Origin of the sequence: Williamsia serinedens (genome assembly GCF_024171725.1) — a bacterium.
Taxonomy (GTDB): domain Bacteria; phylum Actinomycetota; class Actinomycetes; order Mycobacteriales; family Mycobacteriaceae; genus Williamsia_A; species Williamsia_A serinedens.
Genome location: NZ_JAMTCG010000006.1, coordinates 338,818 through 434,729, shown reverse-complemented (window position 1 = coordinate 434,729; position 95,912 = coordinate 338,818). Strand labels below are relative to the sequence as shown.

General features: G+C 69.7%; 91 protein-coding genes, 1 tRNA gene, 1 other RNA gene and 2 pseudogenes (1 of these 95 running past the window's edge). 53 read left to right on the top strand and 42 right to left on the bottom strand.

Going from position 1 to position 95,912, the window contains the following annotated elements:
* On the top strand, positions 1-1,150 hold a 1,150-nt coding region (locus LX12_RS17990; protein ID WP_253655943.1), incomplete at its 5' end, for a metal-dependent hydrolase family protein.
* Positions 1,151-1,199: 49 nt separating this feature from the next.
* Here LX12_RS17990 and LX12_RS17985 read toward each other — a convergent pair.
* Genes LX12_RS17985 through LX12_RS17965 form a run of 5 tightly spaced genes read right to left on the bottom strand, consistent with a single transcriptional unit; the run spans position 1,200 to position 6,621 of the window.
* Complete coding sequence (locus LX12_RS17985; protein ID WP_253655942.1) at positions 1,200-2,132, bottom strand: 3-hydroxyacyl-CoA dehydrogenase NAD-binding domain-containing protein; 933 nt, start codon at positions 2,130-2,132, stop codon at positions 1,200-1,202.
* Positions 2,129-3,028, bottom strand: coding sequence for a hypothetical protein (locus LX12_RS17980; RefSeq protein ID WP_253655941.1), 900 nt, complete (start codon positions 3,026-3,028; stop codon positions 2,129-2,131). The genes LX12_RS17985 and LX12_RS17980 overlap by 4 nt, the downstream gene beginning before the upstream one ends.
* A 13-nt stretch (positions 3,029-3,041) precedes the next feature.
* The gene (locus LX12_RS17975) at positions 3,042-4,217 is read right to left on the bottom strand and encodes an acyl-CoA dehydrogenase family protein (RefSeq protein ID WP_253655940.1); all 1,176 of its coding nucleotides are present in this window, start codon (positions 4,215-4,217) and stop codon (positions 3,042-3,044) included.
* A 26-nt stretch (positions 4,218-4,243) separates the two neighbouring features.
* The gene (locus LX12_RS17970; RefSeq protein ID WP_253655939.1) at positions 4,244-5,416 is read right to left on the bottom strand and encodes an acyl-CoA dehydrogenase family protein; all 1,173 of its coding nucleotides are present in this window, start codon (positions 5,414-5,416) and stop codon (positions 4,244-4,246) included.
* A gap of 26 nt (positions 5,417-5,442) precedes the next feature.
* Positions 5,443-6,621, bottom strand: coding sequence for a CaiB/BaiF CoA transferase family protein (locus LX12_RS17965; RefSeq protein ID WP_253655938.1), 1,179 nt, complete (start codon positions 6,619-6,621; stop codon positions 5,443-5,445).
* Between the two features lie 134 nt (positions 6,622-6,755).
* Here LX12_RS17965 and LX12_RS17960 point away from each other — a divergent pair, with 134 nt between their 5' ends.
* Positions 6,756-7,628: a LysR family transcriptional regulator gene (locus LX12_RS17960; protein ID WP_253655979.1), complete on the top strand. Its 873-nt coding sequence runs from the start codon at positions 6,756-6,758 to the stop codon at positions 7,626-7,628.
* Between the two features lies 1 nt (position 7,629).
* On the opposite strand, the gene LX12_RS17955 is transcribed toward LX12_RS17960, so the two are convergent.
* Entirely contained in the window at positions 7,630-8,079 is a 450-nt protein-coding gene (locus LX12_RS17955; protein ID WP_253655937.1) for a YdeI/OmpD-associated family protein, read from the bottom strand.
* 65 nt (positions 8,080-8,144) lie between these two features.
* Between LX12_RS17955 and LX12_RS17950 the strand changes: the two genes are divergently transcribed.
* The 3 genes from LX12_RS17950 to LX12_RS17940 all read left to right on the top strand — a co-directional run bounded on the left by LX12_RS17950 (position 8,145) and on the right by LX12_RS17940 (position 9,697).
* Positions 8,145-8,471, top strand: a complete 327-nt coding sequence (locus LX12_RS17950) for a DMT family transporter (RefSeq protein WP_253655936.1) — start codon at positions 8,145-8,147, stop codon at positions 8,469-8,471.
* Complete coding sequence (locus LX12_RS17945) at positions 8,468-8,797, top strand: DMT family transporter (RefSeq protein WP_253655935.1); 330 nt, start codon at positions 8,468-8,470, stop codon at positions 8,795-8,797. Before LX12_RS17950 ends, LX12_RS17945 begins: the two co-directional genes overlap by 4 nt.
* 78 nt (positions 8,798-8,875) lie before the next feature.
* Positions 8,876-9,697, top strand: a complete 822-nt coding sequence (locus LX12_RS17940) for an SDR family NAD(P)-dependent oxidoreductase (protein ID WP_253655934.1) — start codon at positions 8,876-8,878, stop codon at positions 9,695-9,697.
* A 4-nt stretch (positions 9,698-9,701) separates the two neighbouring features.
* On the opposite strand, the gene LX12_RS17935 is transcribed toward LX12_RS17940, so the two are convergent.
* A complete protein-coding gene (locus tag LX12_RS17935; RefSeq protein WP_253655933.1) occupies positions 9,702-10,778 on the bottom strand; it encodes an amidohydrolase family protein in 1,077 nt (358 codons plus the stop codon).
* Between the two features lie 72 nt (positions 10,779-10,850).
* Entirely contained in the window at positions 10,851-11,603 is a 753-nt protein-coding gene (locus LX12_RS17930; protein WP_253655932.1) for an isocitrate lyase/PEP mutase family protein, read from the bottom strand.
* Between the two features lie 116 nt (positions 11,604-11,719).
* Between LX12_RS17930 and LX12_RS17925 the strand changes: the two genes are divergently transcribed.
* Positions 11,720-12,217, top strand: coding sequence for an SRPBCC family protein (locus LX12_RS17925; protein WP_253655931.1), 498 nt, complete (start codon positions 11,720-11,722; stop codon positions 12,215-12,217).
* A 2-nt stretch (positions 12,218-12,219) separates the two neighbouring features.
* On the opposite strand, the gene LX12_RS17920 is transcribed toward LX12_RS17925, so the two are convergent.
* Genes LX12_RS17920 through LX12_RS17910 form a run of 3 tightly spaced genes read right to left on the bottom strand, consistent with a single transcriptional unit; the run spans position 12,220 to position 16,966 of the window.
* A complete protein-coding gene (locus LX12_RS17920; RefSeq protein WP_253655930.1) occupies positions 12,220-13,383 on the bottom strand; it encodes an acyl-CoA dehydrogenase family protein in 1,164 nt (387 codons plus the stop codon).
* On the bottom strand, positions 13,380-15,368 hold the full coding sequence (locus tag LX12_RS17915; protein WP_253655929.1) for an acetyl-CoA carboxylase biotin carboxylase subunit: 1,989 nt from the start codon (positions 15,366-15,368) through the stop codon (positions 13,380-13,382). Before LX12_RS17915 ends, LX12_RS17920 begins: the two co-directional genes overlap by 4 nt.
* Before the next feature lie 5 nt (positions 15,369-15,373).
* Entirely contained in the window at positions 15,374-16,966 is a 1,593-nt protein-coding gene (locus LX12_RS17910) for a carboxyl transferase domain-containing protein (protein ID WP_253655928.1), read from the bottom strand.
* A 93-nt stretch (positions 16,967-17,059) separates the two neighbouring features.
* Here LX12_RS17910 and LX12_RS17905 point away from each other — a divergent pair, with 93 nt between their 5' ends.
* From LX12_RS17905 to LX12_RS17895, 3 genes are all read left to right on the top strand, one after another.
* Positions 17,060-17,443 (top strand): methyltransferase domain-containing protein, encoded by a 384-nt coding sequence (locus LX12_RS17905; protein WP_253655927.1) that lies wholly within the window; start codon positions 17,060-17,062, stop codon positions 17,441-17,443.
* Positions 17,440-18,288, top strand: coding sequence for an RCC1 domain-containing protein (locus tag LX12_RS17900; RefSeq protein WP_253655926.1), 849 nt, complete (start codon positions 17,440-17,442; stop codon positions 18,286-18,288). The genes LX12_RS17905 and LX12_RS17900 overlap by 4 nt, the downstream gene beginning before the upstream one ends.
* Before the next feature lie 70 nt (positions 18,289-18,358).
* Positions 18,359-19,882 carry an HNH endonuclease signature motif containing protein gene (locus LX12_RS17895; protein ID WP_253655925.1) on the top strand — a complete coding sequence of 508 codons (1,524 nt, stop codon included), beginning with the start codon at positions 18,359-18,361 and terminating at the stop codon, positions 19,880-19,882.
* Here the strand turns inward: LX12_RS17895 and LX12_RS17890 are convergent, their stop codons facing one another.
* The 5 genes from LX12_RS17890 to LX12_RS17870 are packed head-to-tail and all read right to left on the bottom strand — an operon-like array spanning position 19,883 to position 26,506.
* Complete coding sequence (locus tag LX12_RS17890; protein ID WP_253655924.1) at positions 19,883-20,671, bottom strand: DeoR/GlpR family DNA-binding transcription regulator; 789 nt, start codon at positions 20,669-20,671, stop codon at positions 19,883-19,885. It lies immediately after the preceding gene.
* Between the two features lie 25 nt (positions 20,672-20,696).
* On the bottom strand, positions 20,697-22,976 hold the full coding sequence (pdxA, locus tag LX12_RS17885) for a 4-hydroxythreonine-4-phosphate dehydrogenase PdxA (RefSeq protein WP_253655923.1): 2,280 nt from the start codon (positions 22,974-22,976) through the stop codon (positions 20,697-20,699).
* On the bottom strand, positions 22,973-23,665 hold the full coding sequence (locus LX12_RS17880) for an SDR family NAD(P)-dependent oxidoreductase (protein WP_253655922.1): 693 nt from the start codon (positions 23,663-23,665) through the stop codon (positions 22,973-22,975). Before LX12_RS17880 ends, pdxA begins: the two co-directional genes overlap by 4 nt.
* Positions 23,662-24,888, bottom strand: coding sequence for a sialidase family protein (locus LX12_RS17875; protein ID WP_253655921.1), 1,227 nt, complete (start codon positions 24,886-24,888; stop codon positions 23,662-23,664). Before LX12_RS17875 ends, LX12_RS17880 begins: the two co-directional genes overlap by 4 nt.
* Positions 24,889-24,928: 40 nt before the next feature.
* Positions 24,929-26,506: an ABC transporter substrate-binding protein gene (locus LX12_RS17870; protein ID WP_253655920.1), complete on the bottom strand. Its 1,578-nt coding sequence runs from the start codon at positions 26,504-26,506 to the stop codon at positions 24,929-24,931.
* 306 nt (positions 26,507-26,812) lie between these two features.
* Here LX12_RS17870 and LX12_RS17865 point away from each other — a divergent pair, with 306 nt between their 5' ends.
* The 6 genes from LX12_RS17865 to LX12_RS17840 are packed head-to-tail and all read left to right on the top strand — an operon-like array spanning position 26,813 to position 32,272.
* Complete coding sequence (locus LX12_RS17865) at positions 26,813-27,844, top strand: ABC transporter permease (RefSeq protein ID WP_253655919.1); 1,032 nt, start codon at positions 26,813-26,815, stop codon at positions 27,842-27,844.
* Positions 27,841-28,797 (top strand): ABC transporter permease, encoded by a 957-nt coding sequence (locus LX12_RS17860; protein WP_253655918.1) that lies wholly within the window; start codon positions 27,841-27,843, stop codon positions 28,795-28,797. Before LX12_RS17865 ends, LX12_RS17860 begins: the two co-directional genes overlap by 4 nt.
* Position 28,798: 1 nt before the next feature.
* Entirely contained in the window at positions 28,799-29,674 is an 876-nt protein-coding gene (locus LX12_RS17855) for an ABC transporter ATP-binding protein (protein WP_253655917.1), read from the top strand.
* Positions 29,671-30,504: an ATP-binding cassette domain-containing protein gene (locus tag LX12_RS17850; RefSeq protein WP_253655916.1), complete on the top strand. Its 834-nt coding sequence runs from the start codon at positions 29,671-29,673 to the stop codon at positions 30,502-30,504. The genes LX12_RS17855 and LX12_RS17850 overlap by 4 nt, the downstream gene beginning before the upstream one ends.
* Complete coding sequence (locus LX12_RS17845; protein WP_253655915.1) at positions 30,501-31,487, top strand: aldo/keto reductase; 987 nt, start codon at positions 30,501-30,503, stop codon at positions 31,485-31,487. Before LX12_RS17850 ends, LX12_RS17845 begins: the two co-directional genes overlap by 4 nt.
* Positions 31,484-32,272: an HpcH/HpaI aldolase family protein gene (locus LX12_RS17840; RefSeq protein ID WP_253655914.1), complete on the top strand. Its 789-nt coding sequence runs from the start codon at positions 31,484-31,486 to the stop codon at positions 32,270-32,272. The genes LX12_RS17845 and LX12_RS17840 overlap by 4 nt, the downstream gene beginning before the upstream one ends.
* Positions 32,273-32,347: 75 nt before the next feature.
* Here LX12_RS17840 and LX12_RS17835 read toward each other — a convergent pair whose 3' ends face one another.
* Both LX12_RS17835 and LX12_RS17830 read right to left on the bottom strand, forming a co-directional pair.
* A complete protein-coding gene (locus LX12_RS17835; protein ID WP_253655913.1) occupies positions 32,348-32,857 on the bottom strand; it encodes a DUF6764 family protein in 510 nt (169 codons plus the stop codon).
* 224 nt (positions 32,858-33,081) lie between these two features.
* Positions 33,082-33,167 (bottom strand) — tRNA-Ser (locus tag LX12_RS17830).
* A 96-nt stretch (positions 33,168-33,263) separates the two neighbouring features.
* Here LX12_RS17830 and ffs point away from each other — a divergent pair.
* The 3 genes from ffs (at position 33,264) to LX12_RS17815 (ending at position 36,002) form a co-directional block, all read left to right on the top strand.
* Positions 33,264-33,358: signal recognition particle sRNA small type (gene ffs, locus LX12_RS17825), an RNA gene on the top strand.
* Positions 33,359-33,399: 41 nt separating this feature from the next.
* Positions 33,400-34,677 (top strand): aspartate aminotransferase type Ic, encoded by a 1,278-nt coding sequence (locus LX12_RS17820; protein WP_308214032.1) that lies wholly within the window; start codon positions 33,400-33,402, stop codon positions 34,675-34,677.
* 5 nt (positions 34,678-34,682) lie between these two features.
* Positions 34,683-36,002, top strand: coding sequence for a glycosyltransferase 87 family protein (locus LX12_RS17815; protein ID WP_253655911.1), 1,320 nt, complete (start codon positions 34,683-34,685; stop codon positions 36,000-36,002).
* Here LX12_RS17815 and LX12_RS17810 read toward each other — a convergent pair.
* Positions 35,974-36,798 (bottom strand): SDR family oxidoreductase, encoded by an 825-nt coding sequence (locus LX12_RS17810; protein ID WP_253655910.1) that lies wholly within the window; start codon positions 36,796-36,798, stop codon positions 35,974-35,976. The two genes, LX12_RS17815 and LX12_RS17810, sit on opposite strands and share 29 nt — an antisense overlap.
* Before the next feature lie 112 nt (positions 36,799-36,910).
* Between LX12_RS17810 and LX12_RS17805 the strand changes: the two genes are divergently transcribed.
* Positions 36,911-38,206 (top strand): glycosyltransferase 87 family protein, encoded by a 1,296-nt coding sequence (locus LX12_RS17805; RefSeq protein WP_253655909.1) that lies wholly within the window; start codon positions 36,911-36,913, stop codon positions 38,204-38,206.
* Between the two features lie 9 nt (positions 38,207-38,215).
* Positions 38,216-40,387 (top strand): DNA polymerase III subunit gamma and tau, encoded by a 2,172-nt coding sequence (locus LX12_RS17800; protein ID WP_253655908.1) that lies wholly within the window; start codon positions 38,216-38,218, stop codon positions 40,385-40,387.
* Between the two features lie 170 nt (positions 40,388-40,557).
* Here the strand turns inward: LX12_RS17800 and LX12_RS17795 are convergent, their stop codons facing one another.
* Both LX12_RS17795 and LX12_RS17790 read right to left on the bottom strand, forming a co-directional pair.
* Positions 40,558-41,826: a class I SAM-dependent methyltransferase gene (locus LX12_RS17795; protein WP_253655978.1), complete on the bottom strand. Its 1,269-nt coding sequence runs from the start codon at positions 41,824-41,826 to the stop codon at positions 40,558-40,560.
* A 79-nt stretch (positions 41,827-41,905) separates the two neighbouring features.
* Positions 41,906-43,306, bottom strand: a complete 1,401-nt coding sequence (locus LX12_RS17790) for an FAD-binding oxidoreductase (protein WP_253655977.1) — start codon at positions 43,304-43,306, stop codon at positions 41,906-41,908.
* 99 nt (positions 43,307-43,405) lie between these two features.
* Here LX12_RS17790 and LX12_RS17785 point away from each other — a divergent pair, with 99 nt between their 5' ends.
* The 7 genes from LX12_RS17785 (at position 43,406) to LX12_RS17755 (ending at position 47,298) form a co-directional block, all read left to right on the top strand.
* Positions 43,406-43,903 (top strand): OsmC family protein, encoded by a 498-nt coding sequence (locus tag LX12_RS17785; protein WP_253655907.1) that lies wholly within the window; start codon positions 43,406-43,408, stop codon positions 43,901-43,903.
* Between the two features lie 57 nt (positions 43,904-43,960).
* On the top strand, positions 43,961-44,398 hold the full coding sequence (locus tag LX12_RS17780; RefSeq protein ID WP_253655906.1) for an SRPBCC family protein: 438 nt from the start codon (positions 43,961-43,963) through the stop codon (positions 44,396-44,398).
* Positions 44,398-45,315 (top strand): pseudouridine synthase, encoded by a 918-nt coding sequence (locus LX12_RS17775; protein WP_253655905.1) that lies wholly within the window; start codon positions 44,398-44,400, stop codon positions 45,313-45,315. The genes LX12_RS17780 and LX12_RS17775 overlap by 1 nt, the downstream gene beginning before the upstream one ends.
* Before the next feature lie 107 nt (positions 45,316-45,422).
* The gene (locus LX12_RS17770) at positions 45,423-45,758 is read left to right on the top strand and encodes a hypothetical protein (RefSeq protein WP_253655904.1); all 336 of its coding nucleotides are present in this window, start codon (positions 45,423-45,425) and stop codon (positions 45,756-45,758) included.
* A gap of 49 nt (positions 45,759-45,807) precedes the next feature.
* Complete coding sequence (locus LX12_RS17765; RefSeq protein ID WP_253655976.1) at positions 45,808-46,134, top strand: YbaB/EbfC family nucleoid-associated protein; 327 nt, start codon at positions 45,808-45,810, stop codon at positions 46,132-46,134.
* Between the two features lie 7 nt (positions 46,135-46,141).
* Positions 46,142-46,753 carry a recombination mediator RecR gene (gene recR / locus LX12_RS17760; RefSeq protein ID WP_253655903.1) on the top strand — a complete coding sequence of 204 codons (612 nt, stop codon included), beginning with the start codon at positions 46,142-46,144 and terminating at the stop codon, positions 46,751-46,753.
* Complete coding sequence (locus LX12_RS17755) at positions 46,750-47,298, top strand: uridine kinase family protein (RefSeq protein ID WP_253655902.1); 549 nt, start codon at positions 46,750-46,752, stop codon at positions 47,296-47,298. The genes recR and LX12_RS17755 overlap by 4 nt, the downstream gene beginning before the upstream one ends.
* An 897-nt stretch (positions 47,299-48,195) precedes the next feature.
* Here the strand turns inward: LX12_RS17755 and LX12_RS17750 are convergent.
* On the bottom strand, positions 48,196-48,894 hold the full coding sequence (locus tag LX12_RS17750) for a hypothetical protein (RefSeq protein ID WP_253655901.1): 699 nt from the start codon (positions 48,892-48,894) through the stop codon (positions 48,196-48,198).
* Between the two features lie 656 nt (positions 48,895-49,550).
* On the opposite strand from LX12_RS17750, the gene LX12_RS22305 reads away from it, so the two are divergent.
* The 3 genes from LX12_RS22305 to LX12_RS17735 are packed head-to-tail and all read left to right on the top strand — an operon-like array spanning position 49,551 to position 51,366.
* On the top strand, positions 49,551-50,186 hold the full coding sequence (locus LX12_RS22305) for a hypothetical protein (RefSeq protein ID WP_308214031.1): 636 nt from the start codon (positions 49,551-49,553) through the stop codon (positions 50,184-50,186).
* Positions 50,183-50,905, top strand: a complete 723-nt coding sequence (locus LX12_RS17740) for a molybdopterin-dependent oxidoreductase (protein WP_253655900.1) — start codon at positions 50,183-50,185, stop codon at positions 50,903-50,905. The genes LX12_RS22305 and LX12_RS17740 overlap by 4 nt, the downstream gene beginning before the upstream one ends.
* Positions 50,902-51,366, top strand: coding sequence for a hypothetical protein (locus tag LX12_RS17735; RefSeq protein ID WP_253655899.1), 465 nt, complete (start codon positions 50,902-50,904; stop codon positions 51,364-51,366). Before LX12_RS17740 ends, LX12_RS17735 begins: the two co-directional genes overlap by 4 nt.
* A gap of 26 nt (positions 51,367-51,392) precedes the next feature.
* Here LX12_RS17735 and LX12_RS17730 read toward each other — a convergent pair whose 3' ends face one another.
* A complete protein-coding gene (locus LX12_RS17730; protein WP_253655898.1) occupies positions 51,393-52,352 on the bottom strand; it encodes a ferritin-like domain-containing protein in 960 nt (319 codons plus the stop codon).
* 380 nt (positions 52,353-52,732) lie between these two features.
* On the opposite strand from LX12_RS17730, the gene LX12_RS17725 reads away from it, so the two are divergent.
* Entirely contained in the window at positions 52,733-53,437 is a 705-nt protein-coding gene (locus tag LX12_RS17725; protein WP_253655897.1) for a gamma-glutamylcyclotransferase family protein, read from the top strand.
* 362 nt (positions 53,438-53,799) lie between these two features.
* Here the strand turns inward: LX12_RS17725 and LX12_RS17720 are convergent, their stop codons facing one another.
* The 3 genes and pseudogenes from LX12_RS17720 to LX12_RS17710 form a co-directional block, all read right to left on the bottom strand.
* Entirely contained in the window at positions 53,800-54,519 is a 720-nt protein-coding gene (locus tag LX12_RS17720; RefSeq protein WP_308214030.1) for a type 1 glutamine amidotransferase, read from the bottom strand.
* Positions 54,512-55,771, bottom strand: a pseudogene (locus LX12_RS17715) (Mur ligase family protein); the annotation flags it as partial. The pseudogene LX12_RS17715 and the gene LX12_RS17720, both read right to left, overlap by 8 nt.
* Positions 55,675-56,700, bottom strand: a complete 1,026-nt coding sequence (locus LX12_RS17710; protein ID WP_253655896.1) for an EamA family transporter — start codon at positions 56,698-56,700, stop codon at positions 55,675-55,677. The pseudogene LX12_RS17715 and the gene LX12_RS17710, both read right to left, overlap by 97 nt.
* 73 nt (positions 56,701-56,773) lie before the next feature.
* Here LX12_RS17710 and LX12_RS17705 point away from each other — a divergent pair, with 73 nt between their 5' ends.
* A complete protein-coding gene (locus LX12_RS17705) occupies positions 56,774-57,712 on the top strand; it encodes a LysR family transcriptional regulator (protein ID WP_253655895.1) in 939 nt (312 codons plus the stop codon).
* Here LX12_RS17705 and LX12_RS17700 read toward each other — a convergent pair.
* A complete protein-coding gene (locus LX12_RS17700; RefSeq protein WP_253655894.1) occupies positions 57,682-59,178 on the bottom strand; it encodes a flavin-containing monooxygenase in 1,497 nt (498 codons plus the stop codon). The two genes, LX12_RS17705 and LX12_RS17700, sit on opposite strands and share 31 nt — an antisense overlap.
* 138 nt (positions 59,179-59,316) lie before the next feature.
* Between LX12_RS17700 and LX12_RS17695 the strand changes: the two genes are divergently transcribed.
* Both LX12_RS17695 and LX12_RS17690 read left to right on the top strand, forming a co-directional pair.
* A complete protein-coding gene (locus LX12_RS17695; protein WP_253655893.1) occupies positions 59,317-59,604 on the top strand; it encodes a hypothetical protein in 288 nt (95 codons plus the stop codon).
* Positions 59,605-59,707: 103 nt separating this feature from the next.
* The gene (locus LX12_RS17690) at positions 59,708-61,363 is read left to right on the top strand and encodes an AMP-binding protein (protein WP_253655892.1); all 1,656 of its coding nucleotides are present in this window, start codon (positions 59,708-59,710) and stop codon (positions 61,361-61,363) included.
* A gap of 9 nt (positions 61,364-61,372) precedes the next feature.
* Here LX12_RS17690 and leuA read toward each other — a convergent pair whose 3' ends face one another.
* The 4 genes from leuA to LX12_RS17670 all read right to left on the bottom strand — a co-directional run bounded on the left by leuA (position 61,373) and on the right by LX12_RS17670 (position 67,155).
* Positions 61,373-63,217 (bottom strand): 2-isopropylmalate synthase, encoded by a 1,845-nt coding sequence (gene leuA, locus LX12_RS17685; protein WP_253655891.1) that lies wholly within the window; start codon positions 63,215-63,217, stop codon positions 61,373-61,375.
* A 137-nt stretch (positions 63,218-63,354) separates the two neighbouring features.
* Positions 63,355-65,019 (bottom strand): FUSC family protein, encoded by a 1,665-nt coding sequence (locus tag LX12_RS17680; protein WP_253655890.1) that lies wholly within the window; start codon positions 65,017-65,019, stop codon positions 63,355-63,357.
* 7 nt (positions 65,020-65,026) lie between these two features.
* Complete coding sequence (locus tag LX12_RS17675) at positions 65,027-65,590, bottom strand: nitroreductase family protein (RefSeq protein WP_253655889.1); 564 nt, start codon at positions 65,588-65,590, stop codon at positions 65,027-65,029.
* A 53-nt stretch (positions 65,591-65,643) separates the two neighbouring features.
* Entirely contained in the window at positions 65,644-67,155 is a 1,512-nt protein-coding gene (locus LX12_RS17670; RefSeq protein WP_372505079.1) for an MFS transporter, read from the bottom strand.
* A gap of 137 nt (positions 67,156-67,292) precedes the next feature.
* Here LX12_RS17670 and LX12_RS17665 point away from each other — a divergent pair, with 137 nt between their 5' ends.
* Positions 67,293-68,024, top strand: a complete 732-nt coding sequence (locus tag LX12_RS17665) for a TetR/AcrR family transcriptional regulator (RefSeq protein ID WP_253655888.1) — start codon at positions 67,293-67,295, stop codon at positions 68,022-68,024.
* Between the two features lie 288 nt (positions 68,025-68,312).
* Here the strand turns inward: LX12_RS17665 and LX12_RS17660 are convergent, their stop codons facing one another.
* The 3 genes from LX12_RS17660 to LX12_RS17650 all read right to left on the bottom strand — a co-directional run bounded on the left by LX12_RS17660 (position 68,313) and on the right by LX12_RS17650 (position 71,250).
* Positions 68,313-68,954, bottom strand: a complete 642-nt coding sequence (locus LX12_RS17660; RefSeq protein WP_253655887.1) for a serine hydrolase — start codon at positions 68,952-68,954, stop codon at positions 68,313-68,315.
* 254 nt (positions 68,955-69,208) lie between these two features.
* Positions 69,209-69,679, bottom strand: a complete 471-nt coding sequence (locus tag LX12_RS17655) for a serine/threonine protein kinase (protein ID WP_253655886.1) — start codon at positions 69,677-69,679, stop codon at positions 69,209-69,211.
* 605 nt (positions 69,680-70,284) lie between these two features.
* Positions 70,285-71,250, bottom strand: a complete 966-nt coding sequence (locus LX12_RS17650) for a GlxA family transcriptional regulator (protein WP_253655885.1) — start codon at positions 71,248-71,250, stop codon at positions 70,285-70,287.
* An 82-nt stretch (positions 71,251-71,332) separates the two neighbouring features.
* Here LX12_RS17650 and LX12_RS17645 point away from each other — a divergent pair, with 82 nt between their 5' ends.
* Positions 71,333-71,572, top strand: coding sequence for a hypothetical protein (locus LX12_RS17645; protein ID WP_253655884.1), 240 nt, complete (start codon positions 71,333-71,335; stop codon positions 71,570-71,572).
* Positions 71,573-71,583: 11 nt separating this feature from the next.
* Here the strand turns inward: LX12_RS17645 and LX12_RS17640 are convergent, their stop codons facing one another.
* Positions 71,584-72,879: a putative hexosyltransferase gene (locus LX12_RS17640; protein WP_372505078.1), complete on the bottom strand. Its 1,296-nt coding sequence runs from the start codon at positions 72,877-72,879 to the stop codon at positions 71,584-71,586.
* Between the two features lie 170 nt (positions 72,880-73,049).
* On the opposite strand from LX12_RS17640, the gene LX12_RS17635 reads away from it, so the two are divergent.
* From LX12_RS17635 to LX12_RS17620, 4 genes are all read left to right on the top strand, one after another.
* Entirely contained in the window at positions 73,050-74,315 is a 1,266-nt protein-coding gene (locus LX12_RS17635) for an aspartate kinase (RefSeq protein ID WP_253655883.1), read from the top strand.
* Between the two features lie 3 nt (positions 74,316-74,318).
* Positions 74,319-75,350, top strand: coding sequence for an aspartate-semialdehyde dehydrogenase (locus LX12_RS17630; protein WP_253655882.1), 1,032 nt, complete (start codon positions 74,319-74,321; stop codon positions 75,348-75,350).
* Between the two features lie 37 nt (positions 75,351-75,387).
* On the top strand, positions 75,388-76,038 hold the full coding sequence (locus LX12_RS17625) for a hypothetical protein (RefSeq protein ID WP_253655881.1): 651 nt from the start codon (positions 75,388-75,390) through the stop codon (positions 76,036-76,038).
* Positions 76,039-76,140: 102 nt separating this feature from the next.
* On the top strand, positions 76,141-76,572 hold the full coding sequence (locus LX12_RS17620) for an organic hydroperoxide resistance protein (RefSeq protein ID WP_253655880.1): 432 nt from the start codon (positions 76,141-76,143) through the stop codon (positions 76,570-76,572).
* Positions 76,573-76,599: 27 nt separating this feature from the next.
* On the opposite strand, the gene LX12_RS17615 is transcribed toward LX12_RS17620, so the two are convergent.
* Positions 76,600-78,039 (bottom strand): FAD-binding oxidoreductase, encoded by a 1,440-nt coding sequence (locus LX12_RS17615; RefSeq protein ID WP_253655879.1) that lies wholly within the window; start codon positions 78,037-78,039, stop codon positions 76,600-76,602.
* A 103-nt stretch (positions 78,040-78,142) separates the two neighbouring features.
* Between LX12_RS17615 and LX12_RS17610 the strand changes: the two genes are divergently transcribed.
* The 5 genes from LX12_RS17610 (at position 78,143) to LX12_RS17590 (ending at position 80,991) form a co-directional block, all read left to right on the top strand.
* Entirely contained in the window at positions 78,143-78,601 is a 459-nt protein-coding gene (locus LX12_RS17610) for a hypothetical protein (protein ID WP_253655878.1), read from the top strand.
* A 43-nt stretch (positions 78,602-78,644) separates the two neighbouring features.
* Positions 78,645-78,866, top strand: a complete 222-nt coding sequence (locus tag LX12_RS17605) for a hypothetical protein (protein ID WP_253655877.1) — start codon at positions 78,645-78,647, stop codon at positions 78,864-78,866.
* Positions 78,867-78,931: 65 nt separating this feature from the next.
* Positions 78,932-79,591, top strand: a complete 660-nt coding sequence (locus tag LX12_RS17600) for an SDR family oxidoreductase (RefSeq protein ID WP_253655876.1) — start codon at positions 78,932-78,934, stop codon at positions 79,589-79,591.
* Positions 79,592-79,640: 49 nt separating this feature from the next.
* Positions 79,641-80,582 (top strand): esterase/lipase family protein, encoded by a 942-nt coding sequence (locus tag LX12_RS17595; RefSeq protein ID WP_253655875.1) that lies wholly within the window; start codon positions 79,641-79,643, stop codon positions 80,580-80,582.
* Positions 80,583-80,751: 169 nt separating this feature from the next.
* Positions 80,752-80,991, top strand: a complete 240-nt coding sequence (locus LX12_RS17590) for a LuxR C-terminal-related transcriptional regulator (protein ID WP_253655874.1) — start codon at positions 80,752-80,754, stop codon at positions 80,989-80,991.
* A 14-nt stretch (positions 80,992-81,005) separates the two neighbouring features.
* On the opposite strand, the gene LX12_RS17585 is transcribed toward LX12_RS17590, so the two are convergent.
* A complete protein-coding gene (locus tag LX12_RS17585) occupies positions 81,006-81,662 on the bottom strand; it encodes a TetR/AcrR family transcriptional regulator (RefSeq protein WP_253655873.1) in 657 nt (218 codons plus the stop codon).
* 101 nt (positions 81,663-81,763) lie between these two features.
* On the opposite strand from LX12_RS17585, the gene LX12_RS17580 reads away from it, so the two are divergent.
* Entirely contained in the window at positions 81,764-83,212 is a 1,449-nt protein-coding gene (locus tag LX12_RS17580; RefSeq protein ID WP_253655872.1) for a flavin-containing monooxygenase, read from the top strand.
* Here LX12_RS17580 and LX12_RS17575 read toward each other — a convergent pair.
* A complete protein-coding gene (locus LX12_RS17575; RefSeq protein ID WP_253655871.1) occupies positions 83,197-83,922 on the bottom strand; it encodes a GAF and ANTAR domain-containing protein in 726 nt (241 codons plus the stop codon). The genes LX12_RS17580 and LX12_RS17575 overlap by 16 nt on opposite strands.
* An 84-nt stretch (positions 83,923-84,006) precedes the next feature.
* Positions 84,007-85,437, bottom strand: coding sequence for a bifunctional phosphatase PAP2/diacylglycerol kinase family protein (locus LX12_RS17570; protein WP_253655870.1), 1,431 nt, complete (start codon positions 85,435-85,437; stop codon positions 84,007-84,009).
* Positions 85,438-85,734: 297 nt separating this feature from the next.
* On the opposite strand from LX12_RS17570, the gene LX12_RS17565 reads away from it, so the two are divergent.
* The 4 genes from LX12_RS17565 (at position 85,735) to LX12_RS17550 (ending at position 90,892) form a co-directional block, all read left to right on the top strand.
* Positions 85,735-86,832 (top strand): ferredoxin reductase, encoded by a 1,098-nt coding sequence (locus LX12_RS17565; RefSeq protein ID WP_253655869.1) that lies wholly within the window; start codon positions 85,735-85,737, stop codon positions 86,830-86,832.
* A 109-nt stretch (positions 86,833-86,941) separates the two neighbouring features.
* Positions 86,942-88,342 carry a fatty acid desaturase family protein gene (locus tag LX12_RS17560; RefSeq protein ID WP_253655868.1) on the top strand — a complete coding sequence of 467 codons (1,401 nt, stop codon included), beginning with the start codon at positions 86,942-86,944 and terminating at the stop codon, positions 88,340-88,342.
* Positions 88,343-88,414: 72 nt separating this feature from the next.
* Positions 88,415-89,200 (top strand): thioesterase family protein, encoded by a 786-nt coding sequence (locus tag LX12_RS17555; RefSeq protein WP_253655867.1) that lies wholly within the window; start codon positions 88,415-88,417, stop codon positions 89,198-89,200.
* A 402-nt stretch (positions 89,201-89,602) separates the two neighbouring features.
* On the top strand, positions 89,603-90,892 hold the full coding sequence (locus tag LX12_RS17550; protein WP_253655866.1) for an HNH endonuclease: 1,290 nt from the start codon (positions 89,603-89,605) through the stop codon (positions 90,890-90,892).
* A 149-nt stretch (positions 90,893-91,041) separates the two neighbouring features.
* Here LX12_RS17550 and LX12_RS17545 read toward each other — a convergent pair whose 3' ends face one another.
* Positions 91,042-92,175 (bottom strand): esterase/lipase family protein, encoded by a 1,134-nt coding sequence (locus LX12_RS17545; protein ID WP_253655865.1) that lies wholly within the window; start codon positions 92,173-92,175, stop codon positions 91,042-91,044.
* 375 nt (positions 92,176-92,550) lie between these two features.
* On the opposite strand from LX12_RS17545, the gene LX12_RS17540 reads away from it, so the two are divergent.
* A complete protein-coding gene (locus LX12_RS17540) occupies positions 92,551-92,829 on the top strand; it encodes a hypothetical protein (protein WP_253655864.1) in 279 nt (92 codons plus the stop codon).
* 61 nt (positions 92,830-92,890) lie between these two features.
* Here LX12_RS17540 and LX12_RS17535 read toward each other — a convergent pair.
* Together LX12_RS17535 and LX12_RS17530 are read right to left on the bottom strand one after the other, a co-directional pair.
* Positions 92,891-93,796, bottom strand: a pseudogene (locus LX12_RS17535) (manganese catalase).
* Positions 93,797-93,854: 58 nt separating this feature from the next.
* Positions 93,855-94,304 (bottom strand): DUF4383 domain-containing protein, encoded by a 450-nt coding sequence (locus LX12_RS17530; RefSeq protein ID WP_253655971.1) that lies wholly within the window; start codon positions 94,302-94,304, stop codon positions 93,855-93,857.
* 232 nt (positions 94,305-94,536) lie between these two features.
* On the opposite strand from LX12_RS17530, the gene LX12_RS17525 reads away from it, so the two are divergent.
* A complete protein-coding gene (locus LX12_RS17525) occupies positions 94,537-95,385 on the top strand; it encodes an SDR family oxidoreductase (protein ID WP_253655863.1) in 849 nt (282 codons plus the stop codon).
* 388 nt (positions 95,386-95,773) lie between these two features.
* On the top strand, positions 95,774-95,912 hold the 5' portion of the coding sequence (locus LX12_RS17520) for a SigB/SigF/SigG family RNA polymerase sigma factor (protein WP_253655862.1). Its footprint extends 707 nt past the window's final position; the window shows 139 of its 846 coding nt (coding positions 1-139); its start codon is at positions 95,774-95,776; the stop codon falls past the right edge of the window.

Genomic DNA, 95,912 nt, shown 5'->3' with positions numbered 1-95,912 from the left:
CGTCCGCGTCGTCGACGGCGGCGGGAAATTCCTCATGTCGGGACTCTGCGACGCCCACACCCACTTCTCCTGGACCAACTCCGCGGACCTCCCCGGACTGGGGACCATGGGCGTCGAGGAGCACACACTGTTGTCCGCACGCTCGGCACAGACCTACATCGACTGCGGCTACACCATGTGCGTCGGGGCAGCCGCCGCCAAACCCCGCCTCGACGTCGTCATCCGCAACGCCATCAACGACGGACAGATCCCGGGACCCCGCTATCTGGCCAACTGTCAGGAAATCGCCGTCACCGGCGGCGCGCTGGTCGACGGCATCACCGCCTTCGCCGACGGCCCGGAGGAGATGCGCAAGCAGGTCCGCCGCAACGTCGCCATGGGCGCAGACCTGGTGAAGCTCAGCATGTCCGGTGAGGAGATCACCGGCAACCAGCACGCCGAGGACAACTACTTCTCCGACGAAGAGGTCCTCGCCGCCACCACCGAGGCCCACCGCCGCGGACTGCGCGTGTGCACCCACGCCCGCTCCGGCGAGTCGGTCAAAATGTCCGTCCGCAACGGGGTCGACATCGTCTACCACGCCTCGTTCGTCGACGAGGAAGGCCTCGACATGCTCGAGGCCAAGAAGGACGAACTGTTCGTCGCGCCGGGGATCAACTGGCTCATCGCCACCCTCAACGACGCCGCCGACTTCGGCTACCCGCAGGAAGCCGCCGAGGCGGCCGGCTACAAGCACGAACTCGAATGCGCCATCGACGGTCTCAAGAAGATGAAGGCCCGCGGAATCCGCATCCTCCCCGGCGGCGACTACGGCTTCGCCTGGACCCCGCACGGCACCTACGCCCGCGACCTCCAGCACTTCGTCGATCTCCTGGGCTTCACCACGAAGGAGGCGCTGCTGTCGGCGACAGCGCTCGGCGGGCAGATCATGCGCATGCCCAACGAACTCGGGCAAATCGCGCCGAACTTCTACGCCGACATGATCCTGATCGACGGAGACCCGCTGGAGGACATCACGGTCCTGCAGGACCGGGGCCGGATCGTCGGGATCATGAAGGACGGGAAGTTCCACAAGGATCCCGGCGACGGCAGCCAGGCGCGCGCACGCGACGTCGACGAGATCCATCGCGGGACGGCGGTTCCGGCCTGACATCCGACATCATCCGGCGGGCGGACTCACATCCGCCCGCCGGATGGCGTTACCGACTCGCTGGATCGGAACTCGTCGTCGCGTGACCGTCGTCGGCCAACGCGGCGAGCACGGCGCGGGTCCGGCGGTCCCGTCGGGCGCGGAGCACCTCGTAGACCTCGTCACCTGAGCCGTAGGTGTCCTCGACGGACTCGATGAGCGCCTCCATCGACACGGGATCCGTCGCAGGTGTACCGAACTCGATGCTGCCGGTCTGCGCACCGACACCCTCGATGAGGTGGCGGATGCCGCCGGGCCCACCGCCGAGGACGTTGCCCTCGAACAGCCCGATGGTCGCCCAGCGCAGGCCGAGTGAGTTCCGCAGGATGGTGTCCAGATCGCCGGGGGACACCACGCCCTGCTGCACGAGATAGCGGGCCTCGCGGGAGACGGCCCCCTGCAACCGATTCGCGACGAATCCGGGGAGTTCCTTCGCGATGACGACCGGCTCGCGGTGCAGATCGCGGTAGAGCGCGACCGCACGGTCGGTGGTAGCCGACGCGGTGCGGGCGCCCGGGAGGACCTCGACGAGCGGCATGAGCTCCGGAGGGTTGAACGGGTGTCCGACGAGCAGGCGCGCTGCGACGTCGGCCTCGAGGTCGGAGGCGATCTCCGACGCGGTGATCGACGAACTCGAGGTCGCGAGAACGGCGCCGGCCGGTGCCGCAGCGCCGATCTCGGCGAACAGCTGTTGTTTGATCGGCAGACGCTCGGGCCCGTTCTCCTGGACGAGATCCGCGTCGCGAACGGCGTCGGCGAGGTCGCCGGTGACACGGACCTCGGGGTCCTCGCCGAATTCGCCGGCCACGATCTCGGCGAGATCCGGCCGAGGGTCTGTGATGGCGACGGCCCACCCGTGTTCCCGGGCGAGGCGCGCCCACGAGAGCCCGATGACACCGGCTCCGACGATCGCCATGGTCGGTCTGTTCTCACGGCGGCTCATGACGCCACCCCCACGATGCCGGTGAACGCGCTGCCGGACACTGCCGCCACCACGCGCTCGGGCGGGGCGTCGGGCCTGATCGGCACCGCGCGAACGGTTCCGTCGAGTGCGGTCACGTACGCGACACCGGCGTGGGCGTCGACGGCCAGTCCGATCGCCTCGGCGAACTCCTTGGCGAGGACGGTCGGTTCGACGCCGGACTCGCCGACAGCCGGTACGGGTGCGCTGTTGAGCGTGTTGCCGAACGGCGGTGCGCCGCGGTCGGTCCAGAACAGCGTCGAGGACGCGTCGTCCAACCACAGGTCGATCGGCTCGGGCAGGTCGGACCACAGGGTCTCGATGTCGGTGCGGTTCTCCGCGGTCTGGCCCTCGGAAAGGTCGAGTCCGGCCCGGAAGATCCGGCCGGCATCACCTTTCGCAGGACCCTTCTGCGTCCAGTACAGATGACGGGACACGGTGTCGACCGCGATGCCGACGCACTGGTCGTGGATGTCGACCGCTCCGGTCCCGGGGTCGCGCGGTCGGACGACCAGGTCCGTCACGTCGCTGCCGTCGAGGCGGGCCCGGGTGATGCGGCCTCCCTCGCGGTCGGACCAGTAGAGGTGGCCGTCGGCGATGGCGAGCTGCTTGCCGGTGGTGATCGCACCGTCGGGCAGCACGGTGGTGACGTCCGATCCGTCGGTGCGGGCCGACCGCAGTCCGCCTGAGCGAGCGGAGAAGTCGCGCCCGGACGGCGGGCCCATCAGGGTCCAGAAGATCCGGTCGGTCGTCGGGTCGTGGACGATGCCGTCGGGTGCCGGACCGGTGTCACCGACGACGGTGCTCAGGGCGCCGTCGAGATCGACACGGCGAACGGCTCCGCCGACGATGTCGAGGACGAGCAGATGGTCGAACACGTCTGCCCTCCTCTCAGGCTGCGTCGGCGTTGTTGAGCAGCGCGCTCGGCGCCCGGAGCGCCGCGTCGGACGCGACAGCCCGTCGGCGCGCTGCCTCCACACCGCCCAGCGTGGCAGTGATGCCGACCAGACGGGCGGCGTGGTGGCCGATCTCCGACTCGTAGGTCATGCCGATGCCGCCGTGCAGCTGCACGATCTCCTCGGCGACGGCGATCGCGGCGTCACCGACGAACACGAACGCGTCGTCCGCGGTCTCGGTGAGGATGTCGGTGTCCGCCGCGCCGGTGACGACGGCCTCGGCGACCGCGGTCGCACGCAGCGCCATCGATCGGGCCAGCTCGACCTGTGCGTAGACGTCGACAGCGCGGTGGACCAACGCCTGGAAGGTCGACAGCGGGACCCCGAACTGCTTGCGGGTCTTGAGGTAGTCGACCGTGAGCCGCAGTCCGGACTCCATGAGACCGACCGCCTCGCCGGTGACTGCGATACGGGCGCGGGCGAACGCGCTACGCAGGGCTGCGGCGGCGTCTGCGGTGCCGTCCCCGAGCAGGACGCCCTGTGCATCGGTGAACGTCACCTGCGACGCGTGGCTCCAGTCGGCGGTGCGGCCGTCGGCACGGGTGATCCCTGCCGCGGACGTCTCGACGAGAGCGACCTGCGTGCAGCCCTCGGCGTCGACGACGGTGACGAGCAGATGCGACGCCTGATCGGCATGTGCGACGGGTGCTTTCACGCCGGAGACCCTGGCCGTGCCGTCCTCGGTGACGGTCACCGTGGTCGCGGGTGCTGCATCCCATGCGCGATCGGGTTCGGCGTGGGCGACGGCGATGGTGGTCTCGCCGGCGGCGAGCGCGCCGAGGAGCTCCTTCTGCTGGGTCGCGTCGCCGAGATCAGTGATGATCCAGCCGGGAAGGGCGACACCGTCGAGCAGCGGCTCGGTGGCTGCGTGGCGGCCGATGGCCTGCAGGCTCGCGTAGAGCTCCACAGGTCCGGCGCCGACGCCACCGTGGTCCTCGTCGATGGTGAGGCCGGTGAGGCCGAGCTCGGTGAGGGTGGACCAGGTGCGGGCGTTCCAGCCCAGGTCCGACGACGTCGCGCTCGCGCGGCCGCCCATGGTGTAGTCGCGACCGACGGCGGAGTCGACGGTCTCGAACAGCAGTTGCTGGTCGTCGTTCAGGTCGAGATTCATGGTTCTTCTCCTAGAGCCGGTGGGACTCAGAGTCCGAGGATGGTCTTGGCGATGACGCCGCGCTGGATCTCGTTGGACCCGCCGAAGATCGACAGCTTGCGCAGGTTCAGATACTGCGTCGCCGAGGCGGTGGCGGCGGGATCGGCGACGAGGTCGCCGTCGGCGTCGACGATCGCGCCGTCGGACCCGGCCGCGGACATCCGCAGGCGCGTGAGCTCCTGCAGGGTCTGGGTGCCCTCCATCTTCAGCAGCGACGAGACCGGGCTGGCCTGCCCGTTCTCGGAGGCGCCGGTCACGCGCAGCTGCGTCGCCTCCAGGGCGAGGAGCCGGGTCTTGATCGCGTGCATCTCGCCGCGGAAGGCGGGATCGTCGGCGAGGGAGCCGAATCCGGTGTCGGTCTCGCGGGCCGAGGCGGCGAGGTCGGCGTAGATCCGCTGGGCGGTGCCCACCTGGGCGATGCTGTTGCGCTCGTTGCCGAGCAGGAACTTGGCGTAGCTCCAGCCCTTGTTCTCCTCGCCGACGAGGTTCTCGGCGGGGATCACGACGTCGTCGAAGAAGAACTCGTTGACCTCGGCGCTGCCGTCGAACAGGCGGATCGGACGGCGCTCGATGCCGGGCGTCGTGAGGTCGAGGAGCAGGAACGAGATGCCCTGCTGCTTGCGGGGGGCATCGGGGTTCGTGCGCGCGAGGACGAACATCCAGTCGCCGTACTGACCGAGCGTGGTCCAGGTCTTCTGGCCGTTGAGAACGTAGTGGTCACCCTCGCGGCGGGCGGTGGTCTTCAGCGAGGCGAGGTCGGAGCCGGCCTCCGGCTCGGAGAACCCCTGCGACCACCAGATGTCCAGGTTCGCCGTCGCCGGGAGGAACTTCTCCTTCTGCTCCTGCGAACCGAACTCGGCGATGATCGGGCCGACCATCGACACGTTGAACGCCAGCGGCTGGGGCACGCCCGCACGCTGCATCTCCGAGCCGTAGATGTGCGACTGGGTCGCCGTCCAGTCCTTGCCGCCCCACTCCGTGGGCCAGTGCGGTACGGCCAGTCCGTGGCTGTTGAGGATGCGCTGGCTGGTGACGATGTCGACGTGGGTGGTCTGGTTCAGCGCGCTGCGGCGGCGGATGTCGGCGGGGATCTCCCCGAGGAACACCTCGCGCAGGCTGTCGCGGAACTCGATGTCGGACTGCGAGAGTTCGAGGTCCATCACTGTCTCCCTTTATTGTTCGGTGATCAGGCGTTCGTGCGGACGCTGTTCAGCACCTCGTCGGTGCTGGTGCCGGCACGCTCGGCGTGGCGGTAGAAGCCGGTGGGGGTCTGCGAGAAGTGCAACGGGTTGGCGATCACGCGGATGGTGCCCTCGGTCGGGTGCTCCATCTCGGTGATCAGACCCATCTCCTGGACGTAGGGGTCCTGTGGCAGGTCCGCGATGTCGACGACGACGCCGTAGGGCATGTCGTTGGCGGTGAGGTAGTCCTCCCACTCCGCGGTGGTCTTGTTCGTCGAGTGGGCGAGCACCTTCTCGATCCCGGCGGTGAACACCGGGCGGTCGATGGTGGGCGAGTCCCAGGCCGGGTCGGCCGCGTCCTCGTCGAGCCCGGCGCCGATGAGCAGCTTGCGGACGGCCTCGTTGGTGTAGGGCACGGCGGCGATGGCGCCGCCGTCCTTGGTCCGCATCGCGGCGTGCGCCCCGGTGAGGCTCAGCGGGTTGCCGACATCGCCTGCCGCGGGGACGAACACGTCGCCCGCCATGTGCTCGACGAGGTTCACCGCGATCATCGCGTCGGCCATGGCGAGTGCGACGTGCTGGCCCTCACCGGTGCGCTGCTGGTGGTAGAGCGCTGCGAGGATGCCGTTGAGCAGGTACAGCGCAGCGGTCTTGTCGGCGATGAACGTCGGCATGAACTGCAGCGAGTCACCGGCGCGGTCCTGCAGGCTGACCAGTCCGGACACGGCCTGGATCACCTCGTCGTACGCCGGGCGGTTGCCCTGCGACGACCCGGGTGCGAAACCCTGTGCGTGGGCGTAGATCAGGTGGGGGAAGCGCTCGTGGACGGCGTCGTAGTCGAGACCGAGCCGCGACAGGGCGCCGGCGCGCATGTTGGTGACGAGGACGTCGGCGTCGGCGAGGATCGCGAACAGGTCGGCGAGACCCTCGGGGTCCTTGAGATTCAGTGCGACGCTGCGCTTGTTGCGGTTCACCTGCATGTACAGCGGCGCCATGCCGGGGTTGCGGCCGGTGTTGGCCGGCGAGGTGCGTGCGGTGTCGAACGGCGGCTCGATGCGGATCACGTCGGCACCGAAGTCGCCGAGGATCTGGGTCGCGTACGGACCCATGACGACGGTCGAGATGTCGACGACGGTGACGCCGGCCAGCGGGCCGGTGGACTCGTTCTGCTGCGGGACGGTCATGTGCGCTCCTTCGTCCGAAGTTCTCTGCCTCTGTCCTCGACGGTAGGTAGTTACCTGCGGTAAAGGAATGTCCGATCGACTCAGGTCGGTATGTCCACAGCGATAACACCGCGGGTACCGTGTGACCGGTGGAGATGCACCACCTGCGCTACTTCCTCGCGGTCGCGCGAGAACTGAACTTCACCCGCGCGGCGAAGTCGTTGAACATGTCGGTGCCACCGCTCAGCCAGCGGATACGGACCCTCGAGCGGGAACTCGGTACGCCGCTGTTCGACCGCTCGACGCATCACACCCGGCTGACCGCTGCAGGTGAGGCGCTGCTGCCGCTGGCGACGTCGGTCGTCGCCGACTTCGACGCGATCCCCCGGCTCGTCGGGCAGGGCGCGGCGCGTGAGCAGGTTCGACTCGCGGTGCCCGACGTGCTCAACCCACGGCACCGCAGGGCCCTCGGCGACGCCATCCGCGACCTGGAGTCGCAGTGGGCTGTCTCCCTGCGGCAGATGCCGTCCCTGGAGATGGAGTCGGCGCTGCTGAGCTCGACGATCGACATCGCCATCGCGCATGTCGGTACGACGCACCACAGTGTGTCGTCGCGTGTGCTCTACAGCGAGCCGTTGGGGGTGGTCGTCGACGCGTCTCGATTCCCGGGGCGGGCGTCGCTGACGACGGCCGACCTCGCCGGGATGCGCTACATCCAGGGGCCGCGGCACTGGGATCTCGGTGCCGGGAGGACCGATCGACTCGCCGCGGTCGGGGCGGTGATCGACACCGACGCCCAGTTCACCGACATCAGCGGGATGCTCATCTTCCTGCGCAGCACGGCTGCGTTCACCGTCGTGCCGCTGGAGTCGGAGGCGGCCGCATCCCTCGACCGCACCGAGTACGCGGTGCTGCCGGTCGAGGACATGCGCGAGACGTTGACGACCTACCTGTTGCGTCGCACGTCGGACCCCTGGCTCGATCCCGTTGCGGCCGTTCTCGGAACGGCTGACGCGCGGCCGGACTGACTCAGCCGCGGACCGCGTCGAGCACCGCAGCGATCCGCCGCTCGCGCGTCTCGGGTTTCTTGGCATCGGCGACCGAGCGGGCGTGTTCCTTCCGCCGCGACGGGGCCAATGCGTCGAACGCCGCGCGCAGTCCGGGCTCGCCGTCCAGTGCGGCGGCGAGGTCGTCGGGGAGCGAGACCTCGCGGGGCGCGGCGTCGGGTTCGACGAGCACGTCGACGGTGTCGCCGGCCTCCACGCCGAGCCGGGTGCGGACGGCCTTGTTGAGGCCGAGCAGGTTCTCACCGCCCATGCGGCCGACACGCCCGTCGACCGTCTGGCCGTTGATCGTGAACCGGACCGGCGGGGTCTTCGTCGAGCCCAGCGCCGCGACCTGTTCGTCGGTGAGCACGATGGCTGCGGCGGGCCCGCGCTTCTGGAGTTCGACGGTCAGTCGGATCCCGGTGTCGCTCATGCGCAGGAGAGTAGTGAGCGCGCCGCGACTTGGTGCGGCGACGCCGAAGATGATGGGGTCGCGGGATGACGTGGTTGATCCTTGCCGGCGCGATCGTCGCGGAGGTCGCCGCGACGCTGTCGTTGAAGGGGTCGCAGACGCATCCGGCCTTCTATGTCGTCGTCGCGGTCGGGTACGTGGTCGCCTTCGCATGTCTGACGCTGGTGCTGAAACGGGGTCTCGGGCTGGGCGTCGCCTACGGGATCTGGGGAGCGGGTGGCGTCGCCCTGACCGCCGTCCTGTCCTGGCTGGTCTTCGACGAGGCCCTGACCCCGGTGATGATCGTGGGGATCGCCCTCGTCATCGCGGGCGTGCTGCTGGTCGAGACCGGCTCGAGCGAGCCGACACCGTGACCGCCGCCTACCTCTTCCTGCTCCTCGCGATCGTCTCCGAGGTGCTCGGCACGCTGTCGTTGCGGGCGGCGGCGACCGGCCGCCGTGCGTTCTACGTCGCCGTCGCCGTCGGTTACGTCGTCGCCTTCCTCGCGCTGATCGGTGCGCTGCGTGCGGGTCTCGCGTTGGGTGTCGCCTACGGGATCTGGGCGGCGGCCGGTGTGGCGTTGACGGCCGTCGCTTCGCGCTACCTGTTCGCCGAGCCGCTCACCCGCCGCATGCTCGCCGGCATCGGACTCATCGTCGTCGGTGTCCTCGCGATCGAACTCGGGGCGGTCTCGGCCTAGCCGGCCGACCCCCGCTGGTGCTGGCCGGGCTCACCGTACGGCAATACCGTGGGACGTCGATGGTGGAGACGACCGCCGATGTCACGAACCCCCGTGTGGGAGGAGTCGCTCATGGCGCAGGATCGACCGCTGGCCGTCGTCACCGGAGGTTCCTCCGGTATCGGGTTGGAACTGGCGAGACAGTGCGCGCAGCACGGTTTCGACGTCGCCGTGTCCGGGTCGAGCGAGAAGGTGGACGCCGCCGCGGCATCCCTGCGCGAGCTCGGTGTGGATGCCTGGGCGCATCGCGCGGACGCATCCACCTACGACGGTGTGGAGAGCTTCTGGCAGTTCGTCGTCGGTCTCGGACGGCCGGTCGACCTCGCCGTGCTGAACGTCGGCGTGGGTCTCGGCGGGGCGTTCGTCGACACCGACCTCGACGACGAACTGCGACTGATCGCCATCAACGTCAGCGGGACGGTGCATTTCGCCAAGCGGGTGGTGCAGCAGATGGTGCCGCGTGGCCAGGGGCGCATCCTCATCGTGTCGTCGGTGTCGGCGACGACACCCACGCCGTACGAGACCGTCTACGGCCCGTCGAAGGCGTTCGGGTTCTCGTTCGCGGAATCGTTGCGGGAGGAACTGCGCGACTCCGGGGTGACCGTGACAGCACTGTTGCCCGGCGCCACCGACAGCGACTTCCACGCCAACGCCGGGATGGGCGACACCGTCTACGGCGACAACAGCTGGAAGAACGACAAGACGCAGGTCGCAGCACAGGGCTTCGCCGCGGTGATGGCCGGTGACGACCACGTCGTCGGCGGCGACGACGCCACCAAGCAGGAGGCCGCCGACAACCGCACCACCCCCGAGCCGGAGAAGGCGGCCGCGATGGCGGAGAAGGCTCGCCCGTCGTCCTGACCGGTCAGCGCAGAAACCGGTCGGTGTTCGCCCGGGTGAGTGATCGCCAGCCGGGGAAACCGCCCGGCGGAGCAGCGGTCTCGATCGACCGGATCTGTTCGGCGACAGCCGACGCGGGCGTGAAGCAGTGGTCGCTGCCGTAGAGCACCCGGTGCGTACCCACCATCGACGTCAGCGTGGGGATCACACGGGGGAACGGCGTGCCGGCCGTGTCGAACCAGAGGTCCCGCAGCACGTCCGGCATGGGGCGACCCAGGCCGTCGGCGTGGAACTGTCGTCGGAAGAAGTCGACACGATCGGCGACCAGAGGCAGCACCCCGCCGCCGTGGCAGAAGACCCACCGGATGCCGGGGTAGCGGTCGACGACGTCGAGCAGGACCAGGTTCGTCGCGGCGCGTGCGCTGTCGAAGAGGAACTCCATCAACGGGATCGGATAACCCAGCGACACCGACTGGGCGTTCGGCGGCGCCGCGGGGTGAACGAAGACCCGAGCGCGACGACTGTGCAGGAACGCCAGAAGGGGTTCCATGCGGACGTCTCCGAGGTACATGCCCCGTGCATTCGACAGCAGCGCCACACCGTCGGCGCGGAGGTCGTCGAGCGCGCGACGTGCCTCCGCGACCGCTCCCGCGACGTCCGGCATCGGCAGCGATGCGAACAGGCCGAATCGACCGCGGTGTCGCGCGACGACGCCGGCCCCGAAGTCGTTGAACTGCCGGGCAAGTGACCGTGCGGCCGCGTCGTCGCCGAAGTGCACCCCGGGCGAGGAGATCGACAGGATCGACCTCTCGATGCCGTTCGTGTCCATCAGCTGCAGGTGTTCCTCCACCGACCACTGCGGCCAGAACGGCATCCCGTCCGGGAAGGCGATCCCCGCCCGCCGGGCCGCGGCGACGTAGAAGTCGGGGAGGAAGTGCGCGTGCACGTCCACGAGACGGGCGGTGTCGGATCCAGGGGTCGCCGCGGCCACCGCGTCACCCACGCTCATCCTCGCGATGCCCGCAGACGTCGCGGCGGCGACCCGCCCTGCCGTCGACAGGACGGCTCGACGGGTCACCGCCGCCGGTTCGCGATCGTCCACCCAACACCTCGATCCTCAACATCGGTTGTGAACCGAGTCTAGATGAACGATCGCTCTGAGGTGAGGAAACCGTCAGTTCCAGCGGTGCAGCAATTCCGTCGCACGCTCGGCGAGGGTCGCCTGCAGCAGCGGGCCGAAGCTGACGCGGGCGACGCCCAGCGCCGCGAGCGACTGCTTGTCGTTCTTCGCGGGATGGCCGATCGCGTTGACCGGCAGGGTCAGTTCGCTGGTCAGGCGCTTCTGGACGTCGTCGCTGTGGAACCCGACGGGGTAGAGGACGTCGGCCCCGGCCTGTGCGGCGAGGTTCAGTCGCTCGATGGCCCGCTGGACCCGGTCGGCCTCGTCGCCGACCTGCTTGATGAACAGGTCGGTCCGGGCGTTGATGACGACGTGGACGTCCGTCGCGTCCGACGCGGCGCGCAGTGCGCCGACGAAGTCCGCGTGCTCCTGCGCCTCACGCAGCCGACCGCCCTCGCTGTGCACGGTGTCCTCGATGTTCAGGCCGACGGCGCCGGCGTCGACCAACCCCTCGATCAGACGCTTCGGGTCCTCGCCGTAACCGCCCTCGATGTCGACGGAGATGGGAACGTCGACGGCCGCGGTGATCTGGCGGATGCGGGTGAGCACCTCGTCGAAGGTGAGGCCCTCGTTGTCGGGCTTGCCGATGGAGTCGGAGATCGGGTGGCTCCCGACGGTCAGTGCGGTGAAGCCGGCGTCGACCGCGAGGTTCGCCGACCAGGCGTCCCAGACGGTGGGGAGGATGACCGGGTCGCCGGGCCGGTGCAGCTGCAGGAGGGTGGTGGCCTTGTCGCTGAGGTTCGTCATGCGCCGGACAACGAGCGTTCTCCGGTGGTCATTCCTCGTGTCCCAGGATGTGAGAACGAGCGTTCTCCCGCGCCGTGGCGGTTTACCTGCGCGGCGTCACCGGGAACGATGACCCCATGGCTGCACGACACGAGATGGACCAGGTCGACGCCGACTGGGCCGGCACCGCACCGGTGCGGTTCGACAGCAGCGTCGAGATCGACGCGTCCCCCGAGGTGGTGTTCGACGTCCTCGTCGACGCTGACGCCCTCCCGCGGTGGGCGAAGGTGGTCCGTCACGCGCGGTGGACGACCGGCGAACCCCACGGCGTCGGGTCCGAGCGCACCGTGCAGATGGTCGCGGGGCTGACCGGGTACGAGAAGTTCCTCGTCTGGGAGCGTGGCGAGAGACTGGTGTTCCGGTTCGACGCGTCGTCGTCGACCGCGCTGTCGGCGTTCCTCGAGGACTACCGGATCGAGCCGACGTCACGCGGGTGCCGCCTCACCTGGATCACCGCGATGGCGCCGAAGAACCCGGTCGCCAGACTGGGCGTCGCGGTCGGTCGGCCGGTGGTCGGCCTGACCCTCCAGCGGTTCGTCGACGCGATCCCCCGCGTCGTCGCCGACCGGGCATAGAGCTACAGGCCCAGGTCGCGCGCGATCAGCATCAGCTGGACCTCGGTGGTGCCCTCACCGATCTCGAGGATCTTCGAGTCGCGGTAGTGCCGGGACACGGTGTACTCGTTCATGAACCCGTAGCCGCCGTGCACCTGTGTGCCGTCGCGGGCGTTGTCCATGGCCGCCTCGGACGCGATCATCTTCGCGATCGACGCCTGACGCTTGAACGGCTTGCCCGACAGCATCAGAGCGGCGGCGTCGTAGTAGGCCGTGCGCGCGGTGTACGCCCGGGCCTGCATGCGGGCGATGGTGAAGGCCACCGACTGGTTGTCGCCGATGGGACGGCCGAACGCGCTGCGCTCCTTGGCGTAGCGGACGCACTCGTCGACACAGCCCTGCGCGACGCCGACCGCCAACGCGGCGATGGCGATACGTCCCTCGTCGAGGATGCGGAGGAAGTTGGCGTAGCCGCGGCCCTTCTCGCCGAGGAGGTTCTCCCGCGGGACGCGGACATCGGTGAAGGACAGCGGGTGGGTGTCCGACGCGTTCCAGCCGACCTTGTCGTAGGCGGGTCCGACCTCGAAACCCGGGGTGCCGCTGGGCACGATGATCGTCGAGATCTGTTTGCGGCCCGCCGCATCGGTTCCGGTCACGGCGGCTACGGTGACCAGTGCGGTGATGTCGGTGCCGGAGTTGGTGATGAACTGCTTGGCGCCGTTGATGACCCACTCGTCGCCGTCGAGGACGGCGGTCGTGGTGGTGCCCCCGGCATCGCTGCCCGCCCCGGGTTCCGTCAGTCCGAAGCCGCCGAGCGCCTGCCCGGACGCCAGGCGAGGCAGCCACTCCTGCTTCTGCTCCTCGGTGCCGAATCGGTGGATCGGCATGGCGCCCAGTGAGACCGCCGCCTCGAGGGTGATCGCGACGCTCTGGTCGACCTTGCCCAGCTCCTCCAGCGCGAGGCACAGCGCGAAGTAGTCGCCGCCCATACCGCCGTACTCCTCGGGGAAGGGCAGCCCGAAGAGGCCCATGTCGGCCATGCCCTTGACGACGTCGTACGGGAACGTGTGGTCGCGATCATGCTGTGCGGCAACGGGTGCGACGACCGTCCGGGCGAAGTCGGCGACCGTGGCCTTCAGGTCGCGGTAGTCCTCGGGGAGGTCCTCCGTGCTCAGGAACCCGCTCATGTCTGTTCTCCCTCCGGTCGCACGTGCACGAGCACGTCGCCGACCTTCACCTGATCGCCCACCGACACGACGACGTCGACGACACCGTCGACGGCCGCGGTGAGCGAATGCTCCATCTTCATCGCCTCGACGACCGCGACGACGGCCCCGGCCGACACAGTCGACCCCGCGTCGACGGGTAAGGCGATCACGCTGCCCGGCATCGGACTCCGCACATCGGTGTCGCCGGCGGCGGCGCTCGTCGTGGTACTGCGTTCCTCGTCGACCCGGTGGACCGCCCACGTGCCGCCGGGGCTACTCACCCACGTCACGGTGCCGTCGACGGCGAGTGCGTACTCGCGACGCCGGGCATCGACGGTCACGATCGCGTGCGAACCTGTCGCCGATCCGACTGTCGCCCTGTGCTCCTCACCATCGACGACGACGGCCAGCGCACTCGGCTCACCGCGCGTCGCGACGGTGTGGACGGTGTCCCCTGACCCGAGGCGGACGGTCTGCGCCGACGCCGGACCGTTGAGACGCCAACCGTCGGAGCGGGACCAGGGGTCGTCGGACGCGTCCCAGCCTGCGGCAGCATCCACGGCCGCGAGTGCGACGAGGACGTCATCCGGGACCACCGTCGGTTCGTATCCGGCGGCGACGCTGTCGAGGAGCGCGGTGTCGAGACGACCCGCCCGGACGTCGGCGTCGGCGAGCAGGAAGCGGAGGAAGTCCACGTTGGTGCCGATGCCGAGCAGCGCGGTGTCGGCGAGTGCGCCGTCGAGGCGGGCGATCGCCTCGTCCCGGGTGTCGGCGTGGGCGATCACCTTCGCCAGCATGGGGTCGTAGTTCCCGCCGACGACCGTGCCGTCGGCGATCCCGGCGTCGACGCGCACGCCGACGCCGGAGGCGAAACGCGCCTGCGCGACGGTGCCACCGGTGGGGACGAACCCCGCTGCGGGGTCCTCGGCGTAGACCCGTGCCTCGATCGCGTGGCCGGCGAGCCGGATGTCGTCCTGGGCCAGGGCAAGTGGCTCGCCGCGGGCGACGCGCACCTGCCAGGCGACGAGGTCCACACCGGTGACCATCTCGGTGACCGGGTGCTCCACCTGGAGTCGGGTGTTCATCTCCATGAAGAAGAACTCGTCAGGGGCGTCGGCCGAGACGATGAACTCGACGGTTCCGGCACCGGTGTAGCCGACACTGCGGGCCGTCGCGCACGCGGCCTCACCGATCCGCGCGCGGGTGGCCTCGTCGAGCAGCGGCGACGGTGCCTCCTCGATGACCTTCTGGTGGCGGCGCTGGAGACTGCACTCCCGCTCGCCGAGGTGGATCACGGTGCCGTGCTCGTCGGCGAGCACCTGCACCTCGATGTGCCGGGGACGGTGGACGAACCGCTCCAGGAAGAGGGTGTCGTCGCCGAACGATGCTGCGGCCTCGCGCCGGGCGCCGGCCAGCGCTGCGGGGAGGTCCTCGGCGTTGTCGACGACACGCATGCCCTTGCCGCCACCCCCGGCCGACGGCTTCACCAGGACGGGGAATCCGATCTCGGGCGCGGCGGCGACGAGGTCGTCGTCGGTGAGGCCGGGGCGCGAGATCCCCGGGACGACGGGGACGCCGTGGCCGGTCACCGTGGCCTTGGCGGTGATCTTGTCGCCCATCACGGCGATCGCCTCGGTGGACGGGCCGATGAAGACGATGTCGGCCGCGGAGCAGGCGCGCACGAAAGCGGCGTTCTCCGAGAGGAATCCGTATCCGGGGTGGATTGCGTCGGCACCGGTCACCCGAGCCGCACCGATCACGGCGTCGATGTCGAGGTAGCTCTCGCGTGACGGCGCGGGGCCGATCCGGACCGCGTCGTCTGCGGCGCGGACGTGGGGCGCGTCGGCGTCTGCGTCGCTGTAGACGGCTATGGAGCGGATCCCCATGTCCCGCAGTGTGCGGATCACACGGACGGCGATCTCGCCGCGGTTGGCGACGAGGACGGAACGGATCTGTCGGGTCATGGTGGTCACATCCGGAAGACGCCGTAGGAGACGGGTTCGAGCGGCGCGTTGGCGCAGACGCCGAGCGCGAGTCCGACGACGCGGCGGGTGTCGAGGGGGTCGATGACGCCGTCGTCCCAGAGTCGGGCGGTGGAGTAGTAGGGGTTGCCCTGGCGTTCGTACTGCTCGCGGATCGGGGCCTTGAACGCCTCGACGTCCTCGTCGGACCAGGGTTTGCCGGCGGCGTCGAGCTGGTCACCGCGGACGGTCGCCAGCACCGATGCCGCCTGCTCGCCACCCATCACCGAGACACGAGCGTTCGGCCACATCCACAGGAAGCGGGGCGAATACGCCCGTCCGCACATGGAGTAGTTGCCCGCGCCGTAGGACCCGCCGATGACCACGGTCAGTTTCGGCACGCGGGCGCAGGCGACCGCGGTGACCATCTTCGCGCCGTGCTTGGCGATGCCACCCGCCTCGTAGTCGCGGCCCACCATGAACCCGGAGATGTTCTGCAGGAACAGCAATGGAATCGATCGTTTGTCGCAGAGCTCGATGAAGTGGGCGCCTTTGAGTGCCGACTCGGCGAAGAGCACGCCGTTGTTGGCGACGATGCCGACGGGATGGCCGTGGATGCGCGCGAACCCGGTGACGAGGCTGGTGCCGTAGAGCTCCTTGAACTCGTCGAACGAGGAGGTGCCGTCAGGACGTCCGTCGACCAGTCGGGTGATCACCTCACGGACGTCATAGGGGGTCCGGAGGTCGACGGGGACCACGTCGTAGAGCTCGGCGGGATCGGCTGCGGGGGAGTGGGTCTCGTGCACCTCCCACGGGGCGGGCTCCCGCGGGCCCAGGGTGGCGACGATCGATCGCACACGGCGAAGGGCATCTCGGTCGTCGGCGGCGAGATGGTCGGTGACTCCGGACGTCTGCGAGTGCAGCAGCCCGCCGCCGAGCTCTTCGGGGGTGACGTCCTCGCCGGTCGCCGCCTTCACCAGCGGTGGTCCGCCGAGGAAGATGGTGCCCTGATCGCGGACGATCACCGCTTCGTCGCTCATCGCCGGCACGTATGCGCCACCGGCGGTGCAGGATCCGAGTACCGCGGCGATCTGGGCGATGCCCTTCGCGCTCATGGTCGCCTGGTTGAAGAAGATGCGGCCGAAGTGCTCGCGGTCGGGGAAGACCTCGTCCTGCATCGGCAGGAACGCACCGCCGGAGTCGACGAGATAGATGCAGGGAAGGCGGTTCGCGGCGGCGATCTCCTGTGCCCGCAGGTGCTTCTTGACGCTGATCGGGTAGTAGGTGCCGCCCTTCACCGTCGCGTCGTTGGCGACGATCATGCACTCGCGCCCGGCGACCCGCCCGATGCCGGCGATCATGCCTGCGCCCGGGCACGAGTCGTCGTACATGTCGGTCGCGGCGAGCGGGGAGAGTTCGAGGAACGGGCTGCCGGGGTCGAGGACGGTGTCGACGCGGTCGCGGGGCAGGAGCTTGCCGCGGGCGACGTGGCGCTCCCGGGCCTTCTCGGGACCGCCGAGGGCAGCGGCCGCGGTGCGGTCGCGGAGTTCGGCGACGAGGCGCTCGTGCTCGGCGCGGTTCAGCGCGCGGTCGACCGGCACGACGACCTCCTCGTTTCAGTTAATGGCCGATAACTGTGTGTAGCGTACGTCGTCCGTTCGCCGGGTGTCCAGAGGTGGGTTACCGTCCGCGGCGTGGACGTCGAGTCACCTTCGGATCTGGACGCGGTCCGCGCCTCGTACGACGCGGTTGCCGACAACTACGTGCAGTTGGTCGGCGACCCGGGACCGTGGCACCGCGCTGCGCTGGAGGCGTTCGCCGAGCAGGTCCGTGATGTGGGGCCGGTGCTGGATGCGGGCTGCGGACCGGGCCGTGTCGCCGGCCTTCTTCGGGACCATGGTGTCGATGTCGTCGGCATCGACCTCTCGTCGAGCATGATCGGCCACGCCCGGCCTGAGGAACTGACAGCGATGACCGCTGCGGCGGGCCTGGACGTGGTCGTCGAGATTCGGGTCGACGCGGAATCTTCGTCCGAACTGCCGGGGGCGATCGTCTGTGCACGGAGGCCCGGGGCGTGACCGGTCAGGTTCTCGCCGCGGGTAGGCGACATTCCGTGGGCCTCAGGACGGACGGGACCGTGGTGGCGGTCGGGAATGACGGCGCGGGCGAATGCCGGGTGGACGGGTGGACCGATGTGGTCGCCGTCGCGGCGGGCAACGTCCACACAGCGCGGAACACCGGTCGCTCGCACACGGTCGGCCTGCGATCGGACGGTTCCGTTGTCGCCACCGGCTGGGATGGCGACGGCCAGTGCGCGGTCTCGGAGTGGCGCGACGCCGTCGCGGTGGCGGCCGGGTGGCGGACGACGCTGGCTGTCCTCGCCGGAGGCCGCGTCGTCGCGACGGGACGGGGTGCAGAAGGCCAGTGCGATGTGTCTCCGTGGACGAAGGTCGTCGCGATCGCCGGTGGCGACTGGCACTCGGTTGCGGTCCGGTCGGACGGCACGGCGCTCGCGACGGGGAACGATCGGCGCGGACAATGCCAGGTCTCGCGATGGCGTGACCTCGTCGCAGTCGCAGCCGGAAGTCTCCATACCCTCGGGTTGCGTGGCGACGGCAGTGTCCGCGCCACGGGTGATCGGTCCTCCCGCGCATGCGATGTCGATCGATGGCGCGACGTGATCCGGATCGCGGCGGGGAGTCACCACTCCGTCGCTGTGACGACCGACGGCCGGGCGATGGCCGTCGGTGACAACAGCAGAGGCCAGTGCGACATCGACGCCTGGAGTGACCTCGTCGCGGTCGCGGCGGGATCCGCCCACACGCTCGGACTCCGCGCCGACGGCACCGTTCTGAGCGCGGGTGACAACACCTTCGGGCAGTGCCGAGTCGCCGGCTGGACGGATGTCGTCGAGCGTCCCTGAAACGCGCGACGGTGATTGTCGTACCCCTGTTCTACAGTCCTGACATCGCTTCGAACGGGGGAGGTGCAGCGTGAGCGACGGTCTGATCAAGAAGTACGCGGCGCTGCACACCCTGCTGGACGAGATCGAACAGGCGTCGTCGGATTCCTGCACCGAACTCGAGGTCGCGGAGTTGGCGATCGCGCACGAGTGCGCTGTGCGCAGGATGGGGTCGATTGGCCTGCAGCGCATTCTGGACGTCTCCGATCGTGAGGCGTATCGGTCGGTGCAGTGCGCGAAGCTCGACGAGTTCGTCGGGCAACACCTGCGCATCCCCAATCCGCGCAAACGGCTGCGGCAGGTCACGCAATTGAGCGAGATGCACGCGATGACCGGGGAGAAGCTTCCACCAAGGTGTCCTGAGACCGCGGACGCGATGGCCGACGGCGACCTCACCCACGAACACGTCGACGCCGTGCTCGACGTGATGACCAAGGTGCCGGCCGCGACACCACCGGAGATGCGGGACCTGGCCGAGGAACAACTCGCCGAGATCGCGCGGCACCACTCACCGCGGGAGATCACCCGCGCCGGCGCCCGGATCTTGTCGCACCTCGACCCCGACGGGGACCTACCCGACGAGCGGGATCGCGCCCGGAACCGGTCACTGTCGCTGGGTGCCCAGGACACCCTCGGCATGTCGAAACTGATGGGGACGCTGGATCCCACGACGCGCGCGTTGTTCGAGGTTCTGCTGGCGGCCTGGGCCAAACCAGGCATGAACAACCCCGACGACGACCAGTCACCCAAAGGTGGCGCCGACGACGAGGGCATCGATCAAGACACCCTCCGTGATGCGGCGTCACGGGACTGCCGGACGCAAGCGCAGCGCAATCACGACGCATTCCACGCGCTCCTGAAGGCCGCCGCCGACGGCGGCCTCTACGGCGCCTCACACCGCGGACTACCGCCGCACATCATCGTCTCCATCACCGAAGCCCAACTCCGCGAGCGCGCCGGGATCGGGCACACCACCACCGGCACCGACCTGCCGATGTCGGAGATCGTGAAGCTCGCCGCCCAGGCACAGATGTATCTGGCGGTGTTCGACGACCACACCGGCGAACCGCTCTACTTCGGGCGCGCCAAGCGGCTCGCGTCGGAGTCGCAGCGGTTCGTGAAATTCGCCGAGTACGGCGGCTGCTCCAAACCCGGCTGCCCGCGCCCGTTCTCCCACACCGAGGCCCACCACGCCGAACAGGACTGGGCCAAGGGTGGACTCACCGACATCACCGACCTGGCGCCGGCGTGCGGACCGCACAACCGGGCCGTGCACGACGGGCCCGGCGGCTGGCGAACCGAGAAGATCCTCGACGGCCCCGACCGTGGGAAGTACGGGTGGGTCGCCAACGGAACCACGGACCCACCGCGCACCAACCACCTGCACCGGCCCGACCGGATCCTCGACGACACCGCACCACCCGATCCCGACTGGTCCGACATCGAACACGCGCTGGAACTGATGCTCGCCGAACACACCTCGACGCCCGAACCACCCGACCCGGTGATCATCCGCGTCATCGACTACCGCACGCCGGTCACGACGACGAGCTGACTAGGCCGACCGCTCGACGATGTCCGGTGCGACGACCACCGCGATACCCGCGGACCGGAACGGCGCGAGGTCTTCCTCGCGAGCCGAGGAATCGGTCACCAGGGTGGCCCCGGCGGGAAGAGCCGCCCACGCGTGAAAGGGCTTCTGGCCGAGCTTCGCCGCGTGGGCGAGCACCCAGACGTGGTCCGCGCGTTCCATCATCATCTCCTTCAGCCGGGTCTGCGCGGACTCCGCCTCGCAGATGCCGAACCGGGCGTGGACGGCGTCGGCACCGAGGAACGCATGGTGGGCGGTGAGACGGGTCAGCGTCGCCTCTGCCAGCGGACCGACAAAACCCTGAGTCAACGGTCGAAGTGTCCCGCCCAGGCACTCGATACGCACTGGCGCGTCCACGAGAGCCTCGAGCACCGTCAGACCCGCGGCGATGACCGTGACGTCCCGGGTGTCCCGGAGGTGTGCACCCACCTCGCCGGCGGTCGTACCGGCGTCGACGATGACTGTCTCCCCGTCGCGGACCTGGCTCGCCGCCCACGCCGCGATCGCCCGTTTGGCGTCGTAACTCTCTGCGGTCCGCTGCCGCAGCGACGACTCACGCGTCGACTCCAGCGCGATCGCGCCACCGTACGTCCGGGCGATCAGCCCGCGCGATGTCAGATGAGCAAGGTCGCGGCGGATGGTCGACGGCGTCACCCCGAACTGCGCGGCGAGGTCGTCGACGCCGGCGAGACCGACCGACCGTGCCTGACGGACGATATCGGCGCGACGGGCTTCCGACTCACGGATCGGCATGACCGGACTCTACGTGCGCCGCGCGCTACTGCGGGGCAGCGGCGCCGGTCGCGAGCTCCGCAGCCTGTCGCATCGCCTCCACCATGCTCCCGGCTTCGGCTTTCCCGGTACCGGCGATGTCGAACGCCGTCCCGTGGTCCACGGAGGTACGGATCACTGGCAGTCCCACGGTGATGTTCACGCCCGCCTCGATGCCGAGCACCTTCACCGGACCATGGCCCTGATCGTGGTACATGGCGACGATCAGGTCGTAGTCACCGCGGCCGGCGAGGAAGAACGCCGTGTCGGCGGGGAGCGGTCCGTGCACATCCATCCCCTCGGCGCGCAGCGCCTCCACGGCGGGAACGATCTTGGCGTCCTCCTCGCCGTATCCGAACAACCCGTTCTCACCCGCATGCGGGTTGATGCCGCACACTCCGATGACGGGCTCGCGGAGGCCGGAGCGCTGCAGCGCCTCGTGGCCGCGACGGATCGTCCGCTCCACGAGCCCCGGCTCGATGCGCGCGACCGCGTCGAGCAACCCGATGTGGGTGGTCACGTGGATGACCCGCAGCTTCGGCGTCGACAACATCATCGACACCTCCTCGGTGCCGGTCAGGTGCGCCAGCAGCTCGGTGTGCCCGGGGTAGATGTGACCGGCGGCGTGGAGCGCTTCCTTGTTCAGCGGTGCCGTGCAGATCGCCTGCACCGCACCCGTGACGGCGAGTTCCGACGCGACCCGGATGTACTGGTACGCAGCGTCGCCGGCGACGGATGACAGCTGCCCCCAGGGCAGATCGGCGGGGATGAGTCCGAGGTCGACGACACAGATGCGCCCGGCTCCGGTCGGTCCCGTGGCGACGTCCTCGACGTCGACGGTGACGAATTCGGGCTCGAGCCCAAGCACGTCGGCGGCTGCACGCAGCCGACCGAGGTCACCGATGACGACCGGTCGGCACCAGGCGAGCACGCGGTCGTCGAGGAGCGCCGCGACCACCACCTCGGGACCGACGCCGGCCGCGTCACCCATCGTGACGGCGACGACGGGGAGATCACCGTCGGAACCCTCTGCGGACGAGACGAATTCGCTGGTGAGATCGACGGTCATGGGTGAACCTTCCTGGTGCGGAACGAGAGCGGAGGGACCGGATGCCGTGTCGGCGATGACTTGCATCCGGCGGACGAGCGCGAGCAGTGTGTGGGCGTCACCGAAAGAACCCGGCTTCGTGGCGACGAGACGCGACCCGTCACCGGCGAGGGAGACGACGGCCCCCGTCTCGACGGTGTCGAGCGGTGACAGATCGGTGATGCCCACCGCGTCGACCACGGCCCGGGCGGTTGCCCCGCCCGTGAGGACGAGGTGCGACGGGCGGGCGTGGTCGACGGCGGCGACAACGTCGGCGAGTGCCTGTCTGATCCGTGCCGACGCCTCAGGACGGATCGCACCACCCACTGTCACCACCACGACGTCGTGTGCCGCCAGTGCGGCCGCGATCGCCGGCGCCAGTGCGACATCCGCGAGGAGGTCGTCGGCGTCGAGCTCTCTGTGCGCGGCGCCGGCGTCGACCAGTGCCCGCACCTGCGGAACACGGATGGAGTCGGCGGTTCCGGCGGCGACGAGGACCGGTCGTGACGCAGGTGTCGGATGGGCCGCCTGTTCGTGAGCCGGCATCCTGCGCGCAACAGCGAGAGCGAGGGACGCGGTCCCGACGAGACAGACCGGACCGAGTTCATCTGTTGCAGAGACGATGCGGTCAAGGTCGGCGTCGGTCTCGACGTCGCAGATCGCGACCGCACCCGATCGCAGCGCGTCTGCGAGGTCACTGCCCACGGACTCACCGGCGGCGACCACGACGGACGGGATGTCGCCCAGCGCCTCCGTCACGGACGTCGGCGCGGCGGACGGTTCCGCGGCCCACAGCGTCGTCTCGTGCAGTGCGACGTCGCCGACATGGACGACACCCTCGCGGACTGCGCGACCGGTCGACGGCACACCCAGCGCGACGACGACGGGGCGGTGCCCGGCGAGAGCGGCCACATGCGCAGCGAGACGACCGCGCAGCAGCGAATCGACCTTCGCGATCACGCGCACCTCATCGCCGACACCGTCGAGAGCGGCCTCGACCGCAGCGCGCGCGTCGGCGTCGTCGAGTCCGCGGGTGTGCAGGTCGACGACGTCCGTTCCCGCAGAGGTGGCGTCGATCGACTGGGTACCGAGGTGCAGACGGACGCCGCCGACGCGGTCGGCGAACGGGATCGCGGCCTCGGTGGCGCCGGTCAGGTCGTCGGCGAGGACGAGTGTGCGCGGTGTGGTCTCGGCGGTCATGTCAGCGACGCCCCCGCACACTGGACCAGCGTCTGGCCGGTGATGCTCCCGGCGTGCTCGTCGAGGAGGAACGCCACCGTGGCCGCGATCTCGGCCGGCTCGATGAGTCGACCCATCGGTGGCACGCGGACCGGTGTCGCGGACCTGGCGGGGTCGTCGAGCATCGGTGTCGCGGTCGGGCCCGGCGCCACGACGTTCACCGTGATCCGCCTGCCCATGAGTTCGACTGCCGCGGACCGCGCGAGCCCAGTCAGCGCCGCCTTCGTGGCGGCGTACTGCGCCTTGCCGGCTGCGCCGGTCATGGTGCGCGAACCGATCAGCACGACGCGACCGCCGTCGGGCATCGACCGGGCAGCGCTGTCGAGGAGTTGCTCGGCGGCTCCGACGTGGACACGCCACATGCTCGCGCCGGCGTCGAGGTCGAGCTCGCCGAGAGGAGCCGACACCTGGAATCCGGCGGCGTGGACCACGGCGTCGACGGGCCCGGCCGCGGTGAGAGCGTCGGCGAGAGCAGCGGGGTCGCCGACGTCGCAACGGACACCGGTCACGGTCCCGTCGACGGTGACCGACGGGTCGAGGTCGCGTCGCGCGAGACCGACCACGTGCCACCCCCGCTTGACCAGCGCGCCGACGACGGCAGCACCGATACCGGAGCTGGCCCCGGTGACCAGAGCGCGTCGGGTCGTCACGCGGTCTCCTCGGAGACCCAGTTCGCCTGCAGGCGGACGTATTCGATCGCCTGGCGGTAGCGGGTGAAGGCCACGTGCAGACCGGTTTCGGTCGCGACGATGCTCGGGTAGGAGAACTCACGGTTGAGGCCGTCCCGTGAGTTGTTGGAGAGGCAGTAGCCGTCGCCGGTCTCGATGTCGCGACGGTGCGGCCAGGTCACGCCCCCGTCGTCGGAGAGGGCCAGGGTCATCGGTGCTCGAGGCGCGCCCCAGAACGCGGTACGGCCGGTGGTCTCCACGTCGGTCGATCTCGCCTCGCCGGGTTCACCGGGTGCGGTCAGGCCGCCGTCCTCGTCGATCTCATCGTAGAGCGAGAGCCGACGCGCGGTGGCGTCCGCGGCACTGCTGTCGTTGAAGACCATCGCCAGCCGGTCGCCGTCGAGGACGACGAACTGGATCGACGAGTTGTTGTTCGGGACCTCGGTCGGCGCAGGGGTCACCCACGTGTCGCCGTCGTCGTGGGACACGCTGCGGTACACCGAATCCGCCCACCGACTCCGGAACAGTGCGACCAGGGTGCCGTCGGAGAGCCTGCCGATGTTCATGTGGACGCACCCGACGCTGTCGGGGACGGCGACCTCTCGCCAGGTCGCGCCGGCATCGTCGGAGATGAGCACCGCGCTGTCGTCCCGGTCTCCCACCCAGCGGCTGCCGGGGACTCTCACGCAGTGGAAGATCGGCAGCAGCAGCCGTCCCGACGGCAGCCGCATGATCGGCTGCCGGACGAACACACCACCGGCCTCGGTCTCGCGGATCAGGACGTGGCCGTCGCCCCACGTTCTTCCACCGTCGTGAGAGATCCGTCGGCAGACGCGTGCGGTGTCCTGGTCACCGGCGCGCTGCGACGTCCACAACAGCCAGACCACGTGGTCGTCGACGACGTGCAGGACCGGGTTCTGTTCGCTGCGCGTGCGGTCGTCCGAGAGCTGGACGGGCTCGGTCCAGGCGTCGGATCCGGCCTCCAGCCGGGACATCCACACGCTGATGTCCGGGACGCCCTCCTGGGTCCCGGCGAACCAGACGCAGGCCAGCGTGCCGTCGGGGAGGACACAGAGGTTCGCGGCGTGGTTCTGCACCGCAGGTGCGGGCAGCAGGGCGTCGACGCGGAGGCCGTCGACGTCACGCAGCTTCCCGTCGGCGTCGCCGGCGGCGGCGACGGGAAGGGTCGGTGCGGTACGGTTCACGGCATCTCCTGGGGTTTCGGCGGTGTGGTCGTCCACGGCGTCAGACCCGCAGGTCGGTCGCAGACAGGTCGTAGGAGTTGGTGGGGCGCAGACCGATGTCACCGACGCGATCGCGGCGGGCCAGGATCACCTTCGGTACGAACGTCCACAGGTAGGGCGCCGTCGCCGCGACCTGGCGCTGTGCGCGGGCGAGCAATTGGTCGCGCCGTACCGGGTCGACCGTCTCCGACGCCTGCGTGATGGTCGCGGTGATCTCGGGGAACACGTAGCCCTGGTAGGTGTCCCCGGTGCGCTCCTTCTCGGCGGTGCCCGCAAACATGCCCTGCATGATCGTCAGCCCCAGACCCGTGGGGCCCGGGAAGCCGTTGCCCAGCACGTCCCAGTCGCCGGCCTTGCCCTGACGCCACGACATGATGTCGCCGCCGGGCTCGAACTGCTGGAGGGTGGCCCGCACGCCCACGGCGCCGAGCATCTGGACGACGGACTCCATGATGTCGGTGTCGTTGACGAACTCGCCGCTCTCCCAGATGAATTTGAGAGAGAGATCGCGAACACCCAACGCCGACAACTCGGCCCGCGCCCGGGCGGGGTCGTAGACGTAACGGCCGGTCTCGATGGCCCCGTCCAGCGTCATCGGCATGACGCCGACAGCCTCGGTCGCGGCGCCCTGCATCACCTGGTCGATGAGGGCCGGTCCGTTGATGGCGTAGGTCAGTGCCTTGCGCACGCGGGCGTCGGCCAGCGGGTGCGTCTTCGGCTTGCGGAAGTTGTAGAACAGCTGGTTCAGACGTACGCCGTCGGTCCGTTCGATCGACACACCCGACAGCCCGGCGAGCTGATCTGCGGAGTCCGGGCTGATGGAGTCGATGACGTCGACCTCGCCGCTGCGCAGCGACACCACGCGGTTGGACTCGTCTGGCATGAACCGGACCTGGACCGAATCGACGCGGGGGGCGGGTCCCCAGTACCGGGTGTTGCGGCTGAGGGTGTAGTTGCCGACTCCGGAGTCCGCCGCGGTGACGACGTACGGCCCGGACCCGACCCCACCGCGGAGCTCGCGCGGCTGGTTGGCAGCCGCCGGCGTGATCAGGATGTTGCTCATCAGGTAGTCGAGGACGGGCACCGGGCGCTGGGTGTCGAGGGTGAAGGTCGACTCGTCGATCTTCCCGACGGTCGGCCACTCGGGGAAGAAGCCGCCGACGAATGACCCGTCCACCTCGCTGTAGCAGCGCAGGGCGGTGGCGACGTCCTCCACGCGGACCGGCGACCCGTCGGAGTAACAGATGCCGGGGCGCAGGTGGACCATCCAGCGGGTCGGGGAGACCAGTTCGAAGCGGTCGGCGAGGACGAGCTGGGGTTTGAGCTGCCGGTCGAGGGTGACCAGGGGCTGCCGGACCGCGCGCTGCACCGTCACCGCCGCGTCGAACTGGTTGAACTTGTTGTCCAGACTGGTGATGGACCGGTTCAGGGCGAGGCTGACGGTGCGCGGACCCGGCTTGCCGGTCGGCGTCGCGCAGGCCCCGACGGAGCCGAGGGTCACGCCGGCGGCCCCGAGGGCCAGGCCGGTCTGCAGCAGCGAGCGCCGGGAGAACGGCTGGTGCAGGACGGATCCGGTCATCGGCGTCCCTTTCGCAGACGATGGTGGTCGACATCGCGCCGGGCGGACCGGGCGTCGTCGCCGGGCGTCGATGTGACGCCGAGCACAGCGGACGTTACGCCGTGATGCGCAGATCGCGCAACTGTCAACTTTTTCTTGCGCAAAGCGCGCACAGCGTGCCATCGTGAGCGTGCGACAGTGTGAGCTGCGCAACAGTCATCTGCCGCGTGCGAGCGCGGCGACCGCCCGCCGGGCGGCCTGTTCCGGAGGTGAACCCATGGACGGCACCGATACCGTCGTCGGCCCGACCGACGCCAGGAGTGCGGCGTGACCGCCACGGCCGACGTCGCGCAGCCGACGACACCGCAACGCCGGCCGACCCCGGTCACGCCCGGGGCGGTACTGGGCGTGCTGCGCTCGGCGACGGCCCGCTACGTCGTGACCCGCCTCGCACAGAGTGTGCTGACGGTGTGGCTGACCATCACGACGGTCTTCTTCCTCATCCGTATGGCGCCGGGCGACCCGGCCCGGTCCATCGCGGGCCCCCTCGCGTCGACGGCGGAGATCGCCCGTCTCCGGACGAGCATGGGGCTCGACCAGTCGCTGATCACCCAGTACTTCATCTACCTCCGCGACGTCGCGACGCTCGACCTCGGTACGTCGTACTCCTTCCAGGCGCCCGCTCTCGATGTCGTGCTCGACCGGCTGCCCTACACGATCACCCTCGCGGTCGCGGCGATCCTGCTGACGATCGTGGTGGCGGTCCCGCTGGGTGTCTGGATGTCCCGGCACGCCGACTCCCGTCGTGAGCTGGGCGCGAACGTCCTGACGATCGCCGGACAGTCGATGCCGGACTTCTGGACCGGGCTGATGCTGCTCACCGTGTTCGCGGTCGTCGTCCCCGTGCTGCCGGCCGCCGGCTTCACCTCGTGGTCGGGTCTCGTGCTCCCGGCCGTCACGGTCGCCGTGCTGCAGATCGCGCTCATCTCGCGGATGGTCCGGCGGGAGATGACGGCCGCGTTCGCCTCTCCCTACATGACCGTGGCCCGTGCGCGGGGGCTGACCCGACGTCGCCTGACCTGGCGCTACGCGATGCGCAACTCGGCGATCCCCGTGGTCACCGCGCTCGGCACCCGCTTCGCGGCGCTTCTCAACGGCGTCGTGGTCGTCGAGGTCGTGTTCGCGTGGCCCGGCGTCGGGTCGCTGGTGGTCCGCGCCCTGGAGACCCGTGACTACCCCCTCATCCAGGCGACCGTGCTGGTGACCGCGGTCCTCGCGATCACCGTCCAGCTCGTCGTCGACCTCTGTTATCCACTGCTCGACCCCCGTGTCCGCCTGGGGAAGGGAACCGGCAAATGACCACCGTGATCGAACGTCCCACCGAGCCGCGGCCGTCCGCGGTCACCCCGGCCGACGTCAAGAAGGCCGCCGCCACACGGCGCTCCCGCGACAGCCGGCTCAAGATCTGGATCGGCAGCATCTGCGCACTGGCGGTCATCCTTCCCGTCGCGTTCGCGCGGGTCCTGCCCATCGCCGACCCCGACACCACGCAGCTCGGTGCTCGGCGCCTGCCGCCGCTGACCGACGGCCACCTGTTCGGCACCGACCAGCTCGGTCGGGACCTGTTGGCGCGCATCCTCTACGGCGGGCAGGTGTCGCTCGCGATCGGCATCCTGGCGGTCATCGTCTCCGGACTGATCGGCATCGTGCTGGGCTCGCTGGCCGGCTACTTCGGCGGCTGGGTCGACGCGGTCGTCAGCCGCCTGCTCGAGGCGCAGATGTCCCTGCCGCTGCTGATGATGCTGCTGCTCGTCGTCGCCCTGTTCGGTCCGTCGATCCCCGTCATCACCTTCGTCATCGCCATCGCGCAGTGGCCCGAGGTCGCTCGGCTCACCCGATCGCTCGTGCTCGTCGAACGCGAGAAGCCCTATGTCGCAGCGGCGAAGGTGCTCGGCGTGGGCAGCGTCGCGACGCTGGTCCGCCACGTCATCCCGAACATCGTGAAGGCGGCGACCCTCGTGGTGCTGCTCCTCCTCGCGCAGGCTGTTCTCCTGGAGAGCGCTCTGAGCTATCTGGGCGCCGGCCCGCAGCGGCCGTTCGCCACCTGGGGTCGGATCATCTCCGACGGGCAGGACTACATCACGACGTCCTGGTGGCTGGTCACCCTGCCCGGCCTGGCGATCGTGCTCCTCGTGGTCGGTGTGAACCTGCTCGGCGACGGACTGCGCGAGCGGGGTCCCCGCACGAAGAGATCGTTGGTGGCGCAGGTGCTCTCACCGTCCCGACGATTCGCCACCCGGAAGGAGAGCTGACATGGCCACACCGCACATCACCCCCGACGTCACGGACACGGACAGCACCGAACCGCTCCTCTGTGTCGAGGACTTCGGCGTCGAGCTGATCACCGCGACCGGCGTCGTCCGCGCCGTGGACACCGTGTCGTTCAGCATCGCCGCCGGGGAGACCGTCGCCGTCATCGGCGAGTCCGGATCGGGGAAGTCGACGACCGCGATGGGCGTCCTCGGGTTGCTCCCCGACGACCTCGCCGTGCGCTCGGGCGCGGTCCGCTACCGGGGCCGCGACATTCTGGGCGACGCCGACGCACTGCACGAGGTCCGGGGTCGCGAGATCGCACTGATCCCGCAGGATCCGATGGCCGCGCTGAGCCCGGTGCACACGGTGGGATCCCAACTGCGGGAGGCCGTCGCGCACAGCGGCGTCCGTGGACGGCGAGCGCAGCGCGAGCAGTGCGTCGAGCTGCTCCGTCAGGTCCGGATCCCGAACCCCGAGCACCAGTTGGGCAGGTACCCGCATCAGTTCTCCGGCGGCATGCTGCAGCGTGTCCTGATCGCCGCGGCGCTCGCCTCCTCGCCGCGGTTGGTCGTCGCCGACGAGCCGACCAGCGCCCTCGACGTCACGGTGCAGGCCGGGATCCTCGACCTGCTCATGGGACTGCAGGAGCGCACGGGTGTCGGCATGCTGATCATCACCCACGACCTCGGGGTGGCCCGGCTCGTGGCAGACCGCATCCACGTCATGAAGGAGGGCCGCTTCGTGGAGGCCGGCCCCGCGGACGACATCGTCGACACCCCGCAGAGCCCGTACACCAAGAAGCTCCTCGACGCCGTCCCCCGGCTCGGCCCGTGGAGTCTCCCCGGCGAACCCGTCACGGCAGGAGCGACCGCATGAGCCCCCTCCTCTCGGTGAGCGACCTCGCCGTCGAGTACCACACGCCGCAGGGCGCTTTCCGTGCTGTGCAGGACATCTCGTTCGACGTCGACCGCGGCTCGACGCTGGCCATCGTCGGCGAGTCGGGGTGCGGCAAGTCGACCATCGCCAAGTCGCTGGTACGCCTCGTCACGCCGTGCGCCGGGTCGATCACCTTCGACGGCACGGACATCGCCGGCCTGTCGGAGCGGGCCCTACGGCCGTTCCGCGCGCGCATCCAGATGGTCTTCCAGGATCCCTACGGATCACTGGACCCCCACCTCACGGCCGCGCAGATCGTCGCTGAGCCGCTGCAGGTGCGCGGTGTCCGCAGCCGCGCCGAACGGCGCCGACGCGCAGCCGAACTCGTCGACCAGGTCGGTCTGCCGTCGTCGGCCCTGGACCGTCGGCCGTCGGAGTTCTCCGGCGGTCAGCGGCAACGCATCGGGATCGCGCGGGCCCTCGCGAGCGATCCCGACCTGCTCGTCTGCGACGAGGCGACGAGCGCGCTCGACGTGTCCGTGCAGGCGCAGGTGCTCGACCTGCTGCGCGCCATCCAGCACGAGTCGGGTATCACCTACGTGTTCATCTCGCACAACCTCGGTGTCGTGCGGGAGATCAGCGACACCGTCGTGGTGATGTCGAAGGGTCGCATCGTCGAATCCGGTGTCACCGACGACGTCCTCGCTCGCCCGATCAACCCGTACACGGCCGCGCTGCGCTCGGCCGCCCTCGATCCCACGGTGATGACCGGCATCAAGCCGCGCCACATCGTCTCCCGTCCCGCCGTCCCCGCCGGAGCCGCCCTGTGACCACCCAGCCCGCCACGCTCATCGATTCCTCATCTCTCGCTCTGACCGGGCCCGTGCTCGGGACCATGACCTTCGGCGACACCGTCGACGCCGACACGGCCGCCGCCATGGTCGATCTCGCGCTCGACTCCGGCATCCGCCACATCGACACCGCGAACGCCTACGCAGGCGGCGAGACCGAGAGGCTGCTGAGTCGGATTCTCGCGGGCCGCCGCGACGACGTCGTGATCGCGACGAAGGCCGGGATGCCGCATCCCGACGCCGGCGACCACGCGCTGCTGTCCGCCCCAGCGATCCGGTCGTGTGTCGAGGGCAGCCTGTCGCGCCTCGGTGTCGACCGCGTCGACCTCTTCTATCTCCACCAGCCCGATCGTGCGACGCCGCTGGCGGAGACGCTGAGCACGGTGGCCGAGCTGGTCTCCGAGGGGAAGGTCGGCGCCCTCGGCGTCTCGAACTTCGCCGCGTGGCAGATCGGCGACGTCGTGCGCGTGGCCGGCGAGGTCGGTGCGCCCGAACCGGTTGTCGCGCAACAGCTCTACAACCTCGTCGCCCGCCGAGTCGAGGACGAGTACGTCGAGTTCGCGGCGACCGCCGGAATCGCCACCATGGTCTACAACCCGCTGGGCGGTGGACTCCTCACGGGACGGCATCAGTTCACGGCCACACCCGAGGACGGTCGCTTCGGCGACTCGCGCCTCGCCGCCATGTACCGCGAGAGATACTGGAACGAGGGCCTGTTCGACGCGATCGCCGCATTGACCTCGATCGCCGGGGAGGCGGGGATCCCGATGGTGGAGCTCGCCCTGCGGTGGCTGATCTCGCGCCCCGTCACATCGTCGATCCTCCTCGGTGGATCTGCCGTCGGTCAGCTGCGATCCAACCTCGACGCGCTGTCTAGGGGACCGCTGCCCGACGACGTCGTCGCCGCCTGCGACGAGGTGGGCGCCGCTCTGCGCGGCCCGATGCCGGCGTACAACCGATGAGCGCCGCCGATGTCCGCGAAGGCGGATCCGCAGCCGCCTTCGCGCGCCGCGTCCGGGCGCGTGACCGCATCGTGGGCTATTGGTCGGTCATCGACAGCCCGGTCTCGACGGAGTGGCTCGCCCACCTCGGCTGGGACTACATCGCTCTCGATCTCCAGCACGGTCTCATCGGCTACGAGGGGATGGTGCGTGGCCTCACGGCAATCGACGCCGCCCGCGGCCCCGTCGGCCTCATCAGGGTGGAGGCGAACGACCCCACCCCGATCGGCCGCGCGCTCGACGCCGGTGCCGCCGGGGTGATCGTTCCGCTCGTCGACACTGCCGAGGAGGCGGCCGCGGCGGTCGCCGCCGCGAAGTACCCGCCCCACGGCGTACGGTCCTACGGGCCGATGCGGTCGCAGCTGCGGGTCGGGCCCACGCCCGCGCAGGCCGACTCCGAGACCGTCGTGCTCGTGATGATCGAGACGCCAGGCGGTCTGGCGAACGTGGCCGAGATCTGCGCGGTCGACGGGGTCGACGGCGTCTACGTCGGTCCGTCCGATCTCCGACTCGCTGTCGGCGGGACGTCCACCACGGACACCTTGGTCGACGCGGAGTTCGAGGCGGCGCTCGCCACCGTGCGCGACGCCGCCGCGGCCGCCGGCGTCACCGCCGGTATCCACACCGCTTCCGGTGAAGTCGCGGCGAAACGCCTCGCAGAGGGCTTCACGCTGGCCACCGTGGCGTCGGATCTGACGCACCTCAAGGCCGCGTCACAGGCACACCTCGACGCCGCGCGTCTCTGACGCCGACGCCGGACACGCCACCGCGACGGTCCCCCTGCCGAAGAACCGTCGCGGTGGTCGTCGTCCCGCCGTGGGTCAGCGGTTGCCGAGTTGGATCGGGCCCTGCCCGAAGTTGATGCAGCCGGAGAACGTCTGGAAGTCGCCGGCGAAGCCCTGGCCGCCGGTGCAGGTGGCGGCCGAGGTGCCGGTGACCGTCACGGTCGCGCCCGGGCCGGCGATACCGATGGCCAGACCCGGCTTCACGCCGGTCAGGTTGACGATCGCGCCGGGGCCGGACGCGATCGCTGCCGGTGCGGCGAAGTTCTGCGCCTGCGAGGTGGCCTTGCCGCCGCCGAGTCCGATCGCCAGGGAGAGGCCGTTGGCCTTCGCGTTCGCCGACGCGGCGCCCTTGGTGTCACCGATGCCCGCCGAGGTGCCCGTGGGCGAGGAGGTCGCCGAGCAGTTGTCGGTCACCGAGGTCTGGTTCGGGAGCGCCGGGCAAGCGACCGGGGCGGCCGATGCCGGGGCGGCTGCGAAGGCGATGCCGGCACCGGCGAACAGGCTGAACGCGCCGACGGTGGCGATGCGACGAGTGGTGGTGGACATGAAGAACCCTCTCTGGATGAACACGTGTACAGGCCATGGTCGTGACCTGCCGACACGACTCAGGTCCGCGATGGTCACAGAGGAGTCACGGGAACGTCGCTGCCGGGTCACCGCGCATTCTCGACACCACACAAATCCTTCAGGAACGAAGATGTCGCGCGAATGACCACCCAGACGAAGAAACCCGACCTCGACCGTGCGGGTCGAGACCGGGTGCTTCTCTGCGGAGGATGGGGGATTCGAACCCCCGAGGGCTGTTAACCCAACCCGCGTTCCAGGCGAGCGCCATAGGCCACTAGGCGAATCCTCCAGTGGGCAAGATGATAGCCGCGGGCCGGTCGACGGTCACAACGGCGCTGGTCACACGACGAATTCGGGCGACGGGGGCGTGGCGTCTACACTTGCACACGGATCCCGCGCGGCGTGCATCCTGTGAACTCCCCCAGGGCCGGAAGGCAGCAAGGGTCAGCGGGCTCTCTCGGGTGCGCGGGGTCCCCTTATCTTCCGGGACTGCCCGGCCGCAGGGTCGGTGAGAGGTCAGCGTGAACTACCACTCGATGAGTGCCGCCGAGCTGGGCGTTACCCGCGACGAGCTGACCGACCTCTACGAGAAGCTCCGCGCGGCCGGACTCTCCCTCGACCTGACCCGCGGCAAGCCCGCGCCGGATCAGCTCGATCTCTCCACGCCGATCCTCTCGCTGCCGGGTGACGACTTCCGCGACCCTGACGGCACCGACTGCCGCAACTACGGCGGCCTCACCGGACTGCCGGGCCTGCGTCGCATCTTCGGGGAGCTGCTCGCGGTCCCCGCGGACCAGCTCGTCGCCGCGAACAACTCGAGCCTCGAGATCATGTACGACCTGACCGTCGCGGCCCTGCTGCACGGCACCCCGGACTCCGACGGCCCGTGGTCGCGGCAGACGGTGAAGTTCTTGTGCCCGTCGCCCGGGTACGACCGTCACTTCGCCATCTGCGAGAAGCTCGGCATCGAGATGGTCATGGTCGACATGCTGCCGACCGGCCCCGACGTCGAGCAGTGTGCGGCCCTCACCGCGGCCGACGACTCGATCAAGGGCATGTGGCTGGTGCCGATGTACTCGAACCCCACCGGCGCCACGGTGACCGAGGACGTCCTGCGCTCGCTGCTGACGATGCCGGCAGCGCCCGACTTCCGCATCTACTGGGACAACGCCTACGCGGTCCACACGCTCACCGGTGAGTTCCACGAGCCGCTGCCGATCCTGCAGTGGGCGGCCGAGGCGGGCAACCCCAACCGGCCGTACGTGTTCGGCTCCACGTCGAAGATCACCTTCGCCGGTGCCGGCGTCGCGTTCCTCGGGGCGTCGGCGGACAACGTCGCGTGGCACCAGCAGAACCAGTCGGTGTCGACGATCGGACCCGACAAGCTGAACCAGCTGCGCCACCTGCAGTTCTTCGGCGACGCCGACGGCGTCCGCGCGCACATGCTCAAGCACCAGGAGCTGTTGGCGCCGAAGTTCGCGCTCGTCGCCCGGATCCTCGACGAGCGTCTCAGCGCGTCGAAGGTCGCGTCGTGGACCGACCCCGACGGCGGCTACTTCGTCAGCCTCGACGTCCTCGACGGCACCGCCGCCCGCGTCATCGAGCTCGCCAAGGACGCCGGGATCGCGCTGACCGCAGCGGGATCGGCGTTCCCCTACAAGCAGGACCCGAACGATCGGAACATCCGGATCGCGCCGACCTTCCCCTCTCTGTCCGACCTCGAGACGGCGATAGACGGCGTGGCGACGTGTGTCCTCCTCGCCGCGGCCGACAGCCTGCTGGCCTCCGCGGAGAACTGACGCCGGTGACCGCCACCGGTGAGAAGACCACCGGTCGACGCGCACTGCCCGACGTCCGGACCGGAGCCGTCGTCGTCGCGGTCGCGCTGGGGCTGCTGTCCATCTGGCTGCAGCACCTGATCACCGCGTACGACGAACCGTTCTGGGGTCTCTTCGACAATCAGCTCGACCTCGACGTCTACCGCGCGGGCGCACAGACCGTCCTCGACGGGGGCCGCCTCTACGACGCGAAGTTGTTGGGGCAGATGGACTACACCTACGCGCCGGTGTCGGTGCTCGTGTTCGCCCCGTTCGCCGCGGTCCCGTTCCTCGTGGCGCGGATCGTCTGGACGGTCCTGATCTTCGCCGCCCTCTACTGGGTCATCATGATGTCGTTCCGCGCGCTGGGTCGCGACATCACGTGGCGCCTGCGGGTGGTCGCCGGCGCGCTGGTTCTGGTGTCGACGCTGCTCGAGCCGGTGCGCAGCACCATCTGGTTCGGCCAGGTGAACATCTTTCTCATGGCGATCATCCTGTGGGATCTGCTGCGGCCGAACGGCTCCCGACTACAGGGTGTCGGAGCCGGCATCGCGGCGGGCATCAAGCTGACCCCGCTCGTCTTCACCGTGTACCTGCTCCTGATCCGCCGGTCGCGCGCCGCGGTGACGAGCGTCGCGGGATTCGTCGGCACCATCGCGCTCGCGTTCGCCGTCATGCCGCGCGACTCGTGGCAGTACTGGACCGGCACGTTCGTCGACTCCAAGCGCGTCGGCGCCCCCGACACCGTCGGCAACCAGTCGCTGCGCGGTCTCATCGCCAACCTCGGTCGCACCGACCACCCGTCGACCCTGATCTGGCTCATCCTCGCGGCCGTCGTCGCGGTGCTCGGGTTCGCCGCCGCCCACCGGGCGCACCGCGGTGGTCAGGAGCTGCTCGCGATCACGCTCGTCGGCATGACCTCCTGTGCGGTGTCCCCGATGTCGTGGGGGCACCACTGGGTCTGGCTGGTCCCGTTGACGGTCATCGGTGTGCACCACGTCCTCGGCGGCCGGCGCACCGTGGCCGCGGCATCGGCGATCGGCGTCACCGCACTGGTCCTCACCGCGTTCGCCTGGCGGACCCGGATCGGCGGCGCGATGACCTACGTGGGTGTCGAGCACCCCTATGCCCTCTACACCGGCCTGTTCTTCAAGGACGGGATCGACACCCTGCGCTGGTTCACCCTCGCGCCGTACCTCTGGATCCTCGTCGTCACGGCGGTGGTGACGTTCCTGGTCGTGCGCGTGCCCGAGAGCCGGGTCGACGCCGACGACGCGGTCACCGCGAGCGGGTCGCCAGCGAGATGACGCGGTCGGTGACGGCCTGCGGCGTCAGCCCGGTCGCGACCACCTGCGCCCGGCTGGCCGTGTCGCACAGGTAGCGCCGCCGGGGTCGACGCGCCGTCAGCGCGTGCTCGATGCGCGTTGCGACCACGTCGGGGTCGACCGCACTGCGCTGCATCGCCGGCAGCAGCCGGCGCATCCCGGAGATCTGCCGGCGGTACAGGCTCCGGTGCTCCTCGCTCATCGCCGCGGTGGCGGCGTCGAAGTCGTCGAAGACCCCGGTCCACATGTCCGTGCGCGTCGGCCCGGGCTCGACGAGGGAGACCCCGATGCGCCACGGCCGCAACTCGATGCGCAGCGCGTCGGCGAGCCCCTCGACGGCGTACTTCGACGCGCAGTAGATGCCGGTGCCGGGTGTCGCGACCCGTCCACTCACCGACGACACGAAGACGATCCGTCCTCGGGCGGCGCGGATCGCGGGGAGCACCGCCTGCGTCACCGCCACCTGCGCCGCGACGTTCACGTCGAGCTGGCGGGCGACGTCGGCGCGAGACAGCGCCTCGATCGGTCCGTGGACCGCGATCCCGGCGTTGTTGACGAGACCGTCGAGATGGTCCGGCAGGCGGTCGGCGAGTGCGGCGACGTCGGTCTCGGCGGTGACGTCGAGTTCGACGGGCACGACGTTCTCGATGTCGGCGAGCTCGGCGCGCTGCGCAGCGGACCGGGCGCCGGCGTACACGGTCCATCCCGCCGTGGCGAGACGTCGGGTGGTGGCGAGACCGATGCCGCGGCCGGCTCCGGTGACGAGGACAGACGGCACGGTGCACTCCTGGTCGATGAGTCGCGCGCCGACGGCCCGCGGAGGGGGACTCACGTTATAGCCTGACAGACGCCCGAGACCCACCGATCGAGGCGAGTTCGAACGCGTGACCATGCCCGCTGCCCGAGTGCTGCCCCGCAGCACGGTGTTCGGTGGACTACTGGTCGTCGTCGCCGGGTTCGCGGTGTTTGTCCAGTACCGCTACATCCCCTGGGACGCACCGGTCTTCGGGCTGCTCAACAACCAGCTGGACCTCCGCGTCTACCGCGCCGGCGGGTCCCGACTGCTCGACGGGCTGCCGATCTACGACGGCATGGTGCTGGGCCACATGGAGTACACCTACCCGCCGTTCTCGACCGTCGTGATGTCACCGTTCGCGCTGATGAGCAAGAACGCCGCCGGCTGGACATGGCTTGCGCTCGAGGTGGTCGCGCTGCTCTGGGTGGTGTGGGCGAGCTTCCGTTCCCTCGGCCACCGACGGTCCGGGATGCTCCTGCTCCTCACCGTCGCGACGGCGGCCGTCGCGTCGGTGCTCGAGCCGGTGCGCACCACCGTCTGGTTCGGGCAGATCAACCTGTTCCTCATGGCGGCCCTGCTGTGGGACCTGCTCCGCGGGCCGGACTCCCGGTTGCGGGGGTTCGCGGTCGGGCTCACCGCCGGCGTGAAGCTGACCCCTGCGTTCTTCGTCGTGTATCTCGCGGTCACGCGCCAGTGGCGCGCAGCTGCCACGGCGCTGGTCGTGGGTGTCGCGACGGTGGTCGTCGGTGTGCTGGTGATGCCGCGGCAGTCGTGGATGTTCTGGACCGACAAGGTCCTCGACTCGCAGCGCGTCGGCGTCGCCGGCAACCCGGCCAACCAGTCGGTGCGGGGGGCGCTCGCGCGTCTCCTCGACACCCCGCATCCGAACACGGCCCTGTGGTTGGGCTGCTGCCTGGCCGCCGCGGCACTCGGGCTCGGCGCCGCGTTCCTCGCCCACCGCCGCGGTCACGAGCTGCTGGCGCTGACCCTCACCGGCATGACGACGACGGCGGTGTCGCCCTTCTCCTGGGGACACCACTGGGTCTGGTTCGTCCCGCTGCTCGTCATCGCGATCGACCTGGTGCTGCGCGCCTGGACCGACGGACGGCGTCTCGTCGCGGTCGCCCTCGTGCTCGTGCCGCTCGCCGTCGTGCTCGACGCGTTCATCTGGAAGTACTTCGTGCCGGAGGGCGTGGGCGCGTTGCGGCCCTTCTACGGGATCGGGCTGTTCATGAACCCGGTGCACCCCGCGCTGACGTGGTTCGCGGCGCAGCCGTACCTCTGGGCGTTCGCGGCCACGGCCGTCGTGACGATCGTCGTCTGCCTGCGCCCGGCGGGTCGTCCACAGGTCGTCGCTCCGGCCCCGATCGGCGTCGGAGCCCGCCGGTAGTCTCTACCCGTGGCGCTGTACCGGACCTATCGACCGTCGACATTCGCCGAGGTCGTCGGCCAGGAGCATGTGACCGATCCACTGTGCCGTGCACTCGACTCGGGCCGCATCAACCACGCCTACCTCTTCTCCGGGCCGCGCGGCTGCGGCAAGACGTCGTCGGCGCGCATCCTGGCCCGGTCGCTCAACTGCGTGCAGGGCCCGACGTCGACGCCGTGCGGCGTCTGCGAGTCGTGTGTCGCGCTGGCTCCGGGCGGTCCGGGCAACCTCGACGTGATCGAGCTCGACGCGGCCAGCCACGGCGGTGTCGACGACACGCGCGAACTGCGGGACCGGGCCTTCTTCGCCCCCGCCGAGTCGCGGTACCGCGTGTTCATCGTCGACGAGGCACACATGGTCACCACGGCGGGCTTCAACGCGCTGTTGAAGATCGTCGAGGAGCCACCGGAGCACCTCATCTTCGTGTTCGCGACCACCGAGCCCGAGAAGGTCCTGCCGACCATCCGGTCGCGGACGCACCACTATCCGTTCCGCCTGCTGCCGCCGCCGGTGATGCGGGGCCTGCTCGAATCGATCTGCGCCCGTGAGGGCGTCACCGTCGACCCGCTGGTGTATCCGCTGGTCATCCGAGCCGGTGGTGGCTCCCCGCGTGACTCGCTCAGCGTCCTCGACCAGCTACTGGCCGGCGCCGACGACACCGGCGTCACCTACGAGCGGGCACTCGCGCTGCTCGGTGTCACCGACGTCGCCCTCATCGACGCCGCGGTCGACGCCCTTGCCGACGGTGATGGCGCCGCGCTGTTCTCGGCGGTCGAGCGCCTCGTCGACGCCGGACACGATCCGCGTCGGTTCGCCGTCGACCTGCTCGAGCGTTTCCGCGACCTGATCCTGCTGCAGGCCGTTCCCGACGCGGCCGATCGTGGCCTGGTGGAGGCGCCGGGCGACCAGCTGGAGCACCTGCGCGAGGAAATCGCGCGGATTGGTCCGGCCACCCTGACCCGCTACGCGGAGACGGTGAACGCCGCGCTCGGTGAGATGCGGGGGACGACGTCGCCCCGGCTGCTGCTCGAGGTGATGTGCGCGCGCATGCTGCTGCCCGCGGCGACCGACGAGGAGTCGGCGGTGCTGCAGCGACTGGAGAGGATCGAGGCGCAGCTGGCCGGCGGTGCACCCGCGGTCGCGCCGACCGTGGTCCGCGACGGTGCTGCCGTGCCCTCGGCGTCGGTGTCGACGCCACCGCCCGTCGCGGCTCCGGCCGATCCGTCACGACCGGAACCCGGCTCGCGGTTCGTCCGGAAGTCGCAGCAGGTCCCGGCCCCCGAGCCCCAGCCGGACGCCGCAGCCCCCGAGCCCGTCCCGACGCCCGAGCCCGTCCGCACGCCCGAGCCCGTCCCCACGCCAGAGCCCGAGCCCGTCCCCACGCCGAAGCCGGTTGCCGCCGAGGCGCCGCCGGCCGTCGAACCGGCGCCAGAACCCGAGTCTGCGCCCGAACCGGAGGACGCGCCTGCGCCGGAGCCCGAGCCGGAGCCGAGGGTCGAGGCGGCGCCGGAGCCCGAGCCGGCACCAGAGCCGGAACCCGCACCCGAGCCGTCCGCCGAGTCCGCGCCGGCTGCCGCTGCGGTGGACGTCGACGCTGTTCGCGCCGCGTGGGGCGACATCCGCGCCAAGGTCGGCGAGAACGACAAGGTCATCCAGGTGATGCTGTCGGCGGCCGTCGTGCGAGCCGTCGAGGGGAACACGCTCGTCATCAGTCACGACACCGCACCGCTCGTCGCGCGGTTGTCCGATGCGCGGGCGTCGTCGGCGGTGGGTGCGGCGATGGGGCAGATCTTCGGTGGCGACTGGTCGATGAGGTGCTTGCACATGCCCGCCGACGCTGTCCCTGCGGCACCGCCCTCGGGACGGGGCGGAGGGAACCGGCCGGCCAAGGCGGCGACGCCGACGTACACCCGGCGAGGCCGGTCCGCGGACGCGCCTCCCCCGTCGAACGACGACGAGCCCCCGCCGGAAGAGCCTGCGCCGGAACCGGAACCACCCGTCGCCGACGAGGATCTCAGTGATGCCGAACGCGACGAGATGATCGCCGACGCCCGCGACAGTGAGCCGGACCCGCACCACGATCCCGACACGATGGCCCTCGAACTCCTGCAGTCCGAACTCGGAGCCCGTCGGATCGACTAGCGCGCATCGATCGCCTCGGCGCCAATCCGCCGAGCGTGCACTCGTTCTGACCGCTGCGCCATCGACTGCACGGCCGACGGGATCTACCGCACGGTCGACGGGATCTATTGCACGGTCGGGGAGTTGGCCCGACGAGCTGGCGTCTGGGCCCAGATCTCAGAGAGCTGAGCTCAGGCGCTCCACCAGGGCCGCAGGGGCAGGCCGTTGGACCCGTCGTCGTGGAGCTTGACCGCCAGCACCTGGTGCAGCTGGATCACGTTGCGCTCGAACCCGATCCGGCAGGCAGCCATGTACAGGCCCCACAGGCGTGCGGTCGACTCGTCGACCTCGGCGACGGCCGCGTCCCAGTTCTCGACGAGGTTGCGGTTCCAGTCGCGCAGGGTCATGGCGTAGTGCTCGCGGAGGTTCTCCTCGTGCATCACCTCGAGCCCGCCGAGGTTCTGGATCGCGCTGATGATGGTGCCCGAGCCGGTGAGCTCACCGTCGGGGAAGACGTACCGGTCGATGAAGGCGCCCGCCTTGTGCTTGCCCTTGTTGTCGGGACGCGTGATGCAGTGGTTGAGCATCAGCCCGCCGGGCTTGACCTTGTCGCGCATGAACCCGAAGTACGACGGGTAGTTCGCGACACCGATGTGCTCGGTCAGGCCGATCGACGACACCGCGTCGAAACCGCTCTCGGTGACGTCGCGGTAGTCGCTGTGACGGACCTCGGCGAACTCCGACAGCCCCTCGTCGGCGATGGCCTTCTGCGCCCACGCCGCCTGCTCGGCCGACAGCGTCGCACCGATCGCATGCACGCCCTGCCGTGCGGCGTACCGCACCATCCCGCCCCAGCCGCAACCGATGTCGAGGAGACGGTCACCGGCCTTCAGTCCGAGCTTCTCGAACACCAGGCGGTACTTGTTGTCCTGCGCGGTCTCCAGGCTCGCGTCGCGCTCGGGGAAGCAGGCGCAGGTGTACGTCATCGAGGGACCGAGGACGTACTCGTAGAAGGTGTTCGACACGTCGTAGTGGTGGTGGATGGCCTCCGCGTCGCGGGTCTTGCTGTGCCGCAACCCCTCCGCGATACGACGCCACCGCGGCAGCGCCTCCTGGGGCGGCGGCGCGACGGGCTTGAAGTGCTCGAGTCCCAGCGACCGTGCGATGGCGGCGAGCGTCAGAGCGTCCGGTCGCGCGAAGGAGACGGTGTCGCTCAGTGCCTTCAGAGCCTCGTACGGGTCCCCGGGAGGGGCGCCGTGCATGCGGAGGTCACCCGCGATGTAGGCGCGGGCGAGGCCCAGATCGCCCGGCGCGGTGGCGAGGTAGGTCGTGCCGCGCTGCGTGACGAGATCGAGCCCGTACTGCGCGTCCTCGGGACCGGCGGTGCTGCCGTCGTACGCCGTCACGCGGACCTGCAGGTCTCCGCCGGCGATGGTCTCGACGATCTCGGCCAACGACATCTTCGGAGGGTCGAGCAGCGTCCGCGTGCTCGCGTGGTCGGCGCGGGTGCGCTCGCGGGATGTGGTCATCGAGTCACCATCACTGTCGTCTCACGGCTTTCGCGTACAGGTCGAGCAGGCGCGACCCGGGGTCGTACTGCTTCTTCAGGAGGCGGTAGGGCTCGCCGCCGTACAGCTCGTCGAACTCGTCCTCGTCGTAGAACGCGTCGGAGTAGAGCGACTTGTGGCCGTCGAGTCGGGACACCGTCGTCTCGATCAGGCGGTTGGCACGACCCTCGGGTGCGCCGGGCTCGATGGGCACCGCCGACCAGAACCCCACGTTGACGTACGTGCGGTGCGGCTCCAGCGGGTAGAGCGGCCACGGCCGGGCGGTGTCCGCGCCGGGCGGGGGCGGATCGAGAAGGCGCAAGGGGCACAACCAGATCGGCTCGATCGGGATGTTCTCGAGGAACCAGGTGACGAACTCGGCGGTGCGCTCGATGGGCACCTCGATGTCCTGCACGACGCGCTCGCTCGGCGGCAGTCCCTTGCGCGCGTTGAGCCGGTCGCCGATGTCGTACTTGTGGTCCAGGCCGATGAGCTTCCAGTAGAAGCTGCTGCGCAGCAACCGTTTCGGCCAGAGCCGTCGGATGCGGGGGTTCTGCGCCCCGAACGCCCGTGAGCACCAGAACCAGTCGGTGTCCCAGCGCCACAGGTAGTCGTGGATGGTCAGCCGGTCCCGGATCGGCGACTGCGCGGCCGAGTGCTGGATGGACCGGTAGTAGATGTCCATGCCGGTGTAATCGCTGACGGCTCCGGCGACATCGGTCTGCCGTCCGAGGGTCAGGTAGCTCTCGGTCGCGGTGAAGACGACGCCGTCGAGGTAGTCGACGCGCTCGCCGTCGTGCTCACGGGTGGTGACGATGCGGTCCATCACCGTCTGCAGCTCGGCGACGTCGGTGAACCGCACGTGGCGGAGCTCGACGTAGGGCTGCACCTTTTCGAGCCGGATCTTCAGGCGCGTCGCGTACCCGAGCGTCCCGTAGCTGTTCGGGAAACCGAAGAACAGCGCGGAGTCGGGGCCGTCGGGTGTGGCGGTGACGATGTCCCCGCTGCCGGTGAGGATGTCCATCTCGAGCACCGACTCGTGCGGCAGGCCGCTGCGGAACGAGGTGCTCTCGATGCCGAGACCGGTGACCGCGCCGCCGAGGGTGATGGTCTTCAGCTGCGGCACGACCAGCGGCGCCAGGCCGTAGGGGAGCGTCGCCGCGACGAGGTCTTCGTAGGTGCACATCCCGGCGACGTCGGCGGTCAGCTCGTCGGGGTGCACCTCGATGACGCGGTCGAGGCCGGAGACGTCGAGACCGGGGTGCGGGTTGGCGGCGCGTCGACGGAAGAGGTTCGACGTCTTCTTGGCCAGGCGCACGGTGGCGTCCGGAGGGATCGCTCGGTAGCTCGCCTGCAGGGTGGCGACGCCGCGGGAGAAGGCCTCCCAGCCCATCTCCCGCCCGTTCGCCCCCGCACCGTCGACAGTCATCACCGCTGAGCCTAGGACCCTGGGCAGAGGGGTGCCAGACGGACCCCATGGCACGATCGCAGCATGGATGCCTCGTCGTTGCGGGAGCTGCAGAAGCCGCTCAAGGACACCTACAAGACCGACCCGTCGGCCGCCGTCGCGCACGTGCACGCGGAGGGGAGTTTCGCCGACCCGGGGATCACCGCCACGGTCGCCACGTGGTCGGGCCCGGTGCGCGCCGGGTTCCACCCGACGACCGGCGGCGACGGCAGCGACGCCTGCTCGGCCGACATGCTGCTGCAGGCCCTGGTCGGATGCGCGGGCGTCACCTTCCGCTCCGTCGCGACGGCCATGTCGATCGACGTCCGTGACGTCTCGGTCCGCGCCGACGGCACCTTCGACGCCCGCGGTACGCTCGGCACCGATCGGGAGGCGCGTGTCGGCATGTCCGACATCGGCCTGACGTTCACCTTCGACACCGACGCCGACGACGCGAAGGTCGACAAGCTGCTCGAGCTGACCGAGCGCTACTGCGTCGTCGCGCAGACCCTCAACGTCCCGGTCACGATCCAGCGGGGCTGAGCGGCCCCCGTACCCTGTGTCCCGAGAACGCACCCGAGAAGACGCAGGAGTGACGACGTGGCACAGGTGACCGCAACCCAGTCGATCGACATCGCGGCCGCGCCCGACGCGACGCTGGCCGCCCTGGCCGACTACGCGACTGTCCGCCCGCAGATCCTGCCCGAGCAGTACCTCGACTACCAGGTGGTCAGCGGCACCTCGGGCACCGGCACCGTCGCGCAGTGGACGCTGCAGGCCACCAAGAAGCGGTCGCGGAACGTGAAGGCCACGGTGGCCGTCGAGGGCTCGACGATCGCCGAGACCGACGCCAACTCGACGATGGTCACCACCTACACGGTGACGCCGAGCGGGTCGGGCTCGTCGGTGTCGACGACGACGTCGTGGCAGGGCGCCGGCGGCATCGGCGGCTTCTTCGAGAAGACCTTCGCGCCGAAGGGCCTGAACCGCATCCAGGCCGCGCTGCTCGGCAACCTGAAGTCGCACCTGGAGAAGTAGTGGCCCGTCGACGCCGTCCGGTGCCACTCCCGGCCCGCGACGGTGTCGACGCGACCCGGATCGTCCCCCGCTCCGACGGGACCGCTTTCGACGCCCTGCGCGCGGCGTCGTCGCTGGCGGACCTGTCCGACGACGCCCTGCTGTCCCGCTTCGCCGACGGCGAGGTGGTCGGCGGAGACGGGCGGGTCCTCGAGCCCGCGGCGGCTGTTCGGGCCCGACAGCCGCTGTGGATGTACCGCGACCTGCCGGTCGAGACGCCGATCCCGTTCGACCTCGAGATCCTCCACGCCGACGACGACATCGTCGTGGTGGACAAACCACACTTCCTGGCCACCATGCCCCGCGGTGCGCACGTCGGCGAGACGGCTCTGGTCCGCCTGCGGCGACTGCTCGGCGACGACGCCGTCAGCCCGGCGCACCGGTTGGACCGGCTCACCGCCGGTGTCCTGCTGTTCACCCGCCGCCAGGAGGTCCGGCGCCCCTACCAGGAGCTGTTCGCGCAGGGGTGCGTCGAGAAGGAGTATCGGGCGATCGCGCCCGAGCCGCCCGACGAGCTGTCGCTGCCGTGTGAGGTCGCGAACCGCATCGAGAAGACGGCCGGCGACCTGCGTGCCCGCGTCGTCGACGGGCCGGTGAACGCCCGGTCCCGGATAGAGGTTGTCGGTGCCGGGCCGGAGTCCGGCCTCGCCGAGTACGGGCTGACGCCGGTCACCGGTCGCACGCATCAGCTGCGGCTGCACATGGCGTCGCTGGGCATGCCGATCGTCGACGACCCGCTCTACCCCGACGTGCGTCCCGACCTCGCGGCGCTGCCGGACGACGGCGACTTCACCCGACCGCTGCGCCTCGTCGCCCGCCGACTCGCCTTCGACGACCCGCTGACCGGTCACCGTCGGGAGTTCGTCTCCCGACGCTGACCGCCGAGCGTGCCAAAACTGCCCGCCGAGCGGGCCAAAACTGCCCGCCCACCGTGCCGAAACCGGCTGTCGAGGCCACCGCGTCAGCCCGGTGCGACGATGGGTCGGTGATCGTCGCGTCGTACGACCGCCTGGAGCGGCACGGGATCGAGGCCGTCGTGTTCCTCGACACCGAGAGCGGCGAGTGCTTTCAGATCCAGCGGGACCTGCCGGCACCGGTCACCGACTCGGCGCCGACCTACCACCTGACCACCGGGGTCTCGTCGCCGTTGGCGGGCGGGATCGTCGACTGGCGGCGCGTCGACGACCGCTTCGAGTTCGCGCTGACACCACGCGCCGCGCGCATCTTCGGGGGCGCCGACGTGCTGTCGTTCGTCGCCGAGCCCACCGACGGCATGACGCTGGAGGACATCGCCGACCACGTCGAGCGCCTGGTCCGCTGAGCTGTCGGGTTCGCGCACTACCCTGGTCGACGTGGATCCCGAGAACCCCATGGCAGGTCTGCTCGAGCAGGCGCAGAAGATGCAGCAGCAGCTCCTGGAGGCGCAGAACCGCATCGCGCAGACCGAGCTGACGGGCACCGCCGGCGGCGGCCGCGTGACGGTCGCCGGCACCGGCCAGGGCGACGTCACCAGCGTGACCATCGACCCCTCCGTCGTCGACCCGTCCGACGTCGAGACGCTGCAGGACCTCATCGTCGGCGCTCTGTCCGACCTGGCGAAGAAGCGCGACGACCTCACCGCCAGCACGATGGGCCCGCTGGCCGGTGGGCTCGGCGGTGGCATCCCGGGCTTCGGCGGCCCGGGTCTGGGGCAGTGACGGGCCGGTGTACGAGGGGCCGATCCAGGATCTGATCGACGAGCTGGCGAAGCAGCCCGGGCTCGGTCCCAAGGGTGCTCAGCGGATCGCGTTCCACCTTCTCGGTGGTGAGCGCACCGACATCGATCGGTTGATCGCGGCGCTGGGCAACGTCCGCGACAACGTCACCTTCTGTGCCGAGTGCGGCAACGTCTCCGCTCAGAAGCTCTGCCGCATCTGCTCCGACGCCCGCCGCGATGCGACGAAGATCTGTGTCGTCGAGGAACCGAAGGACGTCCAGGCGATCGAGCGGACCAAGGAGTTCACCGGTCGCTACCACGTGCTCGGCGGCGCGCTCGACCCGCTCGGCGGTGTCGGGCCCGACCAGCTCCGCATCCGAGAACTGTTGCGACGTCTGGCGAATCAGACCGACGGTGTCGACGTGACGGAGGTGATCGTCGCGACCGACCCGAACACCGAGGGCGAGGCGACGGCCACCTACCTCGTGCGGATGCTCAAGGACTTCCCCGGTCTGTCGGTGACCCGCTTGGCCTCGGGTCTCCCCATGGGTGGCGACCTCGAGTTCGCCGACGAGCTGACGCTCGGCCGCGCACTGTCGGGTCGTCGCATCCTGACGTGACCGCGTTCGACGTCGAGGCCGCAGCGGCGTCCGTCGCCGCCGATCTCGAGACCGGCATCGTCGTCATCGACGGACCGTCGGGCGCAGGCAAGTCCACGTTCGCCGACGCGCTGATGCGTGCGCTGGCTGCCCGCAAGACCCCCGCGGCGCTCGTCCGCACCGACGAGTTCGCGACCTGGGACGACCCTGCCGGTTGGTGGCCGGAGCTCGAACGCGAGGTGCTGCAAGCGTTCTCACGCGGCCACGACTTCCGGCACCGACCCCGCGTGTGGTCGGGTGACACCGCAGAACCGGGACCTCGCGTGTGGCGGCGATGGGAGCCGTTGCTCGTCATCGAGGGCGTGACGTCGGCGCGACGTCGTGTCGCGGACCGCGTCGCGATGTCGTTGTGGATCGACGGTGAGGATCGCGAGGCTCGGCTGGAACGCGCCGTCGCGCGGGACGGGGAATCGGTCCGACCACACCTGCGCCGGTGGCAGGACTTCGAGACCGGCTGGTTCGCCGTCGACCGCACCCGGGAGCGTTGTCGGGTGTTGGACGCCTGAGGGTGCAGAAGGGCCAGCTGGTTGCCCTACCTCGAGTCGCTGGCCGAGATACGGCGAGCGAACTAATCGCTAACATGACCGAGAACGACGATGGGGCAGCGAATTTCGGCACCCATATGACATAACTCAAATTATCGGCGCGCGCGGAAACACCAGTCGAAGCAACCGGTTTCTGTGTGAAATCAGGAATTGGCAACCCACGCACCACGACAGACTCGGACTTCGCGCTGTTGCTCCTAGCTGGAGCCAAAGTGAGGTCCATCGCCGGGTGGTTTCACTGGTCATAGTTACACGCCGGCGACCTACCACCCTCCCCCGAGTTGGTAGGCCACCGGCGGCCGCCCGGGAGCGCTTTCCAACCCCGGTAGCTAATCGGGGGCCACCCGCGGCCGACGTACTGCTGGGAGGGTCGGCCGGGGTCAGCGCAATCGTACGCACGCCCGTCGGATGTCCGCGCCGTCTCGTGCTGGCCAATATGGCCATCATTTGATGCCCATTGCACATTGTTTAGCGCCCGCATGATCTGGCAACACCCAGCTGCAGGGGGCCGATGGCCCACCCAGGTGCCGTGCGTTGAGCCCGTAGCCGCGGCACCGCCTCCCGCACTGCGGCAATCCACGCCAAATCGATCACGCGTGCCAGATACTTAGATATATAGACAACACACGGGCCGTGTCCCCCCGCCGCCCAGCACCTCGCCTACGGCGCCATTGATGCGTCGCTCGACAGCAGCCTCCGACCTGCCCTCCCCCTGGCACAGGATCGGGGGCTGTTGGCGCGGTGCCACACCTGGCCTGTGGTCATACCGCGGCCCTCACCGCGACAACGTCATCGGCCGCCGGGAGTGTCCCGGCGGCCGATGAGGTGATCAGTTGTCCCGGATGTCCCGGGGGCCTGTCACTTGGTGTTGATGGTGATCTTCGCGATGCCGACCAGCAGTCCGGCCTTCACCGCGTCGGTGTTGAAGGTCTGGTTGAGCAGGCCTGCGGCGGTGTCGGAGATGAGCACGCGGGTGCCCTCGAGGACGGCGGTGCCGTCAGGGTTGGTCTGCAGCGGCTTGAGGGTGCTGCCGTCGAGATCGAAGACGATCGCCTGGGTTGCGGCGACCTGGCCGTCGACGCTGACGTCGGCCATGAGCTTGGACGTGCCGGGGTCGATCGTCAGGTTCGTGATGTCCACGGTCTTGCCCCCACCGGTCAGCGAGAAGCCTGCACCCTTGTGGTCGATGATGCCCTGCACGTAGGGCTGGATAGATCCGGGCGTGTAGTAGGTGACGTTGCCGCCGGTGATCGGGAAGATCAGCGATCCGTTCTCGAGCTTCGCGCCGCCGACCACGCCGGGGGTGAGCTTGAGGGCGGTGAGGGCGTCGGTGAAGCCGGTGTCGAGGGCGACGGCGGTGTCGCGGCCGGTGAGGGCCGGGACGGTGGCCACGGGTGCCGGGGTGCTCTGCGCGGCAGACGATTCCGGGGCGGAGGCCGATGCGGCGGTCGACGAGCTGCCCGAGGACGAGTCGTCGCTGGAGCAGGCGGCGGCGGGCAGGATCGCCACGGCGGCGATGGCCGCGGCGACCACGGTCTTGCGGTACGAGATCCTCATGAGAGATGTTCCTAACAATCGATTTTCGCGACGCGGACCGCCGCGAATATTCCGCGTCCACCGATTTGGCTGTCAGCGGGGCGTTGATGGTTCATTCGGAGCCGTCGACGGTTCGGCTTGGTCTCCCAACAAATGTGACCGTTCCGAGGGTGTGGGTGGCCCGGGTCCGCCGGGCCACCCACGTGCGGACCGCGACCGATCTCCCAACGAGATTCGCGGCCCGCAGTCCTGAGTTTCCGCCTGCGCAGACAGTGCACCGACCTGCATGGCCACGGGCGCTGACTAGACCCGCGAATCACAGTGTCGAAGTGCTCGCCTGCGCGATGTATCACCGTAATTCGACGCGACCCACAGAGCGGATTGGTGAGAGCACGCATCAACCACCCGAACCCTCGCAAAGGCCGCTGCGTGCCGCATTTGGGGTCAATCACGCTCGTAACGAATGAGCGCCGCCGACCAAGCTGCCGTGACGGCGGTTGCGAACACCTTGTGTGAACGCAGATTCCCCGGGCGGGGACACCCCCGTCGATGAGGTGGCGGCCCCGGCTGCCACCGGCGTCGCATCACGTCGCGGTGGTTCTCGACTGGATGTCTACGCCCGACGGCTGACGTTCCTGATACGTCGGGCGATGAGGGTTGGACCTGAGGAGGTGCGGGTGCGACGTCGTCCCTCGCGCCCCGACCGTGCCGTGGAGCTGATCAATGTGCTGCGTGCGGTCGCGTTTCGGCGGCCACCGCCGGCCACCGATGACAGGTCGGTGCGTAGTCCGCGGGTAACCGCCCGGGTCGGGGTAATGCTCGGTGTCTGCGTGGCAATCTGTTTCGCCACGGGTCTGACCAGTCACTGGATTCAGCACCCGCCGAGCTGGTTCTACTTTCCCTCCGATCCACCGTGGTTGTATCGCGTCAGCCAGGGGCTTCACGTCATCACCGGTACCGCGGCCATTCCACTGATTCTCGTCAAACTGCAGCTGGTCTTCCCGAAAATGTTCGCACGGCCGGTGATAGGCAGCCCGCTGCGGCTGCTCGAGAGGGGATCCATTGCGGTGCTGGTCAGTTCGATGATCTTTCAGCTGTTCACCGGACTGATGAACACCGCCCAGTTCTACCCGTGGAAGTTCTTCTTCACGACCACCCACTACGCGATGTCCTACGTCGTCGTTGCGGCACTGCTGGTGCATATAGCGGTGAAGCTGCCCATCATTCACGCCGCGTTCCGGGGCCCTGTCGATGCCACAGCACCGATCGACAACGCGCCGCAGGGTCGTCATCGCGTGGGGGCGCCGTCATGACGCGCCCACCGACACCGGACGACCCGGCCAGCGAGCCCACCGACAGCACCTCCGCCAACCCCGTGCCACGCGACCCACCACCGTCCGCGTACGCCCGCTTGATCGACCCGCACAGGGGCGGGGGGTCGGCCGGCCTGTCGCGCAGAGCGATACTGCGGGGCAGTGTCGCCGCGGCTGGTCTTGCGGTGCTCGCATTCGCCGGGCAGACGATCCCGTTCCTGCGGTGGATCTCGTTCCTCGCGCCCCGATCCGGGGAAGGCCCCCAGGGCGTTCCGATCAACCGGACCGCCTCCGCCGCCGGTGTCGTTGACACAGCCCAATCCGGGGACTACCGACTGACCGTCGCCAGTAACGGGGTCACGCGCTCGTTGTCACTTGATGACCTGCGGCGCATGCCCCAGCACACCAGTGAGCTGCCCATCGCCTGCGTCGAGGGGTGGAGCGCGCAGGGCCGATGGCGCGGGGTTCGTCTGCGAGACCTGATCGGCATCGTCGGCGGCGGCACCGACCGCGACGTTCGATTCGTCTCTCTCGAACGCGGCCTCTACGGGGTCAGCGTTCTCCCCGCCAACTTCGTCCGCAACCCAGCAACACTCGTCGCACTCGAACTCCACGACGAGACCCTGACCATCGATCACGGATTCCCGTGTCGACTGATCGCCCCCAACCGGCCAGGAGTGTTGCAGACGAAGTGGCTCAGCCGAATCGAGGTCCTGTGACCACGCGAGTACTCCGAGTGCTGCTCATCGCCGCAGCTCTACCCATGGGGTGGTACGGCGTCTCACTGCTGTGGTCGATGCCGACCGCAGACAAGACCTCGATCGCGGTGTGGCTCATCGCCGGGCTTCTGGCCCACGACGCCGTCTTCGCACCCCTGTGCCTGGCCGCTGGACACAGCGCACGGCGGGTGCTCCCGCGGCGATGGTGGGCGCCGATCCTGGCCGCTGCGTCCGCGACGCTCCTGATCGTTCTGCTCGCGTTACCCGTGGTGTACCCGCGGTCGGAGTCGACCCGGGCTCCCGGCAACGCGCAGAACGGCACACTGCTCGACCGGCCCTACGGATGGGGCCTCACCATCGCACTACTCGTCGTCTGGGCACTCGCAATCGTGCTGATCGCGCGACGCCACCGCGCCACGGACGACGATGGACACGACGGCACCGACCCGGACCCGGCTTGAAGCATGAACGCGCAACCGCCAACGCCTCAGAGACTGAAGTTCAGCTCACCGTTCACACCCGCGGGGAAGAACCCGCCGCGGTTCGCCGGCTTGGGGTTCAGGTAGACGACGTTGAGCACCTGGAACGGGGTGCGCCCGAACGCGATCGCGTTCGCGTCGGTCGGGACCAGGTTGGCCACACCGTTGCGCGTGATGCCCTGATCGTCGTCCTGTGGCCCGTCGAGGCTGTCGCGGGCGTCGGAAATCGCGTTGGCCTCCTCGATCAGACCCTTGTTGTAGAGGCTGGTCCGGATGATGCCGGCGTGATAGGCCTCGACGGCGAGGATGCCGGCGGCCGCGTCGAGGTAGGTCTTGTTCTGCACCAGCGGTGCAGCACCTTTGTACGCGGTCACGCCCACGTCTTCGAAGACGAACGACGCCAACAGGAAGTTCTCCTCGTTCGCGAACGCGTCGAACTTCTGGTTGCCGCTGACCAACCCTGCCGCCTTCGCGGCGGCGGTGAAGCTGGCGTCGAGGTCGATGGCGGGGCGAGCAACGGCGGCGCCACCGAGAGCCTTGCGGAGGAACGCGACATGGGCGAGTTCGTCCTGCGCGATCTCCTTCGCATACGCGGCGACGGCGGGTGTCGTGAACGAGACCTTGCGACCACCCGTCACCTGCCCGAAGCGGCCCTTGCCCGGGAGCAGGTTCGGCGGCAGACCCGTGCCGAACACCGCACGGTGGTAGAACTCGGCCTCCAGGTACTCGAGGTTCAGCGCGAAGTTGAGGATCGCCCCGTCGGTGATGGGTCCGACAGGCGGCGGCACGAAGGCGCCGACTTGCGGTGGGATGGGCGGGCCGCCCGCCTGCGCGATGCCGGTGCCGGCCACCATCGCGGCGGTAGCGCCGAGTCCTGTCAGACCAGCTGCGCGCATAAAGCGACGGCGATCGACAGTGTTTTCGGCGCTGTTGGCGATCGCCGAGGCGACGAATTTCCGATCGAACATGGGACTCCCCCAGAGGTGGCAGGCAGCCGACCGGCCACCATGTTGACACGGCCCCGCAACTGGAGGTCGTGCGACGACCTAAACACACAACATCCGACCTGAGAACCATTCCTGAGAAGGTTTTTTTCAGCCCATCCGCACCGCCTCCCGCGCCGAATACACGCCCTTCGGCGCGGGTTTGTAGACACGACGAAAGGTCGGGCCGACAGCGCTTGAGCGGAACCGAAAGAGGCAGTCGGGTCCACAAGCATCCGCCGCCCTCCATGCGTGACACCAACCCACTACGCGGCCGACTCCGAATACCTACGACAGGACCCGCAACGCACACCCGGAAGCCGGCCCACCCTCGTCCAGCCCCGTAGCAGTAAGGAGCCAACGTGGTGACCTGCCAGCTGTTCGCCTATGGCGAGTTGCGGCGTCCGGCGGTGCAGGCCGCGGTGTTCGGTCGTGCGCTGACAGGAACGCCAGACTGCGTCGTCGGTTACGAGTTGCTCGAAGTCACCGTCACAGACCAGGTGGTAATCGAACGCAGCGGCACCCACACGCATTTGTCAGCCGTCTTGGGAGGTGCAGGCTCCCGCATCGACGGCTTTGTGTACGACGTCACCGACGCCGACCTCGCCGACTCAGACGCCTTCCGACCCGACGAATACTCGCGGGTAGCGGTGCCCCTCGAGTCAGGCGTCACGGCCTGGACCTACGCGTTCAACCCCACTCCTACGTCCACGTCAGCGGATCCAGTACTCACCTCCCCAACAGACCCAGGTCTCGACGACCACCGTCATCGACTGCGAAACGCCATAGTCAACTGCGCGCTGGGGGTCCGCAACATCGGATGGTCGGCCGACTCCCATGGTCATTCGCGACACTTCATCGCGGCGGTAGCACTCGTACTAGACGACACCGACTTGCAGAACGATCTGAACGTGACCAGAAGGTCGATTCTGACGGCGTGGTCAGTAACGCTATGGGGCACTCGACGTGGTCGACAAGACCAGACGGACGAACTGATTCTCACGCGAGCATGGTTCGAGCGGTGCTCGGCAAGCGTCGCAGACTCCGTCAGCCCAAGCAACACGCAATGAGCCGCACCGCCAGTTAAAGCCAGTGTTCGAAACCCACGAGACCCGTGACAGCCCGGGTCTTTTGAGCGGCTAGCTGACATAATCTGTGTTTTCGGCGCCGCGCTGCGACGATCCCGTGCACGACAGGCGTTTACGTAACGACCGATTAGCCCCTTGCAACTCCGTCAGGCATCCGTATGAACCCCGGCGGTCGCGGTACCACAACCGGTGATCGGCACTGTTCGGGTGATCTATTGGCGTTTATGGCCGAGAAGCGACAGATCCTCACGTGTGGCACGTTGCGCTGACTCACAACCGAGGCCGCAACCTTGCGGGTACAGCGTCAACCCCGTAGATGTGGCATCGAACGGGCGGAGGCGCGCTCAGCGACGCCCGGCCGCGATACGTTCTCGACGGAGGCGGTCGATCTCGGGGAGGTCGAGCGGCGGCAGTTGAGAACCGACCGCCTGCGACAACAGGTGGTCGGCCAACTGCGGGTTGCGCGCCAGCGCAGGACCGTGAAGGTAGGTGCCGATCACGGATCCGGTCACCGCGCCGTCGAAGCGATCGCCGGCCTTGTTGCCGTCGCCGGCCGACACTCGTGACAGCGGCTTCGAGCCCGGACCGAGAACCGTTCCGCCGCGGTGGTTCTCGAAGCCGGTGAGCGTGTCGGTGAGTCCGTCGAGGATCGGTTCGGCGACGAGCTCGCCGATGCTGCGCTTGCCCTGCGGGCTCGTGGTGAGGTCGAGCATCGAGATGCCCTCGACGCGTTCCCCCGCCGACGTCTCGTACCAGTGGCCCAGGACCTGGATCGCCGCGCAGATGGCGAGCACGGGCGCCCCACGCTCGGCGGCGCGCTGTAAACCGGGGTACCGCAACAGGTGCCGAGTCGCGAGGCGCTGTGCATAGTCCTCCGCGCCGCCGAGGGTGTAGACGTCCAGCGAGTCGGGGACGGGGTCGTCGAGGGTGATCTGGACGATCTCCGCGTCGATGCCACGCATCAGCGCCCGCTGGCGCAGCACAAGCGCGTTGCCGCCGTCACCGTAGGTGCCCATGACGTCACCGAGCACGAGACCGATACGGAGGGTGGAGGTGTCAGCCACGAGAAACCCCCGCGCTGCGCTCGATGCGGTCGATCGCGACGCCCAGGTCGCGGAACGCGGTGTAATTGGCGAGCACGTCGACGCGGCCGGGTGGACACGACGCGATCGCCGCGAGCGGTTCGTCGACCGTGGTGTGCTTGGCACCCGCGTACAACAACCGCACGCCGAGATCCGCTGCACGCTCACCGGATGCGACGACGGCGCTGTTCTCGAAGTGCTCGAAGCGCACGTCCCACAGCCACGACAAGTCCTCCCCGTCGGGCACCTGGCCGTTCACGGCGATGACGAGCCCGGAGGCGTCCGGGTCGATCATCGACAAGGCCTCCTGCCACCCGGCCGGGTTCTTGGCCAGCAGCATCCGGACCGAGTGCTCACCGACCTGACGCACCCCGTAACGACCCGCGACCTCACCGACGGTCCCGACCGCCTCGACAGCAGCGGCGGGGTCGGCGCCCATCGCGACAGCAGCCGCGACAGCCTGGGTCGCGTTGCCGCGGTTGGCCTTCCCCGGCAGCGTCAGGCGCAGCGGCGCGGTGAACCCGTCGGGTCCATGGATGGACTCGTCGTCGAACCACCACGTCGGCGTGGGGCGCCGGAAGTCGGTTCCGCTGGACCACCAGTCGTCGCCGTCGCGCACGATCGGCTCGCCCGAGCGGGGGCAGCTGATCGAATCGTTCGCCCACCCGCCGCCGGCGGCGACCCACACGACGTTCTGCGCGTCGTAGGCCGCCGACGTCACCAGCACGTCGTCGCAGTTGGCGACGACGACCATGTCGGGATGCCGAGCGATGCCCTCCCGCAGACGCTTCTCGATGATGGTGATCTCGCCGACGCGGTCGAGCTGGTCCCGCGAGAGGTTCAGCAGCACCAGCACTTCCGGGTCGACCGCGTCGCTGACGTGCGGGACATGCAGCTCGTCGACCTCGATGGCCGCGTAGGGAGCGGTGCGGCCGAGGGTGAGTGTCGCGATGATCCCGGCGTCCATGTTGGCGCCGTCCGCCTGGCTGATCACCTCGCCCAGGGTCCCGAGCGCGGCGGTGGTCATCTTCGTCGTCGTCGACTTGCCGTTGGTCCCGGTGACGACGGCGGTCCGCTTGCCGGCGGCCAGCCGCTGCATGATCGACGGGTCGATCCGCGCGGCGATCAGGCCACCGATCATCGACCCCTTGCCGCGACCGGTTCGTTGCGATGCCCACCGGGCTCCGGCGGCAGCGGCGAGGGCTGTCCGGGTGCGGAGGGGGAGGCGTGCCCGGGATCGAGCGTGGGCGTCGGACATGGCGACGAGTCTGTCACAGCGGACCGGCGTGTTCTCGGCGCCATCAGCCCTGCCACGCAGCCGACGATGACGATCGCGGCGCCGGTGACCTGCAGCAGCGACGGCGCCTCACCCAGTGCGATCCACGAGGCCGTGATCCCCACCACGGGCACCATCAGCGACATCGGCGCGACGGTGCTCGCGGGGTAGCGGCCCATGAGGAAGGTCCACAGGCCCGACCCGGCGATCGTCCCGATGAGCACGACGTAGGCCAGGCCGACCAGTGCGACAAGGCCGCTGTGGTCGCCGATGGTGCGGACAGCGTCGACACCAGCGCCCGGACCCTCGACGGCGAGACTCACGAGGTAGAGCGGGATGGGCGGGACGACGCACATCCACAGCGTCAGATGCAGCGGGTTCGGGGCCTTGGCGAGTCGGCTGCCGAGGTTGCCGAACGCCCACCCCAGGCCGGCGATCAACGTCAGCACCATCGGCAGCAGGCCGGCGGTGGCGCCGTGGCCGATGCGGTCGACGGCGATGAGAACCATCCCGCCGACGGCCACGCCGATCCCCGCGACCTGCCGCACCGACATCCGCTCCCCGAGCAGCAGGACGCCCAGGATCACCGTGAACGGCGCCGACGACTGCAGCACCAGGGATGCGAGACCCGTCGGCATCCCGGTCGCCATCGCGAGGAACAGGAATGCGAACTGCACCACGCCGAACCCGGTGCCGTAGAGAAGCAGCCATCGCAGCGGCACCTGCGGTCGGGGGACGAACAGGATCACCGGGACGGCCATCACGGCGAAGCGCAGCGCGGCGAAGAAGAACGGCGGGAAGTGCTCGAGGCCGGCGTGGATGGCGAGGAAGTTCAGTCCCCACACCACGACGACCGTGAGTCCGATCAGGCGATCCCGAGTGGTCATGGGTCCGATCGTGGGGTCTGTCGGCAGTTCAGCACAATCGAATAGTCGTTACCCATATGTGTAGATTCGCTACATGGACGTGCACCGACTGAGGCTTCTCAGGGAGTTCGCCGACCGCGGCAGCGTCGGTGCCGTCGCTGATGCGATGCGGCTCACCCCGTCGGCGGTGTCCCAGCAGCTCAAGGTGCTGGGTCGCGAGGCCGGGATCGACCTCCTCGAGCAGGACGGCCGCGGCCTGCGTCTCACCGACGCCGGGAGGGCGCTGGTCCTCCGCGCCGACGACGTCATCGCCGCCGTCGACCGTGCGGCGGACGAGATGGCCGCCCACGCCCGGACTACCGTCGGGTCGGTGCGCCTGGCGATGTTCCCGTCGGCCGCCGCGCTGCTGCTGCCGGGTCTGCTCTCGCGGATGGCTGCGTCCGGCGTCGCCGTCGTCGCCACCGACGTCGACGTCCCGTACGCGTCGGCGCCCGACACCCTCGCCGATCACGATCTCGTCCTCACCCACCGCGACGAGCGCGCGCCGTCGGTGCGGTCGCCGCGTATCCGCTCGTCGGTGGTGATGCGGGAGCCGGTGGATCTCGTCGTCCCGCCGGGTCACCGACTGTCCGGGCAGGACGAGGTCACCCTCGACGACCTCGCCGACGAGGACTGGATCAGCGTGCGCGGCGGTTTCCCCGTCGACGACGTCCTGCTCTCACTGGCCACCATCACCGGTGTCCAGCCACGAGTCGTCCACCGCATCAACGACTTCGCGGTGATCGAGGCGATGGTCGCCGATGGTCACGGCGTCGCGCTGATCCCGCGGTTCGCGGTGCGGCATCCGGCGGTCCACCAGCTCGTGCTGGCCGGCGTCCGGGCAGCCCGCGTGTACGAGATCCTGCACAGGCCACAGGCTCTCGACCGCCCGGTCAACGCCTCGGTGGCCGACGCGCTGCGATCGCTGTGCGAGGCGGTCGCCGCGTCCGGGCAGCCGCGGCGCTACACGGTCGCGGGTGTACGGAACTCGTAGTCGCTCAGCGGGAACGTCGACGCGGCCCGAAACGAGGCAGTCGTCGACGTCGGGCGGAGCAGTGCGGCCTCGCCGTGCTGGTTGAAGTAGTAGCTGCGCGCGGTGGAGCACTGGCCGCGGTAGAACACCGAGTCGCCCAGGCGCTCGGTGACCTCGGTCAGGAACGCGTCGTTGGCTTCCTCGGTCACCTCGAACGACACCGCGTCACGACGCTGCAGTTCGCCGAGCAGGCGACGCATGTGGCCCATCTGCGACTCGATGGTCGTGAAGTACGAGAGCCCGCTGTAGGAGTAGGGACTGTTCAGGCTCAACAGGTTCGGGAAGCGGGGGACGGTGATGCCCTCGTACGCCTGGAACCGGTTGTCGCGCCAGAACGCGCCGAGATCGCGACCCTCGCGGCCGATGATCTGCAGGGCCGGGAAGTTCACGTCCCACAGGTTGAATCCGGTCGCCAGGACGAGGGTGTCGATCGGGGTGTGCCGGCCGTCGACGGTGACGATGCCGTCGGCGTCGAAGCGCTCGATCGGTGACGTCTCGAGACGCGTGTTCCGACGGTTGAAGGCGCGGAAGTACTTGTTGGAGAACGTGGGTCGTTTACAGCCGAAGTCGTAGTCGGGGGTCAGGGCACGCCGTGTCGCACGGTCGCGTACCGACAGCCGCAGGTGTGCCTTGGCGAGCAGCGCTGCCGCCTTGTTCATCGGCTTCGCCTGCCGGAAGTGCAGCACTCCGACGATCATCAACGCCTCCAGCAGCGCGTCGTTGACCTTCCGAGCAGCCTTCTGCGTCGCCGGAACGCGGGCGAACAGACGCCGCACCACCGGCGGGATGGGGAAATCGATCTTCGGCACGACCCATATCGGGGTGCGCTGGAAGACGGTGAGAGCCTCTGCGCGCTCGGCGATCTCGGGGATGAGCTGCACGGCGGTGGCGCCGGTCCCGATCACGGCGACCCGTTCACCGCTCACGTCGTGTGCGTCGTCCCAACGGGTGGTGTGCAGGACGGCGCCGGTGAAGGAGTCGATGCCGGGGAAGTCGGGCGTGTGCGGCTGCGAGAGGAACCCGGTCGCGGTGACGAGGAACCGCCCGGTGATCTCCTCGCCGTCGGCGGTCGTGACGCGCCAGAATTGCGCGTCGTCGTCCCACTCGGCGCGTTCGACGAGCACCCCGAACCGCATGGCATGGCGGAGGTCATAGGTGTCGGCGATGTGCTCGGCGTAGCGCTTCAGCTCCGCGCCCGGGGCGAACAGCCGGGTCCAGTTCGGGTTCGGGGCGAACGAGTAGGAGTAGGTCACCGAGGCGATGTCGACCGCGAGACCGGGGTAGTGGTTGACGTGCCAGGTGCCGCCCAGGTCGTCCTCGCGGTCGAGGATCGACAGCCGCGAGTACCCCATCTCCTGCAATGCGATGGCCGCACCCATGCCACCGAACCCCGCGCCGACGATCACCGCGTCGAATTCTGGTGTCATCGTCGACACCGCCCTTCTGTCTATAACCCCGAGTAACAGGTATCGCAGCAGTCTGCGTCACCGTCCCCGAGCCGTCAAGACCGTGTTTCACCGTCAACGACGTCCGGGTAGCCCCGGGTCACCGACGAAGGAGGACCGATGGCATCGACGACCCGCACCACCACAGACCACGACGAGATCCGCGAGTGGGTCGAGGACCACGACGGCACGCCGGCGGTGGTGCGCGGCACCGAGTCCGGGGAAGAGGTGGGTGTCCTGCGGTTCGACTTCCCGGGCGGGGCCGGTGAGGACGAACTGAGACACGTCGAGTGGGACGAGTGGTTCCAGTCCTTCGACGACGCCGGGTTGGCGCTGGTCTACCAGGAGGAGAAGGTCGACGGAAGCGACAGCACGTTCTTCCGCCTGGTCGACGCCGACGACGTCTGAGAACTCCCGGTCGATCCGGCGAGACCGGCCCCCCTGGTCGCCGTCACGCCTACGCTTCGGTTAGCGACGCTTAACGCAACGATGCGACCGAGAGGCGGGCGGCATGCAGGCCAGCGATCACCCGGAGACCAGTCACGCCGCGGGGCCGACAGAGCCACCGCTCATCGAGAAGCCCATCGGCGCGGTTCTCACGGAGACGGCCGCCGCCCATGGCGACCGCGACGCGCTCGTGGAGGTCGCGACCGGCCGCCGGTGGACGTGGGCCGAGCTGCGGACGGCGGTCGACGAGGTCGCCGCGGGTCTGCTCGCCGCCGGCATCCGCAAGGGTGATCGGGTCGCCATCTGGGCGCCCAACTGTGCGGAATGGGCCCTGGTGCAGTTCGCGACGGCGACCGTCGGCGCGATCCTGGTGACCGTCAACCCTGCATACCGAACCCACGAGCTGCGGTACGTCCTCGGGCAGTCGACTGCGCGCCTCGTCGTGGCCACACCGTCCGCCGGCTCGTCCGACTACGCGGCGATGCTGGCGGCCGTCGCCCCTGAGGTGCCGACCCTCGAGCGCACCGTCTTCATCGGCACAGACAGCTGGACGGAGTTCGTCGACGCGGGCCGTTCCGTCGACGCCGACGAGGTCACCGGGGCGCGCGAGGCGACCGCGGCGACGGATCCGATCAACATCCAGTACACGTCGGGCACGACGGGGTCGCCGAAAGGCGCCACCCTGAGTCACCGGAACATCCTCAACAACGGGTATTTCGTCGGCGAGTTGTGCGGCTACACCGAGATGGACCGTGTGTGCATCCCGGTGCCCTTCTATCACTGCTTCGGGATGGTGATGGGCAACCTCGCGTGCGTCACCCACGGGTCCACGATGGTGATCCCCGCGCCGGCGTTCGACCCCGGCGCGACCCTCGATGCCGTTGCCGCCGAACGGTGTACGTCGCTCTACGGGGTCCCCACCATGTTCATCGCCGAACTCGGGCACGAGCGCTTCGGCGACGTCGACCTGTCCTCGCTGCGGACCGGCATCATGGCCGGCTCGCCGTGTCCGATGGAGATCATGAAGCAGGTGATCGACCGGATGGGGATGTCGGAGGTGTCGATCGCCTACGGCATGACGGAGACGTCGCCGGTGTCGCTGCAGACCCGCGTCGACGACCCCGTCGAGAAGCGCGTCTCGACGGTCGGGCGGGTCGGGCCGCACCTCGAGGTCGCGATCGTCGACCCCGCGACCGGCGAGCGCGTCGCGCGCGGGGAGCCCGGGGAGCTGTGCACCCGTGGGTATTCGGTGATGCTCGGCTACTGGGACAACCCCGAGATGACGGCGGAGGCGATCGATCCCGACGGCTGGATGCATACCGGCGACATCGGGGTGATGGACACCGACGGCTACGTCGCGGTGACGGGCCGGATCAAGGACATGGTCATCCGCGGTGGCGAGAACATCTACCCCCGCGAGATCGAGGAGTTCCTCTACCGCCACCCCGACATCCTCGACGCGCAGGTGGTCGGGATCCCCGACGCCAAGTACGGCGAGGAACTGGTCGCCTGTCTGCGACTACGACCGGGCGCCGATGAGATCACAGCGGAATCGCTGCGGGAGTTCTGCCGAGAAGGGTTGGCCCGCTACAAGATCCCGCGGTACGTCCAGATCCTCGACGAGTTCCCGATGACCGTCACCGGCAAGGTGCGCAAGGTGGAGCTCCGCGAACGGGCCACGCAGGCAGTCGGGGTCACCCGGCCGTCGTCGGCCGGGTGACCCGGCCGCTCACGGCGCCCAGGTACGCGGGGCCTGCTCGCCGTTCTCCGGGGCTGCCGAGCGGTGCGCCCGGTTCACCGCCGACACGACCGCCCGCAGCGTCGCCGTCGTGATGGAGGTCGCGATGCCGACGCCCCAGACTGTCTCGCCGTCGATCTCGGTCTCGATGTAGCTCGCCGCCTGCGCGTCGAAGCCCGAGGTCAGGGCGTGCTCGCTGTAGTCGAGGACGCGGATGTCGTAGCCGACGGTGCCCAGGGCGTCGACGAACGCGGCCAGGGGACCGTTCCCGGTGCCGCTGATCTCCTTCTCGACGCCGTCGACCTTCACCACCGCGTGGATGGTGTCGTCCCCGCCGTCGACCTCGGAGGCGTCGACACGCTGGCTGATCCGTTCGAGCGGCCGGACAGGGTGCAGGTACTCCTCGGCGAAGACGTCCCACATCTCCTTCGGGTTGACCTCGCCACCCTCGCCGTCGGTGATCTTCTGGATCTCCCGGCTGAACTCGATCTGCAGACGCCGCGGCAGGGACAGCCCGTGGTCGGCCTTCATGATGTAGGCGACGCCGCCCTTGCCGGACTGGCTGTTGACCCGGATGACCGCCTCGTAGTTGCGGCCGACATCCTTCGGGTCGATCGGCAGATACGGTACGGCCCAGGTGATGTCGTCGACGTCGGCGCCGGCGGCGTCGGCGTCGACCTTCATCTGGTCGAGGCCCTTGTTGATGGCGTCCTGGTGGCTGCCGGAGAACGCCGTGTAGACCAGGTCACCACCGTAGGGGTGACGCTCGGGGACGTTGAGCTGGTTGCAGTACTCGACGGTGCGACGGATCTCGTCGATGTCGGAGAAGCTGATCTGCGGGTCGACACCACGGCTGAACAGGTTCATGCCCAGCGTCACCAGGCACACGTTGCCGGTGCGCTCGCCGTTGCCGAACAGGCAGCCCTCGATGCGGTCGGCGCCGGCCTGGTAGCCCAGTTCCGCTGCGGCGACGGCGGTCCCGCGGTCGTTGTGCGGGTGCAGGCTCAGGATGAGCGAGTCACGGCGGGCCAGGTTGCGGTGCATCCACTCGATGGAGTCGGCGTAGACGTTCGGGGTCGCCATCTCCACCGTCGCCGGCAGGTTGACGATCATCGGGTCGTCCGGGGTGGGCGTGATGATCTCGCTGACTGCGTCCACGACCTCCTTGGCGTACGACAGCTCGGTGCCGGTGTACGACTCGGGCGAGTACTCGTAGCGCCAGTGCGTCTCGGGGTACTTCTTCTCCTCGGACTTCACCAGATGTGCTGCGTCGGTGGCGATCTTCGTGATCGCCGCCTTGTCGGCGCGGAACACGACGCGACGCTGCAGGACCGAGGTCGAGTTGTAGAAGTGGACGATGACGCTGCGCGCGCCGCGGCAGGCGTCGAAGGTGCGCTCGATCAGTTCCTTGCGGCACTGGGTGAGCACCTGGATGGTGACGTCGTCGGGGATGGCGTCGTCGGTGATGATCTCGCGGACGAAGTCGTAGTCGGTCTGGCTGGCCGAGGGGAAGCCGACCTCGATCTCCTTGTAGCCCATCCGGACCAGCAGGTCGAACATGCGGCGCTTGCGCGCCGGGCTCATCGGGTCGATGAGTGCCTGGTTGCCGTCACGCAGGTCGACGGCGCACCACGCCGGCGCGCGATCGATGACCTTGTCCGGCCACGTGCGGTCGGCGAGCGTGATGGTCTCGACCTCGTCGGCGAACGGTCGGTAGCGATGGGACGGCATCGCCGAGCCGCGCTGGGTGTTCCAGGCAGGCTGGTCGGCGGGGATGGGGCCGTTGGGTTCGACGATGCGGCTGGCGGCCGACGTGAAGCTGTCTGCTGCGGGCATGGGGTGGATCTCCGGTTTCGTGTCAGCGGTCGTGGGGGAGGAGACCGGCACACGCAGGGATCCCGCGGCGAGGAGCCGGTCCGATCAGACCCCGCCGCGGCAGCCGAGGAGAAGAGCACGCCGCACGAGCGGAGACCCTACCCCCGCCCCCGCGACGGGGACAACACCGCGTCGACGGACAGGTCGGCGACCGCGTCACGGAGGGCGCGGGTCTCGTCGTCGTCGATCGAGGGAGCGGTCCCTCGACGCCAGCAGAGACCCAGCAGCTCGTGCACGGTCGCGCGGAGGCGGACATGCCGTGGCCAGTCGTCGCGGGCGAAGGCGGGCTCGTCGACGGCGGCCGCGCCCGCGGCGAGTTCGGCCTCCATCAGCGACCACTGGACGTCTCGACGACGCTCCATCGCGGTCGGGGATGTGACGGGTGCCCAGGAGACGACGTCGAGCAGCCGGGCCATCGCGGTGAGCGCTCGGGCACGGGTGAAGCGGGTGGTCCGACGGTGGGCGCGGGGCGCGACGACCCACAGCGCACCGATGCCTACCGCGACGCCGATGACCGTCTCGAGGATGCGGTCGAGCGCCGGCGTCGCGATCGCCGGACCCGACGCCGACATCGACAGCGCGAGCGGGGTGATCGCCATGACCGCGAGTCCGTAGTTGCTGACGACGGCGAGCTCGATGAGGAACGTCAGAACCGCGAGCAGCACGACGAGGACGACCGGACCCGGCGCGAGGTGATGGATCAGCGCGAACAGGCCGACGCCGGCGGTGGTGCCGACGAGACGGTGGGCGCCGCGCAGTGCGCCCCGGATGCGGTCGGGGCCGAGCTGCAGCACCAGGACGACCGCGACGATCGCCCAGTCCGGTCGGCTGAGCCCGCACAGCACCGACACCACACCTGCGACGGTCGCCGCGACCGTGACCCGCACGGTGGCGACCGCCGCGGGGCTGTCGACGTGGATCGCCGATCGGAGTCGACGGGCGATCGAGGGACGAGGCAGCGGCGCCATCGCCACCGGGTCGCCCGGGTCCGGGTCGGTACCGGTGTGCACGCGGTGGTGTGCCTCCCACAGCCGTCGGGCGAGCGGGCCGTCGACCTGCGCACCGTCGTGCAGGACACTCCACGCCTGCAACAGGGCGCCGCCCGCACCTTGGCGGAGGTGTGACGAACGGGATGCCCCGGCGTCGAGATACGCCTCCACCGATGTCGTCGCGGCGGCGACCGCGGCCGCCTCCGGCGCCCGGCGACCGACGAGCGCGGGCGCCATCCCGACCACGAGTGACCCGGCGACACCCGCCGCGGTGACCGCGACGACCTCGAGCGGGCTCACGCCGTGCTGCACGACAGACAGGGCGACGCCCCCGGTCAGGACGAGGAAGAACGGGCCGGGTGGGCCGATGCGCAGCGCGTTGCCGACGAACACCACCAGCGCCGAGAGCACGACCGACGCGGCCACGAGTCCGAGCGACGCCGCGGTCGACGGAGTCGCGCCGGCGACGTGTGCGAGCGCGCCCAGCGATCCGGCCGACACAACGAGCGCCAGACCCGCCGTGAGGATGACCCGCCATCGGATCCGATAGGGGCGGTTCTCGCCGTACAGCACCGCGAACCCGCCGAGCGCCGCGAGCAGCGCGGTACGACCGAGTCCCGCGCCGAGCAGGATCGAGGCGGGGAGTGCGAACGCCGCGGCGGCGCGGACCGCCGCCGGCCATCTGCTGCCGATCCCGTCGACCGTGACGAAGGTGCGCAGCACCGACGGCCGCGCGGGTGGCGCGGGCACGTCGGCGGCTGCGGGGGAGGTCATGAGCGGATCAGCCGCGGAACGGCAGGCCCCACTGTCCGGCGAAGGCGATCTCCTCCAGCGGGCGGCGGGTTCGCTCGCGCGCGTCCTTCTCGACGATCTTCGGGTCGAGCGTCGACGTGTCGGCGGCGAGGGTGCCGACGGCGAGGAGCACCAGCGGCCGCTCTGCGGCAGGGATGGAGAACTTCTCGATGACCGCGGGGACCTCGAACCCGGCCATCGGGTGGGCGACGTGTCCGCTCGAGACGGCCTGGATCACCATCTGGCCCACCGCGAGACCGAGGTCGACGGCGCCGTAGGTGGTGGCGTTCTCGTCCTCGACGTCGTTGCGCGTGGTCACCAGGATCAACGCCGACGCCGCCGTCGCCCAGGCGTTCCCGCGATTGAGGGTCTCCGCGAGACCGTCGAACGTCTCGTCACCGCGCACACCCACGACGAATCGGACAGGCTGGGTGGATCCCCAGGTCGGCGCCCAGCGACCGGCCTCGAGGATGTCGCGCAGATCGTCGGAGGAGATGGTCGCCGACGCGTCCAGTCCCCGTGCGCTCCACCGCTTCTCGAACAGTTCGTGCATGTGTGCCCTCCCGTCGTCGTGACGCCGTCGGGCAGACCCGGCGACCTCGGTGCTCAGACGCCGCGGGGGTCGCGCCGACGGAGCACCACCGCGATCACCGCGGCCAGCACCACGAGTAGCACCGTGGAGACGCCGACGGCAATGTGAAGTCCGTCAACGAACGCCGCCCGGGCGTCGCTCGCCAGCGAGCCGTCGCCGATCGCCCGGGCACGGTCGAGCGTCTGCCCGAGCGTGTCGGCGAAACCGCGACCGCCGTCGTCGGCGCGGAACACCGCGGTGGCGAGGGAACCGAGAAGCGCGAGGCCGAGCGCGCTGCCCAGCTCGAAGCTGGTCTCGCTGATGCCGGACGCCGCACCGGCCCGCTCCGGCGGGGCCGAGCCGACGGCGACCTCGGAGACGAGGCTGAACACGATGCCGTATCCGACGCCGGCGACTGTCGTGGGCACCAGGTACATCCACAGCGGGGTGCCGGTGCCGACGAGGAGGAGTCCCGCGTTGCCGACGGCGGCCGCCAGCAGCGCGAGGACGAACGCGGCCCGGGTGCCCAGCACGGCATCGACCGTGGAGGCGCCGAGGGAGAAGACCGCGACCGCGACGGCCATCGGCAGGCCTGCGAGCGCCGCGGCGAGCACGTCGCGGCCCAGCACCGACTGGAGGTAGATGCCGGTCAGGTAGGACAGCGCACCCAGCGTCATCATGCAGGTCAGCGCGGAGGTCACCGCCGCGGAGAACCGCGGCAGGCGGAACAGCTCGATCTGCAGCAGCGGGTGCCGGGCACGACGCTGCTGACGTAGGAAGGCGACGAGCGCGGCCACGCCCACGACACCGACGACGACGCCGGTCGTGTCGAGGCCGTCGGAGGCGATGTGCTTCACCGCGTAGACCACGGGCAGGATGCCCGCCAGCGACAGCACGACACCAAGGATGTCGAACGGTTCGCTTGTGCCCGAACGGTATTCGGGGACGAGCTTCGGCGCGAGGACCAGCAGGGCGACGAGGACCGGGACGTTGAGCAGGAAGATCGAGCCCCACCAGAAGTGGTGCAGGATGACCCCGCCGATCACCGGACCGACCGCCGACCCGCCGGCGAAGCAGGCCGTCCAGATGCCGATGGCCAGCGAGCGTCGCCGCGCGTCGGGGAACATGCTGGAGATCAGCGACAGGCTCGACGGCAGCAGCGTCGCACCGCCGACGCCCATCACGGCGCGGGCGCCGATCAGCACGGCGGCACTCGGCGCGAACGCCGCGACGGCCGAGGCGGCACCGAAGAGCATCGCGCCGCTGAGCAGGACGCGGCGTCGACCGAAGCGGTCGCCGATGTTGCCCATGGTGATGAGGAGCCCGGCGATGAGGAACCCGTAGATGTCGACGATCCACAGCTGCTGTGCGGCCGTCGGGGCGAGCTGGTCGGTGATGGTCGGGATCGCGAGGTACAGGACCGAGAAGTCCATGGCGACGAGAAGCACCGGGAAGCACATGACGGCCAGGCCGATCCAGGTGCGCATCGTCGGGACGGCGGCGTCACGACGGACGTCGGCCTCCGCGGGGTGGTGGATGGTGCTCATCGTGATCGCCTCCTTCTCGTGGTCGGGGTCGAGGCGCGTACGGCGTACGCGGGACTCTTACCGGTGCGAACATACCCAGTGAGTACGGTGTACGCAAACGAGTTCACGGGGGCCTGCATTCCGGGAAGGAGCCAGGTGTGAGCGACAGCGACGCGGGCGGGCGACTGACCCGCGAGGCGATCGTCTCGTCGGCCATCGACATCGCCGACGTCGAGGGGTTCGACGCGCTGAGCATGCGCAAGATCGCCGACCGGCTCGGGGTCGGCGCGATGTCGCTGTACCGGCACGTCGCCGACAAGGACGCCCTCCTCATGGCGATGACCGAGGAGATCGGCGCTCGGTTCCCCTACCCCTACGGCGAGCACGCCGCCGACGACCCGTCCGACGACCGCGCGGCCGTCGGGGGACGCACCTGGAGGGAGTGCGTGCAGGTCGCCACCGACACCGACTGGGACCTCTACACCCGCCACCCGTGGGTGGTCCTCGCGTACTCGTCGCCGCGACACAGCATGGGGGCGGCCAGCCTCCACTGCCTCGACTGGATGATGGCCGGGTTCTCCCAGCTCGGCGTCGACCGCGTCGGCGCCGCGGAGATGACCCTGACCCTGTGGAGCTACATCCAGGGCGTCGCGCTCACCGCGGTCAGCGCCGATCTGGTCCGCACCACCGGGCCCGACCAGGACCCCGCCCGCGGTGGCCTCGACGAGGTGCTCGACGGCACCCCACCCGTCGAACCGCCCCCGCGTATCGCCGACCTCGTCGGAGCCGGCCGCGACGTCGGCCTCACCGACATGCGCCGACGTCTCGACCGCGGTGTCGAGATGCTCTGCATCGGTTTCGAGGTGGTCGCGCGCGGCGCTCGGGGCTGATCTCGCCCGCACTTTCCTGCGTTCGCCACCGTGGCCCGGGTTCGCCCGGGGGATTTCGGTGGCGAACCCGTGCTGTAGTGGCGAGTTGGTGAGGTGGCGGGCGAAGAACCGAAAACCAGCCAGGACAGGGGAATGCGTCGCACGTTCGCGTGGTCGGCGTGCGTTCGCATGTCCTCACGTCGTTCGCACGGTGCATGCGGCGTGCGAACGTCACCGGAGCATGCAAACGGCAGGCAGGCGTGCGAACGCACCACCGATTCCCCGAACTCGCCGCCGAAACCAGACGACCTACCCGCAGTTGCCCGTGGGTAGCCGGCCCTGTCTGGCGATCAGCCATCGCGCAACGGACGTCACGAGCTGAGTCCCGGAGGCAAAAGTCCCGTCGTCTGCCCGCGCAGAGATGGCGATCGCAGTGCTGCCCCGACCGGTGGCCAGGATCCCCATCTGTCGAACAAGATATGTTCCCGACGGGTCCGGCCCCCAGCCACCTTTGAGTGCCGCACCGTCGGCGATGCCGAGGCCCCATTGTTGAGATGGGATGACCCGTTTCATCGGGTCGAGAACAGCGTTCGCGTCAGCCAAGCAGGGCAGTGCGGCCATCCACCTCGCCTGTGCAGGGAGCGACCAGGATGTTTGCCCGAATGCGGTGAAACCGGGTCGTAGACGCTGGCTCTGGACAACGGTCGTGGAGTCGCCGCCGTCGCGGAGAATCTCGCCGACGCGACCGGCAGCTGTGGACGGTGGACCCAGACTGCTCCACAGCTCCTCTGCAGCGGAGTTGTCCGACTGGGTCAACGCCGCCTCGATACTCGTGGACATCGCAGAGTCGCCATCCCGCGCCACGGCCAACGCAAGGGGCACCTTGATCGTCGACCATGCGACGTCGGTGCCCGTCGCGGGGAGCAACGTGGAGGTCGTGTCGGCGCCCACCGCTGCGACGGTGACCGCGACCCGCCCCGGTGCTCCCTCAGCCCATTGCGCAAATGCCGAAGCCAACGACGAGTTGGGTACGCCGGGCCCGCGTGCTGGAACGGACGACGACGTGGCGCCGGACACAACAGTCGTAGACGGCGGTGTCACCGTCACGGTCGTGACCGTGACCGGGGCTGGAGTCGAATCCCTAGTCGCACATCCCCCGAGGGCGACTGCAGCGAGGAGGAGGACGGTTGAGGCGAGGCGGCGCATCAATAGATGTAGACGATCGCGTTGTTCCCGCCGGCACAGGTCACGACTGCATAGTTTGCGACGCAGTTCATGTCGTAGGCGGTCCCGTTCACCGGGCTCACCGCCGTCACCACTCTGTTGCTGCCGCGCGGGCCGCTGACCGCATACGCGTAGCGCACTTCCTCCGCGAAGGGGCACGAAGTGACCGACGACCCGACCGCAGAACGCGTGTAGCCGTTGAGATTGCCGTAGGTCGAGCCGCATGCGGAACTCCCGGCGGGAGGGCCGGCTACAGGGGCCGGGGCCGGAACCGGTGCGGGCGCCTGAACGGTGTCGGGAGCGTTCGCTGCGGGGGCTGACGCGGTCACGGTCGCAGTCGAGGTCGATGCGGCCGTCTGGGCTGGCCCTGATGAACGGTTCGACACGAGAAGCCAGACCCCGGCGCCGACGAGCCCCAGGATCACGACCACCAACAAGGTCAGGAGCACCACGAGGGCGGCAGGGGGGCCGCCCCGATGAGGCGGAGGCGGAGCCGAATAGGCGGGGGCTGCATATGCCCCGGTCGGCGGGGGGAAGCCTTCAGTCGGCGGGCCTTGATCGTACGGACGTCCGTAGTTGTCCCCGGGTGTCGCCATGTCGGCCCCTGTCGAGTGCTGATCACATCTCATCGGCGCGGCGGGTCACCACGCTGACGTGCGCCGGACGGGCTCGCCGTTCACCGTGCCACCTCGCCGTCACCGCATTCGAGTCGATCACACGTTCGCCGGATTTCCCGGGCAATCCGAACATTTGCTCAGTCCTTGGACCAGATCCGATCACGCCGTCGAACGACGACCGTGGCTGTGGCGGAGTGTTCGCCAACTCGGCGCGAGCCCGATGGCCGGCGTGCGTTCGCACGGCCTTGCGTCGTTCGCACGATGCATGCGGCGTGCGAACGTCATCGGACAGTGCGAACGGCAGGCCGGCATGCAAACTGGCCACCCACTCCCCGTCCCCAGCCGGGTTTTCGCAACCACAGTGTCGGTTCGCCCGAGAGATCACGCGGGCGAAGCCGCAGTCGGGTGGCGGAACCAGAAATCCGCGGGCGAGACCCGGTTCAGCTCGCGTCGGCGACTCCGCAGCCGAAGCGGCGGCGGTAGGCGGTCGGGGACAACCCGACCGATGACGTGAAGTGGTGCCGCAGCAGTGTCGCCGAGCCGAATCCGACCTGGGTGGCGACCTGTTCGACGGCGATGTCGGTCGACTCCAGCAGCGTCCGGGCATGGCCGACGCGCTGTTCGGTGAGCCACTTGTGCGGGGTGGTCCCGACCTCGTCGACGAATCGGCGGGCGAAGGTGCGGGACGACATGTGGGCCCGGCGGGCGAGATCCTCGACGGCGATGTCGGCGTCGAGGTTCTCGACCATCCACGCGAGAATGGCGCCGAACCCGTCGTCCGAGCAGCGGGGGACCGGCGCGGCGACGAATTGCCGCTGGCCTCCGTCGCGGTGCGGCGGCACCACCATGCGTCGGGCGATGGCGTTGGCGACGACCGGTCCGTGTTCCTCGCGCACCACGTACAGGCAGGCGTCGATCCCGGCCGCGGTGCCGGCGCTGGTGATGATCGGGTACTCGTCGGCGAACAGCACGTCGGTGTCGACGCGGACGGCGGGGAACCGTTCGGCCAGCAGCTCGCCGTGTCGCCAGTGCGTGGTGCATCGCTTTCCGTCGAGCAGGCCGGTCGCGGCGATGGCGAACGCCCCCGAGCACACCGACAACAACCGACCTCCGCGGGCGACGACCTCCCGCAACGTCTCGAGCACCTCGACGGGTGGATCGACGTCGGTTCTCCCGCCGGGGATCGCGACGAGGTCGGCGTCGAGCGCAGCCGACAGCGGGTGCGGCGCGATCACCGACGCCCCGTTGCCGCTGCTCAGCGGGACGCCGGGAGTCGGGGAGCAGATCCGCAGCTCGAACGGCGGGACACCGTCGTCGGTGCGGTCGAGCCCGAACACCTCGTGGATCACGCCGTACTCGAACAGCGCGACGGGTTCCTGGACGATCACCGCGACGGTCTTCAGCACGTCACCATGATGGCAGAAAATTTACCGGGGGTGTCATCGCTGCCACTGGTGGCACGAAATCGGCGGTCGCAGGATAACTGCCATGACATTTCTCGCCTTCCTGATCGTCACCGTCCTGTTCGTCGTGGTCCTCGCCCTGACCGACCGCCGCAGCCGCCGGGCCCAGGGCCTGCCCACTCTCGACTCGTACCCGGGTCACATCACCGACCTCGGCCCCGACACCGATCGCATCCGGGAGGAGGTCCGGGGCATCGCCGCGCACGAACAGCCCGCCGCCGAGCGGCACGGCTTCCCCGGCCCGGGGTGGATCGGGGTGCGGTGAGGTCCGACGGCTCAGATGGCGTGCGGGTAGACCGTGAGCATGTGCGCACCGAACCAGGAGCTCAGCGCCACCACCGCGACCAGCACCCACGCCTGGGTGAACGGTCGACTGCGGGCCAACGCGATCGCGGCCGGCACCAGCAGCACGAACGCGGGCAGGAGCAGTCTCGGTCGGCTCATCATCAGCCCGCTCGACGCGCCGATCGACACCACGACCAGCGTCCCGTAGACGAGCACGGGCCAGGGGAGGCGCTCCCACACGGCCACCGCCACGAGTGCGACTGTCGCGACGGTGATCCACGCCGTCGCGACCAGCGCGACCTCCGACGAGTTCACCAGCGAGTAGTTGACGAAGTCCCAGGTGCTGCGGCCCCAGTCGATCTCCGTCCCCCAGCCCTGCGTCTGGATGGTGAACCACCCTGTCGGACTGCCGGTCTGGTGCCACACGACGGCGAGATAGCCGATGTAACCCAGCGGGGCGAGCACGAACGCGATCCACGTCGACGGTCCGTCACGACGCGCCAGCAGCGCCGCGAGCATGACGACGCCGATCAGCACGACGGCCGTGGGCCGGGTGAGGCCGGCCCCGAGCGTCATGAGCCCGGCCAGGATCCAGCGGTGCTCGAGCACCCCGAGGAGCGCCCACACGGCCAACGCGCAGAAGAGCGCCTCGGTGTACGCCATCGACAGCACGATGCCCATCGGCGCGGCGGCGAACAGCACGACGAAGATGAGCCCGACGCGGGTCGGGTCGGGATCGCCGGTCGGCGAGGGGTTCTCGTTCCACAGCATCGACACCCGCGTGCGGGCGCGCAGGTTGTCGGTGAACCACCCGCGACCGCTCGGCCGCTCCGACATCCGTCGGGCGCACAGCGCGCCGAGCCGCGCCACACCGACCGCCGCGACCGCGCCGAGCACGATGTTCACCGCGATCGCGGCGCCGAGCACCGACACGCCGGGGATGTCGGCCACCAGGCCGACGAGGTAGGGGTAGCCCGGGAAGAACGCGTACGGCGTGTTCGCGTCGCGGTACCCGTGGGCGTCGGCCTGCGTGTACGGGACGCCGTCGTAGCCGTACTCGGCGATCGCCAGCATCCACTTGCCGTCCCACGCCGAGAGCGAGGCGCTCAGCGACCCGCCGCGCAGGTCGGTGAACCGCGCGAGCGTCGCGACCCCGATCGCCCGCACGGCGAGGAAGAGGACCACCGGGAGCACCCAGTCCCGGCCCGCGAGCCAGGCGACGGCGCCGCCGGGCCGCGTCGTCGTCTCGCCCGCGTCGTCGACGGTCGCGGTGGTTGTGGTCGCCACGGCAGAGATCGTAAGCCGATCCGGCACGGACGCCGCTCCGGCGACGAGGCGCAGCGCCCGATCTGCCCTTCTCGGCCGGTCGGTAGTGTGTGGCGCGTCATCGCCGAGACGACGCGCATCGTGGCGCGCATCGGCGACCCGAGGAACGAATCGCGTGGAGGTACGCCGGCGTGGCACTCGTGGTGCAGAAGTACGGCGGGTCGTCCGTCGCGTCGGCCGAGCGGATCCGGCGGGTCGCCGAGCGCATCGTCGAGACCAAGAAGGCCGGCCACGACGTCGTCGTGGTGTGTTCGGCCATGGGCGACACCACCGACGAACTGCTCGATCTCGCCGAGCAGGTCTGCCCGTCGCCGCCCGGCCGCGAGATGGACATGCTGCTCACCGCCGGTGAGCGCATCTCCAACGCCCTCGTCGCGATGGCCATCAGCTCGCTCGGCGCGCACGCGCAGTCGTTCACCGGATCGCAGGCCGGCGTGATCACCACCAGCAGCCACGGCTCGGCGAAGATCATCGAGGTCGCGCCGGGTCGTCTCCGCAGTGCCCTCGACGAGGGGAAGATCGTCCTGGTCGCGGGCTTCCAGGGCGTCTCGCAGGACACCAAAGACGTCACCACCCTCGGCCGCGGCGGCTCCGACACCACCGCCGTCGCGCTCGCGGCCGCGCTGAACGCCGACGTCTGCGAGATCTACACCGACGTCGACGGCATCTACACCGCCGACCCGCGCATCGTGTCCGACGCGCGGCACCTCGAGACCGTCTCCTTCGAGGAGATGCTGGAGATGGCCGCGTGCGGCGCGAAGGTGCTGATGCTCCGCTGCGTCGAGTACGCCCGCCGCTACAACGTTCCCGTTCACGTGCGCTCGTCGTACACCACCAAGCCCGGGACCATCGTGTCCGGATCGATGGAGGACATCCCCGTGGAAGACGCAATCCTGACCGGTGTCGCACACGACCGCAGCGAGGCCAAGATCACCGTCGTCGGTCTCGACGACCGGCCGGGCTACGCCGCCAAGGTGTTCCGTGCCGTGGCCGACGCCGAGATCAACATCGACATGGTCCTGCAGAACGTCTCCAAGGTGGACACCGGCAAGACCGACATCACCTTCACGCTGCCGCGCGAGCTCGGCCCGGTCGCGACGAACAAGCTGATGAAGCTCAAGGACGAGATCGGGTTCTCCGAGATCCTCTACGACGACCACATCGGCAAGGTGTCGCTCGTCGGCGCGGGGATGAAGAGCCACCCCGGCGTCACCGCCACGTTCTGTGAGGCGCTGAGCAACGCCGGCATCAACATCGAGCTCATCTCCACCTCGGAGATCCGCATCTCGGTGCTCACCCGCGACAGCGAACTCGACGACGCCGTGCGCGCGCTGCACGCCGCATTCGACCTGGGTGGCGACGAGGAAGCCGTCGTCCACGCCGGAACGGGGCGCTGAGCCATGGGCATCCGTGTCGGTGTCGTCGGCGCGACCGGTCAGGTCGGTGCCGTCATGCGCACCCTGCTGGCCGAGCGCGATTTCCCCGCCGACGAGGTGCGGTTCTTCGCGTCGTCGCGGTCGGCGGGCAAGAAGCTGCCGTGGCGCGACGGTGAGATCACCGTCGAGGACGCGTCGACCGCCGATCCCTCCGGCCTCGACGTCGCCCTGTTCTCCGCCGGCGCCACGATGTCCCGTGAGCAGGCGCCGCGGTTCGCCGCCGCGGGCGTGACCGTCGTCGACAACTCGTCGGCGTGGCGCAAGGACCCCGAGGTCCCGCTGATCGTCTCCGAGGTGAACGGTCATCTGGCCCACACCCCGCCCAAGGGCATCATCGCCAACCCGAACTGCACCACGATGGCCGCGATGCCGGTCCTCAAGCCGCTGCACGACGAGGCCGGCCTCCGCCGCCTCATCGTCTCGAGCTACCAGGCCGTCTCGGGCAGTGGGCTCGCCGGCGTCGAGGAACTCGCCGGGCAGCTGCGCGCGGGGATCGACGACGTCGAGAAGCTCGTCCACGACGGCTCGGCGGTCACCGGCCCCGACCCCGTGAAGTACGTGGCCCCCATCGCGTTCAACGTCCTGCCGCTGGCGGGGGCCATCGTCGACGACGGCTCGTTCGAGACCGACGAGGACCAGAAGCTGCGCAACGAGTCGCGCAAGATCCTCGACATCCCCGAGCTGCTCGTCAGCGGCACCTGTGTGCGCGTGCCCGTCTTCACGGGCCACTCGCTGTCGATCAACGCCGAGTTCGACCGGCCGCTGTCACCGCAGCGGGCGCAGGAGATCCTCGCCGACGCGGCCGGCGTGAAGGTCGTCGATGTGCCGACGCCGCGCGACGCCGCGGGCATCGACGAGTCGCTGGTCGGACGCTTCCGCGTCGACCCGGGTGTGCCGGACGGCCGTGGCCTGGCCCTGTTCGTCGCGGGCGACAACCTGCGCAAGGGCGCGGCGCTGAACACCATCCAGATCGCGGAACTGCTCGTCGCGCGGTGACGGCGGTGGCTCCTGCGACGGGTGCCACACTGGGGTCATGAGCACGGCACGAGAACCCGACCCGGACGGCGCGCCCGACCGGGTGCCGAGCATGGCCGAGCTCGACGCGATGGACATGGCCGAGATCGCGGCGGGTCGCACGTCGGCCGACAAGCACCTGCGTGACGAGGACCCCGGTCCGCCGCCGGCCTCACTGCGTCATGCGCTGACCGTCTGGTACGCGCAGGCGGCCCTCGGGCTCGTCTCCGCCGTCTACGGCTTCGTCGCGCTCGGGACGATCGGCGACGCCCTGCGGGCCCGCCTCGCCGACGGCGTCGTCCGTGACCCCCGCAACGCCGCGCCCGCGTCGAACATCGACTCCCTGTCGTCGACGGTCCCGCCGGTCCTGCTGGTCGGGATCCTCGTGGCGCTGGCCGTGCAGTACCCGCTGCTCGTCGCGATCGCCCGCCACCACAGCCGCAACTGTCGGAACTTCTACGTCACCGTCGTCGTGGTGACGCTGCTCGCGATCCCCGTCGGCGTCGACCTGCTCTTCGACTACCCGCAGGTCCCGACGGTGCTGACCGTCATCGCGTGGGTCCAGTTCGGCCTGCTGGTGCTGTCGGCCCTGTTCACCTTCCGGCGTGACGTCAACCTCTGGCTGCCCGCGCCGATGCGTCTGCGTCCCGGTCGGACGACCGGCTACTGAGGTCACCCTCACCTGCAGGGAATGCCCCATGCGTGACCCAGCGTTGGCTCATGGCGGTGAGCCGCGTGTCCCGCGCGGCACCGACGACCGAAAGGACTGCAGATGAGCATCGATCCGGCTTACACCATCTCCTCCAAGGCCACCGGCGGTGGACGCGACGGCCAGGTGTACTCCGCGACGGGCAACATCGACCTCGACCTCCGTCCGCCGAAGGAGCTCGGCGGCAGCGGCGAGGGCAGCAACCCCGAGGAGCTCTTCTCAGCCGGCTACGCCGCGTGCTTCCTCGGCGCCCTGCACGCCACCTCGAAGCAGGCGGGCACCCCGGCTCCGGACGACAGCACCGTGAACGTCACCATCGGGATCGGCAAGGACCCGGCCGACGGCGGTTTCGGGCTCACCGCCACCATCGACGTCACCCTCCCCGGTCTCGACCAGGAGACGGCCGACAAGCTCGCGCAGGGCGCGCACGCCTTCTGCCCGTACTCGAAGGCCACCAAGGGCAACATCGAGCAGACCGTCCACGCGCACGTCTGACCTGTCCGCGCCGGTGACCGCCGGCGCTCAGTCGAACCACGGCGACACGATCCGGCCGTCCGGGTCGTGTCGCCGTCGTGTGTCGGCCAGGCGGGCCGTGTTGGCCCCGAACCACCGGTCCGCCGGCGCCCCCGCCTCGGCGTAGTTGGCGTATCCGCCGTCGGAGCGATCGGCCACCCTCGCGTGGCAGTCGGTGAGCCAGGCGAGGGCGTCGGTCTCGGTGTCGTCGGCGGCGAGGGGGTCGACGATCCACTGCACGACCGCCGTGTGGCCACGCCACGGGAACGCAGTGTCGGCCGCACCGAGATCCGTCACCGCACCGTCGAGCGGATCGACGATGGCCGACGCGGCGTGGCCCGTCGCGCGCCGGGCACGGACGGCGTCGACCACGGCGATCGCGGTCGTCTCGTCGACCGTCCGCAGGATGTCGGACCCGCCGACGAAGGGATGCGGCGTCTGCGACGAGTACCGCGCGAACAAGTCGAGTGTGCCCGTCGGGTCGAGGCTGGTCGTCTGCGCCGCACGAGGGTCGGCACCGACCAGACGCACGAGATCTGCTGCGGCGGAGGTGCCCTGGCCTTTCGCGGTGATCATCAGGACCGTCGCGCTGACGTCGTCCACCCCGGTCGAGGCGATGGTCACCGTCGCCCACACGTCGCGCTGCTGCCTCGCCGTCCAGCGCACAGCCGAGGCGACTGCGGCGGGTGCGTCGGCGTCGGCGAAGGTCATCGCGACCACATCCCTGTCGCGGGCGCTCGCGGTCCGCAACGTCATGGCGACGACGACACCCACGGCGCCGCCGCCCCCGCGGGATGCCCAGAACAGGTCCGGGTTCTCCGTCGTTGTGGCGGTGACCACCTCACCGGACGGCAGCACGACGTCGACGGAGACCAGGCGGTCGCAGGTGAGACCGTCTGTCCGGGAATCGATCCCGATCCCGCCGCCGAGCGTCGATCCGCCGACACCCACCGTCGGACACGTCCCCACGGGCACCGAACGGCCCGTCTGCGCGAGAGTCCGCTGCAGGGGGCCGAGCTGGGAACCCGGTGTGACGGTGACGGTCTCGGGGTCGACGACGATCCCGCCCGTCAGCCGCCGGAGGTCGAGCACGACCGCACCACCGGCCGCCGACGCGCCGATGTAGGAGTGGCCCCCACTGCGCACCGCGACCCGCAGCCCGAGGTCGCGCGCGACACCGAGGGTCGCGACCACCTCCTGCACCGTGGTCGGGGCGACGACGGCGAGCGGCGCGGCGTCGTCGAACCGGCTGTTGAAGATCCGTGTGGCCGCGGTCCATCCCGGGTCGAGCGGGGTGGTGAGGCCGCCTCCGCTGACCGCGGCCAACGGTCCGAGCCCTGACGCGGATCCGGTGTCCGCCCAGGCCGCGACGGGCCGGACCGCGCCCAGCAGGCCGGCGGCGGCGAGCCCACGCAGCACCGCCCGTCGCGTCGCCTCCGGTCGGCCCACGCCGTCCTCCGATCGCCCGTCACATCCTCCAGCCGGATCGTATCGACGCCGCCCGCGACGCACCGGCCGAGCGCTCGGTCTCCCGGCTTGTACGGTGACCTGCGTGAGCAGCACAACAGCCGCCGTGGTCCTGGTCGTGGTCACCGTCGTGGCCGCAGGCGCGTTCGTCGCCCACCGCCGTGGCGACGCCCGTCGCCTGGAGGACCAGGCGGCGGTGGTCGAGCGGTTGCGATCACTGGCCGGCACGGACCCGGTGCACCGGGCCGCGGTCGACGAGTTCGAGGTCCGGATCTATCAGCGGTTGTTCTCGGCCGGCACCGTCGGACCGCGTCTCGTCGCGGCGGCATGGGCGTCGGTGGGTGCGGTGCTCGGCGCCGCCGGCACCGTGGTGGCGGCACAGGGTGACGGGCTCGGATCGCTGGTGCTGCTCATCCTCTGCGGCGTCGCGACCGCGGTGTTCGGGATCCTGACGGTCGTCCACCTCGTCCGGACGCTGTACGCGGTGACCACGATGCCGCGTGTGACGGTCGACGACCTGTCCGCCGACGCCGACGAGGCCTGATCAGCGGGTTTCGACTGCGGGGTACGGGGGTACCCCGTCGGCCATGGCCGTCGAGAGCACGCTGGCGCAGCGCATCGCGCAGATCACCGAGCAGTACCCGGACCGCGCGGCGCTCGCCTTCGACGCCGACGGCAAGCTCATGGACTGGCGTGAATCCGATGGCGACGGCTGGGTGAACGGGTCGCTGGACGGCGAACGGGCCATCGAGGTCCCCGGCGGTGCCGACGAGCACGCGGTGCAAGCAGCCGTCGACGCCCGCGGCTGAGCGATCGGGAGGTCTCCTGCGCCGTCGGTAGCGTGGTGGCGTCGGCGCGACGTCAGGAGATCTCCATGCCCGCAGCGGTGTTCGTCGTCGGCGCAGGCCCCGGTATCGGACGGTCGGTGGCGCGACGGTTCGCCGACCGGGGTCACCGCGTCGGTGTCCTCGCGCGGTCGTCGTCGACGATCGACACCCTGCTCGAGGGGCTGCCGACGTCCGCGGCGGGTGTGACGGCCGACGTCGCCGACGAGAGCGCACTGCGCGGCGCGCTGGACGATCTCGTCGACCGGCTCGGCGTGCCCGAGCTGGTCGTCTACAACGCGGGCGTGATCCGTCAGGACACCGTGGCCGATCTCGACGCCGACTCGCTGCGCGACACCCTCGCCGTGAACGTCGGCGGGGCGGTCACCACCGCGTCGTCGCTGCTGCCCCGCATGGCCGCGGCCGACGGCGGCAGCTACCTGCTGACGGCCGGGATGCCCGAGCCGCTGCCGCAGCTGACCAGTCTGTCGCTGGGCAAGGCCGCGCTGCGTGCACTCGCCAGACTCCTCGACACCGAGTTCGGCCCGGCCGTCCGGTCCTCCACGGTCACGGTGTGTGGACCCGTGGCACCCGGCACCGCCTACGACCCGGACACCATCGCCGCGGAGTACGAGCGTCTGCACCTCTGGGACGGCCCCGACCGTCCGGTCGACCTGCGGTTCGGCGATCCCGCCGACGCCGCCGGCTGAGCCCACCGAACGCCGGGTACGCCGACCAAGCACTTGCTAGGTTCGGTCGATGGTCATCCTCCGCCGAGTCGTGCTCGCGGTGACGGTGGCGGTCGCCGTCGTCGCCGGCCCCACCGTCGGCGCACAGGCGGCCCCGCTGCCGGTCGCCTACGACTTCTTCTCGGGCGTGGGTCCCGAGCTAGCCCATCCCGGCGGATCACTGCCGGGCTCGAACGACTTCGCCTGCCGCCCGAGCCCCGAGCACCCGGACCCCGTGATCCTGGTGCACGGCACCGGCGGGTCGCGGCAGACCAACTGGGGCACCTACGTCCCGCTGCTGAAGAACGCCGGATACTGCGTCTTCGCGCTGACCTACGGCGCGCTGCCGGGTCCCTGGCCGATCACTGCGATCGGCGGGATGGGCCCGATGCGCGAGAGCGCCCGACAGTTCGGGCTGTTCGCCGAACGTGTGCTCGCGGCGACCGGTGCCGCACGCGTCGACGTCGTCGGCCACTCCCAGGGCACGCTCATCCCCGCGCTGTGGGTGAAGAGCGGGGCCGGCGCCGGGAAGATCGGCAGGTACGTGTCCCTGGCCGCCCTGTGGGACGGGACGTCGCCCGCGGGTGCGGGGTCGATGCTCGACCTCGCGCGGCAGCGCGGACTCCTGACCGGGCCGCTGCCCGTCTGCGCGGCGTGCGGCGAGTTCGACCCGAACTCGCCGACCATCCGGGGCCTGCACGCCGGTGGCCTGTACGACCCCGGCATCACCTACACCAACATCGCGACGATCCACGACGAGGCCGTCGTCCCGTACACCTCCGGTCTGGTGCCCGGCGGGGCGAACGTGACGAACATCGTCGTCCAGGACGGGTGTCCGCAGGACCTGACGGAGCATGCGGGACTGGCGGGTTCGCGCCGGGCCGCGACCTTCGTCCTGAACGCCCTCGACCCGGTCCACCCGCGTCCCGCGGTGTGCGAGCGAGCCGCCCCGTTCACCGGCAGTCGGTTCTGACCTGACGCGATCTGCACACCCCCGCGGGGTGCACTGTAGGGCGTGGGTGCAATTTTTCTGCAAACCGTGCAGTTGCACGCAATCAGGCCGTCTGCCTGCGGAAACGTGTCTCCGACGGCGTGTATTTTCGACACCGGGAACCGAGAATTCTCGTCGTGAGGGGGGCGTCATGAGGGACATGCCGCGGCCTGTGTTGAGTCCGCGCGAGGCGGAGGTCCTCCGCCTGTGGATCCAGTCGGAGAGCAAGGACGAGGTGGGCTCCGCACTCACCATCGCGCCGGCGACGGTCATGACCCACATCGCCCGGATCCGGAGCAAGTACGCCGACGTGGGGCGCCCGGCGCGGACCAAGGCGCAGCTGCTCGCCCGGGCGCTGCAGGACGGCCTGGTGCAGCTCGACGACCTCTGAGATCGCGACGGCGGTCAGCGCGGCAACAGCTCGGCGAACGCCGCGGAGAACAGTCGCGTGCAGACGTGCTCGATGGCGGCCGGGTCCGCCGTGGCCTCACCCAGCACCCAGTCGACGAGGAGCTGGTTCACCGCCCCGACGAGCCCGATCGCGCTGAGCCGGAACTCGTCGGTGGTCTCCGACAGCCCCGCGTGCGCCATCCCCGCGGTGACGATGATCTCGGCGAAGTCCCCGATGACGCGTCGTCGGCGCGCATCCAGTGCGGGGCTCACGCCGACGACCTCGAGCAGCATCACGCGTGCACGACGACGGTCCGCGGTGAGGTACCCGATGAACTCGGCCAGCGCGACGTGCGCCAGCTCGGCGATCGTCGGCAGCGTCTTGTCGATCGCGTCGACGGTGCGACGGCCCACGTCGTCGACGATCTCGTCGTAGACGGCGAGCAGCAACGCCTCGCGCTCGTCGAACGACTCGTAGAAGTAGCGCTGCGTGAGTCCGGCGCGATCGCAGACCTGCTTCACCGACACCCGCTGATAGCCCTCGGTGCCGAAGAGGTCGAGGCCTGCCTCGAGCAACGCGGCCCGGCGCTCGGCGACGCGCGCAGCGGTCGACCGGCCCCCGTACCGGCGGCCACCGGTACGTCGGTCCACAGCTGTCGGCGCGTCACCCACGGGCGCCGATGCTACCGCCCGGGGGACGTCACGGGATGCGCGTCGGGAACGCGGGCGTGTCAGATACCCTGCCCTCGGGGCGGGCGAACCGGGAGAGGTCGATGCGCGAACACACCGTGGTGATCGTCGGGAGCGGGTTCGGCGGGCAGTGCGCCGCCATGCGCCTGCTCGACCGGGGCATCGACGACTTCGTCATCCTCGAACGCCGCGACTTCGTCGGCGGCACGTGGACGCAGAACACCTACCCGGGTGCCGCCGTCGACGTCCCGTCACCGCTGTACTCGATCGCCGGCGAGCCCTACCCCTGGGACCGGCTGTTCGCGAAGCAACACCAGCTCGCCGACTACACCCGCGACGTCGTCGCACGACACGGCCTCGACCGCCACATCGTCCTCGGTGCCGAGGTGACCGGCATCGAGTGGGAGGACGACGCGTGGACGGTGCGCACGTCCGCAGGCGACTTCCGTGGGCAGTTCGTCGTCAACGCCTCCGGCCCGCTGAGCACCCCTGTCGTGCCCGACTTCCCGGGCCGGGACACGTTCGCGGGCCCCGCGTTCCACACCAACGACTGGGACCACGACGTCGACCTGGCCGGCAAGCGTGTCGCGATCGTCGGCAGCGGTGCCAGTGCGGCACAGGTCATCCCGGCGATCGTCGACGACGTCGAGCACCTCCACGTGTTCCAGCGGACCCCGCACTGGGTGCTGCGCCGCCACGACGTCTCGTTCGGTCCGCGGCTCGCGCGGTTCCTCGCCCGGCCGTGGGTCAACAACATCCTCCGCTCGGCGATCTACTGGAACCTCGAGACGCGCATCATCGGCTTCAAGTACTCGCGTCAGGCGATCCACCTCGTCTACGAGACGGCGGCGAAACGGCTGCTGCGCAGGACGATCCGGGATCCGGAGCTGCGCGCGAAGCTCACCCCCGACTACACGCTGGGCTGCAAGCGGGTCATCCTCTCGAGCACCCTCTACCCGGCTCTGGCGCGCGACAGCGTCACCCTGCACGACAAGACCGACGGCATCGCCGAGGTCACCCCGACGGGCATCGTCACGACGCAGGGCGAGCACGTCGACGTCGACGTCATCGTCTGGTCGACCGGGTACGACTTCGCCGACGGCCTGGTCTCGTATCCGGTCAAGGGCGTCGACGGGCGCATGCTCGCCGACGCGTGGTCACCGTTCCCGCGGGCCTACCTGGGCACGACGATCCCGTCGTTCCCCAACCTGTTCGTCGTCACCGGCCCGAACACCGGCATCGGTCACACGTCGGCCATCTTCCTCATCGAGGCGCAGATGGACTACATCATGACGGCCATCGACGAGGTGCGGTCGCGCAGAGCGCGGACCATCGACGTCACCGAGGACGCCGAGCGGCGCTACACCGAGATGATCCACCGGGAGATGAAGGGCACCGTGTGGGAGGCCGGCGGGTGCAACTCCTGGTACAAGTCCGCCGACGGTCACGTGGTGGTGACGTACCCGGGCTTCAGCTTCACGTTCCGTCGACTGGCCCGGGACTTCCGCCCGGAGGATCACCGGGTCGCGTGACCCCCGGGCCGCTGGTCCCCGGCTGACTCCGAGCCCGCGTCGACGAGCCGTCGCGCGACCTCGGCCAGCGGTGCGTTGCCGTCCTGGGACAGCTTGCGCAGCAGGGCGAATGCCTGCATGGCGTCGACACCGAAGCGCTCCATGATCATCCCCTTCGCCTGACCGATGGTGTCGCGGCTGGCGAGAGCGCTGCGGAACTCGCCCTGCTGACGGGTGCGGAACATCGCCAGCGCGGCGTGCGTCGCGAACACCCGGCCGATCTCCCGGCTGTCCTCGTCGAAGGCGTTCGCGGTGTCGGAGAACAGGTTCAGGGCACCCAGCGTGCCCTGGTGGGTGAAGAGCCGGAAGGACATGCTCGACCGGGCCGGCGTCTCGTCGACGATCCGCCGCGAGAGGCGGGGCCACCGCGGGTCGTTCGCGATGTCGTCGACCCAGACCACGGTGTCGTCGGAGGCGGTGGTCTCGGACGCCGCGGCCAGACATGGTCCCTCGCCGGTCTCCTGTTGGAGACGGTCCAGGGTGACCATGATGTCGTCGGTGGGGGCGACCGTGGTCAGCGTGCGCCGCGTGGCGTCGACGAGGAGCACCCCGGCGTGGTCGGTGCCGGCCACGTTGTCGAGGGCGCCGGCGGTCACCGCGACGAGCACCGTCTCCAGCGCGTCCGGCGCGGACTCGGGCACCGCGTGCAGTTCTCGCGCGAGCTCGGCCATACGCCGATGGATGTCCACGCGCCCTGGCATACCCGGTGCCGCAACGGGTGAAACACCCGGGCGGTCCGGCCGGTCGGGCGCGGCTCAGTCGCGGTCGAACGTGCCGTAGACGGTCAACGCACGGTGGTCGACCCGGAACCGCGCGGTCTCGCAGCGGGTGCGGACCTCGCCGTCGAGCGCGACCGCGGTCGGGCCGTCGAGCGAGACGACGTCGAGCTCGGAGACCCGGGCCTCCCGGTACAGCGGCGACCGGTCGAGGCGACCGATGGCCGCGGCGAGCATGATCCGGGGGATCGCCCACCGCATGCCGACGTCGAGCACGCGGACGTCGAGCACCCCGTCGTCCATGTGCGGGCGGTGGGCCGGGGCGAACCCGGGCGTCTCGTAGGTCGAGGCCCCGATGAAGAACATCGACGTGGCGACCTCGCGGTCGTCGAGCCGCAGCCGCACGGGTCGCTCCCGGCGCAGCACGTGCAGCAGCGCGATCAGCGAGGCGACCGGCTTGCCGACCCGGCGCTCGTACCGTTCGCGGTACCGCACGAACTGCGGGTAGGTGCCGATGTTCGCGTTGTTGACGAACGCGGTGTCGTCGTTGAGGACGGCGAGATCGACTGCGGCAGCACGTCCTTCGCGGATGGTGACCACGGTGTCGTGGACGGTCGGACACCCGATGTCCTTGGCGAAGTGGTTGAAGGTCCCCGCCGGGACGACGGCGAGCGGGATACCGGCCGACCTCGCGGCGGCCGCGGCGGCACCGACGCTGCCGTCGCCCCCGCCGATGGCGAGGACCCGTGCGTCGCGGGCCGCGTCCGCGAGGACGGTGGAGAGGTCGTCGCCCTCGTCGAGGGTGACGATCCGTGCGGCGGGGAGTCGACGCGCGACGACATCGGCCACCCGGGCTCCGGTACCCCCTCCGGACGCGGGGTTGACCACCATCACCACGCCGTCGCCGTCCGGTCGGGGCGGGACGTCGATCCAGGTGGGCTCGGGCGCGCGCTCACGGTGCACCGACAGCGGCGGGAACGCCCGGGCGAGTCCCCAGGCGATCCCCGCGCCGGTCGCGAGGCCCACGACCACGTCGCCGGGATAGTGCGCGCCGGTGGCCACGCGGGACAGACCCACGGCCCCGGCCAGCGGGGCCAGCGCGACGCCGAGCGCCCGGTTCTCCACCGCGACGGCGACGGTGAACGCCGCGGCGCTGGCCGAGTGCCCGGACGGCATGGACCCCGACGTCGGGGTGGGGACGAGGCGGGCGAGCGGCACCGCGTCGGTGACGGGACGGCGTCGACCCCAGATGCGTTTCGCGATCTGGTTGGTGACGAGGCTGCTCACCGCCACGCTCGCGACGCCGCGCGCCGCAGCGCGCTGCGCGGACCCCACCCGGGAGATGCCGAGGAGCGCGGCGATGCCGAACCACAGTCGCGAGAAGTTGGCGGCGATCGTCAGCCGCCGCATCGTCACGTCGAGGACGGGGGAGTCGGTCCGGGCGACCGCCAGGAACACGGCGCGGTCCATCCGTGACGCCCACGACGCGAGGCGCGTCCGCCGCCGTCGGACCCGAAATCGGTTGCGCACGCGTGGCCCTTCGTCGGTGGCGGTCGGCGTGCGGTGGTCGACCCACGCCGGCGGCACTCGACCGCCTGTCCGATTCTGCCCTCGATGCCGTCAAGGCGCGGCAGGCACCCGTGAACACTTGTACTCTCGGGAAGAGACGAGCGTCACAACGAGTTGTGGAGGGGGTGAACGTGCTCAGCCGACCGCCGCGCCCACAGCGCGTTGACGAAGACGGACCGAAGTCCGAAGGGGTGCAGCATGGCTGAACGGGGAGCGACACCACAGGTGTCCCCTGCGCGTCGACTCTTCCTCAAGGGCATCCGTGCCCTGTTCAGCCCTCTCGAGCCGGACGACTACATCGAGCTCATCAACCCGCTGTGGACGACCAAGGAGTTGCGCGGTCGGGTCGAGGAGATCCGGCCGGAGGGTACGGACGCGGCCACCGTCTGGATCCGTCCCGGCTACGAGTGGCAGGGACACAAGCCCGGACAGTACGTCCGCCTCGGGCTCGTCATCGACGGCAAGTTCCACTGGCGCGCCTACTCGCTCACCTCCGACCCGGAGCCGCGCGACGGACTCATCAGCGTCTCGCCGAAGCTCGTCGAGTCCGGGACGGTCTCGCCGTATCTGGTCGAGCGGATCAAGCCGGGCGAGATCGTCCGACTGAGCGACGTCGAGGGAACGTTCCTCCTGCCCGACCCCCTGCCGGACAAGATGCTCTTCATCAGCGCGGGCAGCGGCATCACGCCGATCATGAGCATGATGCGTGAGCTCGACCGGCTCGACCAGATGAAGGACATCGTCGCGATCCACTCGATCCACGCGCGCGAACAGACCATGTTCAGCAAGGAGCTCGAGAGGTTCGACCGCGAGCACGACGGCTTCCAGCTCCACCTGCGGGTCACCGGCGACGAGGGGCGGATGAAGCCCGCGGACCTCGACGACCTGTGCCCGGACTGGCGTGAGCGCGAGACGATGGCGTCCGGGCCGGGCGAGCTCCTCGACGACCTCGTCGACTTCTACGAGGAGAACGGGGTCAAGGACCACATCCACCTCGAGCGGTTCCAGCCGACGTTCTCGGCCACACCCGGCGAGGGCGAAGGCGGTCACGTCGCCATGCTCAAGTCGGACGAGGAATTCGACGTCGAGCCAGGTGTTCCCATTCTCGCCGCAGGTGAAGAAGCCGGCCTGCAGCTCAAGTACGGATGCAGGATCGGCATCTGCCACACCTGCACCGGAGTGTTGAAGAAGGGTCAGATCCGGGATCTGCGCACGGGCGACGTCAGTTCGCCCGAGGGACAGTCCATCCGGATCTGCGTCAACAGTGCCGAAGGCGACGTGGAGATCGACCTGTAGGTCGCCCCGGCGACCAGACCCCTGCCGACAGGTTCGACACGCCACCCGTCCCGGGCCAGCCCCGAACGACCGCGCCACCACCGGCGCACCACACCACGGAGGGACCACCATGACCACCACCGAGCGATCTGAGCCGATCAGCCCACTGGCTCATCTCGACGCCGACACCATCGAACGACTCGGCAAGGAGTTCGACGCCATCCACGACGAGGTCTACGCCGACCTCGGCGACAAGGACCGGGCGTACATCAAGTCGGTGATCGCCGCGCAGCGTCAGCTCGCCGCGCTCGGTCGCGTGGTCCTGCTGAACTCCCGGTCGAAGCCGGCGTGGGCTGTGGGGACCGTCGCCCTGGGTGCGGCGAAGATCCTCGAGAACATGGAGATCGGCCACAACGTCATGCACGGCCAGTGGGACTGGATGAACGACCCGTCCATCCACTCGTCGGTGTGGGACTGGGACACGGCGTCGACGGCCGAGGCCTGGAAGCACTCGCACAACTACGTGCACCACACGTTCACGAACATCCGCGGGCTCGACAAGGACCTCGGCTACGAGATCATGCGGATCGACCCGCACCAGAAGTGGCATCCGGTCTACCTCTTCCAGCCGTTCTACAACGTGCTGCTGATGGCCTTCTTCGAGTGGGGCGTCGCCCTGCACGATCTCGACCTCGAGGCGTTCCGACGCGGTGACAAGTCCGCGAAGGAGATGCTCAAGGACCTGAGCGGCATCGGCTACAAGATGCGTCGGCAGGTCGTCAAGGACTACATCGGCTGGCCGCTCATCAGCGCCGGCGCGGTGGTGCTCGCGCACGGTCTCACCGCCGGTCGCGTGCCGCAGCGGGGCACCTCGAAGTTCGGCAAGCTGCTCCGCCGCGTCGACAGCAAGCCCACCCGCGCCCTCGCGCGCCTCGCCGACGACAATCTCGTCGCCGCGGAGCAGACCTTCGTCGCGACGTTCTGGGCCGACTTCACCGCGAACATCATCCGCAACTTCTGGTCGAACTGGATCATCTTCTGCGGGCACTTCCCGGACCAGGCCTACACCTTCAGCAAGGAGGAGGCGAAGGACGAGAGCCGTGGTGCCTGGTACGTCCGGCAGCTCGTGGGTGCGGCGAACATCGACGGCAGCCCGCTGTTCCACATCGCCAGCGGCAACCTGAGCTACCAGGTGGAGCACCACCTCTACCCGGACATGCCCAGCAGCCGGTACTCGCAGATCGCCCCGAAGGTGAAGGACATCTGCGAGCGCTACGACCTGCCGTACAACACGGGTCCGTTCTTCAAGCAGTGGGGCAGCGTGCAGCGCACCATCCTGCGTCTCGCGTTCCCGGGCGGCAAGGTGCGGCCGAAGCCGGGCCCGTTCCGTCGTCCCGAGCACTCCGGGGCCGACGGTCGGGTCAGCGAGGCCGCGGCCTACCGGGGCCGGATGCCCGCGAGCCACCCTGCCGCGGGGCCGGAGAGCGACGGCAACGACGGCGTGATGTTCGACATGCCCTCGCGCGACTGAGCAGCACCGCATCACCCCCATCGATGGGCCGGCCGTGATGGCCGGCCCATCGGTGTGATCGGGTGGTTCACCATGACGTCACTCGCCGAGATCGTGTCCCGCGTCGACGCGACCACCCCCGTAGCCGTGCCCGACACCTGGACGCAGGGCCGCACGGCCTACGGAGGCCTCACCGCGGCGCTGTCGGTGACGGCCGCACGTCAGGCGATCGGTGACGACCCAACGCCGTTGCGGTCCGGGCACTTCGCCTTCACGGCACCCGCCACGGACAGTGTGGCTCTGACGGGAACCGTTCTGCGTCAGGGGCGTTCGGTGTCGAGCGTGTCGGTGCAGGCCGTCAGCCAGGGGCAGGTCGCCGCGCAGTCGACGGTGGTGTTCGCCCGGCCGCGACCGAGCGCGGTGGTCCACGACCTGCTGCACGCCCCGGATGTCCCCGATGCGGACTCCTGCCCGCCCTTCGCCGACGCGGACGCCCCGCGTCCCGCGTTCGCGGTCAACTTCGACATGCGCCGCGCCGGCGGTGGCGGGCCGTTGGATCCCGCGGGTGCGCCGCGGTACCTCGCCTGGGTGCGCCATCGCGACGCGGCGGGCGTCGACCCATACGTCGCGCTGATAGCACTGGGCGACGCGTTGCCTCCCGCGGCCACCGCGGTCTTCGAGGACTGGGCGCCGGTCAGCACCATCACCTGGGACGTCCACGTCTGCCGCGACGACCTCGTCGACGGGTCCGGATGGTTCCTCATCGACTCCGACGGCGACCATGCCGCCGGCGGCTACTCCCACCAGACCATGCGGGTGTACGACGCCGACCGTCGCGCCGTGCTCGTGGCGACCCAGACCGTGGCGGTCTTCGCCTGAGCCGCGCCGGCGGGCATCGCGTGTGACGGACACCTGCCGCACCCCCTGACGCGGCAGGTGTCCGACCATCCATCGCCACGGGGCACGCGTGCGTTACCGAATGGACTCCGCAGATCGATGTGCCTCCACAGATCGTGGGGCCGCTGCGGTGTCGCGGCCGGTGGCGGGGGTGCGTGCGGCGGTCGCTGCGCGAAACGCCGCGGACGGGTTGCTGGCCCGGGTGACCGGGGAGGTCGAGTGCCGGAATCCTGCCCGGCCACGGTCCCGCCTCCCACAGGCCGATCGCGGACGCGGCGGCATTCGCGGAGGGGGTTGTCCACAGATCCCGCTGGTTCCCCAGATTGCGGAGATCCAGCCTGATCGGGGCTGCTGATGTCTGTCAGCGCAGATAGTGTCGCACACATGTTCGACGAAGTGCTCGAGGCGGCGGACCGCCTCGCCGATGCCGTCCGCGAGTGCGAGATGCCCACCGACGACGAGGCGTTGTTGGCGGGGGTGCGTGCGGCGGTTACTGCGCGGAACGCCGCGGACGGGTTGCTGGCCCGGGTGACCGGAGAGGTCGAGTGCCGGGGTACCGCGAAGCGGGTGGGGATGTCGGTGCGGGAGTTGCTGCGCCGTCACGGCTGTGTGCCGGTCGTGGCGGCGCGGGCCATCCGGCTCGGGCGGGCGATCGCGCACCTGCCGGCGCTGGCAAGGCATTTGCGGGACGGATCGTTGTCGGGCGAGTATGCCGATGCCGTCGCCCGCGGAGTTCGGCACGTCTGCATGCGCACACGGTCCCCGTTGGGGTCGGAGTTGGCGGTCGAGACCGAGGCGGTGTTGATCGGGCACGCGTTGGCGGGCAGGTCCCCGGTCGAGATCGACGACCGGGCGCGGGCTATCGCGCTGGAGCACGGGTCAGCGGTGGATGCCGGCGACGAGGCGGGCACGCCCGTCGCCGAGGACACGACGTTGAACGAGGTGTCGTGGGCGCAACGCGACGACGGCCGGTTGGCCGGGTCGTTCGACCTCGACGTCGTCGCCGGCGAACGGCTCATCTCGTGTCTTGACACCGCGTCACGGCCTAGACCGCTACCCGATGGCACACCGGATCCGCGGTCGGCGCCGCAGCGGCGGGCGGATGCGTTCGTGCAAGTGCTCGAGGCCGCGTCCCGAGCGCTCGGGATAGATGGGCTCGTCGGATCGGCGAAGACCGAGATCCTGCTGACCGTACCCGCCACCCACGATGAGTGTTGCGGGATCACTCCGGCCGGGCCGGCGCATCTGCAGTGGATGGGCAGCGTCTCCGACGAGGCGGTGTCGTTGCTGTCATGCGACGCCTCGGTCACCCGCATCGCCGTGGATGTCGACGCCGCGCCGATCGACACCTCACCCACCGCCAGGTTGTTCACCGGCCGCACCCGCAAAGCCATCGTCGCGCGTGACCAGTCGTGCGTGATGTGCGGCAACCCCGCCTCGTGGACCGATGTCCACCACATCGTCTTCCACTCCCAGGGCGGGCCCACGACGTGTGACAACGGGTGTCTGCTGTGCCGCACCTGCCACGTCGCGGTCCACCAGCACGGCTGGGAGATCGTCATGGGACCCGACCGCCACCCCTGGATCCGGCCACCCGCCACCGTCGACCCACACCGCGAACCACAACCCGCCTACAACCGACGAACACTGCGCCTCGACACCATGGCCGCCTGACAACGACTCAGCGACAGCACATTTCCCGCACCTGACCACCGGTCAGGACCGCATCAGGACCATGACAACTACACAGTGTGTGGCGCAAGACGCACCACGCCCGGTCGTCGGGGGAGACGGCCGGGCGCAGTGGGTCGAGTGGGGGATCGTCAGCCGGTGATGAACCCGTTCACCGTGCAGACGAGCTTCGTGGTCGGGTCGAGGGCCTGCTGCACGAGGGTGATCGCCCGCGGCGAGTAGGACATCGACACGTGATCGGAGAAGTCGATGGGGCATCCGTCCTGGAGGGTGATGTTCTTGACCGTCGCGCCGGGGCCCGCGGTGAGGAACGTCGACTCCGACGGCGTGGTGACCTCGTCGTACTTCGTCCGGATGATCGTGTAGTCGATGCCGGGCAGTGTGTCGCCGCCGGCGTTGACGTTGTTGATGAAGTCCGACCCCACGACCTGTTGGATGCCCGCGACACCCACGGGGAGCGAGGCGAGTCCGAGGACGTCGATGCCGAGGTTGTTGATGGTCCGGCCCAGGGCGCCGATCCCGTCGAGCGTCGTGCCGTGGTTGGTCGCACCCAGGGTGATGAGCTTCTGCACCTTGGCCTGGCCACCGTTGAACTTCAGGTACTGCCGGGCCATCACGCCGCCCTGCGAGTGGCCGACGATGTCGACCTTGGACGCGCCGGTGCGGGCGAGGACCTTGTCGACGAACGCGGCGAGCTGGCCGGCCGACGTCGGGATGTCCCCCGTGCCGTTGGCACCCGGGATGAGCGAGATGACCCCGCCACCGTTGGTGATGTTCAGCTTGCCGTAGTTGAAGGTGTAGACGCAGAAGCCGGCCGTCGTGAGGTCGGGCGACATCATCGCGAAGTTGTCGTACGCGCTCTCCCACGTGCCGTGCACGAGGACCACCGGTCGCTGGCCCGACTTCGGCTTGCAGCTGTAGTTGTTGGCCCCGGGGGGTGCGGCGTCGGGGTGGAACGCCGAGTACGCGAACGCCGGGATGAACCGGGTCTGGCGCGGGCCGACGCCGACGGTCTCGCTGGAGGTGCTGTCGGTGCCCGTCGGGATGACGGTCGGTGCGGCGGCGGTGGTGACGTTCTGCTGACGCGCCTGCAGGTTGCTGGACGTCTTCGGTGACTTGAGGCCGGTCTTGATGACGTCGGCCAGCTGCTGCACCGACGGCGCGGCGGTGGCGGGTCCGGTGGCACCGACGGTGATGCCGACGGCCGCGGCCACCGACATACAGGCCACGGCGGCCCGCCGCAGGCGGCTGTTCGTGATGGTCATGGGACTCCCCGGTTGTCTGTGGGTGATCGCCGGCCGGTGTGCCCGGTCGACGCTCACAGACGGTAGGAAGCTGTGCTCACGATCATGGGGGTTTTGCGAGGGGGTTCGGTCAACGACCGGCGACGATGCGTCATGTTTGGGTCTTGTTCCAACGGGGAACCCCCGAACCCCGATTCGGTCGCGTCACGTTGGTGAGAGCACCGTGTCGCGCGGGCACCCCGTTACCGCTCCGTTATCTGCGATCGTGCCCGTATCGATCCGGAACCGGACCTGCTCAGGATTCGTTCGCGAAACCATCGGGTATCTAGGCTCGAACTCGTTCCGTCGGATGCAGACACCGGAGTCCGGCCGCCCCATCCGCTGGAGGGACTCCCGATGCACCCGCTCACCGATTCGCCGCCGGATCCCGGAGACGAGGGCATGACCACCCTCGACGCCGCGATGGCCGCCCCCGCGCCCGCGCCGACGGCGGCAGCGATCCCCGCTGCGGCGCCGACCGGTACGACCACGCCCGCGACCGACACCGACCTCGTCGAGGCGTTCGACCCCGAACGCCTGCTCCTGGGCGACCACGGTGGGGTGCTCGTGATCGCCGGGCTGCTGCTGCTGGCGATCGTTTTGCTCACGGTCGCATTCGGCGCGCTGCCCCGCTGACACGACGACAGACGCGGTGCGCCACTCCTCGAGTGGCACACAGCGTCTGGGGTGATCCGCGTCAGGTCGGGTCGACCGCGTCCTTCAGCTTGCCCATCACGCCCTTCTCGGTGCCGAGCTGCGCCGACTGTGGCTCGCCCATCGCACCGTCGTAGGTGGCGTAGAGCTTCGGGTCCGGCGGCGGACCCGCCTGCTTGTTCCCCAGCGGGCGCGGGTCGGCGAGGAAGCCCAGTTCGTGCCGACCGTCCGGTGCCGTCCCGCGGGCCCATCGACCCTTGTCGGCGTCGGCACCGTCGGACAGGTGCCACAGGGAGGTGGCGTGTTCGGCGTGCTCCTCGTCGAGCAGGGCGTTGGGTGCGACGACGTCCTCGTACCCGTCGGCGCGGAGTTCCTCGATGGCCGCGAGCCACATGTTCTGGTGGTACGTGTCGCGGGCGAGGTTGAACTTCAACATGTCCTTGACGCCGGGGTCATCGGTCATGTGATAGAGCCGGGCGGTCTGCATGCGGCCCTGCGACTCCGCCGACACGTTGGATCGGAAGTCCGTCAACAGGTTCCCACTCGCAACCACGAAGCTGCCCTGCCACGGGACACCGTTGCTGTTCGCCAGCATGGCCCCACCGCCGTTGACGATCGCCTGCTGCGGATCCATCCCGCCGAGCACGGCGGCGACGACGGGGTCCGCGGCCGCGTTCATGGTCGACTCGGTGGCGGGCGCGCCCTCCAGCAGTCGCGCGATCATGGTGGCGATCATCTCGACGTGGCCGATCTCCTCGGTGGCCACGTCCATGATGAGGTCCTTGTTTTTGCCCTTCATGCGACAGTTCCAGCCCTGCATGAGGTACTGCATCGTCACGGTCATCTCGCCGTAGGTGCCGCCGAGCAGTTCCTGGAGCTTCCGCGCGTAGACGGGGTCCGGCTTCTCGGGGGCGACGTCGAACTACAGGTGGTCGGTGTGGGTGAACATGGGAGTCCCTTCGCCGCAGAGGTTTCCGCGGTGTCGTCGTGGCGCGTGAGGGTGGATGTCAGCGGGTCGTGCGACGGTCCACGGTCCGGGTGCCCGGGGTGAGGGCGGCGGGGAGGAGCAGTCCCAGCGCGATCATCCCGACGGCCAATGCGAAGTGCAGCCAGTTGTCGGCGGTGTTGAGCGGCACGAAGTTCGCCGAGCTCGTCTCGTCGACCACCAGCCCGTAGATCCACAGGACGGCGTAGATGACGCCGCCGCCGACGAGGAACGCACGCGACGTGGCCGCGGTGCGCGACAGCGCCAGCCCGGCGACGCCGAACAGCAGGTGCACGATGTTGTGCAGGACGGACACGGCGAAGACGCCCAACAACTTCGCACCGGAGTGGTGCCCCGCGAAGCTGAGCATGTCGTAGTCCGTCGTGATCCCGGGGATGAAGCCGAGGATCCCGACCACCAGGAAAACGGCACCGACCGCCGCGGAGGCGAGTCGGAGGGGAGACCGGCGCAGGTCGGGGGTCACGCCGGCACCCGGATGGGCTGCGCCCGGATGTGTGGTCACGATCGTCCTCCAGCAGGAACGGTGGTTCGGTGTCATCCGACACCGCTGACCGCCGCAGCGTCGGCCTCGGCCGCGGACACCCGGCAGGCTTCCCGCACGGTCGTGTACGAAACCTGGTCACGGTTGACACCCGTCGGCGCAGCAGGTTTCGACGACGGCCCGACGGGGCAGCCGTGCCGGTATGAGCGAGCACCCCGAGGAGACCATCGACTACCCCGGTCACACCGAGGACATGTCGGAGAAGCCCCGTGACGAGATGCGCGACTACGAGGGACGCGGATTGCTCGCGGGCAAGCGGGCTCTGGTGACCGGTGGTGATTCCGGTATCGGCCGGGCAGTGGCGGTCGCGTTCGCCAAGGAGGGGGCAGACGTCGTCATCGCCCACCTCGCCGAGCCCGCAGACGCCTCTCGTACCTGTGATCTCATCACCGCGCAGGGCCGGCAGGCGCATGCGATCGAGGGTGACCTCGCTGATCCGCAGCATTGCCGGGACCTCGTCACCCAGACGGTCGACACCCTCGGCGGCCTCGACATCCTGGTCAACAACGTGGCGTTCCAGAACCCGGTCGACGACTTCCTCGAGCTCACCCCCGAGCAGTGGTATCGCACGTTCGACGTGAACATCCACAGCTTCTTCCACGTCACCCGCGCGGCGGTGGAGCATCTGACGGGCGGTGGCGCGATCATCAACACCGGGTCGATCAACGGGCTGCGGGGCAACAAGACGCTCATCGACTACTCGGCCGCGAAGGGTGCGGTGACGGCCCTGACCTACTCGCTCGCGCAGTCGCTGCTCGAGCGGGACATCCGCGTCAACTGCGTTGCGCCCGGCCCTGTCTGGACACCTCTCATCCCGGCGACCATGCCCGCGGAGCAGGTCACGGAGTTCGGCGCCCAGGTCCCGTACGGGCGAGCGGCGCATGCCGACGAGATCGCGCCGTCGTTCGTCTTCTTCGCCGCGCGGACGATGTCCTCGTACTACTCCGGCGAGGTGCTCGCGCCGATCGGCGGCGAGACCCTGCCCGGCTGAACCCGCGGCGCGCGTCGTCGCGCCCGCGTGCGCCGACGACGCACGCATGCGATGAGCCACGCAGCCCGTCGTCGTGCGCGGTCAACGTATGCCGCATGCGCGATCTGTTTCGCGATCGTTACCCGATCCGCGGTGGTCGGAGCGTTTCGGTGACCGTTCGTGACCCGATTCGGCGGGGTCGAGGGTGTTCATCTCGGCCCGAACGTGCCACTATCGAGAAGAGATCGGACGCACGGTTCAGTTGGAAGCCCTGCATCTCACCGGTCGTCGGCGCGAGAAATGCGCACACCCCCATCCTGTCGGCTGTGTCCGCGTTCCCACGGGACGCGGACAGGTCGTCGACGGACTCTGCGCCGAATCCGAGATCAACCCAGAAACAGGGTGATTCATGATTTCCAACGATTCTCCCGATCGCTCCGTCGCACCGACCTCCGCGCGTTCGCGCAGTCACGACGACGACTACTCCGATGTGCCGGACGTTCTCTCGCAGGTGGCTGCCGCACGCGGTCGAGATCGAGAACGCCTGC

Bases quoted from the DNA above. Each gene is read 5' to 3' on its own strand.
- LX12_RS17565 (WP_253655869.1), top strand. From the start codon at position 85,735: ATGGCTGAACGGGGAGCGACACCACAGGTGTCCCCTGCGCGTCGACTC.
- LX12_RS17705 (WP_253655895.1), top strand. From the start codon at position 56,774: ATGGACGTGCACCGACTGAGGCTTCTCAGGGAGTTCGCCGACCGCGGC.
- LX12_RS17790 (WP_253655977.1), bottom strand. From the start codon at position 43,306: ATGGGCTGGGAGGCCTTCTCCCGCGGCGTCGCCACCCTGCAGGCGAGC.
- LX12_RS17525 (WP_253655863.1), top strand. From the start codon at position 94,537: ATGAGCGAGCACCCCGAGGAGACCATCGACTACCCCGGTCACACCGAG.
- LX12_RS17620 (WP_253655880.1), top strand. From the start codon at position 76,141: ATGAGCATCGATCCGGCTTACACCATCTCCTCCAAGGCCACCGGCGGT.
- LX12_RS17575 (WP_253655871.1), bottom strand. From the start codon at position 83,922: ATGGCCGAGCTCGCGCGAGAACTGCACGCGGTGCCCGAGTCCGCGCCG.
- LX12_RS17985 (WP_253655942.1), bottom strand. From the start codon at position 2,132: ATGAGCCGCCGTGAGAACAGACCGACCATGGCGATCGTCGGAGCCGGT.
- LX12_RS17550 (WP_253655866.1), top strand. From the start codon at position 89,603: ATGTTCGACGAAGTGCTCGAGGCGGCGGACCGCCTCGCCGATGCCGTC.
- LX12_RS17975 (WP_253655940.1), bottom strand. From the start codon at position 4,217: ATGAATCTCGACCTGAACGACGACCAGCAACTGCTGTTCGAGACCGTC.
- LX12_RS17750 (WP_253655901.1), bottom strand. From the start codon at position 48,894: ATGAGGATCTCGTACCGCAAGACCGTGGTCGCCGCGGCCATCGCCGCC.
- LX12_RS17870 (WP_253655920.1), bottom strand. From the start codon at position 26,506: ATGACCGGATCCGTCCTGCACCAGCCGTTCTCCCGGCGCTCGCTGCTG.
- LX12_RS17860 (WP_253655918.1), top strand. From the start codon at position 27,841: ATGACCACCGTGATCGAACGTCCCACCGAGCCGCGGCCGTCCGCGGTC.
- LX12_RS17930 (WP_253655932.1), bottom strand. From the start codon at position 11,603: ATGACGAACCTCAGCGACAAGGCCACCACCCTCCTGCAGCTGCACCGG.
- LX12_RS17835 (WP_253655913.1), bottom strand. From the start codon at position 32,857: ATGTCCACCACCACTCGTCGCATCGCCACCGTCGGCGCGTTCAGCCTG.
- LX12_RS17840 (WP_253655914.1), top strand. From the start codon at position 31,484: ATGAGCGCCGCCGATGTCCGCGAAGGCGGATCCGCAGCCGCCTTCGCG.
- LX12_RS17955 (WP_253655937.1), bottom strand. From the start codon at position 8,079: ATGAGCGACACCGGGATCCGACTGACCGTCGAACTCCAGAAGCGCGGG.
- pdxA (WP_253655923.1), bottom strand. From the start codon at position 22,976: ATGACCGCCGAGACCACACCGCGCACACTCGTCCTCGCCGACGACCTG.
- LX12_RS17680 (WP_253655890.1), bottom strand. From the start codon at position 65,019: ATGACCTCCCCCGCAGCCGCCGACGTGCCCGCGCCACCCGCGCGGCCG.
- LX12_RS17950 (WP_253655936.1), top strand. From the start codon at position 8,145: ATGACGTGGTTGATCCTTGCCGGCGCGATCGTCGCGGAGGTCGCCGCG.
- LX12_RS17690 (WP_253655892.1), top strand. From the start codon at position 59,708: ATGCAGGCCAGCGATCACCCGGAGACCAGTCACGCCGCGGGGCCGACA.
- LX12_RS17595 (WP_253655875.1), top strand. From the start codon at position 79,641: ATGGTCATCCTCCGCCGAGTCGTGCTCGCGGTGACGGTGGCGGTCGCC.
- LX12_RS17545 (WP_253655865.1), bottom strand. From the start codon at position 92,175: ATGACCATCACGAACAGCCGCCTGCGGCGGGCCGCCGTGGCCTGTATG.
- LX12_RS17920 (WP_253655930.1), bottom strand. From the start codon at position 13,383: ATGAGCGGGTTCCTGAGCACGGAGGACCTCCCCGAGGACTACCGCGAC.
- LX12_RS17710 (WP_253655896.1), bottom strand. From the start codon at position 56,700: ATGACCACTCGGGATCGCCTGATCGGACTCACGGTCGTCGTGGTGTGG.
- LX12_RS17695 (WP_253655893.1), top strand. From the start codon at position 59,317: ATGGCATCGACGACCCGCACCACCACAGACCACGACGAGATCCGCGAG.
- LX12_RS17600 (WP_253655876.1), top strand. From the start codon at position 78,932: ATGCCCGCAGCGGTGTTCGTCGTCGGCGCAGGCCCCGGTATCGGACGG.
- LX12_RS17940 (WP_253655934.1), top strand. From the start codon at position 8,876: ATGTCACGAACCCCCGTGTGGGAGGAGTCGCTCATGGCGCAGGATCGA.
- LX12_RS17805 (WP_253655909.1), top strand. From the start codon at position 36,911: ATGCCCGCTGCCCGAGTGCTGCCCCGCAGCACGGTGTTCGGTGGACTA.
- LX12_RS17740 (WP_253655900.1), top strand. From the start codon at position 50,183: ATGACGCGCCCACCGACACCGGACGACCCGGCCAGCGAGCCCACCGAC.
- LX12_RS17890 (WP_253655924.1), bottom strand. From the start codon at position 20,671: ATGCCGATCCGTGAGTCGGAAGCCCGTCGCGCCGATATCGTCCGTCAG.
- LX12_RS17700 (WP_253655894.1), bottom strand. From the start codon at position 59,178: ATGACACCAGAATTCGACGCGGTGATCGTCGGCGCGGGGTTCGGTGGC.
- LX12_RS17730 (WP_253655898.1), bottom strand. From the start codon at position 52,352: ATGTTCGATCGGAAATTCGTCGCCTCGGCGATCGCCAACAGCGCCGAA.
- LX12_RS17590 (WP_253655874.1), top strand. From the start codon at position 80,752: ATGAGGGACATGCCGCGGCCTGTGTTGAGTCCGCGCGAGGCGGAGGTC.
- LX12_RS17580 (WP_253655872.1), top strand. From the start codon at position 81,764: ATGCGCGAACACACCGTGGTGATCGTCGGGAGCGGGTTCGGCGGGCAG.
- LX12_RS17675 (WP_253655889.1), bottom strand. From the start codon at position 65,590: ATGCACGAACTGTTCGAGAAGCGGTGGAGCGCACGGGGACTGGACGCG.
- LX12_RS17645 (WP_253655884.1), top strand. From the start codon at position 71,333: ATGACATTTCTCGCCTTCCTGATCGTCACCGTCCTGTTCGTCGTGGTC.
- LX12_RS17960 (WP_253655979.1), top strand. From the start codon at position 6,756: ATGCACCACCTGCGCTACTTCCTCGCGGTCGCGCGAGAACTGAACTTC.
- LX12_RS17915 (WP_253655929.1), bottom strand. From the start codon at position 15,368: ATGACCCGACAGATCCGTTCCGTCCTCGTCGCCAACCGCGGCGAGATC.
- LX12_RS17630 (WP_253655882.1), top strand. From the start codon at position 74,319: ATGGGCATCCGTGTCGGTGTCGTCGGCGCGACCGGTCAGGTCGGTGCC.
- leuA (WP_253655891.1), bottom strand. From the start codon at position 63,217: ATGCCCGCAGCAGACAGCTTCACGTCGGCCGCCAGCCGCATCGTCGAA.
- LX12_RS17570 (WP_253655870.1), bottom strand. From the start codon at position 85,437: ATGGACCGCGCCGTGTTCCTGGCGGTCGCCCGGACCGACTCCCCCGTC.
- LX12_RS17850 (WP_253655916.1), top strand. From the start codon at position 29,671: ATGAGCCCCCTCCTCTCGGTGAGCGACCTCGCCGTCGAGTACCACACG.
- LX12_RS17560 (WP_253655868.1), top strand. From the start codon at position 86,942: ATGACCACCACCGAGCGATCTGAGCCGATCAGCCCACTGGCTCATCTC.
- LX12_RS17670 (WP_372505079.1), bottom strand. From the start codon at position 67,155: ATGAGCACCATCCACCACCCCGCGGAGGCCGACGTCCGTCGTGACGCC.
- LX12_RS17785 (WP_253655907.1), top strand. From the start codon at position 43,406: ATGGATGCCTCGTCGTTGCGGGAGCTGCAGAAGCCGCTCAAGGACACC.
- LX12_RS17555 (WP_253655867.1), top strand. From the start codon at position 88,415: ATGACGTCACTCGCCGAGATCGTGTCCCGCGTCGACGCGACCACCCCC.
- LX12_RS17855 (WP_253655917.1), top strand. From the start codon at position 28,799: ATGGCCACACCGCACATCACCCCCGACGTCACGGACACGGACAGCACC.
- LX12_RS17605 (WP_253655877.1), top strand. From the start codon at position 78,645: ATGGCCGTCGAGAGCACGCTGGCGCAGCGCATCGCGCAGATCACCGAG.
- LX12_RS17625 (WP_253655881.1), top strand. From the start codon at position 75,388: ATGAGCACGGCACGAGAACCCGACCCGGACGGCGCGCCCGACCGGGTG.
- LX12_RS17965 (WP_253655938.1), bottom strand. From the start codon at position 6,621: ATGACCGTCCCGCAGCAGAACGAGTCCACCGGCCCGCTGGCCGGCGTC.
- LX12_RS17970 (WP_253655939.1), bottom strand. From the start codon at position 5,416: ATGGACCTCGAACTCTCGCAGTCCGACATCGAGTTCCGCGACAGCCTG.
- LX12_RS17925 (WP_253655931.1), top strand. From the start codon at position 11,720: ATGGCTGCACGACACGAGATGGACCAGGTCGACGCCGACTGGGCCGGC.
- LX12_RS17765 (WP_253655976.1), top strand. From the start codon at position 45,808: ATGGCAGGTCTGCTCGAGCAGGCGCAGAAGATGCAGCAGCAGCTCCTG.
- LX12_RS17540 (WP_253655864.1), top strand. From the start codon at position 92,551: ATGCACCCGCTCACCGATTCGCCGCCGGATCCCGGAGACGAGGGCATG.
- LX12_RS17795 (WP_253655978.1), bottom strand. From the start codon at position 41,826: ATGTCGTTGGCCGAGATCGTCGAGACCATCGCCGGCGGAGACCTGCAG.